Annotated in this window: 116 protein-coding genes and 1 riboswitch (2 of these 117 cut by a window edge); of the genes, 54 read left to right on the top strand and 62 right to left on the bottom strand. The window is 71.2% G+C overall.

Annotated features, from left to right (window positions below):
• The 6 genes from OG329_RS36830 to OG329_RS36805 form a co-directional block, all read left to right on the top strand.
• Positions 1-139, top strand: partial view of a MurT ligase domain-containing protein gene (locus tag OG329_RS36830; protein WP_405801044.1) — the 3' portion only. The gene continues 1,100 nt to the left of window position 1, outside the view; only the last 139 of its 1,239 coding nucleotides appear in the window; its start codon lies off the left edge, out of view; its stop codon occupies positions 137-139.
• 32 nt (positions 140-171) lie between these two features.
• A complete protein-coding gene (locus tag OG329_RS36825) occupies positions 172-900 on the top strand; it encodes a type 1 glutamine amidotransferase (protein ID WP_405801042.1) in 729 nt (242 codons plus the stop codon).
• A gap of 149 nt (positions 901-1,049) precedes the next feature.
• Positions 1,050-2,075, top strand: a complete 1,026-nt coding sequence (locus OG329_RS36820) for a 6-phosphofructokinase (protein ID WP_405801041.1) — start codon at positions 1,050-1,052, stop codon at positions 2,073-2,075.
• Positions 2,076-2,213: 138 nt separating this feature from the next.
• Positions 2,214-3,164, top strand: a complete 951-nt coding sequence (locus OG329_RS36815) for a cytochrome c oxidase assembly protein (protein WP_405801039.1) — start codon at positions 2,214-2,216, stop codon at positions 3,162-3,164.
• Positions 3,165-3,225: 61 nt separating this feature from the next.
• Positions 3,226-3,390, top strand: a complete 165-nt coding sequence (locus tag OG329_RS36810) for a hypothetical protein (RefSeq protein ID WP_405801038.1) — start codon at positions 3,226-3,228, stop codon at positions 3,388-3,390.
• A 110-nt stretch (positions 3,391-3,500) separates the two neighbouring features.
• On the top strand, positions 3,501-4,472 hold the full coding sequence (locus OG329_RS36805) for an NADP-dependent oxidoreductase (RefSeq protein WP_405801037.1): 972 nt from the start codon (positions 3,501-3,503) through the stop codon (positions 4,470-4,472).
• Positions 4,473-4,520: 48 nt separating this feature from the next.
• Here the strand turns inward: OG329_RS36805 and OG329_RS36800 are convergent, their stop codons facing one another.
• The 5 genes from OG329_RS36800 to OG329_RS36780 all read right to left on the bottom strand — a co-directional run bounded on the left by OG329_RS36800 (position 4,521) and on the right by OG329_RS36780 (position 8,159).
• Positions 4,521-5,681 (bottom strand): SPFH domain-containing protein, encoded by a 1,161-nt coding sequence (locus OG329_RS36800; RefSeq protein ID WP_405801035.1) that lies wholly within the window; start codon positions 5,679-5,681, stop codon positions 4,521-4,523.
• A 59-nt stretch (positions 5,682-5,740) separates the two neighbouring features.
• The gene (locus OG329_RS36795; protein WP_405801033.1) at positions 5,741-5,962 is read right to left on the bottom strand and encodes a hypothetical protein; all 222 of its coding nucleotides are present in this window, start codon (positions 5,960-5,962) and stop codon (positions 5,741-5,743) included.
• 40 nt (positions 5,963-6,002) lie between these two features.
• Positions 6,003-6,464, bottom strand: a complete 462-nt coding sequence (locus OG329_RS36790) for a hypothetical protein (protein ID WP_405801032.1) — start codon at positions 6,462-6,464, stop codon at positions 6,003-6,005.
• Between the two features lie 345 nt (positions 6,465-6,809).
• Positions 6,810-7,403, bottom strand: coding sequence for a hypothetical protein (locus OG329_RS36785; protein ID WP_405801031.1), 594 nt, complete (start codon positions 7,401-7,403; stop codon positions 6,810-6,812).
• Positions 7,404-7,601: 198 nt separating this feature from the next.
• The gene (locus tag OG329_RS36780; RefSeq protein WP_405801030.1) at positions 7,602-8,159 is read right to left on the bottom strand and encodes a hypothetical protein; all 558 of its coding nucleotides are present in this window, start codon (positions 8,157-8,159) and stop codon (positions 7,602-7,604) included.
• Between the two features lie 337 nt (positions 8,160-8,496).
• On the opposite strand from OG329_RS36780, the gene OG329_RS36775 reads away from it, so the two are divergent.
• Positions 8,497-9,213 (top strand): lysophospholipid acyltransferase family protein, encoded by a 717-nt coding sequence (locus tag OG329_RS36775; protein ID WP_405801029.1) that lies wholly within the window; start codon positions 8,497-8,499, stop codon positions 9,211-9,213.
• 105 nt (positions 9,214-9,318) lie between these two features.
• On the opposite strand, the gene OG329_RS36770 is transcribed toward OG329_RS36775, so the two are convergent.
• The 8 genes from OG329_RS36770 to OG329_RS36735 all read right to left on the bottom strand — a co-directional run bounded on the left by OG329_RS36770 (position 9,319) and on the right by OG329_RS36735 (position 16,393).
• The gene (locus OG329_RS36770) at positions 9,319-10,932 is read right to left on the bottom strand and encodes an alpha/beta hydrolase (RefSeq protein WP_405801028.1); all 1,614 of its coding nucleotides are present in this window, start codon (positions 10,930-10,932) and stop codon (positions 9,319-9,321) included.
• 146 nt (positions 10,933-11,078) lie between these two features.
• Positions 11,079-11,876, bottom strand: coding sequence for an urease accessory protein UreD (locus OG329_RS36765; RefSeq protein ID WP_405801027.1), 798 nt, complete (start codon positions 11,874-11,876; stop codon positions 11,079-11,081).
• The gene (gene ureG, locus OG329_RS36760) at positions 11,873-12,568 is read right to left on the bottom strand and encodes an urease accessory protein UreG (RefSeq protein WP_405801026.1); all 696 of its coding nucleotides are present in this window, start codon (positions 12,566-12,568) and stop codon (positions 11,873-11,875) included. The genes OG329_RS36765 and ureG overlap by 4 nt, the downstream gene beginning before the upstream one ends.
• A 45-nt stretch (positions 12,569-12,613) precedes the next feature.
• Positions 12,614-13,288 (bottom strand): urease accessory protein UreF, encoded by a 675-nt coding sequence (locus tag OG329_RS36755; protein ID WP_405801025.1) that lies wholly within the window; start codon positions 13,286-13,288, stop codon positions 12,614-12,616.
• Positions 13,288-15,009: an urease subunit alpha gene (locus OG329_RS36750; RefSeq protein WP_405801024.1), complete on the bottom strand. Its 1,722-nt coding sequence runs from the start codon at positions 15,007-15,009 to the stop codon at positions 13,288-13,290. Before OG329_RS36750 ends, OG329_RS36755 begins: the two co-directional genes overlap by 1 nt.
• Entirely contained in the window at positions 15,002-15,313 is a 312-nt protein-coding gene (locus OG329_RS36745; protein ID WP_405801022.1) for an urease subunit beta, read from the bottom strand. The genes OG329_RS36750 and OG329_RS36745 overlap by 8 nt, the downstream gene beginning before the upstream one ends.
• A 15-nt stretch (positions 15,314-15,328) precedes the next feature.
• Positions 15,329-15,631: an urease subunit gamma gene (locus OG329_RS36740; RefSeq protein WP_405801021.1), complete on the bottom strand. Its 303-nt coding sequence runs from the start codon at positions 15,629-15,631 to the stop codon at positions 15,329-15,331.
• Positions 15,632-15,766: 135 nt separating this feature from the next.
• Positions 15,767-16,393 carry a TetR/AcrR family transcriptional regulator gene (locus tag OG329_RS36735; protein WP_405801020.1) on the bottom strand — a complete coding sequence of 209 codons (627 nt, stop codon included), beginning with the start codon at positions 16,391-16,393 and terminating at the stop codon, positions 15,767-15,769.
• Positions 16,394-16,556: 163 nt separating this feature from the next.
• Here OG329_RS36735 and OG329_RS36730 point away from each other — a divergent pair, with 163 nt between their 5' ends.
• Positions 16,557-17,561, top strand: coding sequence for an ABC transporter permease (locus OG329_RS36730; RefSeq protein WP_405801019.1), 1,005 nt, complete (start codon positions 16,557-16,559; stop codon positions 17,559-17,561).
• A gap of 302 nt (positions 17,562-17,863) precedes the next feature.
• Here the strand turns inward: OG329_RS36730 and OG329_RS36725 are convergent, their stop codons facing one another.
• Positions 17,864-18,157, bottom strand: a complete 294-nt coding sequence (locus OG329_RS36725; protein WP_405801018.1) for a type II toxin-antitoxin system Phd/YefM family antitoxin — start codon at positions 18,155-18,157, stop codon at positions 17,864-17,866.
• A gap of 84 nt (positions 18,158-18,241) precedes the next feature.
• On the opposite strand from OG329_RS36725, the gene OG329_RS36720 reads away from it, so the two are divergent.
• The 3 genes from OG329_RS36720 (at position 18,242) to OG329_RS36710 (ending at position 20,209) form a co-directional block, all read left to right on the top strand.
• Complete coding sequence (locus OG329_RS36720; protein ID WP_405801016.1) at positions 18,242-18,877, top strand: ATP-dependent Clp protease proteolytic subunit; 636 nt, start codon at positions 18,242-18,244, stop codon at positions 18,875-18,877.
• A 7-nt stretch (positions 18,878-18,884) separates the two neighbouring features.
• Positions 18,885-19,193 carry a hypothetical protein gene (locus tag OG329_RS36715; protein ID WP_405801015.1) on the top strand — a complete coding sequence of 103 codons (309 nt, stop codon included), beginning with the start codon at positions 18,885-18,887 and terminating at the stop codon, positions 19,191-19,193.
• Positions 19,194-19,563: 370 nt separating this feature from the next.
• Positions 19,564-19,735, top strand: a riboswitch (cyclic di-AMP (ydaO/yuaA leader).
• A 3-nt stretch (positions 19,736-19,738) separates the two neighbouring features.
• Positions 19,739-20,209, top strand: a complete 471-nt coding sequence (locus tag OG329_RS36710) for a C40 family peptidase (protein ID WP_405801014.1) — start codon at positions 19,739-19,741, stop codon at positions 20,207-20,209.
• A 65-nt stretch (positions 20,210-20,274) separates the two neighbouring features.
• On the opposite strand, the gene OG329_RS36705 is transcribed toward OG329_RS36710, so the two are convergent.
• A complete protein-coding gene (locus tag OG329_RS36705) occupies positions 20,275-20,706 on the bottom strand; it encodes an ATP-binding protein (RefSeq protein ID WP_405801013.1) in 432 nt (143 codons plus the stop codon).
• A 261-nt stretch (positions 20,707-20,967) separates the two neighbouring features.
• The gene (locus OG329_RS36700) at positions 20,968-22,173 is read right to left on the bottom strand and encodes an 8-amino-7-oxononanoate synthase (protein WP_405801012.1); all 1,206 of its coding nucleotides are present in this window, start codon (positions 22,171-22,173) and stop codon (positions 20,968-20,970) included.
• Between the two features lie 143 nt (positions 22,174-22,316).
• On the opposite strand from OG329_RS36700, the gene bioB reads away from it, so the two are divergent.
• From bioB to OG329_RS36680, 4 genes are all read left to right on the top strand, one after another.
• A complete protein-coding gene (gene bioB, locus OG329_RS36695) occupies positions 22,317-23,447 on the top strand; it encodes a biotin synthase BioB (protein ID WP_405801010.1) in 1,131 nt (376 codons plus the stop codon).
• Positions 23,440-24,750: an adenosylmethionine--8-amino-7-oxononanoate transaminase gene (locus tag OG329_RS36690; protein WP_405801009.1), complete on the top strand. Its 1,311-nt coding sequence runs from the start codon at positions 23,440-23,442 to the stop codon at positions 24,748-24,750. Before bioB ends, OG329_RS36690 begins: the two co-directional genes overlap by 8 nt.
• A gap of 1 nt (position 24,751) precedes the next feature.
• Positions 24,752-25,507 (top strand): dethiobiotin synthase, encoded by a 756-nt coding sequence (gene bioD, locus OG329_RS36685; protein WP_405801007.1) that lies wholly within the window; start codon positions 24,752-24,754, stop codon positions 25,505-25,507.
• Positions 25,508-25,591: 84 nt separating this feature from the next.
• Positions 25,592-26,272 (top strand): class I SAM-dependent methyltransferase, encoded by a 681-nt coding sequence (locus tag OG329_RS36680; protein ID WP_405801006.1) that lies wholly within the window; start codon positions 25,592-25,594, stop codon positions 26,270-26,272.
• A 42-nt stretch (positions 26,273-26,314) separates the two neighbouring features.
• Here OG329_RS36680 and OG329_RS36675 read toward each other — a convergent pair whose 3' ends face one another.
• The 3 genes from OG329_RS36675 to OG329_RS36665 are packed head-to-tail and all read right to left on the bottom strand — an operon-like array spanning position 26,315 to position 27,917.
• Positions 26,315-26,728: a fic family toxin-antitoxin system, toxin component gene (locus tag OG329_RS36675; protein ID WP_405801005.1), complete on the bottom strand. Its 414-nt coding sequence runs from the start codon at positions 26,726-26,728 to the stop codon at positions 26,315-26,317.
• Between the two features lie 13 nt (positions 26,729-26,741).
• A complete protein-coding gene (locus OG329_RS36670; protein ID WP_405801004.1) occupies positions 26,742-27,608 on the bottom strand; it encodes a PP2C family protein-serine/threonine phosphatase in 867 nt (288 codons plus the stop codon).
• A gap of 42 nt (positions 27,609-27,650) precedes the next feature.
• On the bottom strand, positions 27,651-27,917 hold the full coding sequence (locus OG329_RS36665) for an antitoxin (protein WP_405801003.1): 267 nt from the start codon (positions 27,915-27,917) through the stop codon (positions 27,651-27,653).
• 119 nt (positions 27,918-28,036) lie between these two features.
• Here OG329_RS36665 and OG329_RS36660 point away from each other — a divergent pair, with 119 nt between their 5' ends.
• Positions 28,037-28,519 (top strand): GNAT family N-acetyltransferase, encoded by a 483-nt coding sequence (locus tag OG329_RS36660; protein WP_405801002.1) that lies wholly within the window; start codon positions 28,037-28,039, stop codon positions 28,517-28,519.
• Between the two features lie 16 nt (positions 28,520-28,535).
• Here OG329_RS36660 and OG329_RS36655 read toward each other — a convergent pair whose 3' ends face one another.
• Positions 28,536-29,291, bottom strand: a complete 756-nt coding sequence (locus tag OG329_RS36655) for a TetR/AcrR family transcriptional regulator (protein WP_405801001.1) — start codon at positions 29,289-29,291, stop codon at positions 28,536-28,538.
• Positions 29,288-30,826 (bottom strand): GMC family oxidoreductase, encoded by a 1,539-nt coding sequence (locus OG329_RS36650; protein ID WP_405801000.1) that lies wholly within the window; start codon positions 30,824-30,826, stop codon positions 29,288-29,290. Before OG329_RS36650 ends, OG329_RS36655 begins: the two co-directional genes overlap by 4 nt.
• A gap of 164 nt (positions 30,827-30,990) precedes the next feature.
• Between OG329_RS36650 and OG329_RS36645 the strand changes: the two genes are divergently transcribed.
• From OG329_RS36645 to mug, 6 genes are all read left to right on the top strand, one after another.
• Positions 30,991-31,629: a LysE family translocator gene (locus tag OG329_RS36645; RefSeq protein ID WP_405800998.1), complete on the top strand. Its 639-nt coding sequence runs from the start codon at positions 30,991-30,993 to the stop codon at positions 31,627-31,629.
• A gap of 126 nt (positions 31,630-31,755) precedes the next feature.
• A complete protein-coding gene (locus OG329_RS36640; RefSeq protein ID WP_405800996.1) occupies positions 31,756-33,141 on the top strand; it encodes a hemolysin family protein in 1,386 nt (461 codons plus the stop codon).
• Complete coding sequence (locus OG329_RS36635; RefSeq protein ID WP_405800994.1) at positions 33,138-34,160, top strand: hemolysin family protein; 1,023 nt, start codon at positions 33,138-33,140, stop codon at positions 34,158-34,160. Before OG329_RS36640 ends, OG329_RS36635 begins: the two co-directional genes overlap by 4 nt.
• A gap of 46 nt (positions 34,161-34,206) precedes the next feature.
• Positions 34,207-35,004 (top strand): SGNH/GDSL hydrolase family protein, encoded by a 798-nt coding sequence (locus tag OG329_RS36630; protein WP_405800992.1) that lies wholly within the window; start codon positions 34,207-34,209, stop codon positions 35,002-35,004.
• Between the two features lie 67 nt (positions 35,005-35,071).
• Complete coding sequence (gene purB / locus OG329_RS36625; RefSeq protein WP_405800991.1) at positions 35,072-36,514, top strand: adenylosuccinate lyase; 1,443 nt, start codon at positions 35,072-35,074, stop codon at positions 36,512-36,514.
• A complete protein-coding gene (gene mug, locus OG329_RS36620) occupies positions 36,511-37,062 on the top strand; it encodes a G/U mismatch-specific DNA glycosylase (protein WP_405802206.1) in 552 nt (183 codons plus the stop codon). The genes purB and mug overlap by 4 nt, the downstream gene beginning before the upstream one ends.
• Positions 37,063-37,083: 21 nt before the next feature.
• Here the strand turns inward: mug and OG329_RS36615 are convergent, their stop codons facing one another.
• Positions 37,084-37,260, bottom strand: coding sequence for a hypothetical protein (locus OG329_RS36615; RefSeq protein WP_405800990.1), 177 nt, complete (start codon positions 37,258-37,260; stop codon positions 37,084-37,086).
• A gap of 185 nt (positions 37,261-37,445) precedes the next feature.
• Between OG329_RS36615 and OG329_RS36610 the strand changes: the two genes are divergently transcribed.
• Positions 37,446-38,603, top strand: coding sequence for an ROK family protein (locus OG329_RS36610; protein WP_405800988.1), 1,158 nt, complete (start codon positions 37,446-37,448; stop codon positions 38,601-38,603).
• Between the two features lie 86 nt (positions 38,604-38,689).
• Here the strand turns inward: OG329_RS36610 and OG329_RS36605 are convergent, their stop codons facing one another.
• Both OG329_RS36605 and OG329_RS36600 read right to left on the bottom strand, forming a co-directional pair.
• Positions 38,690-39,454, bottom strand: coding sequence for a GntR family transcriptional regulator (locus OG329_RS36605; protein WP_405800987.1), 765 nt, complete (start codon positions 39,452-39,454; stop codon positions 38,690-38,692).
• 259 nt (positions 39,455-39,713) lie between these two features.
• Entirely contained in the window at positions 39,714-40,646 is a 933-nt protein-coding gene (locus OG329_RS36600; protein WP_405800985.1) for a DMT family transporter, read from the bottom strand.
• A 48-nt stretch (positions 40,647-40,694) separates the two neighbouring features.
• Between OG329_RS36600 and OG329_RS36595 the strand changes: the two genes are divergently transcribed.
• The 3 genes from OG329_RS36595 to OG329_RS36585 all read left to right on the top strand — a co-directional run bounded on the left by OG329_RS36595 (position 40,695) and on the right by OG329_RS36585 (position 45,906).
• Complete coding sequence (locus OG329_RS36595) at positions 40,695-42,164, top strand: PLP-dependent aminotransferase family protein (protein WP_405800984.1); 1,470 nt, start codon at positions 40,695-40,697, stop codon at positions 42,162-42,164.
• Positions 42,165-42,383: 219 nt separating this feature from the next.
• Entirely contained in the window at positions 42,384-43,985 is a 1,602-nt protein-coding gene (locus OG329_RS36590) for an alkaline phosphatase D family protein (protein ID WP_405800983.1), read from the top strand.
• Positions 43,986-44,349: 364 nt separating this feature from the next.
• Complete coding sequence (locus OG329_RS36585) at positions 44,350-45,906, top strand: GNAT family N-acetyltransferase (protein ID WP_405802205.1); 1,557 nt, start codon at positions 44,350-44,352, stop codon at positions 45,904-45,906.
• Here the strand turns inward: OG329_RS36585 and OG329_RS36580 are convergent.
• Positions 45,806-47,107, bottom strand: a complete 1,302-nt coding sequence (locus tag OG329_RS36580; RefSeq protein ID WP_405802203.1) for a trans-sulfuration enzyme family protein — start codon at positions 47,105-47,107, stop codon at positions 45,806-45,808. The two genes, OG329_RS36585 and OG329_RS36580, sit on opposite strands and share 101 nt — an antisense overlap.
• Before the next feature lie 68 nt (positions 47,108-47,175).
• Between OG329_RS36580 and OG329_RS36575 the strand changes: the two genes are divergently transcribed.
• Together OG329_RS36575 and OG329_RS36570 are read left to right on the top strand one after the other, a co-directional pair.
• Entirely contained in the window at positions 47,176-47,676 is a 501-nt protein-coding gene (locus tag OG329_RS36575; protein WP_405800982.1) for an Lrp/AsnC family transcriptional regulator, read from the top strand.
• A 41-nt stretch (positions 47,677-47,717) separates the two neighbouring features.
• Entirely contained in the window at positions 47,718-49,400 is a 1,683-nt protein-coding gene (locus OG329_RS36570; RefSeq protein ID WP_405800981.1) for a DUF885 domain-containing protein, read from the top strand.
• Between the two features lie 45 nt (positions 49,401-49,445).
• On the opposite strand, the gene OG329_RS36565 is transcribed toward OG329_RS36570, so the two are convergent.
• Positions 49,446-50,180, bottom strand: a complete 735-nt coding sequence (locus OG329_RS36565) for a dienelactone hydrolase family protein (RefSeq protein ID WP_405800980.1) — start codon at positions 50,178-50,180, stop codon at positions 49,446-49,448.
• A 356-nt stretch (positions 50,181-50,536) separates the two neighbouring features.
• On the opposite strand from OG329_RS36565, the gene OG329_RS36560 reads away from it, so the two are divergent.
• Both OG329_RS36560 and OG329_RS36555 read left to right on the top strand, forming a co-directional pair.
• Positions 50,537-50,722 (top strand): hypothetical protein, encoded by a 186-nt coding sequence (locus OG329_RS36560; protein ID WP_405800979.1) that lies wholly within the window; start codon positions 50,537-50,539, stop codon positions 50,720-50,722.
• 443 nt (positions 50,723-51,165) lie between these two features.
• Entirely contained in the window at positions 51,166-51,759 is a 594-nt protein-coding gene (locus OG329_RS36555) for a DUF1707 domain-containing protein (protein WP_405800978.1), read from the top strand.
• A gap of 19 nt (positions 51,760-51,778) precedes the next feature.
• Here the strand turns inward: OG329_RS36555 and OG329_RS36550 are convergent, their stop codons facing one another.
• Positions 51,779-52,276 carry a rhodanese-like domain-containing protein gene (locus OG329_RS36550; RefSeq protein ID WP_405800977.1) on the bottom strand — a complete coding sequence of 166 codons (498 nt, stop codon included), beginning with the start codon at positions 52,274-52,276 and terminating at the stop codon, positions 51,779-51,781.
• Between the two features lie 95 nt (positions 52,277-52,371).
• Here OG329_RS36550 and OG329_RS36545 point away from each other — a divergent pair, with 95 nt between their 5' ends.
• On the top strand, positions 52,372-52,818 hold the full coding sequence (locus tag OG329_RS36545; protein WP_405800976.1) for an Lrp/AsnC family transcriptional regulator: 447 nt from the start codon (positions 52,372-52,374) through the stop codon (positions 52,816-52,818).
• Here OG329_RS36545 and OG329_RS36540 read toward each other — a convergent pair.
• The 4 genes from OG329_RS36540 to OG329_RS36525 all read right to left on the bottom strand — a co-directional run bounded on the left by OG329_RS36540 (position 52,815) and on the right by OG329_RS36525 (position 58,793).
• Positions 52,815-53,741: an SDR family oxidoreductase gene (locus tag OG329_RS36540; protein WP_405800975.1), complete on the bottom strand. Its 927-nt coding sequence runs from the start codon at positions 53,739-53,741 to the stop codon at positions 52,815-52,817. The two genes, OG329_RS36545 and OG329_RS36540, sit on opposite strands and share 4 nt — an antisense overlap.
• A gap of 82 nt (positions 53,742-53,823) precedes the next feature.
• A complete protein-coding gene (locus OG329_RS36535; RefSeq protein ID WP_405800973.1) occupies positions 53,824-56,850 on the bottom strand; it encodes an AAA family ATPase in 3,027 nt (1,008 codons plus the stop codon).
• Positions 56,847-58,013 carry an exonuclease SbcCD subunit D gene (locus OG329_RS36530; protein ID WP_405800972.1) on the bottom strand — a complete coding sequence of 389 codons (1,167 nt, stop codon included), beginning with the start codon at positions 58,011-58,013 and terminating at the stop codon, positions 56,847-56,849. Before OG329_RS36530 ends, OG329_RS36535 begins: the two co-directional genes overlap by 4 nt.
• A gap of 153 nt (positions 58,014-58,166) precedes the next feature.
• Positions 58,167-58,793, bottom strand: coding sequence for a YigZ family protein (locus OG329_RS36525; RefSeq protein ID WP_405800971.1), 627 nt, complete (start codon positions 58,791-58,793; stop codon positions 58,167-58,169).
• Between the two features lie 123 nt (positions 58,794-58,916).
• On the opposite strand from OG329_RS36525, the gene OG329_RS36520 reads away from it, so the two are divergent.
• On the top strand, positions 58,917-59,324 hold the full coding sequence (locus OG329_RS36520) for a CoA-binding protein (protein WP_405800970.1): 408 nt from the start codon (positions 58,917-58,919) through the stop codon (positions 59,322-59,324).
• A 26-nt stretch (positions 59,325-59,350) separates the two neighbouring features.
• On the opposite strand, the gene OG329_RS36515 is transcribed toward OG329_RS36520, so the two are convergent.
• The gene (locus OG329_RS36515; RefSeq protein WP_405800969.1) at positions 59,351-59,914 is read right to left on the bottom strand and encodes a YbaK/EbsC family protein; all 564 of its coding nucleotides are present in this window, start codon (positions 59,912-59,914) and stop codon (positions 59,351-59,353) included.
• A 135-nt stretch (positions 59,915-60,049) separates the two neighbouring features.
• Entirely contained in the window at positions 60,050-60,622 is a 573-nt protein-coding gene (locus OG329_RS36510) for a helix-turn-helix domain-containing protein (RefSeq protein WP_405800967.1), read from the bottom strand.
• Positions 60,623-60,717: 95 nt separating this feature from the next.
• Here OG329_RS36510 and OG329_RS36505 point away from each other — a divergent pair, with 95 nt between their 5' ends.
• Positions 60,718-61,584, top strand: a complete 867-nt coding sequence (locus tag OG329_RS36505) for an EamA family transporter (protein WP_405800965.1) — start codon at positions 60,718-60,720, stop codon at positions 61,582-61,584.
• A 67-nt stretch (positions 61,585-61,651) separates the two neighbouring features.
• Here the strand turns inward: OG329_RS36505 and OG329_RS36500 are convergent, their stop codons facing one another.
• Positions 61,652-62,404, bottom strand: coding sequence for an acyltransferase (locus OG329_RS36500; protein ID WP_405800963.1), 753 nt, complete (start codon positions 62,402-62,404; stop codon positions 61,652-61,654).
• Between the two features lie 342 nt (positions 62,405-62,746).
• Here OG329_RS36500 and OG329_RS36495 point away from each other — a divergent pair, with 342 nt between their 5' ends.
• The 5 genes from OG329_RS36495 (at position 62,747) to OG329_RS36475 (ending at position 67,408) form a co-directional block, all read left to right on the top strand.
• Complete coding sequence (locus tag OG329_RS36495) at positions 62,747-64,552, top strand: sensor histidine kinase (protein ID WP_405800962.1); 1,806 nt, start codon at positions 62,747-62,749, stop codon at positions 64,550-64,552.
• Between the two features lie 130 nt (positions 64,553-64,682).
• Positions 64,683-65,105: a roadblock/LC7 domain-containing protein gene (locus OG329_RS36490; RefSeq protein ID WP_405800960.1), complete on the top strand. Its 423-nt coding sequence runs from the start codon at positions 64,683-64,685 to the stop codon at positions 65,103-65,105.
• Positions 65,102-65,470 carry a DUF742 domain-containing protein gene (locus OG329_RS36485; RefSeq protein ID WP_405800958.1) on the top strand — a complete coding sequence of 123 codons (369 nt, stop codon included), beginning with the start codon at positions 65,102-65,104 and terminating at the stop codon, positions 65,468-65,470. Before OG329_RS36490 ends, OG329_RS36485 begins: the two co-directional genes overlap by 4 nt.
• A complete protein-coding gene (locus OG329_RS36480) occupies positions 65,451-66,065 on the top strand; it encodes a GTP-binding protein (RefSeq protein WP_405800956.1) in 615 nt (204 codons plus the stop codon). The genes OG329_RS36485 and OG329_RS36480 overlap by 20 nt, the downstream gene beginning before the upstream one ends.
• Positions 66,062-67,408, top strand: coding sequence for a cytochrome P450 (locus tag OG329_RS36475; protein WP_405800954.1), 1,347 nt, complete (start codon positions 66,062-66,064; stop codon positions 67,406-67,408). Before OG329_RS36480 ends, OG329_RS36475 begins: the two co-directional genes overlap by 4 nt.
• A 69-nt stretch (positions 67,409-67,477) precedes the next feature.
• Here the strand turns inward: OG329_RS36475 and OG329_RS36470 are convergent, their stop codons facing one another.
• On the bottom strand, positions 67,478-68,704 hold the full coding sequence (locus OG329_RS36470; RefSeq protein WP_405800952.1) for a cytochrome P450: 1,227 nt from the start codon (positions 68,702-68,704) through the stop codon (positions 67,478-67,480).
• A gap of 213 nt (positions 68,705-68,917) precedes the next feature.
• On the opposite strand from OG329_RS36470, the gene OG329_RS36465 reads away from it, so the two are divergent.
• On the top strand, positions 68,918-69,448 hold the full coding sequence (locus tag OG329_RS36465; RefSeq protein WP_405800950.1) for a gamma carbonic anhydrase family protein: 531 nt from the start codon (positions 68,918-68,920) through the stop codon (positions 69,446-69,448).
• A 47-nt stretch (positions 69,449-69,495) separates the two neighbouring features.
• On the opposite strand, the gene OG329_RS36460 is transcribed toward OG329_RS36465, so the two are convergent.
• A complete protein-coding gene (locus tag OG329_RS36460; protein WP_405800948.1) occupies positions 69,496-70,137 on the bottom strand; it encodes a DedA family protein in 642 nt (213 codons plus the stop codon).
• A 219-nt stretch (positions 70,138-70,356) separates the two neighbouring features.
• Here OG329_RS36460 and OG329_RS36455 point away from each other — a divergent pair, with 219 nt between their 5' ends.
• Complete coding sequence (locus OG329_RS36455; RefSeq protein WP_405800946.1) at positions 70,357-71,427, top strand: hypothetical protein; 1,071 nt, start codon at positions 70,357-70,359, stop codon at positions 71,425-71,427.
• Between the two features lie 48 nt (positions 71,428-71,475).
• Here the strand turns inward: OG329_RS36455 and OG329_RS36450 are convergent, their stop codons facing one another.
• The 3 genes from OG329_RS36450 to OG329_RS36440 form a co-directional block, all read right to left on the bottom strand.
• Entirely contained in the window at positions 71,476-72,321 is an 846-nt protein-coding gene (locus tag OG329_RS36450; protein WP_405800944.1) for a spermidine synthase, read from the bottom strand.
• 81 nt (positions 72,322-72,402) lie between these two features.
• A complete protein-coding gene (gene tuf, locus OG329_RS36445) occupies positions 72,403-73,581 on the bottom strand; it encodes an elongation factor Tu (RefSeq protein ID WP_405800942.1) in 1,179 nt (392 codons plus the stop codon).
• A 469-nt stretch (positions 73,582-74,050) separates the two neighbouring features.
• Positions 74,051-74,749 (bottom strand): DNA alkylation repair protein, encoded by a 699-nt coding sequence (locus OG329_RS36440; RefSeq protein ID WP_405800940.1) that lies wholly within the window; start codon positions 74,747-74,749, stop codon positions 74,051-74,053.
• Between the two features lie 139 nt (positions 74,750-74,888).
• Between OG329_RS36440 and OG329_RS36435 the strand changes: the two genes are divergently transcribed.
• A complete protein-coding gene (locus tag OG329_RS36435) occupies positions 74,889-75,653 on the top strand; it encodes a TVP38/TMEM64 family protein (protein WP_405800939.1) in 765 nt (254 codons plus the stop codon).
• 120 nt (positions 75,654-75,773) lie between these two features.
• Here OG329_RS36435 and OG329_RS36430 read toward each other — a convergent pair whose 3' ends face one another.
• The 5 genes from OG329_RS36430 to OG329_RS36410 form a co-directional block, all read right to left on the bottom strand.
• Positions 75,774-76,388 carry a hypothetical protein gene (locus OG329_RS36430; RefSeq protein WP_405800938.1) on the bottom strand — a complete coding sequence of 205 codons (615 nt, stop codon included), beginning with the start codon at positions 76,386-76,388 and terminating at the stop codon, positions 75,774-75,776.
• A 155-nt stretch (positions 76,389-76,543) separates the two neighbouring features.
• Positions 76,544-77,614 (bottom strand): enoyl-CoA hydratase/isomerase family protein, encoded by a 1,071-nt coding sequence (locus OG329_RS36425; protein ID WP_405800937.1) that lies wholly within the window; start codon positions 77,612-77,614, stop codon positions 76,544-76,546.
• A complete protein-coding gene (gene meaB / locus OG329_RS36420; RefSeq protein ID WP_405800936.1) occupies positions 77,611-78,642 on the bottom strand; it encodes a methylmalonyl Co-A mutase-associated GTPase MeaB in 1,032 nt (343 codons plus the stop codon). The genes OG329_RS36425 and meaB overlap by 4 nt, the downstream gene beginning before the upstream one ends.
• 4 nt (positions 78,643-78,646) lie before the next feature.
• Positions 78,647-80,854, bottom strand: a complete 2,208-nt coding sequence (gene scpA / locus OG329_RS36415) for a methylmalonyl-CoA mutase (protein ID WP_405800934.1) — start codon at positions 80,852-80,854, stop codon at positions 78,647-78,649.
• On the bottom strand, positions 80,851-82,731 hold the full coding sequence (locus OG329_RS36410) for a methylmalonyl-CoA mutase subunit beta (RefSeq protein WP_405800933.1): 1,881 nt from the start codon (positions 82,729-82,731) through the stop codon (positions 80,851-80,853). Before OG329_RS36410 ends, scpA begins: the two co-directional genes overlap by 4 nt.
• Before the next feature lie 443 nt (positions 82,732-83,174).
• On the opposite strand from OG329_RS36410, the gene OG329_RS36405 reads away from it, so the two are divergent.
• From OG329_RS36405 to lnt, 5 genes are all read left to right on the top strand, one after another.
• Positions 83,175-84,053, top strand: coding sequence for an undecaprenyl-diphosphate phosphatase (locus tag OG329_RS36405; RefSeq protein ID WP_405800932.1), 879 nt, complete (start codon positions 83,175-83,177; stop codon positions 84,051-84,053).
• A gap of 39 nt (positions 84,054-84,092) precedes the next feature.
• On the top strand, positions 84,093-84,365 hold the full coding sequence (locus OG329_RS36400) for a DUF4873 domain-containing protein (protein ID WP_405800931.1): 273 nt from the start codon (positions 84,093-84,095) through the stop codon (positions 84,363-84,365).
• 214 nt (positions 84,366-84,579) lie between these two features.
• Positions 84,580-84,750: a hypothetical protein gene (locus tag OG329_RS36395; protein ID WP_405800930.1), complete on the top strand. Its 171-nt coding sequence runs from the start codon at positions 84,580-84,582 to the stop codon at positions 84,748-84,750.
• Between the two features lie 201 nt (positions 84,751-84,951).
• Complete coding sequence (locus OG329_RS36390; RefSeq protein ID WP_405800929.1) at positions 84,952-85,410, top strand: nuclear transport factor 2 family protein; 459 nt, start codon at positions 84,952-84,954, stop codon at positions 85,408-85,410.
• A gap of 179 nt (positions 85,411-85,589) precedes the next feature.
• Positions 85,590-87,179: an apolipoprotein N-acyltransferase gene (lnt, locus tag OG329_RS36385; protein ID WP_405800928.1), complete on the top strand. Its 1,590-nt coding sequence runs from the start codon at positions 85,590-85,592 to the stop codon at positions 87,177-87,179.
• Here lnt and OG329_RS36380 read toward each other — a convergent pair.
• Positions 87,124-88,029 carry a Gfo/Idh/MocA family protein gene (locus OG329_RS36380; RefSeq protein ID WP_405800927.1) on the bottom strand — a complete coding sequence of 302 codons (906 nt, stop codon included), beginning with the start codon at positions 88,027-88,029 and terminating at the stop codon, positions 87,124-87,126. The genes lnt and OG329_RS36380 overlap by 56 nt on opposite strands.
• A gap of 54 nt (positions 88,030-88,083) precedes the next feature.
• Positions 88,084-89,289, bottom strand: a complete 1,206-nt coding sequence (locus OG329_RS36375) for an FAD-dependent monooxygenase (RefSeq protein ID WP_405800926.1) — start codon at positions 89,287-89,289, stop codon at positions 88,084-88,086.
• A 93-nt stretch (positions 89,290-89,382) separates the two neighbouring features.
• Here OG329_RS36375 and OG329_RS36370 point away from each other — a divergent pair, with 93 nt between their 5' ends.
• Complete coding sequence (locus OG329_RS36370) at positions 89,383-90,009, top strand: TetR/AcrR family transcriptional regulator (RefSeq protein ID WP_405800925.1); 627 nt, start codon at positions 89,383-89,385, stop codon at positions 90,007-90,009.
• Between the two features lie 54 nt (positions 90,010-90,063).
• Here the strand turns inward: OG329_RS36370 and OG329_RS36365 are convergent, their stop codons facing one another.
• The 8 genes from OG329_RS36365 to OG329_RS36330 all read right to left on the bottom strand — a co-directional run bounded on the left by OG329_RS36365 (position 90,064) and on the right by OG329_RS36330 (position 96,270).
• Complete coding sequence (locus OG329_RS36365; RefSeq protein ID WP_405800924.1) at positions 90,064-90,525, bottom strand: hypothetical protein; 462 nt, start codon at positions 90,523-90,525, stop codon at positions 90,064-90,066.
• 144 nt (positions 90,526-90,669) lie between these two features.
• The gene (locus OG329_RS36360; RefSeq protein ID WP_405800922.1) at positions 90,670-91,353 is read right to left on the bottom strand and encodes a uracil-DNA glycosylase; all 684 of its coding nucleotides are present in this window, start codon (positions 91,351-91,353) and stop codon (positions 90,670-90,672) included.
• Positions 91,354-91,443: 90 nt separating this feature from the next.
• Positions 91,444-93,024 (bottom strand): ABC transporter substrate-binding protein, encoded by a 1,581-nt coding sequence (locus tag OG329_RS36355; protein ID WP_405800920.1) that lies wholly within the window; start codon positions 93,022-93,024, stop codon positions 91,444-91,446.
• Positions 93,025-93,131: 107 nt separating this feature from the next.
• Positions 93,132-93,923: an SDR family oxidoreductase gene (locus OG329_RS36350; RefSeq protein WP_405800919.1), complete on the bottom strand. Its 792-nt coding sequence runs from the start codon at positions 93,921-93,923 to the stop codon at positions 93,132-93,134.
• Between the two features lie 17 nt (positions 93,924-93,940).
• The gene (fabG, locus tag OG329_RS36345) at positions 93,941-94,702 is read right to left on the bottom strand and encodes a 3-oxoacyl-ACP reductase FabG (RefSeq protein ID WP_405800917.1); all 762 of its coding nucleotides are present in this window, start codon (positions 94,700-94,702) and stop codon (positions 93,941-93,943) included.
• A 139-nt stretch (positions 94,703-94,841) separates the two neighbouring features.
• Positions 94,842-95,225 (bottom strand): DUF3037 domain-containing protein, encoded by a 384-nt coding sequence (locus OG329_RS36340; RefSeq protein ID WP_405800916.1) that lies wholly within the window; start codon positions 95,223-95,225, stop codon positions 94,842-94,844.
• On the bottom strand, positions 95,222-96,034 hold the full coding sequence (locus OG329_RS36335; RefSeq protein ID WP_405800915.1) for a HipA family kinase: 813 nt from the start codon (positions 96,032-96,034) through the stop codon (positions 95,222-95,224). The genes OG329_RS36340 and OG329_RS36335 overlap by 4 nt, the downstream gene beginning before the upstream one ends.
• Before the next feature lie 86 nt (positions 96,035-96,120).
• Positions 96,121-96,270, bottom strand: a complete 150-nt coding sequence (locus tag OG329_RS36330) for a hypothetical protein (protein WP_405800914.1) — start codon at positions 96,268-96,270, stop codon at positions 96,121-96,123.
• Positions 96,271-96,383: 113 nt separating this feature from the next.
• On the opposite strand from OG329_RS36330, the gene OG329_RS36325 reads away from it, so the two are divergent.
• From OG329_RS36325 to OG329_RS36315, 3 genes are all read left to right on the top strand, one after another.
• Positions 96,384-96,677, top strand: a complete 294-nt coding sequence (locus OG329_RS36325; RefSeq protein WP_405800913.1) for a hypothetical protein — start codon at positions 96,384-96,386, stop codon at positions 96,675-96,677.
• 484 nt (positions 96,678-97,161) lie between these two features.
• Complete coding sequence (locus OG329_RS36320; protein ID WP_405800911.1) at positions 97,162-97,551, top strand: hypothetical protein; 390 nt, start codon at positions 97,162-97,164, stop codon at positions 97,549-97,551.
• Between the two features lie 269 nt (positions 97,552-97,820).
• Positions 97,821-98,207, top strand: coding sequence for an SH3 domain-containing protein (locus tag OG329_RS36315; RefSeq protein ID WP_405800909.1), 387 nt, complete (start codon positions 97,821-97,823; stop codon positions 98,205-98,207).
• Between the two features lie 200 nt (positions 98,208-98,407).
• Here OG329_RS36315 and OG329_RS36310 read toward each other — a convergent pair whose 3' ends face one another.
• Positions 98,408-98,833: a VOC family protein gene (locus OG329_RS36310; protein ID WP_405800908.1), complete on the bottom strand. Its 426-nt coding sequence runs from the start codon at positions 98,831-98,833 to the stop codon at positions 98,408-98,410.
• Positions 98,834-98,992: 159 nt separating this feature from the next.
• On the opposite strand from OG329_RS36310, the gene OG329_RS36305 reads away from it, so the two are divergent.
• The gene (locus OG329_RS36305) at positions 98,993-99,994 is read left to right on the top strand and encodes a helix-turn-helix transcriptional regulator (protein ID WP_405800907.1); all 1,002 of its coding nucleotides are present in this window, start codon (positions 98,993-98,995) and stop codon (positions 99,992-99,994) included.
• A 1,008-nt stretch (positions 99,995-101,002) separates the two neighbouring features.
• Here the strand turns inward: OG329_RS36305 and OG329_RS36300 are convergent.
• On the bottom strand, positions 101,003-101,200 hold the full coding sequence (locus tag OG329_RS36300; protein WP_405802202.1) for a hypothetical protein: 198 nt from the start codon (positions 101,198-101,200) through the stop codon (positions 101,003-101,005).
• Between the two features lie 573 nt (positions 101,201-101,773).
• On the opposite strand from OG329_RS36300, the gene OG329_RS36295 reads away from it, so the two are divergent.
• Together OG329_RS36295 and lepB are read left to right on the top strand one after the other, a co-directional pair.
• Positions 101,774-102,358 (top strand): hypothetical protein, encoded by a 585-nt coding sequence (locus tag OG329_RS36295; RefSeq protein WP_405800906.1) that lies wholly within the window; start codon positions 101,774-101,776, stop codon positions 102,356-102,358.
• A gap of 29 nt (positions 102,359-102,387) precedes the next feature.
• Positions 102,388-103,056, top strand: coding sequence for a signal peptidase I (lepB, locus tag OG329_RS36290; protein ID WP_405800905.1), 669 nt, complete (start codon positions 102,388-102,390; stop codon positions 103,054-103,056).
• Positions 103,057-103,059: 3 nt separating this feature from the next.
• Here the strand turns inward: lepB and OG329_RS36285 are convergent, their stop codons facing one another.
• From OG329_RS36285 to OG329_RS36260, 6 genes are all read right to left on the bottom strand, one after another.
• Entirely contained in the window at positions 103,060-103,545 is a 486-nt protein-coding gene (locus OG329_RS36285) for a hypothetical protein (protein ID WP_405800904.1), read from the bottom strand.
• A 193-nt stretch (positions 103,546-103,738) separates the two neighbouring features.
• Positions 103,739-104,737, bottom strand: a complete 999-nt coding sequence (locus OG329_RS36280) for a LacI family DNA-binding transcriptional regulator (RefSeq protein WP_405800903.1) — start codon at positions 104,735-104,737, stop codon at positions 103,739-103,741.
• Positions 104,734-106,584: a glycoside hydrolase family 36 protein gene (locus OG329_RS36275; protein ID WP_405800902.1), complete on the bottom strand. Its 1,851-nt coding sequence runs from the start codon at positions 106,582-106,584 to the stop codon at positions 104,734-104,736. Before OG329_RS36275 ends, OG329_RS36280 begins: the two co-directional genes overlap by 4 nt.
• A 2-nt stretch (positions 106,585-106,586) precedes the next feature.
• Entirely contained in the window at positions 106,587-107,465 is an 879-nt protein-coding gene (locus OG329_RS36270) for a carbohydrate ABC transporter permease (RefSeq protein ID WP_405800901.1), read from the bottom strand.
• Complete coding sequence (locus OG329_RS36265; RefSeq protein WP_405800900.1) at positions 107,462-108,391, bottom strand: carbohydrate ABC transporter permease; 930 nt, start codon at positions 108,389-108,391, stop codon at positions 107,462-107,464. The genes OG329_RS36270 and OG329_RS36265 overlap by 4 nt, the downstream gene beginning before the upstream one ends.
• The gene (locus tag OG329_RS36260) at positions 108,388-109,734 is read right to left on the bottom strand and encodes an ABC transporter substrate-binding protein (protein WP_405800899.1); all 1,347 of its coding nucleotides are present in this window, start codon (positions 109,732-109,734) and stop codon (positions 108,388-108,390) included. Before OG329_RS36260 ends, OG329_RS36265 begins: the two co-directional genes overlap by 4 nt.
• A 199-nt stretch (positions 109,735-109,933) precedes the next feature.
• Here OG329_RS36260 and OG329_RS36255 point away from each other — a divergent pair, with 199 nt between their 5' ends.
• Positions 109,934-110,823 carry the 5' end (the start) of a hypothetical protein gene (locus tag OG329_RS36255; protein ID WP_405800898.1) on the top strand. Its footprint extends 1,120 nt past the window's final position, so only the first 890 of its 2,010 coding nucleotides appear in the window; the start codon lies at positions 109,934-109,936; its stop codon lies off the right edge, out of view.

The raw sequence follows: 110,823 nt of genomic DNA, 5'->3' as shown, positions 1-110,823 counted from the left end.
GCGCCTGGAGGTCGCGGGCCTGGGCTTCCGGGTGTGCGCGACCGCCGACGAGGCCGTGCAGATGGCGCCGCCGGGACGTATCGAGGCGATCGCCAACTACACGTCGTTCCAGGATCTGCGCCGCCGCGTCGGCAATTGAGACGTACCAAGAGGGAGAGGGACGAGCGAGCGATGAGCGACAACAGTCTGCGGCTGGTGTGGATCTACCCGGACCTGCTGAGCACGTACGGAGACCAGGGCAACGCGCTGGTCGTGGAGCGCCGGGCCCGGCAGCGCGGTCTGGACGTGACACGGGTGGACGTGCGCAGCGACCAGGGCGTACCGACCTCCGGCGACATCTATCTCATCGGCGGCGGCGAGGACCGGCCGCAGCGGCTGGCCGCGGAGCGGCTGCGCCGTGACGGCGGTCTCAACCGGGCTGTGTCCAACGGCGCCATCGTGTTCTCGGTCTGTGCCGGTTACCAGATCCTGGGCCATGAGTTCGTCAACGACCTGGGCGAGCGCGAGGGCGGTCTCGGACTGCTCGACGTGATCTCCACGCGCGGCGAGGGCGAGCGGTGCGTCGGGGACGTACTGGGCGACATCGACCCGCAGTTGGGGCTGCCGCCGCTGACCGGTTTCGAGAACCACCAGGGCATCACCCATCTCGGCCCGACCGCCCGGCCGTTCGCGCGGGTGTCGCTCGGCCGGGGCAACGGCACGGGTGACGGCACGGAGGGCGCGTACAACGACACGGTGTTCGGTACGTACATGCACGGCCCGGTCCTGGCCCGGAACCCGCTGATCGCCGACCTGCTGCTGAAGCTGGCGCTGGACGTGAACGCGCTGCCGCCGGCGGACGACCGGTGGTTCGACGCGCTGCGCGCGGAGCGCATCGCCGCCGCGACGCAGCCCGCGTAGGCCCTGTCGGACGCGTCCCGTTCAGCCGGGCGGTGTCCAGCAGTCGGACGGCCGGTTCGGTCCCGCCACCCCGCGCCGGTAGGGTGGCGGGGATTCAGCCGGACGACGTGGTCCGGCCGTCGGCCCACGTTGCAAAGGTTCTCCGGGCAATGCGAATTGGTGTGCTCACCTCCGGTGGCGACTGCCCCGGTCTCAATGCGGTGATCCGGTCCGTGGTGCACCGCGCCGTCGTCGACCACGGTGACGAGGTCATCGGCTTCCATGACGGCTGGAAGGGCCTTCTGGAGTGCGATTACCGCAAGCTCGACCTCGACGCGGTCGGCGGCATCCTGGCCCGTGGTGGCACGATCCTCGGTTCGTCCCGCGTCCAGCCCGCCCATCTGCGTGACGGTGTGGAGCGCGCCAAGGGGCATGTGGCCGACCTCGGTCTCGACGCGATCATCCCGATCGGCGGCGAGGGCACGCTCAAGGCGGCCAACCTGCTCTCCGAGTCGGGGCTGCCGATCGTCGGCGTACCGAAGACCATCGACAACGACATCTCCTCCACGGATGTGACCTTCGGCTTCGACACCGCCGTCGGTGTCGCCACGGAGGCGCTGGACCGGCTGAAGACGACGGCCGAGTCCCACCAGCGGGTGCTGATCGTCGAGGTCATGGGCCGTGAGACAGGCTGGATCGCACTGCACTCGGGCATGGCCGCCGGTGCGCACGCCATCGTCGTCCCGGAGCGCCCCTTCGACATCGGGGAGCTGACCGAGCTGGTCGGCAAGCGTTTCTCGGCGGGCAAGCGCTTCGCGATCGTGGTGGTCGCCGAGGGCGCGAAGCCCCGTGAGGGCTCGATGGAGTTCGACGTCGGCGGCAAGGACATCTACGGGCACCAGCGCTTCGCGGGTGTGGCCAGGCAGCTCTCCGTCGAGCTGGAGGAGCGCCTGGGCAAGGAGGCCCGGCCGGTGATACTGGGCCATGTCCAGCGCGGCGGGACGCCGACCGCGTACGACCGGGTGCTCGCGACCCGCTTCGGCTGGCACGCGGTGGAGGCGGCGCACCGCGACGAGTTCGGGATGATGACGGCGCTGCGCGGCACGGACATCGTGATGGTGCCGCTCGCGGAGGCGGTCGAGACGCTGAAGACGGTGCCCGCGGAGCGGTACGCCGAGGCGGAGTGCGTGCTCTGAGCCCCGCTCCCCTTTCCGTTGATACGACGAACCGCCCCCGGCCGCGAACGGCGCCGGGGGCGGTTCTAGTCTGGTCCCGGGTGCGGACACTTCGCACCATTGAGGATCGTTCGGCATCGTCGCAGCGGGAGAGCACGTATGGATCACGGCGAGCACGGCACGATGACCGATCTGCCGCCGTTCACGCTGAGCCGCGCGCTGGAGTTGTCGCCCGACGCCTTCTTCGCCATCGGCTGTCTGCTGGCGCTCGTGCTGTACGGCTGGGGTGTTCTGCGGCTGCGCGCGCGGGGCGACAGTTGGTCGCCGGGCCGCACCATCTCCTTCGTCCTCGGCGTGCTGAGCGTGGCGCTGATGATGTGCACCGCGCTGAACGACTACGGCATGGTCGTGTTCAGCGTGCACATGGTGCAGCACATGGTGATCAGCATGGTCTCCCCGATCCTGCTGCTCCTCGGCGCTCCGGTGACGCTGGCGCTGCGGGCACTGCCGGTCGCGGGCCGGGGCCGCAAGGGGCCGCGTGAGCTGCTGCTGGCGCTGCTGCACAGCCGGTTCATGCGGTTCGCGACGCATCCCGCCTTCACGATCCCGCTGTTCATCGCGAGCCTCTACGGCCTGTACTTCACCCCGCTGTTCGACTTCCTCATGGAGTCGAAGCCGGGGCACATCGCGATGATGGTGCACTTCCTCGCCACCGGGCTGATCTTCTTCTGGCCGATCATCGGCGTGGACCCGGGTCCGCACCGGCCCGGCTATCTGATGCGGATGCTGGAGCTGTTCGCGGGGATGCCGTTCCACGCGTTCTTCGGGATCGCGCTGATGATGGCGAGCGAGCCCATGGTGCGGGCGTACGAGAATCCGCCCACGTCCCTGGGCATCGACCCGCTCTCCGACCAGAACGCGGCCGGCGGTATCGCCTGGGCGTTCAGCGAGATCCCGTCGGTCCTGGTGCTGGTCGCGCTGGTCTTCCAGTGGTACCGCTCGGACCAACGCCAGGCGAAGCGCTCCGACCGGGCGGCCGACCGGGACGGTGACAAGGAGCTGGCGGCGTACAACGCCTACCTCGCGTCGTTGCGGGCACGCGGACAGTAGCGCGGAAGCCACCTTTCGGGTGACGATGGTCTTCACGGCCACGGCCAGGAGGAGGACGTACATGTCCGGATCCGGATCCACGAAAGTGATGGGGATACTCACCGTCGGCGCGCTGGTGGTCGTGACGGCCTACACGGCGGCACTGGGGAGCAGCGGCTGGCTCTGGTTCGGGTGGGTGGTGCTGGCGCTGGTGACGGTCGCGATGGTCGCCGCACGCGGGCACTGACGCGGCCGGTCCACCACCGGCCGGAGACCGGGCTCCTGCCGGCCGTGTCGGTGGGGAGTACGTTTTCCGGGTCGAAGATCCACCGCACTCTTCCAGGAGCCTTGACCGACATGAGCAGTGAGCCGACCATGCGCGCGATCACCCAGGACTCCCTCGGCGGACCCGAGGTGCTGCGCCTCGCCGACCGTCCACGGCCCCGGCCGGTGCCGACCGAGGTGCTGGTTCGGGTGCGCGCGGCGGGTGTGAACCCGGTCGACTGGAAGTCCCGCGAGAGCGGCGGTATGGCCGGTCTCCTCGGTGCGCCGCCGTTCGTCCTGGGCTGGGACGTGTCCGGCGTCGTGGCGGAGGTCGGCTTCGGTGTGCACACGCTGAAGGTCGGCGACGAGGTGTACGGGATGCCGTGGTTCCCCCGGCCGGCCTCCGCGTACGCGGAGTATGTGACCGCTCCCTCGCGGCAGTTCGCGCTCAAGCCCCGCACGATCGGCCACGAGGCGGCGGCGGCCGTACCGCTGGCGGGGCTGACCGCCTGGCAGTCGCTCGTGGACGCGGCGCACGTCGAGGCGGGGCAGCGGGTGCTGATCCACGCGGCGGCGGGCGGCGTGGGCCATCTGGCGGTGCAGTTCGCCAAGCACCTGGGGGCCCATGTCATCGGCACGGCGAGCGCCGCCAAGCACGACTGGCTGCGTGAACTGGGCGCGGACGAGCTGGTGGACTACACACGGGTGCGCTTCGAGGACGCCGTGAGCGACGTCGACGTCGTCATCGACCTGGTCGGCGAGGCGCACGACGCGACGACCAGCCGCTCGCTGAAGACCCTGCGGCCCGGCGGCACGATCGTCGCCGTCCCTTCCGCCGTCCCGCCGGAGCTGCTGGCCGGAGCCCGCGTGCGGGGGTTCCGGGCGACGGCCTTCCTGGTGGAGCCGGACGGCACCGCCCTCACCCGGATCGCCGGGCTGATCGACCAGGGCGTGGTACGCGTCGAGGTGGAGGACGTCCTGCCGCTGGCGGAGGCGGCGAAGGCGCACCGCAGGGTCCAGGAGGGTCGCACGCGCGGGAAGATCGTGCTGAGCGTCGGCGACTGACGGGGCGGGCCCGGCCTCGGGGCGCGCCCGGCGACCGGGTCTGCGCCGTCAGCCGGCGCCTTCCACGCGGGCCGGTGCCTTCCCGTTCATCTTCGAGCCCGGGTCCTGGTCCTGTTCGGCCGGCGCCCGGGTCGAACCGGTGTGCCCTTGCAGCGAGTTGAGGATGGTCATGCCCTGGCCGACCAGCCCGGCCGCCATCTCGTTGACACCGTCGGTGCCGTTGAGGACGGTGAGTTGGGAGTGCGCCAGACCCTTGGCCGCCGAGTCGACCAGCTCCGGCAGCACTTCCACGACCCGGTTGGCCGCGAGGAGTTCCTGGTTGCCGTCGCGCAGGGAGAGCGCGCGTGCGGTGTTCGCGTCGGCCTGGGCCTGGGCGAGGGTCCGCCTGCGGTACGCCTCCGCGTCCGCCGGGCGCCTGACCTCCGCCTCCAGCCGCTGGGCCGCCAGCATGGCCTGCCGCTCGGCCAGCGCCGTCTGCTCCTCGATGACGTCCTGCGACGCCTTCGCCTGGGCGAGCGGTCCCGCCTGCGAGGCGCGCGCCCGTACCTGCTCGGTCTCCGCCTCGAAGCCGGCCCGCTTGATCGAGGTGTCCCGCTCGTACTCGGCCTTCAGGGCCGCCGCCTGCTGCTCGCGCTCGGCGGCTTCCTGGTCCGCCCTGGCGGCGGCGATACGGGCCTGGCTGGCGACAGCGGCGGCGTGCGGCGCCGCCAGGTTGTTGATGTAGCCGGTGGCGTCCTCGATCTCCTGGATCTGGAGGGCGTCCACGACGATGCCGAGCTTCTCCATCTCGCTGTGGCTGCCCGCCTTGACCTCCTGGGCGACCCTGTCCCGCTCGCGGATGATCTGTTCGACGGTCAGTCCACCGATGATGGACCGCAGGTGACCGGCGAAGATCCGGCCCACCAGTTCTTCCATCTTGTCCTGCTCGGCGAGGAAGCGCCGGGCCGCGTTGGCGATCGACACGGCGTCGTCACCGACCTTGAACACGGTCACCGCGCGTACGGTCAGCCGGATGCCCTGCTGGGTGACGCAGTCCTCGGCTATCTCCGCCTCCCGCAGCGCCAGGGACAGCATGCGGGCCTTCTGTTTGATGGGGAGGACGAAACTGCCGTGACCGGTGACGATCCGGAACTGGGTGTCCTGGACCTGTCGTTTGGAACCGGAGATGAGCATCGCCTCGTTCGGTGCTGGAACACGCCAGAACAACATGAGCGAACTCCTGTCCTTCGCCACACTCACACGCCGTGTGCCGCGCTGTGCCTCACTGGTCACTCAGGAAGAGGCTCCACCATCACCGAGCGCGCCGAGACGCGGTCGGTCACCAGCACCCGGACGTTCGTGCCGATCGGCCGGTCGGACCAGGCGGCGTACGCCTCCGAACCACCGCGCACGGCCACCAGAACTTCCCCCGGGCCGTCCGGCGGAATCGGGACGGTGACCCGTCCGACGGCTCCCACCGGGCTCTGCGCGGAGTCATCTGTGCCGGACATGAATCGTTGCCCTCACCTCCAGCGCTCAGCACGCCCCCGCTCACTTCAGGCTACTCCGGGGACGGAAAAGCAGCAGATAGACCAAGGCGACCACGGCGGCCGCCTGGGCGATCACGGTGGTGCGCTTGTCGCCGTACCAGATCGGCTCGTACATGTTCGGCAGCGGTCCCAGCGTGCCGACATTCACATAGCGGTACACGAGCAGCAGCGCGAGCCCGCCGGCCGCCACCAGCCAGGCGAACAGATCGCCCGGCAGCCGGCGCCAGACGAGGACGAGCAGCGCGGCCAGCGCCGCGAGAGCCGCCTCGATCCGGAAGAGGGTGCCCTGGCTGATGTCCGCCGTGACGGCGTCGTACTGGTCGGCCAGATACGCGTGCATGTAGGCGTCGACGGCGAGGCCGGCCGCGGCGAGCAGCCGGGCCACGATCCGCAGGACGCGGCCGGCTCCGCCCCGGTGCGCGTGCGCGGGCCCGGCGGACGAGCCGGTGGGCTCTGCTGACATGGCGGGTCTCCCTTCGCGCCGCCGCCACCGCCGCCTGGGCCGTCCGACACCCGACAGTGGTCGGAGCGACGGCGCGGGCAGCGGTGGCTCGGGCGTGTCTTCAAAGTAGCGCCGTCCGTCCACGGGGCGGGGCCCGCGGCGGCTGGTGCGGTGCATCGCAAGGCGGAGGATCTTCCGCGTACCGGACGTACTCGGAAGACTCCGACAACGCTGGGAGGTGCCGTACCAGGCGCCGCGGGCCAGGCGGGACTTGGAAGACACGCCCGAGGGCGAACCGTGCCCGGCCGGTGGCGATCGCGAACGGCGGGGCGTCTGAGAGCGTTCGTGGGCCGGACGGGCCGGTGATCAGTAACCGCCGCCGTTGTTCGTCTGGGGCTTGGTGGTGACCTTCTTGCCGTCGGGGTTCATGATGAACCACTTGGCGCCGAAGGCGTTGACGTCCTGCCCGTGGATGTCGCCGGGCTTCTTGTCCGCCTCGAAGCGGTACAGCGGGCGCCCGTTGTACGTCACCTGCTCGGAGCCGTCGGAGCGCTTCGTCGTCGTGAGCAGATTGGCCTTGACGCCGCTGCCGGCCTTCGGCTTCGACGGGACGGTGAACGGCGGCCACGCCGTGGCGCAGGAGCCCGTGCACATCGACTTGTTCTTGGTGTCCAGGTCGAACTGGTAGAGCGTGCGGCCCTGCTCGTCGACCAGCATCTTGCCGAAGGAGCCGTTCTTCACGTCGACGGCGGGCGCGGCCGTCGAGGACGGCGAGGCCGAAGCCGAGGCGGACGCCGAGGCCGATGTCGATGTCGACGCCGCCGGGACCACGTCGACCTCGTGGTTGTTGGGTTGGCTGGCGCTGCCATTGTCGCCACCGCCGTTCGAACACCCGGCTGCCGCGGTGGCGACCAGCAGGGCGGAGGCCAGTGCGGTGACTGTCCTGGTATGCCGTGTCATCAAGGGACTCCTCGATCGTCGGCCGCCCATGCGGGCAGCACGCGGCCCGCCCGATCGGGGCCGCCAGCCCTAGTGCACAGCAGGGCTGACGGACCGGCCACCTGGGCGGGGCCGTCCGGAGTGCGGTCCGGACAGGGCCCAGGACGAGGAGGAGTAAGGACGGGTCCGAGGAGTACGAGGACAGGCGCCGTCCGCCGGTCAGGCTTCTTCGAAGTAGGCGTCCAGCACGACGTCGAGTTCGGCCGTCCACTCCTTGAGGCTGCTCCGGGAGGGTGCGTCGACCTCCGACTGATAGTGGCGGCGGCCGGTCGTGTGCAGGGTGACGGTGAACCGGCGGCCGAACCGGGGGGTCTCGACCTCCACGGCGCCGATCTCGTCCCAGCCGAACTCCGCCTTCTCCTCGTCCAGGGTGAGCCGGATTCCGGTGCGGTCGGCGGTCATCGAGGCGCGGCGGTCGCTGACCTCGAAGACGGGCCCGTCCTCGTCGGCGGCGGCGTCCTCGGAGGCGTCCTTCTTGAGAGAGACCGCCTCGTCCGGCTCGTCGTCGTTCGCCTCTTCGGTGGCTTCCGCGGGCGCCTCGTCGGCCACCTCTTCGGTCACCTCTTCGTCGGCGGCCTCCTCGGCGACGTCCTTGGCGGCGTCGTCCTTGGCGGCGTCAGCCTCCTCTACGAGGCGGGGTGCCATGAGCCCAGGGATGTATCCGGGATCGGTCCCCGCGGCGGGTACGGGCTGGATTATCGGATCGATGCGCTCCACGGCTGGCAGTATGGCCGATAAACCTGTGCGAAGGACACTCGGACACCGAGGACCACAGGATTGCGGGAGTTGGGACGAGCGGTATGCCCCTTGACGGTGAGTACGGGCCCAGTTCGTCCTGGAGCCGTCGCCGACCGGGCACCGGGAGCGCGGCGGGCGGGCAGCGCGCGTAGCGGTCCGGAGCCGTCGCGCGGGCGGCGAACGGGCAGCGGACAGGCAGCGAACCCGTTGCATTCACAGGGCTCTCCAGGGAAGCCGCCCCAGGCTACGATCGATCACCGACCGCAGACGCAGAACACCCGACGGCCAGCCGATCCGGCAGAGTTGGAGAGACGCCGTGTTCTACTACGTACTGAAATACGTGCTCCTGGGGCCGCTGCTGCGACTGCTTTTCCGGCCCCGGATCGAAGGACTCGAACACATCCCCGCGGACGGCGCCGCGATCGTCGCGGGCAATCATCTCTCGTTCTCCGACCACTTCCTGATGCCCGCGATCATCCGGCGGCGGATCACCTTTCTCGCGAAGGCCGAGTACTTCACCGGGCCCGGGGTCAAGGGACGTCTCACCGCCTCGTTCTTCCGCGGCGTCGGCCAGATCCCCGTCGACCGGTCCGGCAAGGAGGCCGGCCAGGCGGCGATCCGCGAAGGGCTCGGGGTGCTGGGCAAGGGTGAGCTGCTGGGGATCTACCCGGAGGGCACGCGCTCGCACGACGGGCGGCTCTACAAGGGCAAGGTCGGCGTCGCGGTGATGGCGATCAGGGCGCGGGTCCCGGTGGTGCCGTGCGCGATGGTCGGTACGTTCGAGATCCAGCCGCCCGGCCAGAAGATCCCGAACATCAGGCGGGTCACGATCCGCTTCGGTGAGCCGCTGGACTTCTCGCGCTACGCGGGTCTGGAGAATCAGAAGGCGGCGGTCCGCGCGGTGACGGACGAGATCATGTACGCGATCCTCGGCCTGTCGGATCAGGAGTACGTGGACCACTACGCCGCCGATGTGAAGGCGGAGGAGGCGCGGCTGGCGCCGGCGAAGAGGTTCCCGCGTCTGCGGCGCTGACGGCGCGATCGGCGCCGCGCGTGCGAGAGGGGGCGGCGGCCGTCCGCGGCCGTCGCCCCCTCCCCCGTCACCGGCGCTGCCAGGTCGTGCCGACCTGACGAATCGTTACGGCTTGGGCGTGGCGTGCGGTGCGCACGTCACGTCGCTGCTGTCGAGCGCGCCGCTGAGCAGATACGACTCGACGCGGTCGTTGACGCACGGGTTCGCCAGATTGGTGATGCCGTGCGAACCGGCGTCCCGCTCGGTGATCAGGCGCGAGCCCTTGAAGCGCTTGTGCAGCTCGACGGCGCCCTCGTACGGAGTGGCGGCGTCACGCGCGGACTGCGCGATCAGTACGGGCGGCAGGCCCCGGCCCGTTCCGACCTGGATCGGTGTCTGCTGCTCCACGCCCCAGGTGGCGCAGGGCAGGTTCATCCAGGCGTTGGCCCAGGTGAGGAACGGGTGGTCGCGGTGGAGCCGGGTGTTGTCCCGGTCCCAAGTGCGCCAGCTCGTGGGCCACTTGGCGTCGGCGCACTCGACGGCGGTGTAGACCGCGTTGCTGTTCTCGGCGCGTATGTTGCCCACCGTGTCCGACATGTCGGGTGCGGCTGCGTCGACGAGCGCCTGGGTGTCACCGGCCAGATACCTGCTCCAGGTGTCGGCGACCGGCACCCAACTGGAGTCGTAGTACGGAGCGCTCTGGAACAGACCGACGAGCTCGGCCGGTCCCACGACGCCGCCGATCGGGTCCTTCTTGGCGGTGGCGCGCAGCGTCTCCCACTGCTTCTCGACCTTCGCGACGGTGTCGCCGATGTGGAACACCGCGTCGTTCTCGGCGACCCACTTCTTCCAGTCGTCGAAGCGCTTCTCGAAGGCGACGTCCTGGTCCAGGTTGGCCTGGTACCAGATCTTGTCCTTCGACGGGTTGACCACGCTGTCCAGCACCATGCGTCGCACATGGGACGGGAACAGCGTGCCGTAGACGGCGCCCAGGTAGGTGCCGTAGGAGACACCGACGTAGTTGAGCTTCTTGTCGCCGAGCGCCGCCCGCAGGACGTCCAGGTCACGCGCGGTGTTGGGCGTCGTCATGTGCGGCAGCATCCAGCCGCTGCGCTCCTCGCAGCCGTCCGCGTACTCGGCGGCGAGCTTGCGCTGGGCGCGCTTGTCGGCCTCGCTGTCGGGGACGGGGTCGAGCTTGGGAGCCTTGACGAACTCCTGCGGGTCGATGCACGAGATGGGTGTCGAGCGGCCGACTCCGCGCGGGTCGAAGCCGACGAAGTCGTACGCCTTCGCGGCGTCCGCCCAGATGGCGTTCTTGGTCACGACGCGGCGCGGGAACGCCATGCCGGAGGCGCCGGGGCCACCGGGGTTGTAGACGAGGGAGCCCTGACGCTCACTCGCGGTGCCCGTGTTGCCTATCCGGTCGACGGCTATCTTGATCTGCTTGCCGTCCGGACGGGCGTAGTCGAGCGGAACGCTCACGTAGCCGCACTGGATCGGCTTCTCCAGGCCCCAGCCGGCCGGGCAGTCCGCCCAGTCGATGCCCTTCTTCGCGGCCCGCTCGGCGGCGACCTCGGCGCCCTCGGCCTGAGCGCTCAGGGTTTTCTGTTCCTTGCTCTGCGCCGTCGTGCCGGTGGCCGCGCGGCCGTCGGCGCTCGCCGACGAGGCGGCGAGCGTGGTCGCGACGAGCGTGCCCGCGAGCAGAGCGCCGGCCGAGCCGAGTACTGCTGTGCGTCTCAAGTGGTACCTCCCCCTGTGTGACGCGCCGCACGCTGCGGCGCTGTTCGTAGGGTTACCGAGGGGGATCATTTCGTCTCCGAGCCGGTCGAGAACAGGTCAAAGCGCCGATTCTTTGCCGAACCGATAGCCGGTGACTCCGGTTCCGCTCAGCGGTACATGGCCGCCAGGGCGTCGTCCAGGACCCGGCGCAGCGCGCGGGCGTCCGGGGCGAGGGCGGTGACGAGTGCTCCGGGACCGGCGAGCGGAGTGAGTACGGCGGTGTCGCCGAGCAGCCTCGCCACCACCGGCTTCTCCTCGAACTCCGGTGCCACGAAGAGGAGTTGGCCGACCGCGCGGTGTCCGCCGATGACCGCCGGGCCGTCCCATCCGCCGGGTGCGCCGGACCCGAGCGCGAGTTGCTGGTCCAGCAGTGGGCGCCCCGCGTGGTGCACGGTGAGCCGGGAGGTGAGGGTGCCGGGCGCCTCGCCGTGGCGGCCGAGAATCTGTTCCTCGCGCAGCACCAGTCGGGCGGTGGGGCCGAGTTCGACGCGCGTGCGGGTACGCAGATCGCTGCCGGTGACGGAGATGAGCTGTTCGGGCAGCCAGTGCAGGACGGCGCCCTCACCGACCGTCAGACGTACGTCGTAGCCCGCGTGGTCTGCGGGCTCGTCGCCGGTGCGGCGGCCGGGCAGCGCGATCATGGCGGCTGCCGCGTCCACGGTGAGCGCGGCCCCGTCCCGTACCGCCACCTCCAGGGCGAGCCGGTCGCCGCCGAGCGGCGCGCTCATCGCCCCGACGACGGTGACGCGCGCGGGCGCGGCGGCGGCCGGTGTGCCGGTGTGCGCGACGGCGGCGGCTCGGGTACGGCGCAGGGCCAGCGGCCCGGCGCTCTGAAGTACGGGCAGGGCCGTGCCGCCGCGCCCGTCCGGTGCGGCGGTGATCCGGGCGGTGGCGTGGACGCTCATGCGGTCCAGGCGGTGAAGCGCGCGCGTACCCAGTCGGCCACCGGGGCCACCCCGTCCGGGCCGGTGAGCGAGGTGAACAGCACGGGCAGTTCGCCGCGTTGCTCCTTGGCGTCGCTCACCATGCGCCCGAGGTCCGAGCCGACGTACGGGGCGAGGTCGGTCTTGTTGATCACCAGCAGATCGGAGGTGGTGACGCCGGGGCCGCCCTTGCGCGGGATGTCGTCGCCGCCGGCGACGTCGATGACGAAGATCTGCGCGTCCACGAGGCCCTTGGAGAAGGTGGCGGTGAGATTGTCCCCGCCGGACTCGACCAGGATCAGATCGAGCGGTCCCACGGACTCTTCCAGGTCCTCGACGGCTTCGAGGTTGGCGGAGATGTCGTCACGGATCGCGGTGTGCGGGCAGGCGCCGGTCTCGACGGCCTGGATCCGCTCGGCGGGCAGCACGGCGTTGCGCAGCAGGAACGCCGCGTCCTCCTGCGTGTAGATGTCGTTGGTGACGACGGCGATGGACATCGTGTCGCGCAGCGCCCGGCACAGGGCGGCGACGGTCGCGGTCTTGCCGGAGCCGACGGGCCCGCCGAGGCCGATGCGCAGGGCCCGCCGCGAGCCGTCCGGGCGGGCGGCTCCGGCGCCGTGGCTGTGCGGGTCCAGGTACGGGTCGGTGTACGGGTCGGCGTGGTCGAGGTGCACGGTGCGGCTCCTTCGTGGTGGTGAGTGGGCGGGCGTGACGAGTCGTTACGAGGCGAAGAGGCGTACCGCCCAGGCCGCGTGCGCCTCGGCGGTGATGTCGAGCAGCGGCGCCGACGCGGCGGGCAGGGCGCCAATGCCTTTGCGTACGGCGCGGTGCGCGGTGGCCACGGCACGCAGCGCGGTCGCGTCGATGTCGGGTGCCAGCCGGGCCAGGACGCCGGTCGCGTCGAAGGGGTCCAGGCTCAGCAGCCGTACGGCGGCGGTGGCCGGGCCGCTGACGCTCTCGTACAGGACGCAGTGCGCGGCGTCCTCGGGTCCGAGTCCGGCCGCGCGGGCGGCGAGGCCGAGGACGATCGGCTGATGGGCGCCGCGCGGGCGGGCCGCCGCGAGGGCGTCGAGTTCCGGGCTCGGCCAACTGGCGCGTGCGGCACGCGTCATCTGGCGGCCGAGCTTGCGCGCGGTGGCGCGCAGGGCGGGCGACGGGGTGCGGGCGTCGGCGGCCTCGTCCAGGGCGAGGGGGTCGACGCCCAGGACGGCCGCCGCGGCGAGCGCGGCGGCGGTGAGCCCGGTGGTGTGGAGCCGGCCCCGGCAGAAGGACGCCAGGTCGCGGGCGTCGGTGAGCCGCCCGGCGCGGACGGCCGGTTCGACGCCGCCCGAGTGGGCGTGGCCACCGGCCGGAAACCGTCCGTCGGCGAGGACGAGCAGTGCGGCGCGGCTCATCAGAAGAGGAAGTAGCGCTGGGCCAGGGGCAGTTCGGCGGCTGGGGCGGGTTCGACCACCTCGCCGTCGATCGTCACCGTGAAGGTGTCGGGGTCGACGTGGACGCGCGGCAGGGCGTCGTTCTGCCGCATGTCGGCCTTGCTGAGGGAGCGGGTGTTCTCGATGGGGACGAAGCGTTTGCCGAGGCCGAGCCGTTCGGGCAGCGCGTCCTCGATGGCCTCCCGCGCGACGAAGTTGACGGAGTTGGCCGCCGGGGCCGTGCCGGTCGCGCCGAACATGGGCCGGGGCATGACGGGCTGCGGGGTGGGGATGGACGCGTTGGCGTCGCCCATCTGCGCGTACGCGATCTGGCCGCCCTTGATGACCAGTTGGGGCTTGACGCCGAAGAACGCCGGGTCCCACAGGACGAGATCGGCGAGCTTGCCGGTCTCGACGGAGCCGATCTCATGGCTGAGACCCTGCGCCACGGCCGGGTTGACGGTGTACTTGGCGACGTAGCGGCGGACCCGGTGGTTGTCGGCCCGGCCGTCGCCGGGCAGCGCGCCCCGGCGCTTCTTCATGACATGCGCGGTCTGCCAGGTCCGCAGGATGACCTCGCCGATACGGCCCATGGCCTGCGAGTCGGAGGAGATGATCGAGATCGCTCCGAGGTCGTGCAGGATGTCCTCGGCCGCGATGGTCGACGGCCGGATCCGCGATTCGGCGAACGCCAGGTCCTCGGGGACGGCCGGGTTGAGATGGTGACAGACCATCAGCATGTCGAGGTGTTCGTCGATGGTGTTGACGGTGTGCGGGCGCGTCGGGTTGGTGGAACTGGGCAGGACGTACGGCTCCGACACCACCGTGATGATGTCCGGCGCGTGTCCGCCGCCCGCGCCCTCCGAGTGGTACGCGTGCAGGGTCCGCCCGGCGACGGCGGCGAGCGTGTCGGCGACGAATCCGGCCTCGTTGAGGGTGTCGGTGTGGATGGCGAGCTGGACGCCCGTCTCCTCGCAGACACCGAGGCAGGCGTCGATGACGGCCGGGGTCGCGCCCCAGTCCTCATGGATCTTGAACCCGAGCGCACCGCCCCGCAGTTGGGAGTACATGGCGTCGCGCGACATGGTGTTGCCCTTGCCGAGCAGCCCGATGTTGACGGGTGAGGACTCCAGGGCGGCGAACATCCGCGCGAGGTGCCAGGGACCCGGGGTGACGGTGGTGGCCTTCGTCCCCTCGGCCGGTCCCGTACCGCCGCCGACGAGTGTGGTGATGCCGGCGGACAGCGCCTGGTCGACGAGGGTCGGCGAGATGAAGTGGACGTGGGCGTCGACGGCTCCGGCGGTGAGGATCTTCCCGTTGCCCGCGATGATCTCGGTCTCGGGTCCGATGACGAGGTCGGGGTGGACGCCGTCCATGGTGTCCGGGTTGCCGGCCTTGCCGATGCCGGTGATCCGGCCGTCCCGGATGCCGATGTCGGCCTTGACGACGCCCCAGTGGTCGATGATCACGGCGCCGGTGATCACGGTGTCGGGCGCGCCTTCGGCCCGTGTCGTACGCGACTGGCCCATCGACTCGCGGATCACCTTGCCGCCGCCGAACACCGCCTCGTCCCCGGCGAGTCCGGGGCCGCCGGAGCGGTCCTCCTCGATCTCGACCAGGAGGTCGGTGTCGGCGAGCCGGATGCGGTCGCCGGTGGTGGGGCCGAAGAGGTCGGCGTAGACGGCTCTGTTCAGCTCAGGCATCGAGGGGGCCTCCGCTCTCGCCGCGCAGGCCCGGTACGACGCGGCGCCCGGCGAGCGGGACGAGTTCGACGTCGACCAGGACACCGGGCTCGAACCGTACGGAGGTACCGGCGGCCACGTTCAGCCGCAGACCGCGCGCCGCCGAGCGGTCGAACCGCAGACCGGGGTTGGTCTCGGCGAAGTGGTAGTGGGAGCCGATCTGGACGGGCCGGTCGGCGGCGTTGAGCACGGTGAGCCGGGTGACGGGGCGGCCCTCGTTGAGGGGCACGGCGTCGTCGGCGTACAGGATCTCTCCGGGAATCATCGGCGCGCTCCCCCGTCAGACGATCGGGTCGTGGACGGTGACGAGCTTGGTGCCGTCCGGAAAGGTGGCCTCCACCTGCACGTCGTGGATCATCTCGGGGATGCCCTCCATGACGTCGTCGCGGGTGAGCACCTTGCGTCCGGACGCCATGAGTTCGGCGACGGTGCGGCCGTCCCTGGCGCCTTCGAGGAGGTGCGCGGTGATCAGGGCGACCGCCTCGGGGTGGTTGAGACGCAGCCCGCGCGCCTGGCGCCTGGCCGCCACATCGGCGGCCACATGGATGAGCAGACGTTCCTGCTCGTGCGGGGTCAACTGCACGTTCCCACCTCACTGTCGCGGCCCGGTCCGGCTCGGGGCCCGTCGCCGTCCGCGTCGAATTCAACACTCTGTTGCACGGGGACGGGGGCCTCACAGCCAGGCACGGCACGTTACGGCGGAAGTTTTTCCGGCAGGTTAACCAGCCTTTTGCTCGCCCATGGACATCAACCCGCGCAGGCCGTTCTGCACGACGTCGACGGGGACCTCGCCGAACAGCGCCTGCTGGGCGGCGAATCCCTGGACGGTGGCGATCATCGTGCGGGCGACATGCTCGGCCGGGATGTCGGCGCGCATCAGCCCCGCCGCCTGGTACGCCTCGACGACCTCGACCCAGGCCCCGCGCACTCTCTCGAACCCGTCCCGGATCAGCACGGAAAGCGACTCGTTGCGCAGGGTCTCCGTCCACACCTGGACCATCATCCGGGGGAACTGGCTGCTGCCCGGCACGCCCCGGACGAACGCCTCACCCAGCACGCGCTCCATCACCTGGCCGATCAGCACGTCGGGCGGCTCGGGGGGGCTCTGGCGCGCGGCGTCCTCGAACGCCTCCCTGACGGTGTCGAGAACTTCGGTGACGATGGCCGCGATCAGCTCCTCCTTGCCGCTGAAGTAGCGGTAGACGGCGCCGGCCGAGAGATCGACCTCGCGCAGAACGTCCTGCATGGAGGTGGCGTGGAAGCCGTTGCGCGAGAAACAGCGCGTGGCGCCGTCGAGGATCTGCCGTCTACGGGCGTCCAGGTGTTCCTGAGATACACGGGCCATGCGCGCAGCCTAAAACGAACGTTCCTTCTTGACAATCTTCCGGATTTCCGGTGACAGTGACCGGACGCGCAAAACGAACGATCCTTCTTTTTGCATCCCGACCCGGTGGCCCCCTCCACCGCACATCCCCTCCACCACCGCGTGGACCGAGAACGAGGACGCGATGTCCGCCACTGTCACCCGCCGCATGATCGGCGTCATGGTCCTGATCCCCCTGATGGCCGCCCTGGCACTGTGGGCCTTCGCCTGGCCCGCCGCCCGGGTGGCGCCGCACGATCTGCCGGTCGGCCTCGCCGGGCCCGCCTCGGCGACCGCGCCGCTCCAGCAGGGCTTCGAGCGGCAGCCGGACGCCTTTGAGGTGCACCGGTACGACGACGAGGCCGCCGCCCGCGCGGCGATCGAGGAACGGGACGTCTACGGTGCCGTGGTCGTCACCCCGGAGGGGCCGCACGTGCTGACGGCGTCGGCGGCCGGTCCGGTCGTCGCCCAACTGCTCAGGGAAGCCGCGACCGCGCAGGCGCCGGCGGGCACCGAGGTGCCGGTGACCGACGTGGTCGCCGCACCCGCGGCGGACCCGCGCGGCAGCGGGTTCGGCGCGAGCATGTTCCCGCTGTCACTGGCGGGTGTCGCCACCGGAGCGCTGGTGAGCCTGCTCGCGCTGACCGGGGTCCGCGCGGTGGGCACGCTGTTCGGGGCGGCGGCACTGGCGGGCCTCACCGCCACCGCCCTCGCCCACAGTTGGCTGGGCGTGCTCGCCGGCGACTGGTGGGCGCAGGCGGGGGTGTTCGGGCTCGCCGTACTGGCCATCGGCGCGACCGTGGCGGGGCTCGCCGCGCTCGTCGGCCGGGCCGGGATCGGCCTCGGGGGCCTGCTGATGGTGCTGATCGGCAATCCGTTCTCCGGCGTGGCGAGCGCGCCCGAACTCCTGCCGGAGCCGTTCGGAACGATCGGTCAGTTGCTGCCGCCGGGCGCGAGCGGTTCGCTGCTCCGCTCGGTCTCCTTCTTCGACGGGAACGCGGCGGGGACGCCCGCGCTGACGCTCACGATCTGGGCGGTGCTGGGCCTGGTCGCGGTACTGGTGGGAACGCGCCGTACGGCTGCGACGCCCGAGACACCGGGGACACCCGACGCCCCGGTCCGCACCCGGGAGCCCGCCCCGGCGGCGTGACCGCCGCCTTCATACGGGCCTCCGCTCACTCCGGGGCCAGGTGGAGGGCAAGAGGAGACCGTCCACCCCTCCGGCACCTCGAAGGACCAACACCGCCTTCCTGTGGCGGTGTTGACGGCCTGCGGCACGCCGGCGGGGATGGCCGGGGCCACCATCGGCCGGTACGGGTGCCCCATCTCGCCGGCGGGGCGCGAAACGCCAGTTCCGCCTCGGATCCGGCGGGTTCCAGCCCATGCGCCTCAAGCCCGTCCGGCGCTTGAGGACGAAACCCCCAGCCCGTCCGGCGCTTGAGGACAAAACGCTCAGCGCCTCTCCGGCGGCTCGTGCTTCGCCATGATGCCGAAATCCGCGCGTTCGCCCGGAGCGGACGCCACCGACCTGATCGCGCTCACCGAGGCGATCACGCGCTCCTCCACCGCCGCGGCGGCCTCCTCGGACTTCAGGCTCTCCAGTCGTTCCAGGTCAGCGGCCGAGACCAGGGCGACGAGCGGCTTGCCGTGGCGCGTCACGACCACGCGCTCCTCGCCGTAGACGACCCGGTTGATCAGATCGGCGAGTTCCGCCCGCGCTTGCGTCACCGGAATTTCGTAGGCCATGCTCGCCATCTTACGGCCTGTACGTCCTGTACATTTTTTACGGACGGACGAGAGCCGAGTCCGGCACGCGAGGAGAGGCACACCATGAACCGTCCTTCCGCCCGCTACGTCCTGCCCGAGTTCACCGAGCGCACCACCACCGGGACCCGGTCCCTCGACCCGTACTCCAAGCTGTTCGAGGGCCGGATCATCTTTCTCGGCACCGCTCTTGACGACACGTCGGCCAACGACGTGATCGCCCAACTGCTCCATCTCGAATACGCGGCGCCCGACCAGGACATCGCCCTGTACATCAACTCCCCCGGCGGCTCGCTGAGCGCCATGTCCGCCATCTACGACACGATGCAGGTCGTCGGCTGCGACGTGGCGACCACCTGTCTCGGTCAGGCGGTGTCCACCGCCGCCGTCCTGCTGGCCGCCGGGGCGCCCGGCAAGCGGATGGCGCTGCCCGGCGCGCGGGTCGTCCTCCAGCAGCCGGGGATCGAGGAGCCCGTACGCGGCCAGCCGTCCGATCTCGCCATCCACGCCGAGGAGTTGCTGCGGCTGCGGGCCCTGATGGCGCGGATGCTCGTACGGCACACCGGCCGTGACGCCGAGCGGATCGACGCCGACATCGACCGGGACACGATCTTCGACGCGGCGGGCGCCATGGAGTACGGCCTGGTGGACCAGGTCGCGCAGGACCGCAGGGCGTCCCTCGGCTTCAACACCCCCCGGTGAACCGCCGATGCCGCCACCGGAACTTCCGCCGCTGCCCGCGCTGACCCGCGCCGAGGGCGACTTCGTCGACAGCTATCTCCAGGTCGTCGACCTGGTGGGCCGGATCAACCCGTCGCGCGCCGACGACACCTACGGCGCGCTGCGCGCCGCGCAGGCCCTGGTGTCCCGAGCGGCCGAACTGCGCGCCGCGCTGACGCTGATGCACGCCAGGGGCGAGACGCGGTTGCACACGCCGACCCTGGACCGCGCGCTGCGGGTTCTCGACGGGGAACGCAGGGCCGGGCGGGTCACCATGCCGCCCGGACCGCCGACTTGATGCGGGCGTCGGTCAACGGACCCGCGACACGACACCGAATCGGTGGCGCGGTGTCCCGTACGGACGCGTCCGTACGGGATTTGCCCGCTCGTTCGGCGTATCGACGCGCCCGCCGCGACAGGGGCGGCGACTTGCGACGGGCGGATCGGCCGTCCGGCCGCAACGCGTCGCTACGTCGCAGGTACAGCGCGTGAGCGGTCATATGGGCCGGTCACCGAATCGACCGTAGCAACCCAAATGGGCCATAAGTGACGAGAGTCACATATGGTCGTTTCGGCTCGGAATTGCGCTGAGGCCGCGTCAAGATCCGTGGGACGACAAGCCCCCGCCACCTCGGCGGGGCGGTCCGGGTGGACGCCGAGTCCTGCCGCCGCTCCGGATGCCTGGTCGACACGAGTGGATCGGCAGGAGTGGAGGACCCGAGCAGTTCGGGGCGGTCCGGCCATGGACCGTTCCTCGGGGTGAAGCCGCACACGCGGCCGGGCATCTTCGCCAGTCCGAACCCGACAGGTCATCCTTCACAGGCGGCTGACGAAGGGTTGCGCATGTCCTCGCAGACGCATGTCCCGTCGCTGCTCTCCCGGGCCGGTACCGCATCGGTCCTCCTCGCCGCCGTCGGCGGCACGATGCTGGCGCCCGGCGCCGTGTCGGAGGCCCACGCCCATCCGGCCGCCTCCAAGGCCCTGAATGTGGCCGCTTCCAAGAAGGGCGCGCCGTACAAGTACGGGGCGACAGGTCCGCATCGGTTCGACTGCTCGGGTCTGACGCTGTTCTCGTACAAGAAGGCGGGCAAGTCGCTGCCGCGTACGGCGCAGCAGCAGTACAACAAGTCGCGCCACATCTCGGCTTCCAGCCGCAAGAAGGGCGATCTGGTCTTCTTCCACTCCGGCAACCGCGTCTACCACGTCGGGATCTACGCCGGCGCCGGCAAGATCTGGCATTCGCCGAAGACGGGTCAGGTGGTACGGCTCCAGCGCATCTGGGCCAAGAGCGTCTGGTACGGCCGGGTCCGCTGACGCCCGTACGCCCTTACGCGCGTACTCCCGTACGGCGGTGCTCGGTACGCGGTGCGGCGTGCGGGTCAGCCCTGGGCCGGGGGCGTCCAGGGCAGGGTGATCCAGACCGTCTTACCGCCGTCGGCGGTGGGGGTCACGGCCACCGCTCCGCCGTACTCGGCGGCCAGCGCGCGGATGATGACCATCCCGCGGCCGTTGTCCTGCTGGACCGCGGCCGGGAGCCGCTGCGGCCACCGCGGATGGCTGTCGGTCACGCCGACGCGCAACTGTTCGTCGCGCTCCAGAGTGACGTCGACCGTGAAGGTCGGTGATCTGCCGAAAGTGTGCTGCACGGCGTTGGTCGCCAGCTCCGAGATGATCAGGCGAACCGTTTCGGCGGTGTCGGCGTCGCCCGGCAGTCCCCACTCCCCGAGGACACGCGCGACATATCTGCGAGCTGCCGGTACCGAGGCCGGATCGCTCGGCAGCGTGACGGATGCTTCTTGATGGTCTGCCATGGCGACGCTGTCCCTTTCCCACCGGGACGCAGACCGACCTATGGCAGATGCCCGCGAGTACGTCCCCGGATTGCGCTTCGCGCCACACTGCCATCAACGGCGCCCGGCGCATGGGCGATCCGCCGGGATATGACCCCGGTTGTCGCTCTAAGCGGTGAACCCTGCTACGCGAGACCGTATTTGAGCGGACTCAAGTTTCCGCCCCCGGCGACCGAGGGGGACGCCGGAGGAGGGAACGTGCCGGGGGACGTGCGCGCGCGCTCAACCGGTCGGTGCCACGGCCCCGGCGGGCGCGGTCGCGACGATCGTCGCGAGCGCCGTCCCGACCTGTTGGTCCGTCAGATCCGCGCGGGCCGTGAGCCTGATCCGGGAGATCCCGTCCGGTACCGACGGCGGCCGGAAGCAGCCCACCACCAGCCCCGCCGACCGGCAGTCGGCGGCCCAGCGCACGGCCGCGTCCGGGGACGGCGCCCGTACGGAGACGACGGCCGCGTCCGGGCGTACGGCGGACAGCCCCGCCCCGGTCAGCCCCTGGTGCAGCGCGTGTGCCACCGTCCGCGCCCGGCCCGCCAGCGACGGGTCCGCGCGCAGCAGCCGCAGACTCGCGAGCGCGGCGCCCACGGCGGCCGGCGCGAGGCCGGTGTCGAAGATGAACGACCGTGCGGTGTTGATCAGTTGGTCGATGACCCGGGCGGGTCCGAGGATCGCGCCGCCCTGGCTGCCCAGCGACTTGGAGAGGGTGACGGTGGCGACGGTCCCCGGGTCGCCCGCCAGACCGGCCGCGTGGACGGCGCCACGGCCGCCGTCGCCGAGTACGCCGAGACCGTGGGCGTCGTCCACGAGCAGCGCGGCGCCGTGCGTACGGCACACCTCGGCCAGTCGCGCGAGCGGCGCCGCGTCGCCGTCGACCGAGAAGACCGAGTCGCTGACGGCCAGGGCCCGTGAACCTTCGTACGTCTCAAGCGTCTTGTCCACGGCCGCCGGGTCCGCGTGCGCCACGACGACGGTCTCGGCGCGCGAGAGACGGCAACCGTCCACGATGGAGGCGTGGTTGGCGGCGTCCGACACCACGAGCGAGCCGCGCGCGGTCAGCGCGGTCAGGGCCGCGAGGTTCGCGGCGTATCCGGACGACAGGACAAGCGCGGCCTCGAAACCGCAGAACTCGGCCAGCTCACGCTCCAGTTCGGCGTGCAGGGCGGTGGTTCCGGTGACCAGCCGGGAGCCGGTGGCGCCCGCGCCCCAGCGGCGCGCCGCGTCGGCCGCCGCGCCCGTGGTCACCGGGTGGTGCGTGAGCCCCAGGTAGTCGTTGCTCGCGAGATCGAGCAGCGCCGAGCCGGAGTCGCGGGGCCGCAGCGTACGGACGAGTCCGGAACGCTCGCGCCGGCGCGCCTCGTCGTCGATCCAGTTGAACGGGTCCGGCGTCGATGGCGGACAGGGCCTGCGCGGCACGGACGGCTCGGTGGGCACGGCTCGGGTCCTTTTGTAGGCAGCCCACAGACCCTAACCGTGGTCGGACCGCCTTCGAGTGTGGTCATACACACACCTGAATGCACCTGTCTTGTAGGGTTCATCCTTGGCTCGGAGGCCCGCCGTAGGCCAGGATCGGCGCCATGGACCTGCTGAACACACTGGTGGAGAAGGGCCTTCGGCGCGAGCTGCCGTCGCGCGAAGAAGCGCTCGCCGTGCTGGCGACCTCGGACGACGATCTGCTCGATGTGGTGGCTGCGGCCGGGAAGGTGCGCCGCCAGTGGTTCGGGCGGCGGGTCAAGCTCAATTACCTGGTCAATCTCAAGTCCGGGCTCTGTCCGGAGGACTGCTCGTACTGCTCGCAGCGCCTCGGGTCCAAGGCCGAGATCCTCAAGTACACCTGGCTCAAGCCCGACGAGGCGTCCAAGGCCGCCGCGGCAGGGGTGGCCGGCGGCGCCAAGCGGGTCTGTCTGGTGGCGAGCGGCCGGGGGCCGACGGACCGGGACGTCGAGCGGGTCTCGCAGACCATCGGCGCGATCAAGGAACGACACGCGGAGGTCGAGGTCTGCGCCTGTCTCGGGCTGCTCTCGGACGGTCAGGCGGAGCGGTTGAAGGCGGCGGGCGCCGACGCGTACAACCACAACCTGAACACCTCCGAGGCGACGTACGGCGACATCACCACCACCCACACCTACGCGGACCGGGTGGAGACGGTGCGGCACGCGCAGGGCGCGGGTCTGTCGGCGTGCTCGGGGCTGATCGCGGGCATGGGCGAGAGTGACGCCGATCTGGTGGACGTGGTCTTCGGGCTGCGCGAGCTGGACCCGGACTCGGTGCCGGTCAACTTCCTCATCCCCGTCAAGGGCACGCCGCTGGCCGAGGAGTGGAATCTGACGCCGCAGCGGGCGCTGCGGATTCTGGCGATGGTGCGGTTCGTCTGTCCCGACGTCGAGGTCCGGCTCGCGGGCGGGCGTGAGGTGCATCTGCGCACGATGCAGCCGCTCGCGCTGCACCTGGTCAACTCGATCTTCCTCGGCGACTACCTCACCACCGAGGGCCAGGAGGGCAAGGCGGATCTGGACATGATCGCGGACGCCGGGTTCGAGGTGGAGGGCATGGGCACGACGACGCTGCCGGGACACCGCGACGGGGGCTGCGACAGTCCGTGCGACACACCGACGGCCGATGCCGGGGCGGACGCGGCGTCCGCGCGTACGGATCTGGTGACCGTACGGCGGCGCGGCGCCGGCACCGACCTGGCGCCCAATGCCTGACGCACCGGCCGCGCTCGACGCGGACGCGCTGCTGGCGCTGGACCGGGCCCATGTCTGGCATCCGTACGGCCCGATGCCCGGCCGTACCGACCCGCTGGTCGTGGAGTCCGCCACGGGTGTACGGCTGCGGCTCGCCCAACCGGCGTACGGGCAGAGCGAGTTGGTCGACGGCATGTCGTCCTGGTGGTCGGCGATCCACGGCTACAACCACCCGGTGCTCAACGAGGCGGCCCAGGGCCAGCTCGCGCGGATGAGCCATGTGATGTTCGGCGGGCTCACCCATGAGCCGGCCGTCCGGCTGGCCGCCAAGCTCGTGGAGATCACCCCCGAACCGCTGCGGCATGTCTTCCTCGCCGACTCCGGGTCGGTGTCGGTGGAGGTCGCCGTCAAGATGTGCCTCCAGTACTGGCGTTCGCTGGGCCGCCCGGCCAAGCAACGGCTGCTGACCTGGCGCGGCGGCTACCACGGGGACACCTGGCAGCCCATGTCGGTGTGCGATCCCGAAGGCGGTATGCACGGGCTCTGGTCGGGTGTGCTGCCGCGGCAGATCTTCGCCGACGCGCCGCCGGCCGACGTCGAGCCGTACGACGAGAGGTACGCGGACCACCTGCGCGCCCTCGTCGCCCGCCACGCCGACGAACTGGCCGCCGTGATCGTGGAGCCGGTGGTGCAGGGCGCGGGCGGTATGCGCTTCCACTCCCCCGACTACGTACGGGTGCTGCGCGAAGCCTGTGACGAGTACGGCGTGCTGCTGATCCTCGACGAGATCGCGACGGGCTTCGGCCGCACGGGCGCGCTGTTCGCCGCCGGGCACGCGGGGGTCAGTCCCGATGTGATGTGTGTGGGCAAGGCGCTGACCGGCGGTTATCTCACCATGGCCGCGACGCTGTGCACATCGGAGGTGGCCGAGGGCATCTCGCGCGGGGAGGTGCCCGTCCTGGCCCACGGGCCCACCTTCATGGGCAATCCACTGGCGTCGGCCGTGGCGTGCGCCTCGATCGATCTGCTGCTCGGCCAGGACTGGCAGGGGGAGGTCAAGCGGATCGGGGCGGGGCTGCGTGACGGCCTCGCCGAGACGGCGTCGCTGCCGGGAGTGCGGGATGTGCGCGTGCTCGGCGCGATCGGCGTCGTGCAGTTGGACCGCGAGGTGGACATGGCTGCCGCGACACGGGCGGCGGTGCGTGAGGGCGTATGGCTGCGGCCGTTCCGCGACCTCGTGTACACGATGCCGCCGTACGTCACGGACGACGCCGACATCGCCCGGATCTGCCGCGCGGTGGCGGCGGCGGCGCGGGAGGCGTGACATGCCCGTACTGATCGTCTCCGGAACGGGGACGGAGATCGGCAAGACCATCGTCACGGCGGCCGTCGCCGCTCTCGCGCTGGCCCAGGGCCGTACGGTCGCGGTGCTCAAGCCCGCGCAGACCGGTGTGGGCGCCGGTGAGCCGGGGGACGTGGACGAGGTCATACGTCTGGCGGGCGGCGTCACCACGGTCGAACTGGCGCGTTTTCCCGAGCCGTTGGCGCCCGCCACGGCCGCCGCGCGGGCCGGCACGCCGCCCGTACGCCCCGAGGAGATCGCCGAGAGCGCCGGAAAGCTGGCGACCGAGCACGATCTGGTGCTGGTCGAGGGCGCGGGCGGGCTGCTCGTACGGTTCGACGGCGACGGCGGCACGCTCGCGGACGCCGCCCGACTGCTCGCCGCCCCGGTGCTGGTGGTGGCGCCCGCCGGGCTCGGCACACTCAACATGACCGCGCTGACGGCGGAGGCGCTGCGGGCGCGCGGGCTGGTGGCGCCGGGGGTGGTGATCGGGAGCTGGCCGGCCGTGCCGGATCTGGCGGCGCGCTGCAATCTGGCCGATCTGCCGGACGTGGCGGGCGCACCGCTGCTCGGGGCCGTACCGCACGGCGCGGGCGCCCTGGACCCGGCCCGATTCCGGGCCGGTGCGGCCGGTTGGCTGGCTCCGGCGCTCGGCGGGGGCTGGGACGCGGAGCGGTTCACGGCGCGGTTCGCGGCGGGCGTGGTGTCGAGCGTGTCGGCCGCCTCGGCCGAACGGTAACGAGTTCCGCGCCATGAGCTGCTGAGCGCAGCCGTACGGGGAAGAATCGCGCTGTCGACCTGTACGCCGGAGGAGATCCGCGAAATGCATCTGCGCAACCGCAAGGTCACCCAGGACTCCGTGCACCACCCCGTCTTCGCGCGCTACTACGCGCGGATGAGCGTCGCCGCCGACGCCCGGGGCGGCATCGCGGCCCTCCGCGCGGAGCTGCTGGCCGGTCTGTCGGGACGGGTCGTGGAGATCGGCGCGGGCAACGGGCTGAACTTCGCGCACTACCCGGCCGCCGTCTCGGAGGTCGTGGCCGTCGAGCCGGAGCGCGGTCTGCGGCGACTGGCGGTGGGGGCGGCGATGCGGGCGAAGGTCTCGGTGGACGTACGGCCCGGTACGGCGGAGGCGCTGCCGGTCGAGAACGAGGGTTTCGACGCGGCCGTCGCCTCCCTGGTGCTGTGCACCGTACGGGATGTGCCACGGGCGCTCGCCGAGGTCCGCCGGGTCCTGCGCCCCGGTGGTGAGCTGCGCTTCTTCGAGCACGGGCTGGCGGCGGAGCGCGGTCTGGCGACGGTGCAGAAGGCTCTCCAGCGCACGGTGTGGCCCATGCTGTTCGGCGGCTGCCATCCGGCACGCGATCCGCTGGCCGCGATCCGCGACGCGGGCTTCGAGTCCGGCCCGTACCGCTCACTGCGGGTGCCGGACCCCGGCCCGCGCACGCCGACCTCACCGTGCGTGCTCGGCGTGGCCTACCGGCCACGGGCGGACCTGGTCTGACCGGGCCGGCCCCCGGCCTGGGCCAGGCCCTGTCCGGCGGACCTAGATGCTCCAGCCGCGCAGTTCCTCCGCGATGGCGCGTACGTCGGCCCTGCCGTCCTTGACCAGTCTGGCCAGGTCCCTGACCTGCTCGGGCGAGGTGACGACCTTCAGGCCGCTGGCGACGAGATAGCCGTACGCGACGGCGGAGGCGTACATGGCGTTCGACCGCTCCAGCGCGGGCACGTGCAACAGGCTCTGGAGAAGGGCCGCCGCGCGGCTGTGCGGGTCGCTGTAGACGGGGGTGCCGAATATCTGCGCCTCGTGCCGGCTGACGGCGGCCACCAGCGCGCCCCAGTCGGTGACTTGGGGATCGCCGGGCATCTTGTGCTCGGCCACCATGAGCAGCCAGGACAGATCGATCCGCAGCGTGGGGTGGGCATGTGACGGTGGGTCAGGGGTATCGGCGTTTTCCATGGAGGCTGCTGTCTCAGTAGGAGGTGGGTGTGGGGAGTTCCCGATGATCAGTATCCCCGACATGGATGAGCAGTGCGGTGATGTTGTCCTGCCCGCCCGCGTCCATGGCGTACCCGATCAGCGCCCGCGCATCCTCAAGAAGGCTGTGGTCACGCGGTGTTGAGCGCCGCGTGCGAGCGCTTGCGACGGCGCGCAGTTGTTCGGCGTCGGACAGATGGCGGGTCAACCCGTCGGTGCAGAGCAGCAGTCGGCCCGGTCCCGACGGCCGGTAGCTCCGGACGCGCGCGACCGGTTCGGTCGGTTCGTCCGCGGAGGCCCCCAACCACGCGGTGAGGGCGCCGTGTTGGCCCGAGTCGTCCTCGGTCAGCGCTATGCATGTCCCGTCGTCGGGCAGCCAGTACCCGCGGCTGTCGCCGATCCAGGAGCACCAGAGGCCCTGCGGGCCGGCGATGCCCGCGACGTACGTACATGCCGGGGCCTCGTCCACGGAGGCGGCCAGGGCGCTGACGGCGCGGCCCGCGCGTACGGCGGCGTCGCCGAGGACGGTCTCCGGCAGCGTCCCCGCCCGCAGCCCCGCCGTCAGGTGCGCCGCGCCGACGTCCGTGGCGACCTGTGCGGCCCGCTCCGCGCGGGGCGACATCGACACTCCGTCGCACACGACGCCGATCGTCCAGTCGCCGCTCGTGGTCAGCGCCATGGCGTCCGCGTTGAGGCCGCGCCGCTTGCCGCGGTCGCTGACGCCGGCGGCTCGGGTGCCGAGGGTGGTTTCGAGGTGCGAGCGGTAGGCGGGCTGGGCTTCGCCGCAGTCCCAGCAGTAGCCGTCGGGGGCGACGGTTCCGCCGCACCTGACGCAGTCGGACGGTTCAGGCGTCCCGGTCATCGGATTCATCGGCCCCGAATACTGCCAGACCGGGATCCGGCGTCAGAGCGCGCCCTCGCGGCCGGAGTCCCGCCCCGTGCCCCGGTCCGTGGGGGTGGTCTCCGCGTCGAACTCCTCCGTGAACACGGACTCGTACTGCTTCATGAAGTCGGCGGCGGACTCGACGAAGGTCTTCCCGACCTCGCCCGCGTCCTGCTTGACCAGCTCCTCGATGTAGCGATTCACGCTCATCCCGCGCCGACCCGCCTGCCGCCTGGCGGCCTCCGCGGTGGTCTCGTCCACGCGTACGTTCAACTGGGTCTTCGCCACCCCAACAAGCTAGCGCGCGGACGCTAGCATCGGCAAGTGGGCCGATTTCCGGGAGGAACGGCGTTTCGCATCGCGGAATCCGTTCGACGGTGTGGGCCGCCCGGTGCTGGGATCGGTTCATGGACTCAGCCACCAGGAACGCGCCCGGCACCCACGGCGAACCGCGGATCAGGGCCGCGACGCCGGCCGACCTCGACGCCGTGCTCGCCTTCTGGAAGATCGCCGCCGAGGGCACCAGCATCAGCGACGACCGCGAGGGCGTCGAGCGGCTGGTCACCCGCGACCCGGGCGCACTGATCATCGCCGAGGACGGCGGAGCGATCGTCGGCACCGTGATCGCCGGTTTCGACGGATGGCGCTGCCATCTCTACCGGCTCGCCGTCCACCCGGACCGGCGGCGCCGGGGTATCGGGGGCGCACTGCTCATGGCCGCCGAGGAACGCTTCGTCCAGTGGGGCGGACGGCGGGCCGACGCGATGGTGCTCGAGCGCAACACGCTCGCCCACCGGGCGTGGGACACGGCCGGGTACGGCCCTCAGCAGCAGTGGCGCCGCTGGGTGAAGTCGCTCGCCGACAGAGCCGCCGGGCCCTCTCCCCGGTGACGGGCGTCAGAGGCTGTCAGTTCTCTCCGGGGAGCAGACGCTCGAGCGCGTCGAGGCTCGAACGGGCGGCGGCCAAGGCGGACTTCGCCGAGTCGGCGCGCCCTCGGGTGGCGTCGCCGGCGGTCACCATGTCGACGGCGGACTGGCTGATCTGCCGGGCCACCGCGTCGATGTCGTAATCCACGCCCGGGTGGTACCACCACGCCACCCAATTGCACATCCCGAGCACGCTGAACGCGGCGATCCTGGGGTCGAGGGGTTTGAACTCGCCCTTGCCGACGCCTTCTTCGATCACCCCGGAGAGTGCCGCCAGCACGTCCCGCCGCGCCTGCCGGTGGCGGGAGCGCAGCGGTTCCGGGAGAACGGACTCGGTCTGGTCGTGGACGCGGAACTGGTGCGGTGATTCCGCCCGCTGCCGCACGAGCATGTCCGTCAGTTCGCGGAGCTTGCCCTCCGGGGTGAGGTCCGTCCGGGCCCACAGCGCGGCCAGCGTGTCGGCCAGCCCCAGGCTCATCCGCTCGACCAGCATCGCCAGCAGTTCCTCTTTGCTGGTCACGTAGTGGTAGAGCGCGGTGCGGGAGACGCCGACGGCCGCGGCGACGTCCTGGAGGGTGGTGTTCTCGTACCCCTTCTCGGCGAAGAGGAGCGTCGCCTTCTCCAGCAGGTCACGGGTGACCAGAGTCCGCCGGGCCGTACTGCGGCGCGTGGATCCCGGCGCCGGCGGCGGATCGGACTCCGCCGCCTCGGCGCCGGGGCTCCCCGGCCGGGTCACTTCCCGTACACCCGCCCGACGACGTACTCGGCGGCCATGATGGTTGTCAGGTTCGTCGCGGTCGACGGGATCTCGGGGAAGATCGAGGCGTCCACCACCCGCAGGCCGCCGACCCCGCGGACCGCGCCCACGCTGTCCACCACGGCCCACTCGTCGTCGTCCCCGCCCATGGGCACGGTCGAGGTGGGGTGCTCGTACGAGGCAAGATTCTCGCGGATGACGCCTTCGAGCGCCGCGTCGTCGTCCGCCACCCCGTCCCCGGGCAGCAGTTCGGCCTGTGCCACCTTCGCGAACACCTCGCCCGCGCCGACCCGGCGGCTGAGCTTGACCGCTTCCACCATGCGCCGTACGTCGCGCGGTTCGGCGAGGAAGTTGTAATCGATGACCGGGGCGTCCGTGGGGTTACGGCTGCCGAGCCGCACGCTGCCGACCGAGTCCGGCCGCATGATCGACACCGCGAGCACGATGGCACCGCCGGTCGGACTGAACGCCGGATCGATCAGGTGCGTCGCCGAGATATGGATGTCCAGCTCGTCCTCGGCCGCCTCGCCGGACGCCGTCCAGACCAGCGCCCCGCCCGGCGGCGTCATGGCGAGTTCGCCCGGCCGCAGGGAGTAGACGTTGAAGTAGAAGGGCTGGTTCCGCAACCGCTCGCCCACCGGCAGATCGGCCACGACGGGGATGTCCAGGGACCGCAGATGGCCGGCCGGGCCGATGCCCGAGCGCATCAGGATGGCGGGGCTGCCGAAAGCGCCGGCGGAGAGAATCACCTCGCCCCCGGTGAACACCGTGCCGTCCCCCGCCACGACCCCATGGGCCACACCCTTGTCGATGAGCACCCGGTCGATCTCGACGCCGCCGCGAATGGTCAGATTCGAACGCCGCCGAACCTCATCGGTCAGATAGGCCATGCCGGTGTTCTGCCGTACGCCTTCCAGCACGTTGAGCTGATAGGCGGTGACTCCGTCCTGGTCGGACCCGTTCACGTCCGCCAGTCGCTTGAACCCCTCGCTCGCGAAGGCGTCGACGAACGCCCGCAGCGACGGCGTCAGCTCGTCGTACTCCATCTGGTGGATCGGCAGCGGCCCCGAGCGGCCACGGAGGCGGTCGTCACCGGCGGAGGTGTTCTCCAGCAGCTTGTACGCCTGAAGCACCTCGGCGTCCGTCCACCCCGACAGACCGTGGGCACGCCAGGCGGCGAAGTCGGCGGGGCGGGCCCGGAGCGCGACCCCGGCGTTGACCGCCGAGCTGCCGCCGAGAACCTTGCCGCGCGGCGCCGGGATGCGGTTGTCGCCCTGGCCGGTGGCCGCGGAGTAGCCCCAGTCGTGGTCCTCGTCGCCGCCCACCCGGCCACTGTTGAGGATCACGTCGGGATACGCGTCGGGGGCGTACACCCGCCCCCCTTCGAGGAGCAGCACCTCTCGTGAGGGGTCCTCGCTCAGCCGGGTCGCGAGGACCGCGCCCGCCGAGCCACCACCCACCACGATCACGTCAAAGGTCTGCTCACCACTGGGCTGACCGGTCTGACCACTCACCGCAAACACGCTCCCTGGGCCGGACCGCGCCGGATCGGCGCGGTTCATGTGCGTCGCTCTCGCCACCACCGTATGACGCTGGTGTCGAAATTTCAACTTCTACGTCAATCACGCTCGTGGAAAGTGCTGGCGCCGAACAGCGCTCCGCGCCTACGATCCGCCCCATGCTGACCACCGACCGTCTGCTCGCCTTCGCGGCCATGTCGTTCCTGCTGATCGTCATTCCCGGCCCCAGCGTGCTGTTCGTGGTGGGGCGGGCCCTGGCACAGGGGCGGCGCGCCGCGCTGACCACGGTCGCGGGGAACACGCTGGGGGCCTACGTCCTCGTCGTGGGCGTGGCACTCGGTGTCGGAGCCGTCGTCGAACGCTCCGTCGTCGCCTTCACGGCGCTGAAACTGGTGGGCGCCGCGTACCTGATCCATCTCGGCATCAAGGCGATACGGCAGCGCGGCTCGCTGCACGCCTCGTTCACCGGCGACGGTCCCGCGCGCAGCGATCTGCGCACGTTGTGGGAGGGTTTCGCGGTCGGTGTGGCCAACCCCAAGACCATCGTATTCTTCGCCGCCGTACTCCCCCAGTTCGTCGACCCCGCCCAGGGGCACGTCACGCTCCAGATGCTGCTGCTCGGTCTGGTCTTCAACGTCATCGCGGTGGCGTGCGACAGCGTGTGGGGGCTGGCGGCGGCCGGCGCGCGGGGCTGGTTCGGCCGCTCACCGCGCCGGCTCGCCATGGTCGGCGGTGCCGGCGGGTTCGCGATGATCGGCCTGGGCGTCACCGTCGCCACGACGGGCCACAAGGACTAGGCGAGCAGGGGTTCGCCCCGTGGTGCTCCGTGGCGGCGCCCCCGGCGCCCGTCGCACGCTCACCGACAGCGGCGGATATCGCGCAGCCCGCCTTCCCCTCACCGATCATGGGACGGAGGTGACGCGATGACCGAAGTGCTCCTGCTCCTGGTGGCCGTGCTGCTCGCGCTGGCCTGTGGGGCCTTCGTCGCCGCCGAGTTCTCCCTGACGACGGTCGAGCGGAGCGACCTCGAACGGGCGGTCGATAACAACGAGCGCGGTGCGGCGAGCGCCATGAAGGCCGTACGCAGCCTCACCTTCCAGCTCTCCGGCGCCCAGTTGGGCATCACGGTCACCAATCTGGTCGTCGGCATGCTCGCCGAGCCCTCGGTGGCGAAGCTGATCCGCGGCCCCGTCGAGGCGATCGGTTTCTCGCCGTCCGTCGCGTCGTCGCTGGCGCTGGTCATCGGTACGGCCCTGTCGACCGTCGTCCTGATGGTGGTCGGCGAGCTGGTCCCCAAGAACTGGGCCATCTCCTCGCCGCTGGCGGTCGCCAAGGTGGTCGCCACTCCGCAGCGGGTGTTCACGGCGGCCTTCCGGCCGTTCATCAGCCATCTCAACAACACGGCGAACCGTCTGGTGCGGCGGCTGGGCCTGGAGCCCACCGAGGAGCTGGCGTCGGCCCGCAGTCCACGGGAGCTGGTCGCGCTCGCCCGGCACTCCGCCAAGGAGGGCGCGCTGGAGGCGGACACCGCCGAGCTGTTCGTACGGACCCTCAATCTCGCGGAGCTGACGGCGGAGAACGTGATGACGCCGCGCGTGCAGGTCACCGCGCTCGACGTGCGGGCCACGGCCGAGGACGTCGCCAACGCCACGCGTGCCACCGGGCTCTCCCGCTTCCCCGTCTATCACGACAGCCTCGACACCGTCGTGGGTGTCGCCCACATCAAGGACGTGCTGCGGGTCCCCGACGAGCGCCGCGCCCGTACGCGGGTGTCCGAGGTGATGCGTGAGCCCCTGCTCGTACCGGAGTCGCTGACCGTGGACCGGCTGCTGGACCGGCTCTCCGGGAACCGCACCATGGCGGTCGTGATCGACGAGTACGGCGGTACGGCGGGTGTCGTGACGCTGGAGGACATCGTCGAGGAGGTCGTCGGCGAGGTCCGCGACGAGCACGACCCGCACGAGACACCCGATCTGGCCCGCGCCGGGGAGGACGCCGACGGCCGCGATCTGTGGTCGGCCGACGGCGCCACGCGCTTCGACCAGTTGTGGGACATCGGGCTGCGGGCGCCGGAGGGACCGTACGAGACGCTGGCCGGTCTCGTCGCCACCGAACTCGGGCGGATCCCGGTCGAGGGCGACCGCGTGGAGCTGGGCGGCTGGCGCGTCGACGTGGTCGACGCGTCGGGACGGCGCGCCGCCCGCGTACTGCTGCACGCGCCGCTCCCGACGCCCGACACGGACCCGGGAGCCGACGGAGACCACGGCAGCGGCCGGGGCAAGGAGCGGGGCAAGGGGGCGGGACGATGATCGTGATCCAACTGCTCGTCGGACTGCTCACCTTGATCGTCAACGCCTTCTTCGTCGGAGCCGAGTTCGCCCTGATCTCGGTGCGCCGCAGCCAGATCGAACCGGCCGCCGAGGAGGGCGACCGGCGCGCGCGCAGCGTCCTGTGGGGTCTGCGCCATGTGTCGGCGATGCTCGCCGCCGCCCAGCTCGGCATCACGCTGTGCACGCTGGTGCTCGGCATCGTCGCCGAGCCGGCCATCGCCCATCTGCTGGAGCCGGTCTTCGACGCGGTGGGCGTGCCCCACGGCGTGGTGCACCCGGCCTCGTTCGTCATCGCGCTCGCCGTGGCGACCTATCTGCACATGCTGCTCGGCGAGATGGTCCCCAAGAACATCTCCCTGGCCGAACCGGTGCGTACGGCGCTGATCCTCGGCCCCGCGCTGGTGGCACTGGCCCGTGCGCTGCGTCCGGTGATCTTCACCGTCAACGCGTTCGCCAATGTTTTGCTGAGGCTCCTGCGCGTGGAGACCAAGGACGAGGTGTCGGCGACGTTCACCGACACCGAACTCGCCCGGATGGTCACCGACGCCGGCGACGCGGGGCTCCTGGACGACCGCGCCGCCGAGCGGCTGCACGACGCGCTGGAGCTGGGCCGCAGGCCGGTTCGCGATGTCGTCATGCCGCTGGAACAGGTCGTGACGGCGCGGGTGGGGACCACGCCCGTCGAGCTGGAGGCGCTGGCGGCCGACTCCGGATTCTCCCGTTTCCCGGTGGTGGACGAGTCGCGGCGGATCCTCGGCTATCTCCATGTGAAGGACGCCCTGGACGCGATGCCGCGCGACGAGCGGTTCCCGCTCTCCGGGATGCGCGCGATCGCGCAGGTGCGGGCGGACACCCCGATGGACGACGTGCTGACGGCGATGCGCCGCAGCCGTACGCATCTGGCCGCCGTGCTGGACGAGGACGGCAAGCTGGAGGGTCTGGTGACCATGGAGGACGTGCTGCGTGAACTGGTGGGGAGGCATGCGCAGGGGTCCTGAGGCCCGGCCCGGCAGGATGTACGGCGCGCGATACGATCGCTCAGCCATGGAGAAGACGGGGAAGAACGCCGCGTACACCAGCTTTGTCGCCCTCGGGGACTCGTTCACCGAAGGCATGTCGGATCTGAGGCCGGACGGCTCGTACCGGGGCTGGGCGGATCTGCTCGCCGCCCGTCTCGCCGCCCGTGCACCCGGTTTCCATTACGCGAATCTCGCCGTACGCGGCAAGCTCATCGGCCAGATCCTCGACGAGCAGGTGGCCGCCGCCGCCGCGATGCGCGCGGACGTGGTGACGCTGGTCGGCGGGCTGAACGACACGCTGCGGCCCACGTACGACGCGGGCCGCGTCCTGGGGCAGTTGGAGGAGTCGGTCGAGCGCCTGGCACCGACCTGCGGGCGGCTGGTGCTGATGCGCAGCCCCGCCCGCCGGGGTCCGGTGATGGAACGGTTCCGGCCGCGCTGGGAGAAGCTGTTCGCGTTCATCGACGAACTGGCCGCGCGGCACGACGCCGTGGTGGTCGATCTGTACGGGGCACGGGTCCTCGGCGAACAGCGCATGTGGGACGTGGACCGGCTGCATCTGACCACCGACGGCCACCGCAGGGTCGCCGAGGCCGTGTGGCAGGCGCTGGGCATGGAGCCGGCCGACGACTGGCGCGCGGAGTTGGCGCCCGATCCGCCCGTGGGCTGGCTGACGCGGCGCACGGGGGACGCGCGGTTCGCGCGACAGCACCTGGGGCCGTGGATAGGGCGCCGGCTGACGGGCCGGTCGTCGGGGGACGGCAGGGCGCCGAAGCGGCCGGAGCTGTTGCCGTACGAGCCACTGCCGTACGAGCGGCCGTAGCCCTCGGCGGCCCGCGCCCGTGGGCGCGGCTCGGACCTGCGGGAAGTGCCACGTAGAATCCCGATACGTGACTGCTGCGTCTGTGAAGCCCCGTATCCCCAACGTCCTCGCCGGCCGCTACGCCTCCGCGGAGCTGGCCGTGCTCTGGTCCCCCGAGCAGAAGGTGAGGCTGGAGCGGCAACTGTGGCTCGCCGTGCTGCGGGCCCAGCGGGATCTCGGCATCGAGGTGCCCGAGTCCGCGCTCGCCGACTACGAGCGGGTGCTCGACCAGGTCGATCTGGCGTCGATCGCCGAGCGCGAGAAGGTCACCCGCCACGACGTGAAGGCGCGGATCGAGGAGTTCAACGCGCTCGCCGGTCACGAGCAGGTCCACAAGGGCATGACGTCGCGGGATCTGACGGAGAACGTCGAGCAGTTGCAGGTCCGGCTCTCGCTGGAGCTGATGCGCGACCGTACGGTGGCGGTGCTGGCGCGGCTGGGGAAGCTCTCCGGGGAGTACGCGGAGCTGGTCATGGCGGGCCGCTCGCACAATGTCGCAGCGCAGGCGACCACCCTCGGCAAGCGCTTCGCGACGGCCGCGGACGAGCTGCTGGTCGCGTACGGCCGTCTTGAGGACCTGCTCGCCCGCTATCCGCTGCGCGGGATCAAGGGCCCGGTCGGCACGGCGCAGGACATGCTCGATCTGCTCGGCGGTGACACGGCGAAACTCGCGGACCTGGAGGCCCGGATCGCGGGGCATCTGGGCTTCGCTCACGCCTTCACCTCGGTCGGCCAGGTGTATCCGCGTTCGCTGGACTACGACGTGGTGACGGCGCTGGTGCAACTGGCGGCCGGTCCCTCGTCGGTGGCGAAGACGATCCGGCTGATGGCCGGGCACGAGCTGGTCACCGAGGGCTTCAAGCCCGGCCAGGTCGGCTCGTCGGCGATGCCGCACAAGATGAACACCCGCTCCTGCGAGCGCGTCAACGGTCTGATGGTGATCCTGCGCGGCTACGCGTCGATGACGGGCGAGCTGGCGGGTGACCAGTGGAACGAGGGCGACGTGTCGTGCTCGGTCGTGCGTCGGGTGGCGCTGCCGGACGCGTTCTTCGCGTTCGACGGGCTGCTGGAGACCTTCCTGACGGTCCTTGACGAGTTCGGGGCTTTCCCGGCGGTCGTGGCCCGCGAGCTGGACCGCTACCTGCCGTTCCTGGCGACGACGAAGGTGCTGATGGCCGCCGTACGGGCGGGGGTCGGCCGGGAGGCCGCGCACGAGGTCATCAAGGAGCACGCCGTCGCGTCCGCGCTCGCGATGCGTGAGCGGGGCGCGGAGCGCAACGAGCTGCTGGACAAGCTCGCGGCCGACGGGCGGATGCCGCTGGACCGGGGGCAGTTGGACGCGTTGATGGCCGACAAGCTGTCGTTCACGGGCGCGGCCGGTGACCAGGTGGCCGCCGTGCTCGCGCGGATCGAGGAGATCGTGAAGCGGCACCCCGAGGCCGCCGGATACACGCCCGGGTCGATCCTCTGAGGCCCGAGGAGCTGGAGTCCGCCCGCGACCGCGTCATCCCCGACGTGGCCGCGGCCGGTCTGGGTGTTCTCTTCTGCGGGATCAACCCCGGTCTGATGTCGGCGGCGACGGGCCATCACTTCGCCCGGCCGGGGAACCGCTTCTGGCCGGTGCTGCGGCTCTCGGGCTTCACCCCGCGCCGGCTCGCGCCGTCCGAGCAGGACGAGTTGCCGTCGTACGGCCTGGGCATCACCAACGTCGTGGCACGGGCGACGGCGCGGGCCGACGAACTGAGCGCGGAGGAGTTCCGGGAGGGCGGCCGGATCCTGGTGGCGAAGGTGGAGCGACTGCGGCCCCGGCTGCTGGCGGTCGTCGGCATCACCGCGTACCGCACGGCCTTCGGCGACCGGCGCGCGACGATCGGCCCGCAGGAGCGGACGATCGGCGCCACCCGGATCTGGGCGCTGCCCAACCCGAGCGGTCTGAACGCGCACTGGACGGCGCAGACGATGGCGGAGGAGTTCGGCAGGCTGCGGGTGGCGGCGGACATGCCCGACAGGGTGGGTTAGGGCCTGCCACCCGCCGGGACCCTACGGCGGGTCGATGTCCGTCACGGCCACGAGCAGTTGGAACGGCTGCTCGTCGCCCTGCCAGGAGATCCCGGAGTCGCGACCCGGCGGCCCCCGGTCCGCCACAGACGCGCGTGGCCGACCCCGTCCGACAGCTCGCGCCACGGCTCCGGAATCGACGTGCCGTGCGGTGCTCACGACTCCGGTAAAGCGCCCCGCACCGACAATTGGTATGCCGTCAGGTGTTCGCGCGACCGGTCGCTTCCCGTCGTCATCGGGAGCATTCCGGCACGGTGGCGTTCGGCGTTCCGTCGACTGTTAGCCGCCTCGGCGACCACCGAGTACCATCCGGCAGACACGCGCACGAGCTGGGAGGACATACCGTGGGGCGGCTGACCGGCGGGGACCCTTCCTTGTTGCGGCGGATCAACTCCGCGGTGGTGCTGCACGCCCTGCGGGGCGCCGACAGCCCCACCTTCACCGACCTGACCCGGATCACCGGTCTGTCGCGGCCGACCGTCGAAGGCGTGGTCGAAGGGCTGATGGAGATCGGCCTGGTCATGGAGGCGGCGCCGGGCGAGGGCGAGGCCCGCAGACAGGGCCGTCCGGCCCGCAGATTCCGGTTCCGGGCCGAGGCCGGGCATCTGCTGGGGATCGAGATCGGCTCGCACCGGGTCGCCGCGCTGCTGTCGGGTCTCGACGGCCGGATCATCGGCGCCAGTTCGCGCGAGGCCACACAGACCGCGTCGGCGGACGAGCGGCTGGACCGGGTGCGGGTCGTGGTCGCCGACGTGCTGCGCCGCACGGGGGTGGCGCGCAGTTCGCTGCGGGCCGTCGGCGTGGGCAGCCCCGGCATCGTGGAGGCCGACGGGACCGTACGGCTCGGTACGGCGCTGCCCGAGTGGACGGGACTGGCGCTCGGCGAGCGGCTACGGCGTTCGTTCCGCTGTCCGGTGCTGGTGGAGAACGACGCCAACGCGGCCGCCGTGGCCGAGCACTGGAAGGGCGCGGCCACCGAATCGGACAACATCGTGTTCGTCCTGGCCGGTCTCAGCCCGGGGGCGGGATCACTGATCGGCGGCCGGCTGCACCGCGGTTTCCACGGCGCGGCCGGTGAGATCGGCGCGCTGCATCTGCTGGGCCGCGAGGTGACGCCGGAGAAGCTGCTGTCGACCACCGACGAGCCGCTGCATCCGCTGGACGAGCGGGCGGTGGCCCGGGTGTTCGCGCTGGCCAAGCAGGGTGACGTCGAGGCGAAGCAGGCGATGGAGCGGTTCATCCAGCGGCTGGTCCACGACGTGGCCGCGCTGGTCCTGGCGCTCGATCCCGAGCTGGTGGTCGTCGGCGGCTGGGCGGCCGGTCTCGACGGCGTACTCGACCCGCTGCGCGACGAGCTGTCCCGCTACTGTCTGCGCCCGCCCCGGGTGACGCTGTCGCTGCTGGGTGAGGCGGCGGTGGCCACGGGCGCGCTGCGGCTGGCGCTGGACCATGTCGAGGAGCAGTTGTTCGCCGTCGACGGGACGGTGACGGCCCGCCGCTGAGAGCGACGGGCCGGCGGCGCGGCGCGGACGGGGTGAGGCGACGCGCGGGTGGGGTGAGGCTGCGCGGGTGGGGTGAGGCTGCGCGGTCAGGAGGCCCTGCGCTCGTCCGTGTGGTGGCTTATCTCGACGTCACCGGTGTCCCCGAAGGTGAGCCGGCAGGTGTCGGCCCGGTAGGTGGCCAGCGACACGGCGGCCGTACGGCCCCCGGCGAGATAGCGGGTGGTGACCACGAGCACGGGCGCGCCGGGCAGCCGGTCCAGCTCCTTGGCGTCGTCCACGCGGGCCGAGCCCAGCTCCACGGCGCGGTCCTGGCCCTCCATGCCGAGCCGCTGAAGCTCGCGCAGCACGCTGCGCGCGCGGGCGGGACCGGAAGGGATGTCTATGGCGGGCAGCTCGGGCACCGACTGCGCGGGGACGTACAGCAGCTCGGCCGCCACGGTCTGGCCGTGTGTCACACGCGTCCTGCGGACCGTGTGGACCTCGTCCGCCACGTCCGTACCGAGCATCTTGGCCACGGCGGCGGGCGCCGTGGCGAGCACCGAGTCGACGGGCTGCCAGGCGTCCGGGTCCGCGCCCGGCCACTCCTGCTGGGTGGTCGACACGTCGACACCCATACGGGGCGGCGCGACGGTCGTACCGACACCGCGGCGGCGCTGCAACCGGCCTTCGAGTTCGAGCTGTTCGAGTGCCTGACGGAGCGTGGCGCGCGCGACGCCGAAGCGGGCGGCGAGGTCGCGCTCGTTCGGCAGGACCTCCCCGACCGCGAAATCGGAGTCGAGTGCTTCGCCCAGCACGGTCTTGAGGTGCCAGTACTTCGGCTCCGGCACCGTTTCGAGCTGCGTGGTCCCCACCGTGATCCTCCGCAATCGCCGTGTCCCCGGCGGCTTTTCCATGCACTTGTTTATTAAAGGTTCCTGCACTAACTCTCCGAGAGTAGGACGGCCGATCGTCTTGGTCAAGACCAATCCTGTGGGCACCACGCGACGGAATCGCACTCTGCCACAGACCGTTCACGCAGAGTTCGCGGGTTTGGCGTGAAACAACAACATCAGCAGGTGGGAGCGGGGGCGGCGGGGACCTGGTGTGTCGGGACAGACACATACAGGCACGTCAGGGGGTGGGTACCGGTTCCTTCTCCGCGACCCCCCGCGACTCGTCCCGTGCCCGGAACGCCCCGGCGCCGAGCGCCACTCCGATGCCCACCAGCAGGCTCCCGGCCGCCTGCGCGGGGCCGTACGTGCCGGTGCCGACGAGAGGTGCGGTGAGCGCCGCCGACACCGGGATGAGGCCGGAAAAGAGCGTGGCCCGTTCCGCGCCGATGCGCTGCATGCCCATGTACCAGCAGATGAAGCCGATCACCGTCACCACGGCCGCCTGCCAGCCGAGCGCGAACGCCTCCTCGCCGGTGGGCATACGGACGAACCCGGCGCCGTCCAGGACCAGTCCGGCGATCGTGGACTCGACCGCGGCGACGCCGGCCACCGTCGCGGAGAGCAGCCTGGGCCCGAGCGGACGCAGCACCGGTACGGCGAGTACGGCGAAGCCCACCTCGCCGACGAGCGCGGCGACCGACCAGAAGAGGCCGGCCCCGTCCGTACGGCCCCAGCCCTGGACGGTGAACGCGCCGACGGCGACCAGCAGCGCGCCGTACACGACGGGGCGCGCGGGGCGGCGCCGGCTCAGCAGGGGGAAGAGGACGGCGACGACGACCGGCGCGCAGCCGACGAGGACGCCGGGGACAGCGGGCTCGGCGGTGCGTTCGGCGGCGAGGACGGACAGGTTGAAGCCGACCATGCCGACACCGGCGACGGCGGCCAGCCGGCCCCACTGCCTGCAGGTGAGGGCGCGCAGGGGCGCGGCGGCGCCCCGGGCGACGAGCGGGAGGAGCAGCAGACAGGCGATGCCGTAGCGCACGGCCTGGCCGCCGGCGTACGGGTAGTCGCCGAGGACGCTGTTGGCGGTGAAGGAGGCGCCGACGAGCGTGCAGGCGAGGGCGGCGAGGAGCATGCCGCTCAGGGAGGTGCCCCGTGGGGTGGCTGTCATACCGGCGACGTTACGGATCAAGAGTGGTCCGGTTTAAGGTCCACTTCTATGAAGGTATCGGGAACCACTTCGGGCAACCTCTCTCTTTGCGACGGGAACGGGACGGCCGCCGGGGCGCCCACCGCGTGGACCGACGCGTGGGACGTGCTGCTCGCCTCCGCGCCGGCCCGCCGGCGTGGGCGTGTGCTCCAGTCGGCCCTGCGTGAGGCGGTGCGCTCGGGGCGGCTCGCGGCGGGCACCCGGCTGCCGTCGAGCCGTGAACTCGCCGCCGATCTCGGTGTCTCGCGCGGCCTGGTCACCGACGCGTACGAACAGCTCACGGCCGAGGGCTATCTGCGCAGCGGCCAGGGCTCCGGCACCTGGGTGGGCGACGCCGTACGGGCGGCGGCCCCGGCCGCGCGTGACCGGGCGCCCCATCGACCGGGCGCGCGGGCCGACTTCGTACCCGGTACGCCGGACCTCTCGCTGTTCCCGCGGGCCGCGTGGGGCGCCACGCACCGGGCCGTGCTGGCGCGGCTGCCGCACCGTGCGCTGGGCTACCCGGATCCGCGGGGCCTGCCGGAGCTGCGTACGGCGCTGGCGGCGCTGCTCACCCGGCGGCGCGGGGTGGTGGCCGATCCGGAGCGGCTGCTGGTCTGCTCGGGGGTGTCGCAGGCGATAACGCTGCTCGGCTTCGCGCTGCACCGGCGCGGGGTGCGCACCGTGGGTCTCGAGGACCCCGGCAGCCCCGAGAACAGCGCGGTGCTCGGCGCCGCCGGGCTGCGTACGGTGCGGCTGCCGCTGGACTCCGAGGGTCTGGTGCCGGGTACGGCGGCGCGGGCGGGCGTACGGGCGGTGGTGGCGACGCCGTCTCATCAGTACCCGTCCGGTATCGCCTACTCGGCGGCGCGCAGGACCGAACTCCTCGACTGGGCGCGGTCGGTGGACGGTTTCGTCCTGGAGGACGACTACGACGGGGACTTCCGTTACGACCGGGCCCCGGTCGGCGCGTTGCAGGGACTGGACCCGGAGCGCGTCGCGTACATGGGCTCGGTCAGCAAGTCGATGGCGCCGGGGCTGCGGATCGGCTGGCTGCTGGCGCCTGAGGAGCTGACCGAGGAACTGGTCGAGCGCAAGCGCACCATGGACCTCGGGAATCCCGTGCTGGAGCAGGCGCTGCTCGCGGACTTCGTCGAACAGGGCGGTTACGACCGCCACTTGCGCCGCTGCAAGCTGGCGTACCGGCGGCGCAGGGACACGCTGATCGCGGCGCTGGCCGAGCAGTTCCCCGGCACCGAGGTCAGTGGCATCGCGGCGGGTCTGCACGTCATCGCGGCTCTGCCGGAGCGTTACGGTCCCGAGTCGCGGTTCCTTCGGCGGGCGGCGGGCGCCGGTGTCGCGCTGCGCGCGCTGGCATACCACGGCACGGCGCGGCCGGACGACGGCCGGGTGCGGCTGGTGATGGGGTACGCGCACCAGTCGCCGTCGGACATCACGCGCGGGGTGCGGCTGCTGGCGCAGGCGGTCGGGCGGGGCTGACGCCCACGTGGTGGGCGGGTGACGAAGGCGGGTGGTGGGGGCGGGTGTTCATCCGGGGTTCGTGTGCCGGCCGCCGCCGGGCGCTACGTATGGCACGTCGCACCAGGCACACCGGCCCCACACCGGACTCCGTACCCACACCGGACTCCGTACCCGCATCGGACTCCGTACCCGCATCGGCACCAGCGCCCGCACCGACCCGCCGCAGGAGGCACATCGATGACGAACAGTTCCCGGAATCCCGCCACGGACCGCCGCACCGTGCTGCGCGGCTCCCTCGCCGCCTCCGCCGCGCTGGCCCTTCCCACGGGCGCGGCCGTGGCCGGGACGATCGCCGGCGCCGCACCCGCCCAGGCGCTCTCGGGCCGGCCGAGCGCCGACTGGGGTGTCCAGACGGGCGATGTCACCTCGTCCTCCGGATTGGTGTGGATCCGCTCCGACCGGCCCGCGCGGATGCTGGTGGAGACATCGGCGACCAGTTCCTTCAGCCGTAGGCGCACCTGGCGCGGCCCGCTCCTCGGCCCCGGCACCGACTTCACCGGGACGACGCCGCTGCGCGGGCTGCCCGCCGGTGAGCAGGTGCACTACCGGGTGACGCTGGCCGATCCCGACGACCCCCGGCGTACGAGCGAGCCGGTGTACGGCACGTTCCGTACGGCCCCGGCGCAGCGCCGGCAGGGCGTGCGGTTCCTGTGGTCGGGCGACATCGCGGGCCAGGGCTGGGGCATCAACCCGGACATCGGCGGCTATCGCGCGTACGACGACATGCGCCGGCTCGACCCCGACTTCTTCCTGTGCAGCGGTGACACCGTCTACGCGGACGGGCCGCTGGTGCCGTCCGTGACGCTGCCGGACGGGCGGATCTGGCGCAACCTCGTTACGGAGGAGAAGTCCAAGGTCGCCGAGACGCTGGACGAGTACCGGGGCAACTTCCGCTACAACCTGCTCGACCACAACGTCCGCCGGTTCAACGCGCAGGTGCCGACGATTGTGCAGTGGGACGACCACGAGGTGCGCAACAACTGGTATCCGGGGCAGATCCTGGACGACGTCCGTTACCAGGAGAAGAACGTCGACGTGCTGGCTGCGCGCTCGAGCCAGGCGTTCGGCGAGTACTTCCCGGTGCCGACGCTCCAGGCGCGCGGCGAGGACCGGCGGGTGCACCGGGTGGTGCGGTACGGGCCGCTGCTCGATGTGTTCGTGCTGGACATGCGCTCGTTCCGCAACGCCAACTCCCCCGGCCGGCAGGCCGACGACACGACGGGCATTCTCGGCGCCGAACAACTCGACTGGCTCAAGCGCGAGTTGTCGCGCTCGCGCGCGGTGTGGAAGGTCATCGCCGCCGACATGCCGATCGGTCTGGTCGTGCCGGACGGTACGGCGAACATCGAGGCGATCGCGCAGGGCGACCCGGGCGCGCCGCTGGGGCGGGAGCTCCAGATCGCGGACCTGCTGCGGTACATCAAGCACCGGCGGATCACCGGCACGGTGTGGCTGACGGCGGACGTGCACTACACGTCGGCGCAGCACTACGAGCCGGAGCAGGCGGCCTTCAAGGACTTCGCGCCGTTCTGGGAGTTCGTGTCGGGTCCGCTGGCGGCGGGCGGGTTCCAGGCGAACGCGCTGGACGCGACCTTCGGGCCGAACCGTGTCTTCGTACAGGCTCCGGACCGGGCGAACGTCTCGCCGATGGAGTCGCCGCAGTACTTCGGCGAGGTGGACATCGACGGCGGCAGCGGCGAGTTGACGGTGCGGCTGCGGGCGGAGGGGAACAAGGTGCTGTTCACCAAGGTCCTGAAGCCGGGCCGGGTAGGCCAGTAGGGCGTGTCTTGTGGGTCAGGCCGGATCAGGGAGCGGGGTCTGGTGCCGTGCATCGCAAGGCGGAGGAAGGAGCAGATGCGGAGCATCGGCGACTGACGACAACGCGGCGAGGTGCGGCACCAGGGCACGCGAGCCCGGCAAGATCCACAAGACACGCCCTTAGGGCGTGTGCGACGGGGGCGGGTAGCCTCGCGGGAGGACGCGGGCCCCGCCCCGGTCGTCAAGGTGGAACGGGGCGCGGCCGTCTCGCGCCATAAATCAGCCAAAAGTAGTTGATAGGCGAACAGAAGCATCTTTTACCCATCAGTCACAGTACGTTCGTGATCGCGCAACACCGTTGCGTCACAGTGAGGTCATGACCGATGTGACTTCATCGAAGAGTGCCCGGCGCCCCCATCACTGGCGCCGGGATCTCGTCGAACTGGCCGCCCTGTTCACCGCGGTGGCGGTCGCCGACGCTGTCGCGAACATGATCGCGCACGGGCCGGACGGACCCGTCCTGCTCGTCGCCTCCGCGATCGCCCTGATCATCACGGCCGGATTCCACACCTGGTGGTCAAGACACCACGGCCACGCACCACCGCTTGACGCCCCGTCAGGAGGCGGCATCCCGGCCGGGGCCGAGCCCGAAGCCGGGCCCGAGGACACGTCCGAGGAGAAGACCGCGAAGCAGAACGACACCGCCACCGCGCTCTGGCGGATGCGCGCCACCGTGCGTGACGCGCCCGGTTCGCTGGCCGCGCTGTGCACGGTCCTCGCCCGCCGCCGGGTGGACATCCTCACCCTTCAGACGCACCCGCTGGCCGCCGGCACCGTCGACGAGTTCCTGCTGCGCGCGCCTGCCTCGCTGCCCGCGCGGCAGCTCACCCGCGAGATCTCCCTGGCGGGCGGCAGCGACATCTGGATCGAGCGCGCCGACGCGCACGATCTCGTGGACGCCCCGACCCGGGTCCTGGGCCTGGCCACCCGTACCGCCCTGGACGCCGCCGAACTGCCGCTCGCCCTGCGCCAGTTGCTCGGCCGCTGCACGATCCACTCGCTGCCCGCCGTCTCCTCCACCGGCCGCCCGACCGGCGAGAGCGCCCCCGTCGAGGGCGTCCTGGAGAGCACCACGATGCGCATGCGCGACCCGAACGGCGGCGTGATCACCGTCGAGCGCCACCATCTGCCGTTCACGCCGACCGAGTTCGCCAGGGCCCGCGCCCTGGTCGAGCTCGACGCGCGACTGGGCCCGCGCGTCCCGCGCAGCCGCGACGTCCTGACGCTGCCCGAGGGCAAGATCACCGTGCGCCGCGCCGACCAGAGTGATGTCGACGCGGCGTCGGCGATGCACGAGCGCTGCTCGGAGCACACCCTGGACCTGCGCTACCACGGCCCCGTGGGCGACGCGGACCGTTACCTCGACCATCTGCTGAGCCCGCGTCACGGGCGGACGCTCAAGGTCGAGACGGCGTCCGGACGGCTTGTGGCGCTCGGCCATCTCCTGTGGGACGGCGACGAGACCGAGGTCGCGCTGATCGTCGAGGACGCCTGGCAGCGGCGCGGAATCGGCTCCGAACTTCTCGGCCGGCTGGTCGCGCTCGCCGTCGAGGCGGGCTGCGCGAGCGTGTACGCCGTCACGCAGGCGTCCAACACCGGCATGGTCGCCGCCATGCGCGGGCTCGGTCTGCCGCTCGACTACCAGATAGAGGGTGGCACGCTGGTCGCCACCGCCCGCCTCAGGGAGACGGACGAACGGCAGGCGCCCGCCACGGACGAGACACCGCACGGGACCTCGTACGGAACGTCGTACGGAACGTCGTACGGGATCCCGCCGGGAGCTACGTACGGGACGGGGTACGAGGTGCCCCACCAGGAGCCGCACCAGGCGCCGTTCGGGACTCCGGAGATCGCGGCGCACGACCACCGGGCCGGGCGCTGAGCGCTTCGGTCAGATCCCGCCACAGGTCCTCGACGTCCTCCAGACCGACCGACATCCGCAGCAGCCGCTCGCTCACCCCGGCCGACCGCCGGTCCGACTCGGCCACGATCCGGTGGCTGATGGAGGCCGGGTGCTGGATGAGCGAGTCCACGCTGCCGAGGCTGACCGCCGGGGTGATCAGCCGGACGCCGGCGATCACCTCGTGCGGGTCCCCGTACACCTCGAAGGAGACCATCGCCCCGCCGATTCTCGGGTAGTGGACGCGGGCGACGCGCGGGTCGGTGGCCAGTCTGCGGGCCAGGTCGGCGGCGGTGGTCGAGGCCGCCCGTACCCGCACCGGCAGCGTCGACAGACCGCGCAGCAGCAGATAGCCGGCCATCGGGTGCAGGACACCGCCGGTCGCGAACCGCACCTGGCGCAGCGTGCGGGCGAACTCCTCGTCGCACGCCACGACACCGCCCAGGACGTCGCCGTGCCCGCCGAGATACTTCGTCGCGCTGTGCAGGACGAGCCGCGCGCCGTGCTCGACGGGCCGTTGCAGGACGGGAGTGGCGAAGGTGTTGTCGACCAGCAGCGGTATCGAGCCGCAGGCGTGCGCGACGGCGGCGATGTCGACCTCCGCGAGCGTCGGGTTCGCGGGGGTCTCCAGCATCACCAGGCCGGTGCCGGGCCGTATCGCGTCGGCGATGCCCGCCGGATCGGTCCACGTCACCTCCGTACCGAGGAGCCCGGCGGTCAGCAGGTGGTCGCTGCATCCGTAAAGAGGACGTACGGCGACGACATGGCGCAGCCCAAGGCCCGACCGTGCGAGCAGGACGGCCGTCAGCGCCGCCATGCCGCTGGCGAAGGCCACCGCGCTCTCGGTGCCCTCCAGTGCGGCGAGCGCCGTCTCGAAACGGGCCGTGGTCGGGTTGTCCAGGCGCGCGTAGACGGGTGGTCCTTCGGGGCGTGCGCCGGTGGCCGCGAACTCGTCTATCCGCGCGGCCTCGGCACGGGTGTCGTAGGAGGGGTAGGTGGTCGACAGATCGATCGGCGCCACGTGCACACCGAGCCGCGCCAGATCCTCGCGCCCCGCGTGCACGGCCTCGGTCGCGAGCGCGCGGGGGAAGGCCGCCGGGAACGTCGCCGGGAGGGGTGCGGGTTCGGTGACGGGGTGGGCTGCGGGGTGGGCTACGGGTTCGGCCATGCCGCCGGCATCCATGGGGTCCATGCACGCACTGTGAACATCCGGCGGGAATCACGGGGAATCCTCCGTGTTACGTTCGCCGGATGAGCGAGTCAGTCGTACTGGACCCGGTCGATCTGCACATACTGCGCCTGTTGCAGAACGACGCGCGGACCACCTACCGGGAGATCGCCGCCGAGGTCGGCGTCGCCGCGTCGACCTGTCTGGACCGGGTGGCCAGACTGCGGCGTTCCGGGGTGATCCTGGGACATCAACTGCGCCTCGATCCGGCCAAACTCGGCCGTGGGCTCCAGGCGTTGCTGTCCGTGCAGGTCCGGCCGCACCGCCGCGAGCTGATCAGGCCGTTCGTGGAGCGGATCCGGGGCCTGCCGGAGTCCCGCGCGCTGTTCCATCTGACCGGTCCTGACGACTATCTGGTCCATGTGGCCGTGGCGGACACGGCGGATCTCCAGCGGCTCGTGGTCGACGAGTTCACCTCACGGCCCGAAGTGGCCCGTGTCGAGACGCGGTTGGTCTTCCAGCAGTGGGACTGCGGTCCCCTTATGCCCCCTTCATCAGCCATTCCGTCCGCGACCCGGCCCTGAAGTGGGGTGACGCGGGGTCCTGGCTCGGAGAGGATGTCGCCATGCCAGACACTTCCAGCAGCGCGCTGCCCCGCCAGGTCGCCGACGCCTATGTCGACGCACTCATCGAACTCGATCCGATCACCGGTACCTTCCTGGGCGTCGCGGCCAGTTCCGGCCGCCTGCCGGACTTCTCACCGGCCGGAGCGCGGGAGGTCGCCGACCTCGCCCGCGCGACCCTCGCCAGGCTCGACACCGCGACGAAGCTGCCGGGAGCCGACAACGACCAGGAGCGGCGCTGCGCCAGGCTCCTGCGCGAACGGCTGACGGCCGAGATCGCCGTCCACGACGCCGGGGAGAATCTGCGGGCCGTCAGCAACATCCACTCCCCCGCCCACCACATCCGTGACATCTTCACCGTGACACCGACCGGTTCGCAGGAGGAATGGGCGGCTGTGGCCCAGCGCCTTCGCGCCGTACCGGCCGCGCTCGAAGGGTTCCGCGAGTCGCTGGCCCTCGGGCTGGAGCGGAAGCTGCCGGGCGGGCCCCGTCCGACCGCGACGTTCGTCGGCCAGCTCACGGAGTGGGCGGGCGACGGCCGTGGCTGGTTCGAGGAGTTCGCTTCGGCCGGGCCCGACTCGCTGCGTACGGAGCTGGACGAGGCGGCGGGCGCCGCGACGGGCGCCGTCGCCGCCCTGCGCGACTGGATGCGCGACGTGTACGCACCGGCCGTCGAGGGCGCGCCCGACACGGTGGGCCGCGAGCGCTACGCCCGCTGGTCGCGCTACTTCAACGGCACGGACCTGGATCTGGACGAGGCGTACGCCTACGGCTGGTCCGAGTACCACCGGCTGCGCGCCGAGATGACCACCGAGGCCGACAAGATCCTCCCCGGCGCGACCCCCTGGGAGGCGCTGGCCCATCTCGACAAGCACGGCGAGCACATCGAAGGCGTGGAGGAGGTACGCAAGTGGCTCCAGGCCCTGATGGACGAGGCCATCGACGCGCTGGACGGCACCCACTTCGAACTCGCCGACCGGGTAAGGAGGGTGGAGTCGCGCATCGCCCCGGCGGGCGGTCCGGCGGCGCCGTACTACACCGGCCCCTCGGAGGACTTCTCCCGCCCCGGCCGCACCTGGCTGCCGACGATGGGCGAGACCCGCTTCCCGGTGTACGACCTGGTGTCGACCTGGTACCACGAGGGTGTCCCCGGCCATCACCTCCAGATCGCGCAGTGGGTCCATGTCGCTGACCAGCTCTCCCGCTACCAGGCGTCGGTGGGCGGCGTCAGCGCGAACGCGGAGGGCTGGGCGCTGTACGCGGAGCGGCTGATGGACGAGCTGGGCTTCCTGCCGGACGCGGAGCGCAGGCTCGGCTATCTGGACGCGCAGATGATGCGTGCCTGCCGGGTGATCGTGGACATCGGGATGCATCTGGAGCTGGAGATCCCGGCGGACTCGCCGTTCCACCCGGGTGAGCGCTGGACACCCGAGCTGGCGCAGGAGTTCTTCGGGAACCACAGCGGCAGACCGGCGGACTTCGTGGAGAGCGAACTGACCCGCTATCTGTCGATGCCGGGCCAGGCGATCGGCTACAAGCTGGGCGAGCGGGCGTGGCTGCTGGGCCGGGCGAACGCGCGCGAGCGGCACGGCGACGCGTTCGACGCGAAGGCATGGCACATGGCGGCCCTGTCGCAGGGCCCGCTGGGGCTGGACGATCTGGTGGACGAGCTGTCCAAGCTCTGACCCCGCGGGGCGCCCGGCGTCACGACGACGCCGGGCGCCCGAGCCTCAGCCGTTGGGCAGGGTGCGGTCGAGGAGGGGCAGCAGATGGTCCCAATGGCGTTGTAGCGCGGCGGGGTCGAAGGCGTCGGTGTCGGCCATGGTGAAGCCGTGGACGGTGCCGGGGTAGATCTCGGAGGTGTGGTCGACACCCGCGGCGTCCAGGGCCCGGTTCAGCTCGGCCAGGGCCTCGGGCGTCACGTCGCCTTCCGCGTGGCCGAAGTGGACCTGGGCCGTGATCGTGGCGAGGCTGTCGGGTCCGTCGGCGCCCACGGGAGCGTGGAATCCGGCGACGGCGGCCACTTGGCCGGGGTGGGCCGCGGCGGTGCGCACCGCCAGGAGGCCGCCTATGCAGTAGCCGGTCACCGCGACCGGTCCGGCGCCGACCTCGGGCCGGGTGGTGAGGAACGTGAGGTAGGCGTCGGCGTCGCTCAGGGCGCGTTCGGCGGTGTGCGCCTCGATCAAGGGCATCAGTTGGGCGAAGACGGCGGGCCGGACCTCTTCTCCGATGTGCTCGGGAAGTTCGATCACCGGTGCCGGGCCGTGCCGGTAGAAGAGGTTGGGGACGAGTACGTAGTACCCGTGCCCGGCCAGTTCGCGGGCCATCTCCCGTACTACGGGCCGGATGCCGAAGCCGTCCGCGTACATCAGTACCCCCGGGTGCGGGCCGCCATGGTCGGGGTAGGCGGCGAGAGCGTCGGCCTGGCCGTCCGCGGTGGGGATGTGCAGCATCGTGATGGGCATGGGTCTGAGGTCTCCTGTCGTGGTTGACGTGTCGAGCTGTGAGAAGCACGACAGGAGGCGGAGCCCGCGCGGCAGCGCCGGATCCCCGGTCGAACAGCGGGCCGGCACCGGCCCGTCCGGCGCTCAGAGGAGCGCCGGGTAACCGATCGGTGTGTGGCGCGAGGCCGTCCCGGTAGTCATCGCCGCACAACGTAGCCCACGGGACGGAATCGGTGCGACCACCCGGCCTCAGGGCCGAACGGATGCCTGGTCCCCGGTCGGTCGACCGGGGGCGCGGTGATCAGTGACCGATGGACAGATCCGGCGTTGATCACCGCGATTCACTTCGCCCCCCCTGAAACTGAAAGGAGCCAGCGATGCGTCATCGCTTCGCCGCCCTCGTATTCGCGACGGTCGCTCTGGCGGCCGCGTACACCGCCCCGGCCCAGGCAGCGGTCAACCCCTCCCCGGTGTCTCTCCCCGCCACCGAGTCCCTCATCACGGAGGGGCTCTCGATCGAGGGCCCTCTGATCAACAACCTTGGCTTGCCGCACGTGCTGTGAGCGAACGCGAAAGACCCGGCTGGGGCACCCCGGCCGGGCCTCGCGTTCTCGTGAAAGGCGCGCCTGCTCGAACGCGCGGGCCTCAGAAGGTGAGGCCGCCACCGAGGTCGATCCCGATCGCGGAAGCGGGGGCGGCAAGGGCGGTGACGAGGGCGAAGGCCCCGACCAGGACAGTGGCGATCCGACGGCGCATGGAGCTGCCTTTCTCAGATGAATTCAGATGAATGGGGACTGATCCACGGCCAGTGTGAAGATCACGGACGCCAATCCCGCGACGACCACGCCGGAAGCACCTGAATGCATGATTGAAGGGCGCATACACGTAGCAAGTCCTCCAGGACTGCGAGGGGATCGAGGACTTCCGCGTTGATGGCCGCCGACTCGCGCTATAGCCTGGAACGTCGGTGGCGCGGTGCCACCACGTCGCCGCCGAGGAGAGCCGGATGCCGATCGATCCGCCCGGCGCGCCCGCGCTGCGCGCGTCCGACGCGGACCGCGACCGGGTCATCGATGTACTGCGCGCCGCCGTAGGAGACGGCCGGCTCGAGCCGGCCGAGTTCGACGAGCGGGTGGGCGCGGCACTGGCCGCCCGCACTGTCGACGCGCTGGCCCCACTCACGGCCGACCTGACCCCGGCCCCGGGCAGCGGCAGCGCGCTCACACTCGCGGGTACGCCCGCCGAGCCGGCCGCCGAACTGCTGACCATCAGCGAGAAACACGGCTCGGTGCGCCGCGACGGCCGGTGGACGCTGCCGCACCGGCTGGCGCTGCGCACCGCGTGGAGCGATGTGATGCTGGACCTGACGAGCGCGGTGCTCACCCGACCCGAACTGGTCCTCGACCTGCGGGTGCGCGGCGGCAACGTGGAACTGGTCCTCGCGCCGGGCATGGTGGTCAATGCCAACGAACTGGCAGTACGGCACGGCGAGTTGGCGATCACCAGGGACGCGGGCGACAACACGCCGGAGACGCTGCACGTCCGGCTGGTGGGCCGGATGCGGCACGGCCGCATCGCCACCCGGTGGCCGGTCCCGTAGCAGGGCGGACTTTCGCGCGTCAGCAGCCGCAGGGGGCCGGGGTGCGTGGCGCGGTCAGGGGGTCGGGGGCGCGGCGCAGCCTTCGGCCGGCGTTCTCAAGGTCCGTGCCGGTCTCGATCTCGAAGCCCTCCCTGATCCAGTACTCGATGCCGCCCAGCATCTCCTTCACCCGGTAGCCGAGCAGCGCGAGGGCGAGGGCGGCGCGGGTGGCTCCGTCGCAGCCGGGGCCCCAGCAGTAGGTGACGACCGGCACGGACCTGTCGAGCAGCCCTGCCGCCCGGCCGGGGATCAGCGCGGTCGGCAGATGGACGGCGCCCGGGACATGGCCCTGTTCCCAGGACTGCGTCGAGCGTGAGTCCAGCAGGACGAAGCCGGGGTCTTCGCCGGCGGACAGCGCGGCGGCGACATCGGAGACGTCGGTGTACGAGGCGAGCCGCGCCGCGAAATGGGCGGCGGCATCGGCGGGAGCGGCGGGAGCCACCGCGAGAACGGAGTTGGGGTGCGTGAAGATGGTCATGCCCAGAAAGCTACGGCGGCGAGACCCCTCCCCAGAAGGGAGATTCCCCGGCACATGACTTGTTCGGCCGGGGAATCGTCTGCTACTTGTGACTCATGACCGAGTTTTCCCCGGACGCCACGGACTGGCTCATTCTGGATGTCCTGCAACGCGACGGACGGACCGGCTTCGCCGAACTGGCGCGCGCCGTCTCGATGTCGGCCAGCGCCGTGACGGAGCGGGTACGGCGCATGGAGGAGGCCGGGGTGATCTCCGGATACACGGCCGTGGTCGACCAGGAGCGGCTGGGGCGGCCGATCCTCGCCTTCGTACGGCTCCGCTATCCGCACGGCAACTACAAGCCGTTCCACGATCTGCTGGCGGGCATGACCGAGATTCTGGAGGCGCACCATGTGACGGGCGACGACTGCTTCGTACTGAAGGTCGCCGCGCGTTCGATGAGCGATCTGGAGACGGTCACGGGCCGGATCTCGACGCTGGGTTCGGTCACGACGAGCGTGGTCTACTCCTCGCCGCTGCGGCGCAGGGCGGTGGCTCCCTAGGGGGTGTCCGGGCGCAGGTCGGCCGGGCGTTCGGGGGACCAGGGCCGTACGGGGGTGAAGTGCTCACCGCTCAGCAGGAATCCGCCCTCCGAGTTGATGACCTGGCCGGTGATCCACTCGGCCTCGTCGGTGGCGAGCCAGGCGATCAGCCTCGCCGGGTCGTCCGGCATCCCCCATCGTCCGGCCGGGAACATTCCGGCGATCTTGTCGTAGGCGTCGCCGGTGAGGTAATCCGTGTCCACGGGGCCGGGGTTGACGGTGTTGACCGTGATCCCCATGCCGCCGAGGGAGGCGGCCAGGGTGTGGGTGGCCGAGGCCAGTGCGCCCTTGGAGAGGCTGTAGGCGATCTCCTCGGGCATTCCGGCCCGGAGGTTCTGACCGGAGGTCATCATCACGATGCGGCTGCCGCGCCGGATACGGGCCGGATGGGCGCCGCGCAGCTTGGCGTACTCCTGGATCAGCAGGATCACCGAGCGGGTGTTGGTGGCCCAGTGCGTGTCGAGCATCCCGGCGTCGATGTCCTTCAGGGCCCCGTCCGTGCCGCTGCGGGGGTGATTGGCCACCAGGATGTCGACCACGCCGCCGAGGGCTTCACCGGCCGCCGCGAACAGCTTGGCCGGGCCCTCGGGGTCGGACAGATCACCGGGCCCGTGGTGCACCTGGGCGCCCGGATGGCCGAGGGCTTCGCGCACCCCGGCGGCGACCGCTTCGGGGCCGTCGGGATCGGCTCCCCAGGGCTGGCTCCGATCGTGCGGCACATGGTGATGCAGGTAGATGCTCGCGCCGTACGCGGCGAGCCGGCGGGCGACCGCGTAGCCGATGCCGCCGCGCCTGCTGGCACCGGTGACGAGGGCCGTACGGCCCCGAAGGGGCAGGTGCTCACGGCGGAGGGATTCGGGGCTGGGGTCGGGGAGTTGAGGCATGGGCAGCAATGATGGTCGGCCGGTCGGCGGCTGTCATACGGATTTCGAGGGGCCGGGAGAGCGGTGACCGGGACCGGCTTGCTCAGCCGTCGGCGCCACCCGTACGCAGACTGACCGTGGAGCCCCGGCGGGACTTCGTCACTTCCAGTTGGGTCGGGATCCGGCGGCGGAGGTCCGCGACATGGCTGACTATGCCGACGCTGCGGTCACGTTCACGCAGCGAGTCCAGCACGTCCAGGACCTCGTCCAGCGTCTGGTCGTCCAGGCTGCCGAAGCCCTCGTCGATGAAGAGGGTGTCCAGGCGCGCGCCGCCCGCCTCGTCGGTGACGACATCGGCGAGACCGAGCGCGAGGGCGAGGGAGACGAAGAACGTCTCCCCGCCGGACAGCGTCGCCGTGTCCCGCGCGCTGCCGGTCCAGGAGTCGACCACATGGAGCCCCAGCCCGGACCGCTTGCCGCCGCCGCTGCGCGCGTCCGAGTGGACCAGGGTGTAGCGGCCGGCGGACATGCGCAGCAGCCGCGTGGTGGCCGCCGCCGCGACCTGCTCGAGCCGGGCGGCCAGGACGTACGACTCCAGGCGCATCTTGCGGTCGTTGTCGGTGGAGGTGCCGGCGGTGAGCGCGGCGAGACGGGCCACCCGCTCGTACTCCGTACGGAGCGGGCCCAGGCGCCGTACCTCCTCCTCGGCCTGCCGGGAGAGCCCGGCCAGCTCCGCGCTTCGGCGGCGGGCGCCCGCGAGTGCGGTGATCGCGGCGCGCAGCGCGGTCTCGGCCGTCTCGTAAGAGGTGAGCGCCGTGTCGAGCCGGGCGGGTGGCCGCTGTGCCGCCTCGCGCGCGTCGGTCTCGGCGAGCCGGTCGGCGACGGTGGCGGCCTCGGCCTGCCAGTCGTCCATCCGGTGGGTCAGATCGCGCTGCTCCGGGCCGGACAGCAGGGCCGCCGCTGCCTCGCGCGGGGTGTCGAACCCCGCCCGGAACGCCGCGTCCGCGAGCCGGTCGTCGCCGTCCTTGAGCCGCTGGGCCGTGGTGTCGAAGTCCCGTACCGCGTCGGCCGCTTCGGCGAGCAGCCGTGCCCGGCTCTCCAGCCGATCGGCGTGCGCGGCGACGCTGTCGGCGTCGCCACGCGCGCGGACCAGTTCCGATTCGAGGCCGGTCTGTTCATGGTCGAGCGCTTCGCGCCGTGAGGTACGGGCCGCGACGCGGTTCTCGGCCGACCGCTGTGCGGTGAGCCGGTCCTCACGCTCCCGTTCGGCGCGGGCCAGCGCCTCGCGTGCGGCGTGCGTACCGGCGGCGAGTCGGTGCGCCGTCGTGTGGTCGCGGCCCAGGCGCTCGGTGAGCGCGAGAAGGTCGGCGACGGTCGACCCGCCGGCCGCCGACCGGGCCGCCGCGTACTCCTCTCGTACAAAGGCGTGCTCGCGCTCGGCCTCGGTGACGGCGGCCTCGGCCCGCCGGGAGGCGGCGAACGCGGCGTCCTCCGACGCCTGGTCGACGTGGCCGGCTCCGGCCCGCGCGGGCGCCGGGTGATCGTCGGAGCCGCAGACGGCGCAGGGCTCGCCCGCGACGAGCAGGGCGGCGAGTTCGGCGGCGATGCCGCGCAGCCGTCGCTCGCGCAGATCGAGCCAGGTCTCCTTGGCGTCGTTGGCGCGCTCGCGGGCGCTGTTCAGGAGGCGCTGCGACTCGGTGGCCCGTGCGTCGAGCGCGTCGCGCGCGCGGGCCGCGTCGAGCTGTGCGCGCGCCGGTTCGAGCTGTCCCGCGAGCTGTTCGGCGCGGGTCGCCGCCTCCTGGGCCGTCTCGACGCGGTCCTGATGTTCCCGGCGGGCGCTCTCCCAGTCGGCGAGCCAGCCGGCGGCGTCGGCCAGCAACTCTTCGTCGGCGCGCGCCTGACGGTCCAGCTCGGCCCGTTCGCTGCTGATCTCCGCGCTGCGCCGCTCGGCGCCCCGGGCGGCGTCGACCCGGCCCAGCTCCTCCAGCATCTTCCGCTCCAGCGCGGAGAGATGGTCGGCGCCGCTGTCGGTGAGTTCGGCGGGGAGCCGGGCGCGGGTCCGGTCGAGGGCGGCGGCGGCCGTGCGGTGGGCGCGCTCGGCGTCCGCGCGCAGGGTGAGCGCGGGGGCGACCTGGTCCGCCTTGCGGGCCCGATCCAGCCTGGCGCGCGCCGCCTCGTAGGCGGGGCGGCGGGCTTCGAGCGCGTCGGCGCGCCGCTGTCCGTCGGCGAACCGCTGTTGCAGCCTGGCCAGTTCACGTTCGGTGTCGAGCCGTCGGCGCGCGGCGGCCTGCCCGCTCTCGGCGCGGGCGAGGGCCGACTCGGCGATGTCGCGGCGTTCGTGGGCCGTGGAGCGGGCGACGGCGGCCCATGCCAGGACGGCGGGGGCCAGGGCGGGATCGCCCGGCTGCCGCGCCGGCAACGGCTGTTCGAGGCCGGCGCCGGCCGCCTGGTCGATGTGCTGCGCGACGCCGAGCAGTCGCTCGTCCCCGGCCCGCACCTGCTGTTCGGCGCCCCGCCGCAGCTCGGCGAGCCGGTCCTCGACGGCGGCGAACCGGCGGGTGTCGAAGAGTCGGCCGAGCAGCTTGCCGCGCGCCTCGGCGTCGGCGCGCAGGAAGCGCGCGAAGTCGCCCTGCGGCAGGAGGACGACCTGGCAGAACTGCTCGCGGCTCATGCCGAGGAGCTGGCCGATCTCCTCGCCGATCTCCTGGTGGGACCGGCTCAGGGCGCGCCAGTCGCCGCTCGTGGAGTCGTACTCCCGCAGCCCGCTGCCGGCCTTCTCCGTGGTGACGCCGGTGCCGCGCTTCTTGGGACGCGTCTGCGCCGGACTGCGGGTGATCTCCAACCGCCGTCCGCCGACGGTCAGTTCGAGGCTGACCTCCGTCGACGTGCCCGCCGGGGCGTGGTCGCTGCGCAGGGAGGCGTCCTTGGTGGCGGCGCCGCCCTTGATCTGGCGCGCGCCCGGCACGGCGTCGTACAGCGCGTAGCAGACGGCGTCGAGCACGGAGGTCTTCCCGGCGCCGGTCGCGCCGTGCAGGAGGAAGATCCCCGCGGCGCACAGCGCGTCGAAGTCGACCTCCTGGGTGTCGGCGAACGGCCCGAAGGCGGTGATGGTCAGCCGGTGCAGTCTCATCCGGTCACCTCGCGTACGGCGGTGTCGACCCGTACATGGTCGAAGGCGCCGCGCAGCACGGTCCGTTCCCGGTCGTCGGGCCCGGCGCCGCCCCGTACATGCGCCACGAAGTCCTCGGCGATCTCCTGGTCGCTGCGGCCTTCGAGGCGCTGTGCGTAGGACGCGACCAGTTCCTCGTCGCCCCGGTCGGGGTCGAAGACGAGACTGAGGGTGTGCGGGAAGCGTTCGGCGAGTCGTGCCATGGGCTCGGCGGGGCGCACGGGGTCGGTGAGCGTCGCCTCGATCCATGCCTGCTCGTGGCGGGTGAGCGCCGGGTCCTCGAGGAGGCCGGCGAGGGTGCCCCGGACGCGGGCCAGCGGGCGCGGCACCGGGCAGTCGATCCGCTCGGCGTCGATCTCGCCGCCGGGGCCGAGGTCCACCAGCCACATCGTCTTGCGGTGGTCGGTCTCGGAGAAGGAGTACGCGAGGGGTGAACCGGAGTAGCGCACGCGCTCGGTGAGGGCCTGTGAGCCGTGCAGATGGCCGAGGGCCGCGTAGTCCACGCCGTCGAACGTCGCGGTGGGGACGGCGGACACGCCGCCGACGGTGATGTCGCGTTCACTGTCGCTGGCGGCTCCGCCGGCCACGAAGGCATGCGCGAGGACGACGCACCGGGTGCCCGTGGGGCGGGTGGCGAGATCGGCCCGTACCCGGTCGAGCGCGGCCGACAGCACGGCCTCGTGGCCTGCCTTCGCTGCCTTGAACTCGTCGCGGACCAGGGCCGGTTCGAGGTAGGGCAGGCCGTAGAAGGCCACGTCGCCGTGGGTGTCGGTGAGCACGACGGGGGTGGCGCAGCGGGCCGGGTCGGTGCGCAGATGGATTCCGGCGTGGTCGATGAGCCCGGCGCCGACGCCCAGCCGGCGGGCCGAGTCGTGGTTCCCGGAGATCATCACGGTCGGTACGCGCGCCTCGGCGAGCCGGTGCAGCGCCCGGTCGAACAGCTCGACGGCGGAGAGCGGGGGCACCGCCCGGTCGTACACGTCGCCCGCCACGAGGACCGCGTCGACCTCGTGCGCCAGGGCGGTCGCCACGAGATGGTCGAGGAACGCCGCCTGTGCGTCGAGAAGGCTGACGCGGTGGAAGGACCGCCCCAGGTGCCAGTCCGACGTGTGCAGGAATCTCATGATCCCTGAGAGTAACGGTGGGGTCGGACATCGGGTGTGGCTACCGGCATATCGCCCTTGCGGCGGCTGACGCCCCGTCGGTCACGGAGGTCTCGGGTGGCCTCGGGTGGTTTCGGGGATTTCCGGAGGCGTCGCCGGTGGTCCCGGTGGGCGTCAGAGGTCGCCGTACGCCTCACCGCCCAGTTCCAGTACGGCTGTTCCGGCCGTGGTGTCCGCGAGCCAGGCCCGGAAGTCGCCGATGTCGGCGTCCGGCAGTGCGATCCGCATGGTCACTATCTCCGCGTACCGCACCTCGCGTACGGCGCGGCCGGTGGCCCGCAGTTCGTTCTCCAGCTTTCCGGCCCGCTGGTGGTCGACGATGATCGTGGCCAGCCGGTAGCGCTGCCGGGTGACGGTGCCGACCGTGTCGAGCGCTTCGCCGACCGCGCCCCCGTACGCGCGGATCAGCCCGCCCGCGCCGAGCTTGACGCCTCCGTAGTAGCGCGTGACGACGGTGACGACGTACCGCACGTCCCGGCGCATCAGCATCTGGAGCATGGGCGCGCCGGCCGTGCCGCCGGGCTCTCCGTCGTCACTGGCCCTCTGTACGGAGGCGTCGGCGCCGATGACATAGGCGAAGCAGTTGTGCGTGGCCGTGGGGTGTTCCCGGCGGACGGCGGCGACGAAGGCCCGCGCCTCCTCCTCGGTGGCGGCGGGCGCGAGCGCGCAGAGGAAGCGCGACCGGTTGACCTCGGTCTCGTGAATTCCCCGGCGGGCGACGGTGCGGTACTGCTCATGCATCGCGCCACCCTAGGCGCTGCCCCCACCCCGCGCGCATGGCGGGCCCTCGCCAAACGGGAAGGACAGGGGAAGGACAGGGGAACGGCGGGGGAATTGCCGGGCCGTGCCGTCCGTTGTCCGGGCATGTACGCAGACGACGAGACGATTCGCAGGATTCTGACCTCCACGGGTGACACCTGGGCGGTCGTGGGCCTCTCCGGCAACCGGTCGCGGGCGGCGTACGGCGTCGCGGCCGTCCTCCAGCGCTACGGCAAGCGGGTGGTGCCGGTGCATCCCAAGGCGGAGACGGTCCACGGCGAGCGGGGGTACGCGTCGCTGGCCGAGATCCCGTTCCCCGTCGACGTGGTGGACGTGTTCGTCAACAGCGAGCTGGCGGGGCCGGTCGCCGACGAGGCCGCCGCGATCGGCGCGAAGGCGGTCTGGTTCCAGCTCGGGGTGATCGACGAGAAGGCGTACGAGCGCACGACGGCCGCCGGTCTCGACATGGTGATGGACCGCTGCCCCGCCATCGAGATACCGCGCCTCGGCTGAGTCCGCTGTTCCCGCCTCGTCAGCCCTCAGCCGCTGGCGACGCCGAGTCCGTCGACGACGACGGCGCCGGGCAGGGTGGCGAACGCCTTGCCGGGCACGATCAGCTTCCCCCGGCGGCGTCCGCTGCCGATCAGCACCCACTCGGTGTCCACGACCGCGGCGTCCACGAGCAGGGTCCAGTCGGCCGGCAGACCGATGGGTGTGATGCCGCCGTACTCCATCCCGGTCTCGCCGGTCGCGGAGTCCATCGGCGCGAACGACGCCTTACGGGCGCCCAGTTGCTTGCGTACGACTCCGTTGACGTCGACGCGGGTCCGTGACAGCACGAGACAGGCGGCGAGCGTGGACTCGCCGCCGCGCTTGCCCGCCACGACGACGCAGTTGGCCGACCGGTCGAGCAGATCGGCGCCGTGGTGCTCCACGAAGGCGGCGGTGTCCGCGATCTCCGGATCGGTGTCCACGTACAGGAGTTGGTCGGCGGGCACGTCGCCCTGCCAGGCCCGTACGGCGGCGGCGACCGGCTCCGTGAGCAGGTCGAGGCAGTCGGGGGCGGGTCGGGCGTTGTCGAAGTCTCCGATGGGCGCGCGCATGCGCGTCAAGCTAACAGGCGGGCCGAGGGGCGGGAAAAGCCGTCTCGACGGATGAACAGACGGATGAACAGGACGTCGTCGGCCGGCCGGTCCGCGCGCGGGCATGCGGCGCCGAGGCAGTCAGCGCGCGGGCAGTCAGCGCGCGGGCGGGATCGAGACGGCCATCGTCATCTCGACGGTCGCCTCTGCGTCGTTGCGGTAGGCGTGCGGCACGTTCGCCTCGAAGACCGCCGACGAGCCCTCGGCCACCTGGTGCGACGCGCCGTCCACGACGAGGGTCAGCTCGCCGGCGGTGACGTGCAGCAGTTCCGTCGTACCGTCCGGGTGCGCGTCGGACTCACTGTGCTCGCCGGGCATCAGCTTCCAGGCCCACAGCTCGAGCGGACCGCGCGACTCCGTCCCGACCAGCAGGACGGTGGCGCTGCCCGCCTCGGTGGACCACATACGGACGGCCTGGTCGGCCGGTACGACCCGGACCTGCGGGCCCTGTTCGTAGTCGAGGAGCGTGGTGATGCTGATGCCCAGCGCGTCGGCGAGCTTCACCGTCGTACCGACGCTGGGGTTGGTGCGCGCCTGCTCGATCTGGATGATCATGCCCCGGCTCACCCCCGACCGGGCCGCGAGAGCGTCGAGAGTGAAAGCTCTCTCGCCGCGCCACCGTTTGAGATTGCGGGCGAGTGACTGGGTCAACTGATCGAGGTCCGACACATTCCGTCCAATATATTCAATGAAGCAGTTCAATAGAGTGCACTACGGTGTGATGTACCAACCGTCCACCACACTGTACTGGCGAGGTTCGCGTCATGACCGCACTGTTCGCGCTGGCCACCGCCCTGCTCTGGGGCCTGGCCGACTTCGGCGGCGGGCTGCTCACCCGGCGCGTACCCGCCCTGACCGTGGTCGTCGTGTCGCAGGCGATCACCGTCGTCGTCCTCGGCGTGATCGTGGTCGCGACCGGCGCGTGGACCGAGAGCGGACCGCGGCTCTGGTACGCGGTCGCCGCCGGTGTCGTCGGCCCCGTCGCCATGCTCGCCTTCTACAAGGCGCTCGCGCTCGGCCCGATGGGCGTCGTGTCACCGCTCGGCTCGATCGGCGTGGCCGTGCCGGTGGGCGTGGGAATCGTCGTCGGCGAACGGCCCGGACTGTTCCAGGTCGCGGGCATCGCCGTGGCCGTCGTGGGCATCGTGCTGGCCGGCGGACCCGAGCTGCGCGGGGCGGCGGTCCGGCGCCAGGCGATCGCGCTGACGCTGCTCGCCGCGTTCGGATTCGGCGCGGTCATGGCCCTGATCGCCGAGGCGTCGACATCGGTCATGGGCCTGTTCCTGGCGCTGTTCGTGCAGCGCGTCACCAATGTCGGCGTCGGCGGATTCGCGCTGTACGTGGCGGTGCGGCGCGGCGCACGCGCGCTGCCCGAGGAGGGCGGGATCCAGGTGATCCGGGCGGCCCTGCCCGCGCTGGCGTTCGTCGGCCTCGCGGACGTGGCCGCCAACGGCACGTACTCGATCGCCGCGCAGAACGGTCCCGTGACGGTCGCCGCCGTCCTGGCCTCGCTGTATCCCGTGATCACGGCGGTCGCCGCGCGTGGCGTGCTCAAGGAGAGGCTGCGCGCCGTCCAGGCGGCGGGCGCCGGGCTCGCGCTGATCGGCACGGTCCTGCTGGCCGCGGGCTGACCCGCCGGGTGGAGGGCCTGGAGGTCGCCGAGCACCCGCCTCGGCGGAACGCCGGACACAGAGCGCGCTACGTCCGGTCGGGATCCAGCTCCCCCAGCGCCAGCAGCTCCTGAGGGGTGACGCCCTCCGGGATCGGTACGGGCGCGGGCGTACGCAACGGCGGCTGCCAGCCGAGCTCCGGATCCCAGCGCCGTACGACCCGCGCGGGCGCTCCCGCCACCACCACGTGGTCGGGCACCTCACCCCGTACGACCGCTCCCGCCGCGACCACCACGTTGCGCCCCAGCTTCGCCCCCGGAAGGATCACCGCGCCGGTGCCCAGCCAGCAGCCGGGACCGATGGAGACCGGGTCGGTGCGGGGCCACTGCTTGCCGACGGGAATCCGCGGATCGTCGTAACTGTGGTTCGTGGACGTGATGTAGACGTACGGCCCGCAGTACGTGTTCGAGCCGACGGTCACCGCCGTGTCGGCGATGACATGGCTGCCACGGCCGAGGACGACCCCGTCGCCGAGCCGCAGGATCGGCTCCGCGCCCAGGTCCAGGCCGGGCATCATCCCGGCGGTCAGCGTGACGTGTTCGCCGATGACGCAGTGGTCGCCCAGTTCGATCCACGGTTCACCGAAGACCGTGCCCTGCGGGAAGGCGAGCCGGGTGCCGGTGCCGATCCGGGCGAAGCGCAGCCTGCCCGGATGCTCGGCGCTCACCGCGCCCGCCTCCTGGATCCACCGCCAACCGCCCTGGACGGCGCGCGAGACGAGCCGACGGCGCCAGGCGGTCAGTGCGGCGAACGTGTCTCTGCTCTTGGGGCTCTTGGGCACCCGCCCACGGTATCGGCGGGGCCGGGGCGGGCCGGTGCCGTGTGCTGTGACGTTCACCCCACGGCCCCGCCCGGCACGTGCCTCTCGGATTTCCCACGCGTATCTCCGCCCGCGCATTTACCACGACTGTGGCCTCCCCGGGCCGAGTTCGCGCCCAACTCCCTCGTTGGTGGGCACTGCCCCGTGGCGGCCCTGCCGCACCACCGCGCGTGAGTAGCGTGAGGGCCACCCATGGCCGAGGAGATCACCGTTCCAGTCGGTGCCCCGCGCCTCCCACCACAGCCGACGCGCGCCGGTCGGCCGGTCTGTTTCCCCCGCACTCGAATACCGAGGGACCGCGGAATGTCAGTGCCTGTCGCACCGAGCCCCCACCGCGTACGGAAAACGCGCCCCCTGTCGTTCGCCGGGCCGCCCGCCCTGCTGCTGGTGGCGGGAACGGCGGCCGGCGCGGCGGCCGTGAGCGCCCCGGCCGCCGCGCGCGCCTGGGCGTCGACGGCGCTCGCCGTCGCCTGGGTGATCCTCGCCGCCGTCGTCGCCGGCGCCGTACTGCTGCTGCGGCGCCACCGCCGGGCGTCGGAGGCGGCCGGCGGCGAGATCCTGAACCTGCGCGCACGACTGGCGCAGAACGGCGCGGAGTCGGCCCATCTGGTGAATGTCACGCTCCCCACCGTGGTCAAACGGCTCCGCGAAGGGGCGGGCGCGCAGGAGACACTCGCCGCCGTTCCCCCGCCGTCCGACCCTCAACTTCACCGGATCCTGGCGGTGTTCGCCGACGAGGTGGCGCACGGCGAGCGCCGCGCCGCGACCGCCGTCGCCGACCACGAGACGGCGGTGGCCGAACTGGGCCGGATCGCCGACGATCTGGACCTCCTGTCGACGGTGACGCTGCCCACCGCGCTCGGCGGTCTCCGCGAGGGCCGGGGCGCGGACACCGTACTGGCCGATCTGAAACGGCCGTTCGATCCCCGGCTCCGGGTGCTGACCGACGCGGTCGTACGGGACTTCGCCATCAGTGAGCGGCGCGGCTCGGCCGCCCAGGCGGCCGGCGCCAAGGCCCTGAGCCGGGTGCAGGCGAAGGCGGTGAGCATGCTGGCCGATCTGCGAGAGATGCAGGAACGTCACGGCGAGGAGGTCTTCGGCGATCTCCTGAGGCTCGATCACAACACCTCGCAGCTCGGCCTGATGACCGACCGGCTGGCGCTGCTGATGGGCGGCCGGGCGAGCCGGGCCTGGAACAAGCCGATCAGCATGGAGAGCATCCTGCGCGGCGCAGTCGGCCGGATCGCGGCCTATCAGCGGGTACGGCTGCACTGCTCCAGTACCGCGGCCGTCGCCGGATTCGCCGCCGAGGGTGTGATGCATCTGCTGGCCGAACTGATGGACAACGCCGCGAACTTCTCCCCGCCGATCGACGAGGTGCATGTCTATGTCGAGGAGCGGTCCGCCGGCATCGTGGTGACCATCGAGGACAGCGGTCTGAAGATGGCCGACGCGGCGATGAGGCGCGCGGAGGAGTCGGTGTCGGGACGCGCCAACGATCTGGCGTCCCTCCAGGGCACCCGCCTCGGCCTGGCCGTCGTCGGACGGCTCGCGGCCAAGTACCACCTGAGCGTCAACTTCCGTCCCTCCTCACGCGGCGGCACCGGCGTGGTCGTGCTCTTTCCGCCGCAGCTTCTCGCCCAGCCGAGGAGCGCGGCGCCCGACCCGCGCGGGCGGCACGCCGCGCCCGTACCGGCGCTCACGGTCACCGAGCCGGCCGTCACACCCCCGTCGCTGCCGCTTCCGTCGCTGCCGCCGGCGGCGCTGCCGTCGCCCGCCGCGCGGGGAGGCGGCCCCCGGGTGGCGACGCCGGGCGGGCTGCCCGTACGGCCTCCGGGGCGCACCATGGCGGCGGCGGACCGAGACAGGCCACCCGCGAACGGCACGGACGGTGCGGGCGGTACGGGCGGTACGGGCGACATGGACCGTACGCGCAACGCAGGGGCGCACGGGGCCATACCGCCCGGCCGTGACGCCGGATCGCAGTTCGGCGCCTTCCACCGCGCCCGGCTTCCCGTGGACAGCGCCGTGCGCAACGCGTCCGAGGAGCCGGGGCAGGGGCAGGAGCAGGAGCCCGAGCCGCAGCCGAAGCCCGGCGACACCTCCTGAGGCGCGTCTCTCGCCCAGCGAGCGTGAGCAACGTGAGCAACGTGATCAATGTCAGAACCGTGAGATTGGAGGCACGGGCAGGTGATCCGCCTCCCCCGGCGAATCCCGCCCCACGCAACCCATGCGCATCATGCCAACGACCGACACCAGCCTGACCTGGCTCCTGGAGAGCCTGCTGGGGCGCACCCCCGGCACCCGGCACGCCCTCGTGCTGTCCCGCGACGGGCTCAAGTTGTGCTGGAGCCGCCATCTCACGCTCGACCAGGCCGACCAGCTCGCGGCGATCTGCTCCGGCATCCAGGCGCTCTCACAGGGCGCGTCCGCCGAGTTCGGCAACGGCACCGGCGGCGTACGCCACTCGATGACGGAGTTCCACGGCGGTCTGCTGTTCATCGTGGAGGCGGGCGACGGCGCGCATCTCGCGGTGGTGGCCGAGGACGGCGCGGACCCGGGCGTGGTGGGCCACCAGATGACCGAGCTGGTGGACCAGATCGGCGAGCATCTACGGGCCGAGCCCCGGACGCCGGTGGCCTCCGACGCCGCCCCGTCATGACCCACGAGACCCGTCGGCCGGTCGACACCGGCGATCCCGACCGGCTGTACACCGTCACCGGTGGCCGCAGCCGCGCCGATCACGACTCGTTCGACCTGGTCACGCTGATCGTCAGCGAGTGCGCGCCGACGCGGGGAACACAGTCGGAGCACCGGGCGATCCTCGATCTGTGCCGGCACCCCACGGCGGTCGTGGAGATCTCGGCGGAGCTGAGACTGCCGGTGACGGTCGTACGGATCCTGCTCGGCGACCTCCGGGCGACCGGCCGGATCACCGCCCGCCATCCGCGCGTTGCGCGGTCCGCCTCCGCCCTGCCGGAACCGGCCCTCTTGAAGGAGGTGCTTCATGGACTCCGCAACCTCTGAGCCACCCGCCCGCACCCCGCTGACCGACGCCGCCGAGACCGGACTGAAGATCGTGATCGTGGGCGGCTTCGGGGTCGGCAAGACGACCCTCGTCCGGTCCGTGAGCGAGATCCGTCCGCTCAACACCGAGGAGGTGATGACGCAGGCCGGTGTCGGGGTGGACGAGACCGCCGGGCTCGCCACGAAGACCACGACCACGGTCGCCTTCGACTTCGGCCGGATCAGCCTCAGTGACCGGGTGGTGCTCTATCTGTTCGGCGCGCCCGGCCAGGAGCGGTTCTGGTTCCTGTGGGACCGCCTCTTCTCGGGCACGCTGGGCGCGGTCGTCCTCGTCGACACCCGGCGGATGAGCGAGTCCTGGTACGCCATCGACCGGCTGGAGCATCACAGGACGCCGTTCGTGGTCGCGGTCAACCGGTTCGACGACGACATCTCGGCGTTCTCGCTCGACGAGATCCGGCAGGCGCTGTCGCTGCCCGAGCACATCCCGCTGATCAACTGCGACGCGCGGGTTCGCTCGTCCGGCAAGAACGTCCTGATCGCCCTCGTGGACCACCTGTACGAACTGGCGATGGCACGGGAGTTGACGCCATGACCGATCCACACGCCCCTTTTCCGGAAACCCTCGGCCCCCTCGGACCCCCCGGACCCCTTGAATCCGCCCAAACATTCCAAACCCCACCGCACGCACCCCCGCTCGCCCAGCCGCCGCCCAACTGCCCCGCCGCGCACCCCGACTCGGTGCCGCTGAGCGGTCTCGAATTCCAGCAGACCCCGTCGCGGCTCTACCGCGGTCTGCGCCGCGCCCACGGCCCGGTCGCCCCCGTCCTGCTGGACGGTGGCATCCCCGCGTGGCTGGTCCTCGGCTACTCCGAGGTCAGCTATGTCACCAGCCACGACGAGCTGTTCGCCAGGGATTCCCGCCGCTGGAACCAGTGGGCGGCGATCCCCGCCGACTGGCCGCTGCTGCCGTACGTCGGCCACCAGCCGTCCGTGCTGTTCACCGAGGGCGCCGAGCACCAGCGGCGGGCGGGCGTGATCACCCACGCGCTCGAAGCGGTCGACCAGTTCGAACTCGCCCACGACTGCCGGCAGATCGCCGAACAGCTCATCGACGCGTTCGCGGGCTCCGGGACCGCCGAGCTGATGGCCGCCTACGCCCACGCGCTGCCGATGCGGGCGGCCGTCCAGATGTGCGGCATGCCGACGGGCGGCGCCGACACCGAAGAACTCGTACGCGATCTACGGGTGTCGCTGGACGCGGCGGAGGGCGACGACCCGGTCTCGGCGTACGTACGGGTGCAGGAACGCATCCAGCGACTGGTGAAGGCCAAGCGCGCCCGGCCGGGCGCCGACGTCACCTCGCGGATGCTGGCGCATCCGGCGGGGCTGGCGGACGACGAGATCGTGCAGGATCTGATCTCCGTCATCGCGGCGGCGCAGCAGCCGACGGCCAACTGGATCTGCAACACACTGCGGCTGCTGCTCACCGACGACCGGTTCGCGCTCAATGTGTCGGGCGGGCGGCTGAGTGTCGGGCAGGCGCTCAACGAGGTGCTGTGGCTGGACACTCCGACGCAGAATTTCATCGGCCGGTGGGCGGTGCGCGACACACAGTTGGGCGGCCGGCACATCAGGGCGGGCGACTGTCTGGTCCTGGGGCTCGCGGCGGCCAACACCGATCCGCAGATCTGGCCGGAGGGTCATATCGGCGCGGAGAACTCGGCGCATCTGTCCTTCAGCAACGGCGAGCACCGGTGTCCGTATCCGGCGCCGCTGCTGGCCGATGTCGTCGCCCGTACGGCGGTCGAGACGCTGCTGGAGCGGCTGCCGGATGTCGTACTGGCCGTGGAGCCGGGCGAGTTGAGGTGGCGGCCGTCGATCTGGATGCGCGGTCTGACGGCGCTGCCGGTGGAGTTCACGCCCGTGGTGCGGTGAACGCCGTCAACCTTGTTCGCCGGGCGGGCTCCTGTGAGCCCGCCCGGCGCAGGTGTCGCGCCGGCTCCGTCAGCGCGTAACGGGGTCGAACTCCACCGGCAGCGAGCGCGGGCCCCGTGTGAACACCCCCCGCTCGACCGGGTCGAACCCCGCCGCCAGCCGCAACCCGGGCATGGCGTCGAGCAGTTGCCCCACGCCCACCCGCACTTCGGCCCTGGCCAGCAGGGCGCCGACGCAGAAGTGCCGCCCGAGTGCGAAGGCCAGGTGGTCGGCGGCGGCGGAGAACGCGGTCGTCGTCGTCAGATCGTCCCGGAAGATGTTGAAGGTGTCGGGCTCGGCGAAGCGGTCGGGGTCCCTGTTGGCGGCGCCTATGAGACAGGTGACGGTGGCGCCGGCCGGTATGGTCCCGCCGCTGAGCGTGACCTCCCGCGAGGTCTGCCGCATGATCATGTGCACCGGCGGGGTGTACCGCAGGGTCTCCGCGAACGCCCGGTCTATCAGGCTCCGGTCCTCCCGCACGGCGGCGAGCTGGTCCGGGTGGAGCAGCAGATTCGCGAACAGCGAGGCGATGGCCTTGTCGGTGGTCTCGCCGCCCGCCGCGAGCAGCAGGCTGCAGAACGCCTTGACGTCCTCGTCGCTCATCCGCACCCCGTCGACCTCGGCGGCGCACAGCGCGGACAGCAGGTCGTCGCGCGGATCCTCCCTGCGGGCCCGGACGATCGGGAGCATGTACTCGGCGAACTCGATCCGGGTCCGTTCACCCGCCTCGGTCACATCGGCGTCACCGGAGAGATTGCCCAGGAAGGCGATGACGGTGGTGTACCAGCCGTGGAAGCGGGCGTGTGCGGCCCGGTCGAGCCCCAGCATCTCGACGATGACGTCGACGGGGAAGCGGGTGGCGAACGCGTCCACCAGGTCGACGCTTCCGGTGTGCCGGAAGGCGTCGATGAGCCGGCGGGCGTTGTTCTCGATGACCGGCAGGAACTTGTCCTCCAGGTCGCTGCCCCGGAACGCCGGAGCGACGAGCGCGCGGCGTACGGCGTGCTCCCGGCCGCTCATCTGGAGGATGGTCCTGCCGTGCACGGGCTCGATCTGCCAGTGGTAGTTCTCGGTGGTGAACACCGACGCCTTGTCCTTGAAGGCCCGTTCCACGTCCTCGTAACGCGAGATGAGGTAGCTGTTGGTGGCCTCGTGCCAGATCAGCGGCGCGCTCTCGCGCATCTGACGGTAGGCGGGGTACGGATTGTCGGCGAACTCGGCCGACAGGATGTCGGGGACCTGCTGTGCGGTGGCCATGGAGCTCCCTCGGTCGAAGCGACGGCAACATTCGACTCCCACCAGGTTATTGACCGGCCGTCGGTTCAGACAGGGGGTGTCGTGGCCGACCTGGTGCCGGGGCGTCGGCGCTCGTCGCTTACGGTGCCGGTGGACGGGGTTCGTACGGCAACTCGTACGGCAACTCGCACGAGACCCGATCGCGGACTCTCACGGGCAGGCGAAGGAGACGGCATGACAGAGCGGGCGTTGATCGCGGGTGTGGGCGGGCACGAGCCCGTGATCGATCCGACGGCGTTCGTCGCCCCGACGTCGGTGGTGCTCGGCGAGGTGAGCCTGGCCGCCGGTTCCAGCGTCTGGTACCACACGGTGCTGCGGGCGGACGGCGGCCCGATCGCCGTCGGGGCCGACAGCAACATCCAGGACAACTGCACCATTCATGTCGACCCGGGCTCCCCCGTCACCATCGGCGAGCGGGTCTCGGTGGGTCACAACGCGGTGCTGCACGGCTGCACCGTGGAGCACGACGTGCTGGTCGGCATGGGTGCCACCGTACTCAACGGGGCGCACATCGGGGCGGGTTCACTCGTCGCGGCCCAGGCGCTGGTGCCGCAGGGCATGCGCGTACCGCCGGGTTCGCTGGTCGCCGGGGTGCCCGCCAAGGTGAAGCGGGAGCTGACCGAGGAGGAGCGCGAGGGCATCAGGCTCAACGCGGCGGTCTATCTGGAGCTGGCGAAGCGCCATCGGGCCGTGCACGACGGCTGACACCGGCCGCGGCTGACACCGGCCGGGCGGCCGTCAGTCCGTGGCCGTCAGTCCGTGGCGGGTACGGGCTCCGCCCGCACCTGCGCCGACGCCTTCTTCGCCCGGTTCTTGATGACGAGCATCGAGGTGAGGCCGATCAGTACGGCGAGAACCAGGCCCAGCCAGGAGAAGCGCTTCAGCCATGACTCGGCGACGACACCCACCGAGTAGATGACCGCGGTCGTGCCCCCGGCCCAGACGATCCCGCCCAGGACGTTGGCGATCAGGAACTTCCAGTAGGGCATCCGCAGCACACCCGCGAGCGGCCCGGCGAAGATCCGCAGCAGCGCGACGAACCGGCCGAAGAAGACCGCCCACATGCCCCACTTCTGGAACGACCTTTCGGCCATGGCGATCTGCGCCTCGCCGAAGTGGTGCGGGAACTTCCCGCCGAGCCGGGCGAGCAGCGGCCGGCCGCCCTTGCGGCCGATGGCGTAACCGATCGAGTCGCCGATGATCGCGCCTGCGGTGGCGCACGCGCCGAGGATGTACGGGTTGATGTCGCCGTGCTGCGAGGCCAGCAGCGCCGAGCTGACGAGGACGATCTCGCCCGGCAGCGGGATGCCGAGGCTTTCGAGCCCGATCACCACCGCGACCAGGACATAGACACTGATCGCCGGTACGGTCTCCAGCCACTCCTGGACGTGCAAGACCGGTTCCTCCTGTGTCGGATGTGCCGCTGCCCGGCGTGCGCCTTCCAGGCGCACGCCGGGCAGCCTACCTGCACGCGACACCTTTCCCCGACGGGGTCGTCCCGTCGGAGACGACCGCTGCGGCGGCTTTTCCGCTACCCGCGAGCAGGGGCAGTTGCGATCCTGCGACAGGGCGGCCGTAGCAGTGCGGGGACGTCCCCTCTATCGTTACTCGCCATGTGGCCAGGACAGCAGCCGCCCGGGGGCGAGCAGAACCCGCAGGATCCGAATTCGAACCCGTACCAGCAGCCGGGGTACCAGCAGCCGAATCCCTACCAGCAACCGGGATATCAGCAGCCGGGCTATCAGCAGCAGCCCGGCTACCCGCAGCAGCCGGGATATCAGGAGCCCAACCCGTACCAGCAGCCGACCGTGCCGCAGTACGCGGTCCCGGGCCAGGTCGGCGGGCCGGGCGGCCCCGGCGGCCCCGACCCCTCGCGGGACAAGAAGCGCACGAGGATGGTCGCGATCATCGCCGCGTCGGCGGTCGTCGTGGCTGCGGCGGCCACGGGCTTCTTCGTGCTCAAGGACGACGGTGGGAGCACGAACGTCGCCGACGACTCCAAGTCTTCCGCGTCCGCGTCGAAGGAGCCGAAGTCGAAGGAGACGCCGCAGGACAATCCGCGCGACGGTTCGGGCGCCGGTGAGCCCACCATCGCGGGCTGGAAGGTCGTGACCAACCCGAACCACGGGACGCAGTTCGACGTCCCCGCCGACTGGGTGGTCGACAAGCCCGACACGTTCTCCGGCTTCGAGGACGCCGAGAAGGGTGACGGCTCGCCCGCCATCACCTTCTCCGCGCCGGCCTTCCTGAAGTCCAACTGGTGCGAGCAGGACACCGACCAGGACGGCACGGTGGAGGACGTCAGCCTCGGCGGCACGGGCACCAAGGGCGGCCAGGGCGCCAAGGACACGGCGACCGCCGCCAGCAACGAGTCCGGAAGCTGGGTCTGGGCCGCGTACGCCCAGGAAGCCACCGAGGCGCAGCAGCAGAAGGCGATCAAGGTCGAGAAGTCCAAGCCCTACACGACCAAGGCCGGACTCAAGGGGCACTACTCGACGGCGGCGAGCACGGGCCTGCCCAAGAAGGCGAAGTGCGACACCGACGGCAAGGCGATCGCCTTCACCTTCACCAACGCCAAGGGCGACTACACCACGTGGGTCCTGTACGGCGCCAGGGGCGTCGAGGACGAGATCCCGGACGAGACCCTGATGAAGATCATGAGCACCGTCCGGCTGGCCGAGTAGCCGGGTGCGTATCGGCTGAGCCCCCTGTCGTCCCCGGCCGGTGCGGGCTCAGCCGATGCTGAACGCGCCCTCGGGCGGCTCGGGCGACGCGACCGCCCCGGCGTCCCGTACGACCCGCGCGGCGCCGGTGAACCGCCGCAGCGACGCCCCGTGTTCGACCCGCGCCGGAAAGGCGTCGGACGCGGTCCGGCGGGCCAGTGCCGCCGTGTCGATCGGCGCGTGCGAGGCGAGGAGTACGGCGTTGCCGAAGCGACGTCCGCGCAGCACGGACGGCTCGGCGATGAGCGCCAGCTCCTCGAACACCGAGGCGAAAGTGGCCAGTTGGGACGTCAGGAAGGTGAAGGGCGCGCCGTCGGCGAGATTGGCCGCGTAGAGGCCGTCGGGCCGTAGCACCCGTTCGGCGAGGCGGGCGTACTCCACGGACGTCAGATGGGCGGGCACCCGCGAACCGCCGAACACGTCGGCGATGAGCAGATCCACGGAGTCGGCGGGCGCCGAGGCGAGCCACGCGCGGGCGTCGGCGTCGTGCACGGCGATCGGGGCCCCGTCCGGGAGCGGCAACTCCTCGGCGACCAGGGCGAGCAGCGCCCCGTCTGCGTCGACCACGTCCTGAGTCGAGCCAGGCCGGGTCGCGCTCACGTAGCGGGGCAGGGTGAGCGCACCGCCGCCGAGATGGAGCACGGCGAGCGGGTCGCCTTCGTCGGCGGCGCGATCGATGACGTGTCCGAGACGGCGGGTGTACTCGAATTCGAGATGGGTCGGGTCGTCCAGGTCGACGTACGACTGAGGCGCACCGTCGACCGTCAGCAGCCACGCCCGTTCGCGGTCGACGTCCGGCAGCAGCCGCGCGGTGCCGCAGTCGACGGTCCGGATGACGGGGATGGCTTCGCTCACGGTCCTATTGTGCGCGGTGTACGGCGCGCGGCCGACCGCGCCCGCCTCCCCCCGGAGGCGGGCGCGGCGGCCCGAAGGTGGTCAGATCAGCTCGGTCACCGTGCCCGCGCCGACCGTGCGTCCGCCCTCGCGGATCGCGAAGCCGAGCCCGGCCTCCAGCGGCACGTCCCTGCCCAGCTCCACGGTCAGCGTGACCGTGTCACCGGGGCGGGCGACGGCCCTCTCGCCGAGGTCGATGTCGCCGACCACGTCCGCCGTGCGGATGTAGAACTGCGGCCGGTACCCCGTCGTCACCGGTGTCGTACGTCCGCCCTCCTTCGCCGACAGGATGTACACCTGCGCGGTGAACCGCCTGCTCGGTACGACACTGTCCGGCGCGGCCACCACATGGCCCCGGCGGATCGCGTCGCGCGGCATGCCGCGCAGCAGCAGGGCGACGTTGTCGCCCGCCTCGGCGGACTCCATCGGCTTGCCGAAGGTCTCCAGCGAGGTGACCGTGCTGAGCTGCGGCCCGGACTCGGCGCCCAGCACCTCGATCCGGTCGCCCACGCGGACGGTGCCGCGCTCGACGGCGCCGGTGACGACCGTGCCGCGCCCGGTGATGGTCAGCACGTTCTCCACCGGGAGCAGGAACGGCGCGTCGGTGTACCGGACGGGGATCGGCACATAGGTGTCGACCGCGTCGAGCAGCGCCTGCACGGCGTCGGTCCAGCGCGGGTCGCCCTCCAGCGCCTTCAGTCCGGAGACCCGGACGACGGGGACGCTGTCCCCGCCGTAGCCGTGCGCGCTCAGCAGTTCGCGCACTTCGAGCTCGACCAGGTCGGTCAGCTCGTCGTCGCTCGCGTCCGCCTTGTTGAGGGCGACGACGATGTGGTCGACGCCGACCTGGCGGGCGAGCAGGACGTGCTCGGCGGTCTGCGGCATGATCCCGTCGAGCGCGGACACGACGAGGATCGCGCCGTCGAGCTGCGCCGCGCCGGTGACCATGTTCTTGATGTAGTCGGCGTGGCCGGGCATGTCGACGTGCGCGTAGTGCCGGGTGTCGGTCTCGTACTCGACGTGCGCGATGTTGATGGTGATGCCGCGCGCGGCCTCCTCGGGGGCCCGGTCGATCCGGTCGAACGGGACGAAGGTGCCGGTCCCGCGCTCGCTGAGGACCTTGGTGATGGCGGCGGTCAGGGTGGTCTTGCCGTGGTCGACATGGCCCATGGTGCCGATGTTGAGGTGTGGCTTGGTGCGCACGTATGCCGTCTTGGGCATGGCTGACGTGTTCCTTCCAGGAACTCGAAGCGTGGAGGGGACCCCGGGGCCTTGCCGACCCTCCCCCTGTGGGGTCCGCCGGACGATCCGGGAAGGGTCAGCTTCGGGCGCCGTCGAGCAGCGCCGCCGCGGCGGCCTCTGCTGCGGCCTCAGCCGCAGCCGCTGCCGCGTGCGCCGCGAGGAATGCGGCAGCCTTCGGCGCGTCCGCGACTGCGGACGGCGCTGCGGGGAAGGCGTGCCGGAACATGTGGTCGATGATGTCCGACCGGCGCCGGGGCGTCGACAGGTTTTAGGCCCTGTCCGGCGGATCTTCGGGGGTCCGGGACGCCTGGCACGGCACCTCCCTGCGTTGTCGGAGTCATCCAAGTACGTCCAGTACGAGAATGATCCTCCGCCTTGCGATGCACCGCACCAGCCGCCCCGGCCTGATCCCCGAAGATCCGCCGGACAGGACCTAGCCGGGCGCCGCTCAGAGGTGCTTCAGGGCCTCACGTACGGAGAGCGGGGAGAGCCGGTCGCGGGCGCCGGCCACGAACTCCTGGACGGCCGCCGGGTCCGTCTTCGCGTATTCGCGCAGAGACCAGCCGATGGCCTTGCGGATGAAGAAGTCGCGGTGCCCGGACTGCCGCAGGCAGTAGCCGAACAGTCGCTCGGTGTCGGTCGCTTCCTTGTAGGTGAGCTGGTGCAGCAGCGCGGTGCGCGCGATCCAGAGATTGTCGTCCTCGATCCAGGCGTCCATCCCCGTCGCGAGCGCGCGGTCGGCGGCGACCAGCCCGCCGGCGAGATGTGCGGCGAGGAGGTCGACCGTGTCCCACCAGGAGACCGTGGAGACGAGATGCCGGACGACGGGGAGGAAGCCGGACGACAGGCGCCCGACGTGACGGCGCAGATAGTCGACCGCGAAGTACTGATACTCCCGCTCGGGCAGCTCCCAGCAGCGCAGCGCGATCGCCACGCAGTCCGCCTCGCCGGGACGCGGCAGCGAGTCGAGCACCTGCCGTGACAGCGCGCGGCGTTGGGGGGTGGGGATGCCGAGGAAGGGGGCGACGCCCTTGAGATACGCGGCGGAGCGCTCGGCCCTGACCGGATCGGCGGCTGTGGCGTATGCGGCCGTGAGCCGTGCCAGAACGGTGTCGGTGAGGTCGCTGGGCGGCGGTGCGAGGGTCATGACGTGCAGGTTAGGGGCGGCCACTGACAAGGCGCACCGGCCTGTGTACGGGGCGGGGGACGCCGGCCGATGGTCCGAGTGGCGGTTGTCTCCCCGGTCTTGACGACGATCACATCTGTTCGTCGGTTAGTCTCCCCGCATGCTCGACCCTGTCGACAGGTCGTCCCCCGGCCTCACGGTCCGCTGTGCAAGGGCGCTGCTCTCGCCCTGGTCCAGACTCTCCCTCCTCGTGGTCCTCCTGGCCTCCGCCGGGGCCGCGGTGCTGGTCTACGAGCCGCAGCGGATCATCGCGGCAGGCTGGCCCCAACTGAGCGGCGGCGCGGCGGTGGTGCTGTTCGCCGCGGCCTACGGGGTGTGTACGGCGGCCTTCGTACCGAGGCCGCTGCTCAACCTCGCGGCGGGCGCGCTGTTCGGCACCCAGCTCGGGCTCCCGGCGGCGATCGCGGGAACGGTGCTGGGCGCGGGCATCGCGTTCGGACTCGGCCGTTTCCTCGGTCAGGAGGCGCTGCGTCCACTGCTGCGGGGCCGCTGGCTGACGGCGGTGGACGGGCAGTTGAGCCGGCACGGTTTCCGGTCGATGATGGCGATCCGGCTGTTCCCCGGAGTGCCGTTCCAGGCCGCCAACTACGTCGCGTCGGTGTCGCGTATGGGCTGGGGGCCGTTCCTGCTGGCGACGGGTCTCGGCACGATCCCCAACACGGCGGCGTACGTGGTGGCGGGGAGCGAGGCGGGCTCGCCGACATCGCCGGCGTTCCTGGTCGCGATGGGGTTCATCGTGCTGACGGGCGTGGCGGCGGCGATCGTGGCCTGGCGCAAACGCGACCGGCTGCGCCCCGGCCCTGCGAAGCCGCGGACCGACGCGGAGAGCGAGGCGGAGGACCGGATACCGCAGCCGGTGGCCTGAGCCGTCTCCGGTGGATCCCGGGAGCGCTCCGAAGACGTTTCGTCGTGCTCCCGGCCGTCGAACGGCTCGACAGCGCCGGGCCGTTCGACGGCCGGGAAGGTGCGCCGGGGCGGTGGGCGATCAGGTGTAGGCCGACACCGGGATCGCGAAGTCGTATCCCGCGGCCGTGTGGCCGTAGATGTGGTCGTAGGGGCAGAGGCCGTACTTTCCCTGGTCCGCGTAGCCGTTGAAGAACAGCACGGAGCACTTGAAGCAGAACCGCCATCGGTTCTGCGTCCAGGCCGGCTGGCCGATGTCGTGGGGCAGCAGGAACTGCCGGGGGTAGCCACCGGGGTGGATGTAGCTGTGCGCCCCGCCCGCCGGGCAGCGCGGGGCGGTGCTCGGTCCCCAGTAGAGTCCCGCGCACCGGTAGCAGTGCCGCCAGTTGGCCTGGGTGTTGGCGTCCTCGCCCGTGCCGCCGGGGTCCAGGTTGTACGTGAGCCGGAAGGTCCAGCCCGCGGGTTGATGCGGACCGCCGTTGCGCGGGCAGAGACTCTGCTCGATCGTGAAGTCGCGGAGGAACAGTCCGAAGCAGTTCCCGCAGAACCGCCAGCCGTCCAGCGTGTACCGGGTTTCCGCGGCTGCTTCGGTGGGCGACAGCGCGGATTGGGCCGCCGTCGCCGAGAGGCCGAGCGCGACCGCGCCGACCAGCACGGAGCGGCGCGGCAGCAGTCCGCGACTAGGATTTTCTTGCATAAATCCCCCTTTGGGGTGCAAATTGCAGCAAGAACGCACCATCTCTCAGAGAAGTACTGGATGCCTGCCGCGTAGTCGAGGGTGCCTCGCGAGTTCGGCCGAGAGTGGTCGTCCTGAGGGTGGAAGCAGACCCGACCGGTGTTCGAGGACACCGTTCACACCCTGCGCGGCACGCCCAGCCCCAGGTCCCCGTCCGCCGGCACCGCCGAGAAGCGCGCCACGTCGGCCGGCGTCACCGCCGACAGCTCCCCCGGCGCCCACCTCGGCGTCCGGTCCTTGTCGATCACCTGCGCCCTGATCCCCTCCACCAGGTCCGCCGTCCCCAGTGCCGCGCACGACGCCCGGTACTCCCCGTCCAGCACCTCCTCCAGCGTGCCCGGCCGCCGCGCCCCGCGCAGCGCGGCCAGCGTCGCCTTCAGCGCGGTGGGCGACCTCGTCAGGATCGTCTCGGCCGTCTGCTTCGCCGCGTGGTGCCCGCTGCCGAACAGCCGGTCCACGATCTCCTCCACCGAGTCCGCCGCGTAACACGCGTCGATCCACTCCCGGTCGGCGGTCAACTCCCCCTCGGGCGGCGCCGACGCGTGGCGCCGCAGCGCCACCGGCACGTCCGTGGCGGCGAGTTCGGCCGCCAGGCCGGGCAGCCGCGCGGCGGGGACGAAGTGGTCGGCGAGCCCGCAGAGGATCGCGTCGGCCGCGCCGACCGCCGCGCCGGTGAGGGCGAGATGCGTGCCGAGTTCGCCGGGCGCCCGCGAGAGCAGGTACGTACCGCCGACGTCCGGTACGAGGCCGATGCCTGTCTCGGGCATGGCGACCCGCGAGCGTTCGGTGACGATCCGGACGTCGCCGTGCGCCGAGACGCCCACGCCACCGCCCATCACGATGCCGTCCATGAGGGCGACGTACGGCTTCGGAAAGCGCGCGATCCGGGCGTTGAGGCGGTACTCGTCGCGCCAGAACGCGGGCGACGTGGCGCCGCCCGTACGCGCGTCCTCGTAGATCGCCCGGATGTCACCGCCCGCGCACAGCCCGCGTGCTCCGGCGCCGTCGATGACCACCGCGTGTACGGCGGGCTCCCGCTCCCACGCGGCGAGCGCGGCGTCGATACGCCGCACCATGGCGTGGGTGAGCGCGTTGAGCGCGCGCGGCCGGTTGAGCGTGAGCCGCCCCACGCGCCCGTCGCGCCGTACGAGAACGGTCTCGTCCTTCGTAGGAGGGCCGTCCGTCATCGTCCGCCCCTGTCCGACTCGGCCGTGTCGGACTCGGCCGGCAGGTCCAGCGCCGCCACGATCCGCTCCGCCGCCAGCGTGGCCGTCAACGAGCCTTCCCGTACCGCCTGTTCGAGCGCGGGAGCCAGCGACCGTACGCCCGGATGGTTTTGCAGCCGGTCCAGCAGATGGTCCCGGACCATCGACCACGTCCAGTCGACCTGCTGGTCGCTGCGCTTGCGCTGGAGGCGGCCACTGGTCTCCAAGACCTTCCTGTGCTGCTCCAGGCGCTCCCAGACCGCGTCGAGCCCCGTGCCGTCGCGGGCGCTGCAACTCAGCACCGGTGGTGTCCACGCCGCGTCGGCGGGGTGCATCAGGCGCAGCGCGCCGGCGAGTTCACGCGCGGCGGACCTGGCGTCCCGCTCGTGCGGCCCGTCGGCCTTGTTGACGGCGATGAGGTCCGCCAGCTCCAGCACGCCCTTCTTGATGCCCTGGAGCTGGTCACCGGTGCGGGCGAGGCTCAGGAGGAGGAACGAGTCGACCATGTGCGCCACGGCGGTCTCCGACTGGCCGACGCCGACCGTCTCCACGAGGACGACGTCGTAACCCGCCGCCTCCATGACGATGATCGTCTCGCGGGTCGCCTTGGCGACGCCGCCCAGGGTGCCCGCCGTGGGCGAGGGCCGGACGAAGGCCGCCGGGTCGACGGCCAGACGCTCCATACGGGTCTTGTCGCCCAGGATGGAGCCGCCGGTCCTGCTGGACGACGGGTCGACGGCGAGCACGGCGACCCGGTGTCCGAGGCCGGTGAGCATCGTGCCGAGGGCGTCGATGAAGGTGGACTTGCCGACGCCGGGCACGCCGCTGACGCCGATCCTGCGGGCGGTGCCCGAGTACGGCAGCAGCGCGGTCAGCAGCCGCTGGGCGAGTTCCCGGTGGTCGGCCCTGGTGGACTCCACGAGGGTGATGGCGCGCGCGACGGCCGAACGGGAGCCGTCCCGTACACCTTTGGTGTAGGTGTCGATGCCGATACCGATTCGACGGGTCACCGGCTCACCGCTCGTGGCCGAGAGCGGCGGCCAGGGTCGTGAGCAGGTCCTGCGCGGCGTCGGGGATGACCGTGCCGGGCGGGAAGACGGCCGCCGCGCCCGCGCGGTGCAGCTCCTCGATGTCGCCGGGCGGGATCACCCCGCCGACGACGATCATGATGTCCTCGCGACCCTCGCGGGCCAGCTCCTCGCGCAGGGCGGGCACGAGCGTGAGGTGGCCGGCGGCCAGCGACGACACCCCGACGATGTGCACGTCGGCCTCGACCGCCTGCCGCGCGACCTCGCCGGGCGTCTGGAACAGCGGGCCGACGTCGACGTCGAAGCCCAGGTCGGCGAAGGCGGTGGCGATGACCTTCTGGCCTCGGTCGTGGCCGTCCTGGCCCATCTTGGCGACCAGGATGCGCGGGCGCCGTCCCTCCGCCCGTTCGAACTCCTCGACGGCGACCCGGGTGCGCTCGACCGCCGGTGACGTGCCGGCCTCGTTCCTGTACACACCGGAGATCGTACGGATCTGACCGGAGTGCCGCCCGTACACCTTCTCCAGGGCGTCGGAGATCTCGCCGACGGTGGCCTTGGCGCGCGCCGCGTTCACGGCGAGGGCCAGCAGGTTGCCGTCGAGCCCCTGGGTCGATCCGGCCTCGGCCGCGCCGGTCAGGGCGCGCAGCGCGTCCTGGCACGCGGCCTCGTCGCGCTCCGCGCGGAGCGCGCGCAGCTTGGCGATCTGCCGTGTCCGTACGGAGGAGTTGTCGACCGACCGGACCTCGATCCGCTCGTCGGTCTCGACCAGATACTTGTTGACGCCGATGACCGGCTGGCGCCCCGAGTCGATCCTGGCCTGGGTGCGGGCCGCCGCCTCCTCGATCCGGAGCTTGGGGATGCCCTCCGCGATGGCCCGCGCCATGCCGCCGGCCGCCTCGACCTCCTCGATGTGCTGCCAGGCGCGGCGCGCGAGGTCGTACGTCAGCTTCTCCACGTACGCGCTGCCGCCCCACGGGTCGATCACGCGGGTGGTGCCGGACTCCTGCTGAAGCAGGAGCTGGGTGTTGCGGGCGATACGCGCGGAGAAGTCGGTGGGCAGCGCCAGCGCCTCGTCCAGGGCGTTGGTGTGCAGCGACTGGGTGTGGCCCTGGGTGGCGGCCATCGCCTCCACGCAGGTGCGCGGGACGTTGTTGAAGACGTCCTGCGCGGTGAGCGACCAGCCGGAGGTCTGTGAATGGGTGCGCAGCGAGAGCGACTTGGCGTTCTCGGGGTCGAACTTCTTGACGAGCCTGGCCCACAGCAGCCGGGCGGCGCGCAGCTTGGCGATCTCCATGAAGAAGTTCATGCCGATGGCCCAGAAGAAGGAGAGCCGGGGGGCGAACGCGTCGACGTCGAGGCCCACGTCGAGTCCGGCGCGCAGATACTCGACGCCGTCGGCGAGGGTGTAGGCCAGCTCCAGATCGGCCGTCGCGCCGGCTTCCTGGATGTGATAGCCGGAGATGGAGATGGAGTTGTAGCGCGGCATCTTCCGTGAGGTGTACGCGAAGATGTCGGAGATGATCCGCATCGAGGGGGCGGGCGGATAGATGTAGGTGTTGCGGACCATGAACTCCTTGAGGATGTCGTTCTGGATGGTCCCGGCCAGCTTCTCGGGCGGTACGCCCTGTTCCTCGGCCGCCACGATGTACAGGGCGAGTACGGGCAGGACGGCGCCGTTCATCGTCATCGACACGGTCATCCGGTCGAGCGGGATGCCGTCGAAAAGCTGGCGCATGTCGTAGATCGAGTCGATGGCGACGCCGGCCATGCCGACGTCACCGGTCACGCGCGGGTGGTCGCTGTCGTAGCCGCGGTGCGTCGGCAGGTCGAAGGCGACGGACAGGCCCTTCTGCCCGGCGGCGAGATTGCGCCGGTAGAAGGCGTTGGACTCCTCGGCGGTGGAGAATCCGGCGTACTGACGGATCGTCCAGGGCTGGTTGACGTACATCGTCGGGTAGGGGCCGCGCAGATACGGCGCGATGCCGGGGTACGTCCCCAGGAAGTCGAGGCCCGCCAAGTCCCGTGCGGTGTACAGGGGTTTGACGTCGATGCCCTCGGGTGTGCTCCACACGAGGTCGCCGTCACCGCCGCCGGTGCTCTCCTTGAGGGCGGTGCGCCACCGGTCCTCGTTCGCGCCGTCGGGCGGGGCCGTGGCGGGGCCCAGGTCGATGCCGGTGAAGTCGGGGACGGTCATCGCGCCACTCCCAGGTGGTCGAGGGCGGAGGTGAGTTGGGCGACGGCGTCGTCGCCCGCGGCGACGAACTCGTCGACACCGGCCCGGATGAAGCTCTCGCGCAGCTCCCCGGGACGTCCCGCGAGGTACACGCGCGTGGCGCCCGCCGCTTTGAGTGCGGCGGCGACCTGTTCGGCCTGTTCGGCGTAGAGCGGGTCGCTGGAGCAGAGGCAGGCGAGGGTCGTGCCGGAGGCGGTGAGTGCGTCGGCCGCGGTGGCGGCGTCGACGGTGACGGGGTCGTGGACCGGTTCGACACCGCCGGACTGGAAGAGGTTCGACGCGAAGGTCACGCGCGCCGTGTGCGCGGCTGCCGGGCCCAGTGCGGCGAGCAGGACTCGGGGGCGGGCGCCGGTCGACGCGAGGTGCGCGTCGGAGCGCGAGCGCAGGGTCTCGAAGGCGTCGTCGCGGTGGACGGTGGGCAGTCCGCCGGGCGGGGCCGGGGGCGGTGCGTCGCGTACGACGGGGGTCTCGGCGAGTTGGGGGAACTCGCTGACGCCGGTGACCGGTTCGCGCCTGCGGGCCAGCTTCTCGGAGCGGGCCGCCCAGTTCGCGGCGAGGCGTTCGGCGACCAGGCCGTCGCGCAGCGCGGCGCGCTGGCCGCCGGCCCGTTCGATCTCCTGGAACCAGGCCCAGGCGGCGTGCGCGAGGTCGTCGGTGAGCCGCTCGACGTACCAGGAGCCGCCCGCCGGGTCGATGACCCGGCCGAGGTGGGACTCCTCGATGAGGATGGCCGAGGTGTTGCGGGCGATCCGCCGGGCGAAGGCGTCGGGGAGTCCGAGGGTGTGGTCGAAGGGCAGCACGGTCACCGAGTCGGCGCCGCCGACCCCGGCGGCCAGCGAGGCGACCGTGGTGCGCAGCATGTTCACCCACGGGTCGCGCCGGGTCATCATCACCGACGAGGTCACGGCGTGCTGGCGCTGTGCGGCGCCTGCAGGCCCGGCGCCGCTGACCTCCGCGACGCGGGCCCACAGGCGGCGCGCGGCGCGGAGTTTGGCGATGGTCAGGAACTGGTCGGCGGTGGCGGCGTATCTGAACTCCAGTTGCCCGCAGGCCGCTTCGACGGACAGCCCGGCGGCGTCGAGGTCGCGCAGCGCGGCGACGCCGGCCGCGAGCGAGCAGCCGAGTTCCTGCGCGGCCGAGCCGCCCGCCTCGTGGTAGGGCAGGGCGTCCACGACGAGGGCGCGCAGCGCGGGGTACTCGCGGTGGCACAGCTCGGCGAGTCCTACCGCCGCGTCCCGGCGGCCGGGGGTCTCGTCGCCGGTGCGGGCGAGGCGGCCGAGCGGGTCGGCGCCGAGCGTGCCGCGCGCCTGCTCGCGTGGGACGTCGCTCGCGTCGTACAGGCGCAGCAACTCGGCCGCCGCGCCGGGGAATTCGTCGCCCGCGTCGAGCGCGATCGGGGCGAGGTCGAGATAGACGCCGGCCAGGGCGTCGGCGAGGCCGGAGACGGGCACGCCCGTCTCGCCCACCGCCAGCCACAGCGAGGTGGTGCCGTTGGCGAGGTCGTCCAGTACTGCTTCGTTGGTACGCGCCGGGTCGCTGCGCGCGTGCCGCTGGCGTACGTCCCAGCCGCCCGGCACCGGACCGGCGGGGGTGCCGCCGCGGGTGAAGGGCGCGAAGCCGGGCAGGCCGCCGTCGCCCGGGTCGTCGGCCGCGGTGTAGAGGGGGCGGGTGGTCAGTCCGTCTTCGAGCGATGTCGACAGCGCGTCCTCGGCGGCGGTCCCCGAGACGTCCCGACCGGATTTGCGCAGTACGCCCGCCACCAGACCTTGCCACTGCTCATGGGTGGGATCGGGGAACTCGGCTGCCAGCGATAGCCCGCTGTCGGGCAGGAGCGTCATGCCGAGATGTTAGGGCAGGGCGTTCGGCGGTCATCAGGTCGAACCGATGTGACCTTTACCTCGCTCCTGAACACCCCCCACACGCCCCCTACGCGCCCTCGTTCCCGCCCGTCCCGCCGCTGTCTCGCCCATGCTGTCCGGGCCCGCCCGGAGCCCATGGCCGGGGCCTGGGCCCGGCCACGTAACCCGCAGCGGCTACGCTGCCCCAGTCCGGCGCGCGCAACCGCTCCTCCCGGGTCCGGGAGGGGCTACCCGGTGCGCCGCAGACATCGCACCGCCATCCCTTCGAGTACATCCTCCGAGCAGTGATGAGTCCGCGTGAGCACATCCCCACCCCGCTCCATATGAACGACTCCGCGCCCCGCCCGTCGGCCTGCAATCCGCCACCGGCCCGCGTTCGCACCGGCCGGTGCACGATCTTTTCTTGGATGGCGTAGCACCCAATGTCTTGGTTCGAATCACTCATCCTCGGACTCGTCCAGGGGCTGACCGAGTTCCTGCCCATCTCCTCCAGCGCGCATCTGCGGCTGACCGCCGCCTTCGCGGGCTGGCACGACCCGGGTGCGGCGTTCACCGCGATCACCCAGATCGGTACGGAGGCGGCGGTCCTCATCTACTTCCGCAAGGACATCGCCCGGATCGTCTCGGCGTGGTTCCGCTCGCTGACGAACAAGGCGATGCGCTCCGACCACGACGCGAAGATGGGCTGGCTGGTGATCGTCGGTTCGATCCCCATCGGTGTCCTCGGGCTGGTGTTCAAGGATCAGATCGAGGGGCCGTTCCGTGATCTGCGGCTGATCGCGACGACGCTGATCGTGATGGGCGTCATCCTCGGTGTCGCGGACCGGCTGGCGGCGCGCGACGAGTCGGGCGGCAAGCACCGCGCCGTCAGGGAGCGCAAGTCGCTGAAGGAGCTGGGCGTCAGGGACGGTCTGATCTTCGGGTTCTGCCAGGCCCTGGCGCTGGTTCCGGGTGTCTCGCGCTCGGGTGCCACGATCAGCGGTGGTCTGCTGATGGGCTACACCCGTGAGGCGGCGGCGCGTTACTCGTTCCTGCTGGCCATCCCGGCCGTACTGGCCTCGGGAGTCTTCGAGTTGAAGGACGTGGGCGGCCAGGGCGGCCATATCTCGTGGGGGCCGACGATCTTCGCGACCGTCATCGCCTTCGGTGTCGGATACGCCGTCATCGCGTGGTTCATGAAGTTCATCACCACCAAGAGCTTCATGCCGTTCGTGATCTACCGGATCGCGCTCGGCATCGTCATCTTCTTCCTCGTCGGTACGGACGCCCTGAGCCCGCACGCGGGCGAGTCCGGCGGCTGACCGTACGGCCGCGGCCGTACGGGGGCACACACTGAGGGCATGAGTAACTACCAGGGACCGGCGACCCTCATCGTCGGCGCCATCGAGATCTCGGTCGTGGCCACACTGAGCGGCGACCGGTCCGGCGGTGCCGGCGCGTGGGGCGGCAGCGTCCAGACCGAAGGGGCCGCGGACGGTCTCTACGAGCCCTCCGCCGACGACGGCATGCGGATCCGGCTGCCCGACGGACGGGAGGGCAGCGTCCTGGCCACACGTACGGCCATCGGCAGCGGACGGATGCGGATCTCGGGGAGCGGCGACATCCCCTTCTGACGGGTTGTGTACGGATCCGGGCGACGTTGTGTGCGCACGGTGTGCTCAAGGCCACGTTCGCCCGCCTCCCGGCCTCCGGCGGCCGGGAGGCGGTCGGATCCCTTGGCGGAACTGGGCTCCTGGCTGACGCACCGTGGGGTTGCCTTCTCGGTGTGTGAGCTATGCCGCTCCCGGAACGGCGCGCGAACGGTACGGCGGCCCGTACCGTTGCCGTATGTCCACAACTTCCTCCTCCGCTCCCGCGGCGTCCGGCGCCGTCGCGGCCAACGAGCGCATCCGCGCCCTGGTCGACGCCGCGGACGGCACGTGGCCGGCCGAGGAGTACGAAGTCCTGCTGCAGGAATGGGCGGCGGCCTTGAACGACTCGGTCAACAAGGCCGCTTAGGGGCGCACGCCCAGGGGCGCGTTTCGACAGTCGGGCATCGGGCCCGGCCACGCGGTGACACCGCGTGGCCGGGCCTTTCCCGTGAAGGGGCCCGTCCCGGGCACCGGCGGGTGACCCGCCGCTCGACCCGCCGCTCGACCGGATGATCGACAATTCCGCTCAGCCCTTGGCCTGGCGCCTCAACTGCCCGAGACTGACCGGATGACGCAGCGTGTGGATCTCGCGACCGTGATGGACCGACTGGCCATCGATGAGGTGATCAGCGGTTACGCGATGGCCGTGGACGATTCCGACTGGCCCGGCTTTCTGGCCCTGTTCACCCCCCAAGGGAGGGCCGACCACCGTGCCGCCGGCGGAATCGAGGGATCGGCCGCCGAGGTCGCCGACTGGCTCGCCGGTGTCCTGGGCCGCTTTCCCGTACGCCAGCATCTGATCGGCAACCGCAGACTGGCCTTCCAGGATCTCGGCGGATATCCGGGTGACCGCGCCGAGGTCCGGGCCGACTGTCTGATCACGATGTTCCCGGAGTCCGGCGCGGAGAGCGTCACCGTGAGCCGCTACACCTTCGGCCTCTCCCGTACGGAGGACGGCTGGCGACTGCACAGCGTGGTGGCGCGTGAGAAGGCGCGGCACGGCGCGGGCGCCACGGCTGACGGCTGACGGCTGGCGCGACCGCTCGGCTGACGGTCGGGCGGTCGGGCGCGACACGGACTGACGCGCCGGGAGCGCTCTGTCCTGCGGCGCGCTCCCTCCCTCACACTGATCGCCAAGGCACCGTTCGCACCGCCGGCCGGTGCCGCCGATCTGCGACGCTCACGAGTGGGACGAGGTGGCGCGGCATGCGGGCTTCGGCCGTTCGGCGCGAGACATGGGTCCGCCGCTCCACGTCGCCGTTGTGGCGCGGCGTGGTGGCCGTCATGGCCGGCGCCCTGCCCGCGCTCTCCTTCCCCGAACCGGGCCTGTGGTGGCTCGCGTACGGAGCACTCGTCCCCTGGATGCTGCTCGTGCGTACGGCTCCGACAGGCCGGCGCGCGGCCCTGGACGGCTGGCTCGGCGGGCTGGGTTTCATGCTCGCCGTCCATCACTGGCTGATGCCGAGCCTGCATGTGTTCATCGTGCTGCTGGCCGGGCTGCTGGGGCTGTTGTGGGCGCCCTGGGGCTGGCTGGTGCGCGTGATGCTCGGCGGGCGTCCGTCGCTCCGGCGCACGGCCGCCGCGCTGGTGGTCGTGCCGTCCGGCTGGCTGATGATCGAGACGGTGCGGTCCTTCGAGGGCCTGGGCGGTCCCTGGGGGCTGCTGGGCGCCAGTCAGTGGGAGGTCGCCCCCGCGCTGCGGTTCGCCTCGGTGGGCGGCGTATGGCTGGTGAGCCTGCTGGTGGTCGCCGTGAACACCGCGCTGGCCGTGCTGGTGACGGTCTCCACGGCCCGTACGGTCGCCGTCTCGGGGCTGGTGGCGTGCGCGGTCGCCGTGTCCTGCGCGTGGGTGTGGGCGCCGCGGCCCGAGCGGACGGGGCAGACGCGCGTCGCCGTCGTGCAGCCGGGAGTCGTCTCCGGTCCGGACAGCGTCGAGCGGCGTTTCGACCGCAGCGAGGAGCTGACCCGCTCGCTGGCCGGACGGGATCTCGATCTCGTCGTATGGGGCGAGAGCAGCGTCGGCGACGATCTCGCCGCCCGGCCCGATCTGGCGGCGCGCGTCGCCGTGCTGTCACGCCGGGTGGACGCCGAGATCCTGGTCAACGTGGACGCCGCGGGCACGGACGGGACGGGGCGCACGGGGATCTTCAAGAGCGCGGTGCTGGTGGGTCCGAACGGCCTGACGGGCGATCGGTACGACAAGATGCGGCTGGTGCCGTTCGGCGAGTACGTCCCGGCGCGCTCGGCGCTCGGCTGGGCGACGTCGGTCGGCAAGGCGGCGGGCGAGGACCGCAGGCGCGGCACGCGCCAGGTGGTCATGGTCCTGCCGGAAGAGGGCCAAGGCGGGCTGCGGCTGGGCCCGTTGATCTGCTTCGAGTCGGCGTTCCCCGACATGAGCCGCCAACTCGCCAGGGACGGCGCGCAGTTGCTCGTCGCGCAGTCGTCCACGTCGACGTTCCAGCACAGTTGGGCGCCGGAGCAGCACGCCTCGCTGGCGGCGCTGCGGGCGGCCGAGACGGGCCGGCCCACCGTGCACGCCACGCTCACCGGCGTCAGCGCGGTGTACGGACCGGGGGGCGGGCGGGTCGGCGCGCGGATCGGCACGGGAAGCGCCGCGAGCGCCGTGTACGAGCTTCCGCTGACGCGCGGCACCACCGCGTACGTCAAGTACGGCGACTGGCCGCTGTACGGCGCGCTGGCCGTGCTCGCGGCCCTGTGCTCCGCCGAGGGCGCGCGCTCGCTCAGACGGCCGGCGTCCGCGCCGCCAGTACCACCCGTTCACACAACTCGTGCGTAGCCAGCGCGTCGCGCGCGCTGAGCGTCTTCCCGGCGCGTACGGCGTCCAGGAACGCCAGCACGCACTGCTCGATCCCGCGCTGTTTGGGCACCGGCACCCAGTCGCCGCGCCGGCGCACGCTGGGCTGGCCCTTGTGGTCCACGATCTCGGCGAGATTGTGGACGGCCCGCTTGGTGTCCTGGCCGGAGACCTCGAGGATTTCCTCGGTCGAACCGTTCATCCGGTTCATCATGCCGATGGCGGTGAAGCCGTCGCCGGAGAGCTGGAGCACCACATGGTGCGTCAGGCCGTCGCGCGCGCGGGTGCGTACGTCGATGTGCTCGACGGGGCCGGGGAGCAGGAAGCGCAGGGTGTCCACGACATGGATGAAGTCGTCCAGGACCAGGGTGCGGGCGTCCTCGGGCAGACCGATGCGGTTCTTCTGCATGAGGATCAGATCGCGCGGATGTTCCAGGCACTGGGCGTACGCGGGCGCGAAGCGCCGGTTGAAGCCGACGGCCAGGCTGGTCCCGCGCTCCTCGGCGAGGGCCACCAGGCGCTCGGAGTCGCCGAGTTCGTACGCGAGGGGCTTGTCCACGAAGGTCGGTACGCCGGCCTCCAGGAGTTGGGTGACGATCTCGGCGTGGGCGGAGGTCGGCGCGTGGACGAACGCGGCGTCCAGACCCTGGGCGAGCAGCGACTCGAGGTCGGCGTGGCGCCGCTCGTCGGGGATGTGGTGGATCTCGCCGATCCGCGCGAGGGTGGCCGGAGTACGGGTCTGGAGGTGCAGCTCCGTTCCGGGCAGCGTGGTGAGCACCGGCAGATATGCCTTCTGGGCGATGTCGCCGAGCCCTATGCAGCCGACCTTCACGTGCGTCTCCCTGTTGACTCGCCACGCTCTTGTCTCACGCGGTCTTACGCGGTCCTATGCGCCGGAGCGCTTATCGGCAGCATACGGGCGCTGCGGGGGCCGCCAGTCGGCGACCTCCGCGAAGCCGCGCAGCAGGACGCCGGGGCCCAGCAGGGAAACCGCGGCGATGAGCGTGTTCCGCGCGGCGAGGGCCACGGGGTTGCGGAGCGAGGCGATCCGGCCCATCCGGGCTGACTGCCGGACAAGGGCTGTGGTGCGCGGGAGCCGTGCCTCGGTGTACGTGGCGAGTCCGGCCACGAGATCGGTGCCGTCCCCGGCGGAGCCCGCGTGGTGCGCGAGGACGATGGCGTCCTCGACGGCCTGGTTGCCGCCCTGGCCGAGCGTCGGCAGCATCGCGTGTGCGGCGTCGCCGAGCAGGGCGACACGTCCCGCGTGGTAGGCGGGCAGGGGCAGGGGCATGTGGTGGACGTCGTTGCGCAGAACGCCGTCCGGACCGGCCGCCGCGATGATGCCGGGGACGGGGTGGTGCCAGTCACCGAACCGCCTGAGCAGTTCCGCCTTCTCCCCGTCGGGCGCCCGCTCGCCTTCGGGCGCGGGGGCCATCGCGTACGCGTAGACGCGACCGTCCTTGAGCGGCTGGCTGCCCCAGAGCGCGCCCCGGCCCCAGGTCTCGTGGGGCGCGAAGGGCCGATCGGGCGACGGGACGACGACGCGCCAGGTGGTGAGTCCCGAGTAGCGCGGGCCGGGGTGACCGGGGAACAGCGCGCCGCGTACGCCGGAGCGGACGCCGTCGGCGCCGACGACGAGGGCGGCCTCGATATCGCCGTCGGGGGTGGAGACGACGGCGGCGCGGTCGAGGCCGCCGGGGTCGGCGAGGGCGCCGTTCACCCCGGTCCGTACGGCGTCGGAGGGCAGCGCCGAGGTGAGGATGTCCACGAGCGTGGCGCGGTGCAGCAGGACGACCGGTCCGCCGAATCGCTCGGTGGCTGCGGTGGAGTTGGTACGGGAGAGCCAGCGACCGCCCGGCGTACGCATACCACCGTCGCCCTGCCACGCGGACAGGGCGCGGACCGGGTCGCCGAGGCCGACGACGTCCAGCGCGCGCTGCGCGTTGGGCGTCAGGCTGATGGCGGCGCCGACCGGGGTGAGGGCTGGGGCGCGTTCCAGGACGGTGACGGCCCAGCCCCGCCGGCGCAAGGCCACCGCCGCGGCCAGTCCGCCGATTCCGCCGCCGACGACAACGGCCCGGGTCGGGTCCATGGCCCCTCCTCAAGACGGGAAACTACGCCTGTAGTGTCACCGTCGAGCCTACTACATCCGTAGTGAATCCATGGCAGGCCATAGATTGAGCCCATGCCCACACGCTCCACCGGCGTCTCCCGCGCCGATCGCATCGCCGACGCCGCCCTGACCCTGCTCGTGGAACGCGGTATGCGCGGGCTGACCCACCGGGCGGTGGACGAGGTCGCCGGACTCCCCCAGGGCTCGACGTCCAACCACGCCCGGACCCGGCAGGCGCTGCTGGAGACGGCGCTGCGCCGGCAGGCCGAGCGTGAACTCCAGGTGCTGGAGCCGGCCGAGATGACAGCCGAGGGCAGCGGCGGCGGTACGGGGGTGGTCGACGCGCTCGCACTGGCGATGCACCGCTATCTCAGCCACCACCCCGAACTGCTGGTCTCGCGCTACGAACTGGCGCTGGAGGCGACCCGGCGGCCGGAGCTGCGGGCGTATTACGACGCGGCGGGCGCGCGATTCCGCGAGCCGCTGGTGGCGATGATGACGGCGGCCGGATCGACGGACCCGCGACGGCACGCGCTGTCGCTGGTGGCCTGGTGCGAGGGGCTGATGTTCTCCTGCGCGGTCGGCTCGTACCACCACGAGGCACCCTCGCTCGAAGAATTGCGCACGGGCTTCACCGAGCTGCTGTGCGGCATGCTCGGCCACGACGGCGAAAGCGCGAGCGACAGCGACAGCATGTGACCACCGCCGGTTCACGACCCGCGCGTCCCCGGTCAACGCCCCAGGGCCACCGCCCTACTCGTCCAGCAGCTCCCGCTCCAGCCGCCCGATCGCGGTCCGTACCCCGTCGTTCCCGTACCCGTCGTCCCCGAGAGCGTTCACCGCGGCGCGTGCCCGGGAGAGATGGAGCCGCGCCGCGTCGGGGCGCTGGAGTTTCACATAGTCGGCGGCCAGGTTGAGATGGAGCGAGGGGTAGAACGCCCGCACCGCCGCCGGCGCGGCACACGCCGTCGCCGGCCCCTCCGCGGCGGTCAGGGCGCGCAGATCCCAGGCCAGTTCGTCGCCGGGGTCGTCCTGCGTGTCCGCCATGTAGTGCGCGAGCGTGCAGCGGTGGAGCGGATCGCCGGACTCGCCGATCTCGGCCCACAGCTCACCGAACCTGTTGCGGGCCTCCTCGCGGTCACCGCCGTGCAGCAGCATGACCGCCTGCCCGATCCTGGTCAGGACGGCGTCCTGTGACACCTCGCGCTGCTCCATCGCTGCCGCCTCCCGCACCCGTCCGGTCGATCCCGTCCGCCCGACGCTAACCGCAGGGACCGGCAATCCCGCACAGGCTCACCCGCCCGGCGCGGACCGCCGGGCAGGCGCCCCCGTGCTGCCCGCACCGCGCGCGGGACCCCGTCAGCCCAGGTCGGGGATGCGCCAGTCGATCGCCTTGTGCCCCTGCGCGGCGATCGCCTCGTTGATCTGGGTGAACGGACGCGAGCCGAAGAACTTCTTCGCCGACAGCGGCGACGGATGCGCGCCCTTCACCACCACATGCCGGCTCTCGTCGATCAGCGGGAGCTTCTTCTGCGCGTAGGCACCCCAGAGCACGAACACCGCGGGATCCGGCCGGGCGTCCACCGCGCGGATCACCGCGTCCGTCACCTGCTCCCAGCCCTTGCCCTTGTGCGAGTTGGCCTCGCCGGCCCGCACCGTCAGAACGGCGTTGAGCAGCAGCACACCCTGCTCGGCCCACGGCATCAGATATCCGTTGTCCGGCACCGGGTGGCCCAGCTCCTCCTTCATCTCCTTGTAGATGTTCCGCAAGGAGGGAGGCGTGCGCACACCGGGCCGCACCGAGAAGCACAGGCCGTGACCCTGTCCCTCGCCGTGGTACGGATCCTGGCCGAGGACCAGGACCTTCACCTGCTCGTACGGCGTGGCGTCGAGTGCGGCGAACACCTCGTCGCGCGGGGGGTAGACCGGCCCCTTCGACCGCTCTTCCTCGACGAACTCGGTGAGCTCCTTGAAGTAGGGCTTCTGCAGCTCGTCGCCGAGGACGCCGCGCCAGGACTCGGGCAGCATGTCGGTGTCGGTCACGTCAACAACCTCCGGTAAGTGATCAGTTGGTCCACTGCTGAACCTACCGGTGACCACTGACAATCGCGGCTGCCGACGACTACCGGACCACTACCAACTGGCCTTGCGGCTGAACTCCCAGAGCTGCATGACCGTCTGCGGGTCGAGCGCCCGCTCGCCGCCGCTGATCTCCTCCGACGCCGCGACGTAGAGCTTGCCCTGCCACAGCGGCAGCAGCCGTACGTCCTCCACGAAGATCTCCTGGGCGCGCTCGAACTGCTCGATGACCGCGCCCCGGTCGCTCTCACGCCGCGACTGCGGCAGCAGCTCCGTGGTGATCTCGGGGCTCTCGTAGGGGGTGCTGAGCGCGTTGTTCTTGCCGACGAAGGGGGCCACGAAGTTGTCGGGGTCCGGGAAGTCGGGGAACCAGCCACGGCCGAAGACCGGGTACTCGCCCTTCTGGAAGCCCGCCTGGAAGTCTTTCCAGGGCTTGCTCTTGAGCGTGATCTTGAAGAGGCCGGACGCTTCGAGCTGGCGCTTGAGTTCGGCGAACTCGGCCACCGTGCCGGAGCCGTAACGGTCGGTCGTGAACCAGAACGTCAGCGGTACGGGCGTTTCGATGCCGGCGTCCTCGAGGATCGTCCGCGCCTTGTCGACGTCCGGGTCGCCGTACTCGTCGAAGAAGCTCGTGGCGTGCCCCGAGATACCCTTGGGGACCATCGAGTACAGCGGCTCGGCCGTGCCCTGGTAGACCTTCGCCACCAGCGCGTCACGGTCGACCACCTGGGCCACGGCCTGCCGTACGGGCAGTTTCGCCGCCGACTCGTCCTTGGGGTTGAACACCAGGTAACGGATGTCGGCGCCGACCGTCTCGATCAGTTGAAGGTGCTGGTTCTCTTCCTTCTTCTGTTCGAGTTCGACGACTTCCTCCGAGGTCAGACCCCGGTATATGACGTCGATCTCCTTCTTCTTCAGGGCTCCGAACATTTTGTCCGAGTCCTGGAAGTACTGGATCTTGACGGCCTTGTTCCTGCGGTCGGCGAAACCCTTGTAGCTGCCGTTCTGGGCCAGTTCGGCATCGCTGCCGGGCGTGTACGACTCAAGTGTGTAGGGGCCGGATCCGGTGAGCTTGCCGTCGTCCCTGAGCTTGTCGGCCGGGTACTCCGCCGGGTCGACGATGGACATCGCGGGGGCGGCGAGAACGAACGGGAACGTGGCGTCCGGCTTCTTCAGGTTGAACGTGACGATCAGATCGCCGTCGGTGGTGACACTCTCGAGAGACGCGAGGAGTCCGTTGGGACCACCGTTCACGTCGATCTTCACGATCCGGTCGAACGAGTGCTTGACGACGTCGGCGTCGATCTTGTGGCCGTTGGAGAACGTCAGTCCCTCGCGCAGCTCACAACGGTAGACTTCGTTGGTCGAGTCCGTGAACTTGCAGTTGTCGGCGGCGTCGGGCTGTGGAGTCGTACTGCCGGTGGGGAAGGCCACCAGGGTCTGGAAGACGTTCCTGTACAGCTCCCACGAGTTGTCCCACGCGGCGGCCGGGTCGAGCGTGCTCGGCTCACTGGTGGTGCCGACCGTGATCTTCTGATCCCCTTCGGAGCTGTCCGCCGAGAACAGGCCACATCCGGCCAGCAGGGATATGGACGCGAGGGCTGCAGCCGCCTGCAGACTGGTCCGGTTGAACACGTGCACGCTCCTTGTTCAGCCACGAGTCGGCCGACCATACCGCAGGGCCCCATCGGTTCAATATGCAGGTCCGATGGGGCACTTGAAGCATTTACTGACAAAACATGTCAGTGCACACCCGCATTGAGGAAAATACCGCCGTCGACCATCAGCGTCTGGCCGGTGATCCAGTCCGACTGGTCGGACGTGAGAAACGCGGCGGCGCCACCGACGTCCTGCGGCGCCCCGAGCCGCCCCAGCGGATACGAGGCCGCGGCCTCGGCCTCCCGGCCCTCGTAGATCGCCTGCGCGAACTTGGTCTTGATCACGGCGGGCGCGATGGCGTTGACCCGGACCCCGGGCGCGAACTCGTGAGCCAACTGGAGGGTCAGATTGACCATCGCCGCCTTGCTCATCCCGTACGCGCCGATGAACGGCGAGGCCGACACCCCCGCGATCGAGGCGATGTTCACGATCGCACCGCCGTGGTCCTTCTGCCAGGCGCGCCAGGTCAACTGCGCGAAGCCGAGGGCCGAGATGACGTTGGTCTCGTAGACCTTGCGCGCCACGTTGAGATCCAGATCGGCGAGCGGGCCGAACACGGGGTTCGTCCCCGCGTTGTTCACCAGATAGTCGACGCGGCCGAACTCCTCCATGGTGCGGTCGACCGCGGCCCCCTGGTGGGCCTCGTCGTGGGCCTTGCCAGGAAAGCCGATCACCCGGTCCGCGCCCAGCCGCTCCACGGCCTCCTTGAGCGCGTCCTCGCCCCGTCCGGTGATGCACACCCGGTCGCCGCGCGCGACCAGGGCTTCGGCGATGCCGTATCCGATGCCGCGGCTGGCGCCGGTGATCAGTGCGACCTTGCCGGTGTCGGGCCGGTCGCCGTCGCGTTGTCCGCTGTCCTGCTGCTGCTGCGTCATGTCCGTCACGCTCCGGTTCAGTTGAGGGGTCCGCCGGCGACGTACAGCACCTGACCGGAGACGAATCCGGCGTCCTCGCCCGTGAAGAAAGCGATCGCGTTCGCGATGTCGTCGGGGACACCGACCCGCTGGACGGGGATCTGGGTGGCCGCCGCCGCCTGGAACTCCTCGAAGCCCATGCCGACGCGGGCGGCGGTCTGGGCGGTCATGTCGGTGACGATGAATCCGGGGGCCACCGCGTTGGCCGTGACGCCGAACTTGCCCAGCTCCTTGGCCAGGGTCTTGGTGAAACCCTGGAGACCGGCCTTGACCGCGGCGTAGTTGGCCTGGCCCCGGTTTCCGAGCGCCGAGCTGGACGACAGGTTGACGATCCGGCCGAACGTGGCCTCCACCATGTGCGCCTGACAGGCACGCGCCATCAGGAACGCGCCCTTGAGGTGCACGTTCATCACGGTGTCCCAGTCGGACTCGCTCATCTTGAACAGGAGGTTGTCGCGGAGCACGCCCGCGTTGTTGACGAGGATCGTGGGCGCGCCCAGTTGGGCCGCGACGCGCGCGACGGCGGCCTCCACCTGGGCGGCGTCGGAGACGTCGCAGCCGACCGCGAGGGCCTTGCCGCCCGCGGCGGTGATCGTGCCGACGGTCTCGGCGCAGGCCGCCTCGTCCAGGTCGAGTACGGCGACGGCCCGGCCCTCGGCCGCGAGACGTACGGCGCTCGCGGCGCCAATGCCCCGCGCCGCCCCGGTCACGACGGCGACACGCTGCTCGGTGGTGGACATGCTGCTTCTCCTCGCCCTTGAATCGCGGCGCCGGCACGAGTGCTGAGCGACCGCTTAGTATCAGCCGTCGTGACGCTAGAAGCCCTGCAACCCGGTGTCAACGGCCCACGGGCGGACGGCGCTATGTGTCAGACACGGCCTAACGCACCAGCAGGTCCAGCAACCGCTCGACCTCGGCCTCCGGGTCCAGCGTCAGCCCCGTGTGTACGGGACCGGGCTGGACGACCGTCGAGCGTGGGGCGATCAGCCAGCGGAACCGCCTCCCCGCGTCGTCGCGCGCGGCCTGTCCGGCGGGGTCCCCACCGGCGGCGACGTCCTCGACGGCGCACAGCGCGGCCCGTACCCCCGCCACATCGGCGTCCGGCGCCAGCGCCATGAGCCGGGGCTCGTCCAGATGCGTACGGGCGGCCACGAACGACCTGGCGCGGCAGTACACCAGCACGCCCGCGTTGATGAACTCCCCTCGCTCGACCCTCGGCACCACGCGCAGCGGCGCGTACTCGAACACCACGCGTGCGTTCACCGGGCCCCACCTCCGGTCAGCCAGCCGGGCGCCTGTGAGGGGCGCGTCTTGGTGGGCGCGTCGAGCGTCAGGCGCTCGTGGATGGTCGCCGCGCGCGGCAGCAGCGCCGCCACGTAGGCGCGGCGCAGCGCGTCGGTGTTGTCGAAGCCGGGCTCGTCCACGAGCCATTCGTCCGGCACCTCGGCGGCGACCTCGGTCAGCAGCTCCTCGGTGACCAGCGGCGCGAGTTCGGCGGCGGCCGAGGCGATGTCGGGGCGGAAGGGCGCGAGGACATGGTCGGACGCGTCGTACGGCTTCGCGGCCGATGCCTGGGCACCCGGCCAGTTGTGGTGCCAGATCATGGTGGCGCCGTGATCGATGAGCCACAGATCGCCGTGCCAGACAAGCATGTTGGGGTTGCGCCAGGAGCGGTCGACGTTGTTGATGAGCGCGTCGAACCACACGACACGGCCCGCCTCGGCCGGCCCCACCTCGTAGGCGAGCGGATCGAAGCCGAGCGATCCGGGCAGGAAGTCCATCCCCAGGTTCAGCCCGCCGCTCGCCTTCAGCAGCTCCTGCACCTCCTGGTCGGGCTCCCCGAGACCGATGACGGGGTCGAGCTGCATGGTGACCAGCTCCGGCACCCGCAGCCCGAGCCGCCGCCCCAACTGCCCGCAGATGACCTCGGCGACGAGCGTCTTGCGACCCTGCCCGGCGCCGGTGAACTTCATGACGTACGTCCCCAGATCGTCGGCCTCGACAATCCCGGGAAGCGACCCGCCCTCACGCAAGGGCGTGACGTAGCGGGTCGCAGTGACCTCATTCAGCACTTTCTCAGGCCACCCATCTGTTCACCCTTGGAACCCACGACCACTTCCAAGTGAGCATAGTAACCGAGGGTGATGACCGGTGAGGTTCAGTCTTCGGCCATGGGCCAGGTCTCCCTGACCAGGGCCTCGGCCTCGGCCTCAGTGGGACGCTTTCGCTCGTCCTTCCCGGCGATCCGGAGAACGACGCTGTTGCCGTCCCCCTCCAAGCGGATCAGGTCGATCGGATCCTCAGCCATGGCTGCCCCTCCCACCTCGCGTATGCGGCCGAACATTAGTCGTCGGCGTCGACTCGGGAGGGACCCGCCGAGCGCCACCGCGCCGCGAGAACCCGCGGCTACATTCGCCTGCCATGCGATCACGTGAGTACGACGAGGTCGATGAGGAGCCGGACGACCGTTACCCGGTGGAGTGCGAGTCCCGGTTACTGACCGAACGTGGTACGGCCAACGACGGTCCGCAGCAGGGAGATTGGTGTCAGAACGAACGCGACTGGCCTGAAGCCCTGGCTGTGCTCGGGCTGTCCGTGCCGGTGTCGGTCGTTGGTGTGGTGCTCTTTACGAGCGGCAGTGTGAGTATCCGGATGAGTGCCCACGCCGAGGCGATGCGCGAACTGGCCAAGTACGCGGACGCACGGGACGCGTAGCCTCGGATGGCCAGGGTCGGCGAGCGCCGCGTCGGCGAGCGTTGTGTCAACCAGTTGGCGTACCTGCGGGGTGCGGAATCCGTCATCGCCCAGCTCGTCCGCATGGTTCTCGTACCAGGCCATCACCGGCAGCACGGCCGGCAGGCTCCCCGGCGGCGCACCGGCGGCCGACCTCTCGGCGAGCTCCCGCGCGAGTCTCTTCGATCCTCGCCATTTCGCGGTCCGGTATTGAAGGGCACTGCCGTGCGCTTCGAAGTGATGCGGCGGGCTCCCAGCGCCCCCGGCTCGCGGCCCTGCACGCGCGCTGCAACGGGGCGTCGGGGCCGCCCATAGGCGATTCGCAGCTCGCGCCGCGAAATTCAGATAGTCACGCCACCGGAACACCCTCCGGGGTGGTTTATCAATTCCTATTGCTCACACCCGACCGACTGGGGAATTCCCTAGGGAAGATGCACGGTAAGTGCGCAAACGAAGGGGGATCACCATGAACACCTTCCATCGGTCCATCGTCGCAGCCCTGACCACCGCGGCAACGGTCTGTTCAGCTCTCGCGCTGGCTCCGACGGTCCAGGCTGACGCTCTCGCAGGGCCGCTGGTCATCGGGCAGAACCAGGACCTCGGCGGTGCTCAATGGCGCTACACGGAGAGCAAAACGAGCCTCGGCGCCGCAGGCGACCAGGCGAGCTCGGTGAAGAACCAGGACGTGGTTGCCTGGGTGCTGTACGACGACACCAGCCACAGGGACCGCCATTACTGCATCCCGGCCACCGGATACATTCCGAATCTCCATGACAAGAAGTGGAACTTCGGCGACAAGATCTCTTCCGTCAAGCGCCTGGGCTCCAACAGTTGCCGGGGTTACCCGACTTTCTGAACCGTAGAGCTGGGCCGCCCGGTCAGCAGGAACCTCGCGCGGGTTGCTCCCAGTTGGCGAGTGATGGTGTGAGGAATGAGCGGTGGGGGCGCGCGCCGGTGGTAGTGGTGGAGGTGATCAGCCGATCAGTTACCTGTTGGTGGCGCCATCCGGGTGGGAACTGGCGTTTCCCGAGCCGGAACAGGGCCTCACCGGGCTGTCCCCGTGCCATGAAGGTGTCCAACCGGCGAAACACAAGCCGGGGTTCACCGAAAACAAGAGGAACCGTCATGAGCGCACCACACGCCGGGCACCGGGCCATCTCCGTACTCGCCGGGGTTCTGCTGGCCGGGACGGCCCTGGCCGCCCCGGCCGTCGCCACAGGCCACCAGTCGGGCCCTGGCCCGGCATCCGTCACCACGCAGGGCGAGCCCTCCGCGGCGTTCGTCCACAAGGGCCGGGTCATCGCGAAGCCGGCCGTCAACGTGCGCAAGAACCCGAACACCAGCAGGCCGCCCCTGTACTCCATCCCGTACGGCACCGTCATCGAGCTGAAGTGCAAGGTCAACGGTGAGTCCGTGGACGGCAACCCCCGCTGGTACCTGCTGGAGGACGAAAGCGGGTGGGTCGCCGCCCGCTGGGTCGAGAACATCACCGCGGCACCCGGCAAGTGCTGAAGGTGACCCGCTGACCCATCTCCCCGCGCGCCCCTCGTCCTGGACGGGGGGCGCCGCGGTCTTGCCCGACAACCCCGGCGGGCCGGGGGACACTCACGGCCCCACCCCGCACCCGCGTCGCGGGTGAACCCTGCGCGAGCGCGTCATCGGGCAGGGGCGATGCGCCGGGCTGCGGGTGGCCGCCGCCCGAGCCGGGGTGATCAGCCCGCATCGTATCCGACAGCGACGTCCACGACCCACGTGACGCCGAAGCGGTCCTTGAGCATGCCGTAGAGGGGCGCCCACCGGGCGGGGCTCAGCGGTTGCAGGACGGTCGCGCCCTCGGTGAGCTTGTCCCAGTACGCGGTGACCTCCTCGGCCGTGTCGCCGCGCAGCGAGAGGAAGAACGCGTTCGTGCCCTGGTCCCACGGCTGACTCGAGGGGACGTCGTACGCCATCACCCGGAATCCGTTGTCGGCGGCGACCTGGCCCCACATCACCTGGTCCGCCTCCGTCGGGTCCTGGATGTTTCCGGCGTCCTTGTAGGTGACCACGGTCAGTTGCCCATCGAAAACGGACTGGTAGAAGGTCAGTGCTGCGCGGGCGTCGCCTCGGAAGTTCAGGTGGGTCACTGCGTTGACGGACATGTTGGCTCCTTGCCTTTGGTGAACACAGATCCGGATGGTCACGCGTCCCGGCCTCAGGGCCCGTGAGGCGCATCGGCTGCGGGTCCTGTCCGGGTCGGTGACCACAGTCGCAGCAGAAGCGGTCAGGTTGTGGCCGCTTCTCGGGGCACCATGGAGACCATGCAGAAGACTTCCGCACGGCTGCTGTCGTTGCTCTCGCTGCTCCAGACGCGCCGGGACTGGCCGGGCGCGCTGCTGGCCGAGCGGCTGGACATCAGCCCGCGCACCGTGCGCCGTGACATCGACCGGCTGCGCGAGCTCGGCTATCCCATCGTGACCAGCAAGGGCCCGGACGGCGGATACCGGCTCGGCGCCGGCACGCAACTGCCCCCCTTGCTGTTCGACGACGAGCAGGCCGTCGCCCTGGCCATCGCACTGCGGATCGCCGCCGGCAGCGGCGCCGGCATCGAGGAAGCCGCGGCCCGCGCGCTGACCACCGTCCGGCAGGTCATGCCCGCCCGGCTGCGCCACCGGATCGACACCCTCCACGTCACCGCCGTCGAACGGCCCACGACCCACCCGGCCCCGCAGGTCGACAGCACCGTGCTCATGACACTCAGCGCCGCCGTCCATGCCCACGAGACGCTGCGCTTCGACTACTCCTCCGCATCTGCGCGGCGCTCCGACGACAACAGCACCTCCGCGCCTCCACCGCGCAAGGCGGAACCCCATCACCTGGTCACGTGGGGCGGACGCTGGTACCTCGTCGCCTGGGACCTCGACCGCGAGGACTGGCGCACCTTCCGCGCCGACCGGATCACCCCGCGCACCCCCACCGGCCCGCGTTTCCTCCCCCGCGAACTGCCCGGGGGCGACGTGGCCGCCTTCGTCGTCGGCAGGTTCCAGGGGGCGGACGGCTCCGGTGACCGGCCCTGCCGCGGTGAGGTGGTCCTCGGCCGGCCCGCGTCCGACGTGGCCCCGTACGTCCACGACGGAGTCGTCGAAGAACTCGGGCCGCACCACTGCCGACTCATCCTGAGCTCGTGGTCATGGCCCGCCCTCGCCGCCGCCCTCGGCAGGTTCGACGCCGACATCACAGTCGTCGGCCCCGCGGACCTCAAAGACGCGTTCGCACGCCTGACCCGCCGCTACGCCGACGCCGCGACGGCACCTTTTACGTAGCTTGGCCGTGGATCCGCCGCGACGTGGTGCACCGCGGCGCCCTGCCGTCATCCTTCGGTCGCACGGCTCCATCGCCTTCAGGCGGAGCCGAATCCGGCCCGTGGAGCGATGCTCGGCGAGGACCGAGCACGCAGCCGCTCCAGCACACCGAAGAACCCACTTCCGCCCGCCCCGGACGGCTCCGCGCCGCATGGCGGGCCGCCCACGACCCCGTTGCCGGAGTGTCCCGACGGATGCAAGTACCTCCTCCGAGATCAGGGGCACGACGATCCAGGGCGGCGAACCGGCACCCGGCGCCCCGAACCTGGCCACCGGCTGGGAGGCCGCCTGGTACCGCTTCTGCTACGCACCGTTGATCCTGTGGGCGCCGTTGCCGGTCGCGCTCACGGTCGCGTACTGGAAGCGCCTTCGCGCGGCTGGGAACGCGCCTGCGGAGGCGTGAGTGCCGGTCAGTGGCCGGATCGCCGTATGCATCAGGTGTTGCGCTCGGTGGCTGCTCCGAAGCCATCGTCCGGGGCATCGGGGTCTGGAGGCATGCACCTGTGTGTACTGGTCCAGATACCCGGCCTTCTCCAGGAGCGGTTCAGGGGTGTCGGTGATGCGGAAAGTGAAGGTGGTACCCGTCGGTTCGGCCTGCGGAGAGCGGTCTGGCCTGGTGACCTGGGTGGGAGACGACCGTCCCTGACTGGGGGTGTGGGAGACCGATCGTGTCGCGCCAGGTCTGGATGCAGATCGAGGTGATGAGCTGCGGCCAGCGGCGTCGTTTTCCGACGCGGCCGATGTCCCATGGCGGCCCCAGCGTCGCCGCGATGTCGGGCGTCCACCAGGTTGTTCGGTGACATGGCAGGCAGGTCCGGAGCCTGGGGTGTCTGCGGGCAGATGCGGCGTTCTGGCGCCGCAGGCGCACGTTCGGGCGCGTAGCTTGGCCGCGCCTGCCAGCAGGGAAGGCCGACTGGCCCGGATGCTGTCGGGAGAGGACGTGGGTTCCGGTCCGGGCCCCACTGAGCGTCAGTCGGGCAGGGGCACACGGATGACGGGGTCGAAGGGGCGCTTGTTGAAACCGCTGCGCACGTTGCGGCAGCTTGGCGCCTTGCACATGAAGAACTCCTCGACGGTTCTCCGGCCCGTGCGGTTCTTGAGCCATGCTTTCTCGTTCCCCGTGAGGGGACGGTGGGATTCGTCCGAGTCGCAGGTGTAGCAGAACATGACGTCGGGTGGCACGACACCTCCTGAAACTGGTGGATGAGCCGAACCTGGAGCATATGCGGGCGTGTTGGGCATCTGACAGGGACCAACCGGCCGTCTCCCAGGTGGCGAGCTGCCGAAACACGTCAACCAGAGAGTGGTGGCGCCGTACGAGCCGCCCTGTGAGGTTGCGTTCGGTGAGCCCGCCGTTGGCGATGTTGAAGTTCTTCCGGGTGCCGTCGTCGGCAGCGGCACCCCTCGCACGCGCGCGATGTCGGCGCATGCGAGGAATTGCGGACACGCCGAACCGCCGGTCGGCTCACGCCGACCGGATACATGTTTGAGACCCCCTGCGAACACGGCGTTCACCCGGGCACTTCACTGCCCGAACGGAAGCGGGTGATTTCTAATCACTGATCTACGCGCGCGTCAAGGGACGGAACAATTGGGGCAGTTGGCCACCGATACCGAGGAAGATTCGCCCGCTTTCTCCTCGCGGTGGAAACGTCTGCCGCTTCTGGGGTATAACCGCCCGGCTCCCCGCCGAGCGGATTCGCGGAGCTGAACAACGCCTCAGGAAAGCCGGGACGACCCATGCCACCGACCGAACAGCCGGAGCCCGCGGCACCGGACGCCTCCGCGCCCGAGTCCCCCGCGCCCGAGTCCCCCGCACCGGACTCCCCCGCGCCCGACGCCTCATCCCCACCGGCGCCGACACCCGGCCCCGAGCGGGCCGGTGGGCGCGTCGACCGGCGCGGCACAGCGGTCGGGGCCGTGATCACCGCCGCCTGTGCGGCGCTCGTCCTGTACGGGGTGTTCGACACCCCGCAGAAGCGGCCCGCCCCGAAGAGGCCGACGGCCGCGGTGACGTACGAGGTCACGGGCGAGGGCGTCGCCGACCTGACCTACCAGGCCCGCAGCGCCTCCGGGAAGGCTGTCGTGGTCCGCGGCGTCTCGCTGCCGTGGAAGAAGACCGTGCGCGTCCCTCTGGGCAAGCCCCCCATCGTCACGATCACGCTCGATGCCAAGGGCGGGCGGGCCACCTGCGCGCTCGCCGTACGCGGCCGGCACGTCCAGACCGCGACCGCCTACGGCACCTACGGGCGCGCCACCTGCCAGGGCGAACTGCCCGCCCCCGAGAGCACCACGGACACGCCCGTGTCGGCACAGGGAGAATGATGGCTCTGACCGCGAGTGACGGAGGGGCGATGAACGACGGCCGATGCGACCGCGCCCGTGCCCGTCGCGGATTGCTGATCGCGGGAATACTTCTGCTGCCCTTGGGGGCCGTCATGGCCGTGTGGGCGCTCTGGTCCGGGCCGGGTTCCCGGACGGTGACGGTCGCCAGCGAGGCGATGGAGCCCACGTACCGGCGGGGCGACCGCGTCACGGTCGAACGGTCCGACGGCGACGACATACGGCGCGGAGACGTCGTGCTCTACGAACTGTCGAAGCGCTACGGCGAACTGCCGGTCCTCCAGCGTGTCATCGGTCTCGGCGGCGATCGCGTCGTCTTCGCCGACGGCACGCTGACCGTCAACGGGGCAGCGGTCGGCGAACCGTATGTGAAGGACACGTCCGCCTGGCCGGCCACACCGCCCTTCGACGTGGACGTGCCCTCGGGCCGTATGTTCCTCATGGGCGACAACCGGGGGAACTCGAACGACTCGCGCTACTTCCTGAGCGAGGACTCCGGCACCGTACCCACCACCGCGGTCCAGGGCCGCGTACTCAAGGACGGGACCGACCCGCTGAAGCGGGGACTGGGTGTGGTGGTGGGCGTACTCCTCGCCGCCGGCGGGGTCATCTGCGTGGTGATCGGTTGGCCGACCCGGCGACGACAGCCCCCGCCGACGGCGTTCATCCCCTATCTGTGACAGCTACTGGTGACAACTACAGGTGACGGCCTCGGGTGCTCCGGCCTCGGGTGCTCCCGCCGCGGCGTCCGGGCGCTCGACCGACCCCGCGGCCGTCGTCGGTACGCGGCCGTGCAGCAGGAAGTACAACTGCTGCACGGACTCCTCCGGCCCGGCCGCGAACCGTTTGGCCACCTTCCCGATCGGATTCCACACCCGCCCGTCCGGCATCCGGACGCCCACCGGTTGACCGAAGAGTTCCCGCTGCTCCCGGTCGAAGTCCACCCACTGGGCACCGGCCCGTCTGACGATCACCTCACCCGCGTAGGCCCCGAGCCAGAACAGCTCACGCGCCACACTCCCCGGCTCCGGCCCGGCCCCGCGCAGCCCGTCCGTGATGCGGTCCACCACCCGCAGGCTCGCCACCGAGTAGTCCAGCGGCAGCCGGTTGCGCACCGTCACGCTCCTGATGAACTCGGCCACTCCCGCGCGTATCTGACGGGCCGACACCAGACGTCTGTGTTCCCCACGTTGCTCCGGTCTCCCACATTCCCCACCCGAACCCACCGCGGCCCCCAAGACTCGTTCGCGTCCGGGAGCCGTACACGGACACCCGGCGGGGAACCCCTGTTCGTTCCCTCCCCCAACCAAGCGAGAGGGCGTCCTCAAACGTCACTGCGACGCCAGGCGGCGTCGCGCGCGGTTACCCTTCGCGCACCGGGCCCGTGGTCGACCGGATGACCAGTTCGGGGTCGAAAAGCAGCTCGCCGGTCGGTACGTCGCGATTGCTGACCAGCGCCAGCACCCCCCGGCCGACCTCCAGGGCGAGACCGGACGCGGGCTGGCGGACGGTGGTGAGCGGCGGGTCGGTGAACTCCGTGATCATCGAACCGTCGTAGCCCACCACCGACACGTCGTCCGGCACCGAGCGCCCCAGCCGGCGGATGCCACGGATCGCGCCGAGCGCCATGTAGTCGCTGGCGGCGACGATCGCCGTGGCGCCGAGCTGGAGCAGCGCCCCGGCCGCCGCCTGGCCGCCCTCGACCGTGTACGACTGCCGGATCACCCAGCGTCCGGGGTTGTCGATGCCGCGCCGGGCCATGGAGCTGAGGAAGCCCTGGACGCGCTGGTCTGCGGGGTGGTTGCCGGCCGGGCCCGACGCCATACCGATGGCGCGGTGGCCCAGGCGGTAGAGGTGGTCGACGGCCAGTTCGGCGGCGAGGGTGTCGTCGGTGGAGTAGACGGGGGCCGGGACCCCGTCCGCGAAGACGCCGTTGATCCCGACGTAGGGGATGCGCCGGGCGCGCAGTATCTCGTACGTCTCGGTGTCCGCGCCCTCGACGGTGTTGGACGCCGACAGGAAGACGACGGCCGCGACGCCCTTGTCCGCCAGCGCGGTGATGAACTCGCGCTCCTGCACCCCGCCGGGAAAGGCGGGGCACAGGACGGTCTTCAGCCCGTGCGGCGCGAGCGCCGACTCCAGCCGCTCGGCGACATCGGCGAAGAACGGGTTGGACACGAACTCCGTGACCACCGCGACCAGTTGACCCTGCGTCGGCCGCTCGTAGCCGAGTTCGGCCATGGCCTGCTCGACCGCGTCCCTGGTCCGTTTCGCGACGCCCTGCCGCCGGTTGATCACCCGGCTGACGGTCGCCTCGCTGACCTGGGCACGGGCTGCGATCTCGGTGATCCCGACCTTCATCCCGCGCCTTCCGTGATGTGCAGTGTGGCCAGTCCCATCCGCGGTACCGGCAGTGTGTGCGGGCCGGCCGCGAGGCTCGTCCGGCTCCGGTCGATCATACGGCCGGACGGATGGTGGACGGTCAGTTCCACGGTGACGCGAGGCCCGGTGTTCTCCACCCGGACATGGTCGGCCGGGGCGCCGTTGACCAGGACCAACTCGCCGTACGCCGAAAGGTCCACGGGCACGACGCGCGTGCTGTGCACGTCCACGACACGTATCCCGTCCCCCGTCGAGTCCACCAGCGTGTAGAGATCGTCAGGGCGCCCCGGCTCGACGGTCCCGTCCAGCAGCACCCCGCGCAGCCGCCGCCATTCGGCGAGCCAGAAGGCCACCGATTCGCGCTGCTCGGCGGAGATCCGGTCGAGGCGTACGGAGATCTGCGGCACCGAGTGCAGGGCACCGATCAACTGCCGGGCCGCTGCCTCGACGGGGGCGTCCCGGTGCCACATCAGCATGTCGGACTGGACGGCGCCGCCGACGGCGAGCAGCGAGGTGTCCAGGGTGCGGACCCGGTTGGCCGTGGCGTCGGCCGGGCAGTCGAAGGAACGCAGCATGTTGCCGAACGGAGCCATGCCAGGTCCGGTGTACGGCTGGCGCAGCTCGATGAGCAGATCGGGGCGCGACTCCTCCAGGGCCGCCCGGACTTCGGTGAGCAGCGCGGTCATGGCCACGCCCACGTCGGGGATGTCCGCCGTGTCCGGGCAGGGGTGACCGCCGCCGGCCGCGTACACCATGGCCTCGTCCAGAAAGTCGATCTTGAGCCCGTCGAGCCCGTGATCGGCGACGACGCGCGTGCACAACTGGACGACATGGCGCCGCACTTCGGGCACGCGCGGGTCCAGGACATAGGCGCCGGGTGTGCTGCCGGGCGCGGGCGCGTACGGTGCCCAGCGCTCGAAGCAGTCGGCGTTCGGGCCGAGCAGCAGCGGCGCGATCCACACCAGATAGCGCAGTCCACCGTCCCTGACACGGGCCACATGACCGGCGAAGTCGGGGAACTTGGCGCGGTCGGGCCGCCAGTCGCCGCAGCCCGCGTAGCCGCGCCCGCTGCCCAGCTCCTGCCAGCCGTCGTCGAGGATCAGCACGCCGCAGCCGAGTTCGGCCGCGAGCGCCGCCTGGGTCTCCACCGAGTCGGCGTCGACGTCCTGGTTGAAGGCGTACCAGGTCGAGTACACAGGTGTACGGGCCGAGTCCGGCACCGGCATCGGGGTGATCTCGGCGGCGAACCAGCCCCGCAGGGCCCGCATCGCCGCCGCCACCGACTCGGCCCGTGGCACGAACAGCAGCCGGTGCGCCTGATTCGAGGCGGGCAGGCTGAGATGGACGACATGGGTGTCGTGCTCCTCGGAGACCCCGAACCGCAGCGCCAGTTCGGGCACCGGATCGGCCGCCGCGAAGGCGAGCATCGTGGCGCCCGCGTGGTCGTACAGACAGCCGGCGGCGTGTCCGCTGACCAGCGACACCCGCGCCCGGCCCGCCCAGTCGGCGAGGAGGGTACGGCGCCAGCCGCCGTCCGGATGCCAGTAACCGGCGGCGTCGCCCAGGGGCACGGAGAGCCGGATCTCGACCGGCGCGTCGTCGGCGTGTACGGACAACATCCGCGGGCCGCCGGGGAGTTCGGTCAGCTCCCACAACGGCTCGGGGCCGCCGGCGCCGGGCGCGAGGACCGCGATCCGTACGTCGTCGAGGAGCGGCCGGTACGGCGCGGGCGCCAGTTCGGCCGTGGTGACGGCCCCGGCGTCCGGCGCCGTGCCGAGGGGCCTGGTCAGGGGCTCCGGCTGACCGGGGGTCTGGACGGACTGCACACTTACTCCTTCACGGCACCGGCGAGCAGGCCGGAGACGAAGTGGCGCTGGAGCGCCAGGAAGACGATGGCCATGGGAATCGCGGCGATGGAGGTGCCCGCGAGGATCGCGCCGTAATCCGTGTTGTCGATCCCCTGCAAGGAGGCGAGGGCGACGGGGATGGTGAAGGAGGCCCCGTCGCGCAGCACGATCAGCGGCCAGATGAAGTCGTTCCACTGGTAGAGGAAGAGGAAGATGGCCAGCGCGGCGAGGCCGGGCTTCATCGGCGGGAGCGCCACTTTGAGGAACAGCCGCAGTTCACCGCAGCCGTCCATCCGGCCCGAGTCGAGGAGTTCGTCGGGCAGCGCGGCCATCGACTGGCGCATCAGGAAGATCCCGAAGGGCAGCGCGAGGTTGGGCATGATCACGGCCTGGTAGGTGTCCAGCCACTGGAGCTCGGCCATCATCTTGAACAGCGGCACGAGGGTGACCTGGCTGGGGATGACGAGGCCGAGCATCAGGAGTCCGAAGAGTACTTCGCGGCCCTTGAAGCGGTATTTGGCGAAGGCGTAGCCGGCCAGCGTGCAGACCGCCGCCGCGCACACCGTGTAAATCGTGGCGATCAGCAGGGAGTTGAGGATCACGCGGCCGAACTGCGCCGAGTCCTGGAGCGCGGAGAGGTTGTCCCCCAGATGTCCGCCCGGCAGCAGCGGCGGCGGGCTGTCGAAGATGTCGTCGGAGCTGTGGGTGGAGGCGATCATCAGCCAGTAGAAGGGGATCGCCACGGCGGCGAGGATGATCGCGAGCGAGGAGGTCAGCAGAATGCTTCTGCCGCGCGTCCGGTCTCTGGCTGTTCTGGCAGTTCTGGCGGTTCTGGCTGTCTTCAGCGTGGTCGTGGTCACGGCTTGTCTCCCAGCACACGGAACTGGATCACGCCGAGGATTCCGATCAGTACGGCGAGGGCGTAGGCGATGGCCGACGCGTAGCCGAAGTCGAAGTACGTGAAGGCGTTCTGGTACAGATACACACCGATGGTGAGCGTGGCGTTGTCGGGCCCGCCGCCGGTGAGGATGTAGGGCTCGTCGAAGATCTGAAGGGTGCCGATCGTGGACAGCACCGTGGTGAGCAGGAGCGCCGGCCGCAGCCCGGGGAGCGTCACATGCCGGAAGGACGCCCAGGCCCCGGCCCCGTCGACGGCCGCGGCGTCGTACAGCTCGCCGGGGATCGTCTGGAGCCTGGCCAGCAGGATCACCGCGTTGTAGCCGGTGTAGTGCCAGGTCAGCGCGAGGCCCAGGGAGAGCTTCGCCCACAGCGGGTCCGTCAGCCACGGTACGGCGTCGAGGCCGATCCCCGAGAGCAGCCAGTTGACCAGCCCGTACTCCTTGTTGAGGAGCACCGAGAAGATGATCCCGTACGCCACGAGGCCGGTGACCATGGGCATGAAGAAGCCGAGCCGGAAGACCGAACGCCCGCGCAGCAGAGTGGAGTTGAGGGCGACGGCGAGCCCGGTGGCGAGCGCCAGCATCACGGGGACCTGGACGACGAGGATGATCGCGGTGTTCTTCAGCGCGGTCCAGAACAGCGGATCGTCCAGGAGCCGGGAGTAGTTGTCGGCGCCGACGAAGGTGTCTACCCCGTCGATCGTCTTGTGGAGGCTGAGGACGAAGGACCAGCCGATGGGGTAGAGCTTGAACGTCGCGAACAGCGCGAGCGCGGGCAGTACGAAGAGGTACGGGGCCAGTCGCCGGCCCTGCCAGAGGCGGCGCGCGGCTCTCGGCGGGCCGGCCGGCGGGCGGCCCTTGTCCACCTCGGCGAGCGTGGCGGTCATCGTACGACCTTGCGCCCGGTCTGCTTGGCCAGTTGGTCGGCGGCGGCTTTGAGCACCGTGGCCGGGTCGGCGCCCTTGAGCAGCACCTTGGTCTGGGCGTCGGTGACGACCTTGAGCGCGCGGGCGTAGTCGGCCGTGTAGTTGAAGGCCGGTGACGGGGCGCGCAGGGCCTCGTAGAAGATCTCGCCCTTCTTCTGGCCGCTGAAGAAGGTCGACGGGGCGTGGAAGATCTCGTCCTCGTACGCCTTCATCAGGGCGGGCGCGATGCCCTGGTTCCGGTAGATCCTGACCTGGGAGGCGGGGCGTGTCAGCGCGTACTCGATGAAGGTCCAGGCGGCGGCCTGGTTCTTGCTGCTGCCCGCGACGGCGAGGTGGGTGGAGTTGACTGTGGCGGCGTTGGTGCCGCCCTGGCGTACGGCCGGAGGGAGGCGGACCTTCCACTTGCCGGACTCCTCGGGCACCAGGTCCTCGATGACCCCGCCGAACCAGGTGGGCCAGGGCAGTACGGCGGCGGTGCCCTTCTTGATCGAGGTCTCCAGCGCCGTCCAGCCGCCGGCCAGATCGCTGACGAGGCCCGCGTCGTTCATCGTCTTGATGATCGTCATGGCGCGGACGGCCTCGGGGGAATCGAGGGTGATGTCGCCGCCGGAGTTGAAGTAGAAGGTGCCCTGGAGCTGTAGCAGCAGTTGGAAGAAGTTGGCGGCGTCCGCCTCGGAGGCGGGCTTGTCGATGCCGAGCAGATGGGTGCCGGTCTTCTCCTTGATCTTCTTCCCGGCCTCGATGGTCTCGTCCCAGGTGCCCAGGGCGTCGGCGTCGACCCCGGCCTTGTCGAAGATGTCGGCGCGGTAGTAGAAGCCCGCCGAGTTGGCCTCCCAGGGCAGGGCGCTGACCTTGCCGCCCTTGCCGGACACGGTCTCCCACAGTCCCTGGGCGAAGGCGCCCTTGTACCTCTCGGCGCCCAGCGGGCCCAGGTCCGCGAGGCCGCTCGGGAACTTCTCGACGTAGCCCGGAAGGTAGTCGACGCCGATGTGCAGGACATCGGCGAGGCCGCTGCCGCCGGCCCCCATCGCGGTGGTGATCTTGTCCCAGATCGCCGGGTTGCCGATGTCCTGGACCGTGACCTTGATGTCCGGGAACTTCTTGTTGAACTCCGGTACCAGCGCCTTCAGTTGTGCGGCCGGGCCCTGCCAGCTCCACACCGTGATCGCGCCCTTGTCCTTGGCGCCGGCGGATCCGGCGGCGGCGGTGCCGCCCGAGCCCGAGCAGGCGGCGAGGCCGGTGAGACCGGCGCCGGCGGCGAGCGCGCCGCCTATTCGCAGCGCTCTGCGACGTTCGATGTCCATGGCTGACCCACCCCTGCTCACGCACCGTTGACAAAGCTGACAGGCCGGGACGCTAGCAAGACGCCAACTCAACTTGCAATGGTCAGTTGAAAGTTTTCTGCTGAGACAAACAATCAACTACGTCAGATTCATTGCAAGTCTTCAGTAGCCATTGCTAGCGTGCCGCCCGCCACGTCAACGAAGACCAGGAGTTCCGACGATGAGACCCGCCCGCCTGTCGCTTCTGTCCGCACTCGCACTGCTGGCGTCACTGACGCCGCTCACCCTGGGACACGCCTCGGCGGCTCCCGCCTCGCCCGCCTCGCCCGCCTCCCCCACGGCGGGCCCGTCCCCGGCCAAGGCCCCCGCCCTGCTGGCGATCGCCAACCCCGGCCTCGAACAGGGCGCCGACGGTTGGGAGTTCACCGCCGGCACGGGCGTCGCCACCAACAACCCGCACGGCGGCGCACGGCTGCTCTACCTCGACGCGGGGGCGGGCAGGAAGGTCTCCCAGACCGTGACCGCCGGCGGCCGCGGGATGTACGACATATCGGCCTGGGTCTCGACGGGCGGCCCCGCCGGCCGGTACGTCGCACGCGTCAACGGCACCGAGGTGGCGGCCAAGACCCTGCCCGGCGCCTCCTCCTACCGCCGCCACACCCTCAGCCGGATCGCCCTCGACCGGGGCGACAGACTGGAGATCGCCTTCGAGTCCGGCGACGGCTGGATCAACGCCGACGACCTGATGGTCTCCCCGTCGTCGCCCGCCGACCCCCGGATCAGCTCCTCGGACCCGAAGATCGTCGAGATGTTCGACTGGTCGAAGCGCAAGGCCAACAGTTGGGTCCATCTGCCGGGCACCGAGGGCCCGCTCAATGTGGACGAGAACAACCTGCCCGGCACCGGCTCGGGCGTCTACGCCCCGTCCTACTGGGCGGGCTACGCCAACCGCAGCGGCTACTACTCGCGCGACATGGCCCACCAGTTGGCCGGCGCGAGCGTGCTGGGGCTCGACGCCGAGAACAAGGCGATGCTGCGCTCGTACGCCGCCTCCGCCACCGCCGAGCACAAGTACTACCCGGTGTGGGCGCTCAACTTCGACGCCACGAC

This window comes from Streptomyces sp. NBC_01506, assembly GCF_045040295.1.
In the GTDB taxonomy this organism is placed as follows: domain Bacteria; phylum Actinomycetota; class Actinomycetes; order Streptomycetales; family Streptomycetaceae; genus Streptomyces.
Note: the sequence above shows the minus strand (reverse complement) of the source record. Positions and strands in the feature narration are given on the sequence as shown.

Bases quoted from the DNA above. Each gene is read 5' to 3' on its own strand.
- OG329_RS36825 (WP_405801042.1), top strand. From the start codon at position 172: ATGAGCGACAACAGTCTGCGGCTGGTGTGGATCTACCCGGACCTGCTG.
- OG329_RS36820 (WP_405801041.1), top strand. From the start codon at position 1,050: ATGCGAATTGGTGTGCTCACCTCCGGTGGCGACTGCCCCGGTCTCAAT.
- OG329_RS36815 (WP_405801039.1), top strand. From the start codon at position 2,214: ATGGATCACGGCGAGCACGGCACGATGACCGATCTGCCGCCGTTCACG.
- OG329_RS36810 (WP_405801038.1), top strand. From the start codon at position 3,226: ATGTCCGGATCCGGATCCACGAAAGTGATGGGGATACTCACCGTCGGC.
- OG329_RS36805 (WP_405801037.1), top strand. From the start codon at position 3,501: ATGAGCAGTGAGCCGACCATGCGCGCGATCACCCAGGACTCCCTCGGC.
- OG329_RS36800 (WP_405801035.1), bottom strand. From the start codon at position 5,681: ATGTTGTTCTGGCGTGTTCCAGCACCGAACGAGGCGATGCTCATCTCC.
- OG329_RS36795 (WP_405801033.1), bottom strand. From the start codon at position 5,962: ATGTCCGGCACAGATGACTCCGCGCAGAGCCCGGTGGGAGCCGTCGGA.
- OG329_RS36790 (WP_405801032.1), bottom strand. From the start codon at position 6,464: ATGTCAGCAGAGCCCACCGGCTCGTCCGCCGGGCCCGCGCACGCGCAC.
- OG329_RS36785 (WP_405801031.1), bottom strand. From the start codon at position 7,403: ATGACACGGCATACCAGGACAGTCACCGCACTGGCCTCCGCCCTGCTG.
- OG329_RS36765 (WP_405801027.1), bottom strand. From the start codon at position 11,876: ATGAGCGTCCACGCCACCGCCCGGATCACCGCCGCACCGGACGGGCGC.
- OG329_RS36755 (WP_405801025.1), bottom strand. From the start codon at position 13,288: ATGAGCCGCGCCGCACTGCTCGTCCTCGCCGACGGACGGTTTCCGGCC.
- OG329_RS36750 (WP_405801024.1), bottom strand. From the start codon at position 15,009: ATGCCTGAGCTGAACAGAGCCGTCTACGCCGACCTCTTCGGCCCCACC.
- OG329_RS36745 (WP_405801022.1), bottom strand. From the start codon at position 15,313: ATGATTCCCGGAGAGATCCTGTACGCCGACGACGCCGTGCCCCTCAAC.
- OG329_RS36735 (WP_405801020.1), bottom strand. From the start codon at position 16,393: ATGGCCCGTGTATCTCAGGAACACCTGGACGCCCGTAGACGGCAGATC.
- OG329_RS36730 (WP_405801019.1), top strand. From the start codon at position 16,557: ATGTCCGCCACTGTCACCCGCCGCATGATCGGCGTCATGGTCCTGATC.
- OG329_RS36725 (WP_405801018.1), bottom strand. From the start codon at position 18,157: ATGGCCTACGAAATTCCGGTGACGCAAGCGCGGGCGGAACTCGCCGAT.
- OG329_RS36720 (WP_405801016.1), top strand. From the start codon at position 18,242: ATGAACCGTCCTTCCGCCCGCTACGTCCTGCCCGAGTTCACCGAGCGC.
- OG329_RS36715 (WP_405801015.1), top strand. From the start codon at position 18,885: ATGCCGCCACCGGAACTTCCGCCGCTGCCCGCGCTGACCCGCGCCGAG.
- OG329_RS36710 (WP_405801014.1), top strand. From the start codon at position 19,739: ATGTCCTCGCAGACGCATGTCCCGTCGCTGCTCTCCCGGGCCGGTACC.
- OG329_RS36705 (WP_405801013.1), bottom strand. From the start codon at position 20,706: ATGGCAGACCATCAAGAAGCATCCGTCACGCTGCCGAGCGATCCGGCC.
- bioB (WP_405801010.1), top strand. From the start codon at position 22,317: ATGGACCTGCTGAACACACTGGTGGAGAAGGGCCTTCGGCGCGAGCTG.
- OG329_RS36690 (WP_405801009.1), top strand. From the start codon at position 23,440: ATGCCTGACGCACCGGCCGCGCTCGACGCGGACGCGCTGCTGGCGCTG.
- bioD (WP_405801007.1), top strand. From the start codon at position 24,752: ATGCCCGTACTGATCGTCTCCGGAACGGGGACGGAGATCGGCAAGACC.
- OG329_RS36680 (WP_405801006.1), top strand. From the start codon at position 25,592: ATGCATCTGCGCAACCGCAAGGTCACCCAGGACTCCGTGCACCACCCC.
- OG329_RS36675 (WP_405801005.1), bottom strand. From the start codon at position 26,728: ATGGAAAACGCCGATACCCCTGACCCACCGTCACATGCCCACCCCACG.
- OG329_RS36670 (WP_405801004.1), bottom strand. From the start codon at position 27,608: ATGACCGGGACGCCTGAACCGTCCGACTGCGTCAGGTGCGGCGGAACC.
- OG329_RS36660 (WP_405801002.1), top strand. From the start codon at position 28,037: ATGGACTCAGCCACCAGGAACGCGCCCGGCACCCACGGCGAACCGCGG.
- OG329_RS36645 (WP_405800998.1), top strand. From the start codon at position 30,991: ATGCTGACCACCGACCGTCTGCTCGCCTTCGCGGCCATGTCGTTCCTG.
- OG329_RS36640 (WP_405800996.1), top strand. From the start codon at position 31,756: ATGACCGAAGTGCTCCTGCTCCTGGTGGCCGTGCTGCTCGCGCTGGCC.
- OG329_RS36635 (WP_405800994.1), top strand. From the start codon at position 33,138: ATGATCGTGATCCAACTGCTCGTCGGACTGCTCACCTTGATCGTCAAC.
- OG329_RS36630 (WP_405800992.1), top strand. From the start codon at position 34,207: ATGGAGAAGACGGGGAAGAACGCCGCGTACACCAGCTTTGTCGCCCTC.
- OG329_RS36600 (WP_405800985.1), bottom strand. From the start codon at position 40,646: ATGACAGCCACCCCACGGGGCACCTCCCTGAGCGGCATGCTCCTCGCC.
- OG329_RS36595 (WP_405800984.1), top strand. From the start codon at position 40,695: ATGAAGGTATCGGGAACCACTTCGGGCAACCTCTCTCTTTGCGACGGG.
- OG329_RS36590 (WP_405800983.1), top strand. From the start codon at position 42,384: ATGACGAACAGTTCCCGGAATCCCGCCACGGACCGCCGCACCGTGCTG.
- OG329_RS36580 (WP_405802203.1), bottom strand. From the start codon at position 47,107: ATGGATGCCGGCGGCATGGCCGAACCCGTAGCCCACCCCGCAGCCCAC.
- OG329_RS36575 (WP_405800982.1), top strand. From the start codon at position 47,176: ATGAGCGAGTCAGTCGTACTGGACCCGGTCGATCTGCACATACTGCGC.
- OG329_RS36570 (WP_405800981.1), top strand. From the start codon at position 47,718: ATGCCAGACACTTCCAGCAGCGCGCTGCCCCGCCAGGTCGCCGACGCC.
- OG329_RS36565 (WP_405800980.1), bottom strand. From the start codon at position 50,180: ATGCCCATCACGATGCTGCACATCCCCACCGCGGACGGCCAGGCCGAC.
- OG329_RS36560 (WP_405800979.1), top strand. From the start codon at position 50,537: ATGCGTCATCGCTTCGCCGCCCTCGTATTCGCGACGGTCGCTCTGGCG.
- OG329_RS36555 (WP_405800978.1), top strand. From the start codon at position 51,166: ATGCCGATCGATCCGCCCGGCGCGCCCGCGCTGCGCGCGTCCGACGCG.
- OG329_RS36550 (WP_405800977.1), bottom strand. From the start codon at position 52,276: ATGACCATCTTCACGCACCCCAACTCCGTTCTCGCGGTGGCTCCCGCC.
- OG329_RS36545 (WP_405800976.1), top strand. From the start codon at position 52,372: ATGACCGAGTTTTCCCCGGACGCCACGGACTGGCTCATTCTGGATGTC.
- OG329_RS36540 (WP_405800975.1), bottom strand. From the start codon at position 53,741: ATGCCTCAACTCCCCGACCCCAGCCCCGAATCCCTCCGCCGTGAGCAC.
- OG329_RS36535 (WP_405800973.1), bottom strand. From the start codon at position 56,850: ATGAGACTGCACCGGCTGACCATCACCGCCTTCGGGCCGTTCGCCGAC.
- OG329_RS36530 (WP_405800972.1), bottom strand. From the start codon at position 58,013: ATGAGATTCCTGCACACGTCGGACTGGCACCTGGGGCGGTCCTTCCAC.
- OG329_RS36525 (WP_405800971.1), bottom strand. From the start codon at position 58,793: ATGCATGAGCAGTACCGCACCGTCGCCCGCCGGGGAATTCACGAGACC.
- OG329_RS36520 (WP_405800970.1), top strand. From the start codon at position 58,917: ATGTACGCAGACGACGAGACGATTCGCAGGATTCTGACCTCCACGGGT.
- OG329_RS36515 (WP_405800969.1), bottom strand. From the start codon at position 59,914: ATGCGCGCGCCCATCGGAGACTTCGACAACGCCCGACCCGCCCCCGAC.
- OG329_RS36505 (WP_405800965.1), top strand. From the start codon at position 60,718: ATGACCGCACTGTTCGCGCTGGCCACCGCCCTGCTCTGGGGCCTGGCC.
- OG329_RS36495 (WP_405800962.1), top strand. From the start codon at position 62,747: ATGTCAGTGCCTGTCGCACCGAGCCCCCACCGCGTACGGAAAACGCGC.
- OG329_RS36490 (WP_405800960.1), top strand. From the start codon at position 64,683: ATGCCAACGACCGACACCAGCCTGACCTGGCTCCTGGAGAGCCTGCTG.
- OG329_RS36485 (WP_405800958.1), top strand. From the start codon at position 65,102: ATGACCCACGAGACCCGTCGGCCGGTCGACACCGGCGATCCCGACCGG.
- OG329_RS36480 (WP_405800956.1), top strand. From the start codon at position 65,451: ATGGACTCCGCAACCTCTGAGCCACCCGCCCGCACCCCGCTGACCGAC.
- OG329_RS36475 (WP_405800954.1), top strand. From the start codon at position 66,062: ATGACCGATCCACACGCCCCTTTTCCGGAAACCCTCGGCCCCCTCGGA.
- OG329_RS36470 (WP_405800952.1), bottom strand. From the start codon at position 68,704: ATGGCCACCGCACAGCAGGTCCCCGACATCCTGTCGGCCGAGTTCGCC.
- OG329_RS36465 (WP_405800950.1), top strand. From the start codon at position 68,918: ATGACAGAGCGGGCGTTGATCGCGGGTGTGGGCGGGCACGAGCCCGTG.
- OG329_RS36455 (WP_405800946.1), top strand. From the start codon at position 70,357: ATGTGGCCAGGACAGCAGCCGCCCGGGGGCGAGCAGAACCCGCAGGAT.
- tuf (WP_405800942.1), bottom strand. From the start codon at position 73,581: ATGCCCAAGACGGCATACGTGCGCACCAAGCCACACCTCAACATCGGC.
- OG329_RS36440 (WP_405800940.1), bottom strand. From the start codon at position 74,749: ATGACCCTCGCACCGCCGCCCAGCGACCTCACCGACACCGTTCTGGCA.
- OG329_RS36435 (WP_405800939.1), top strand. From the start codon at position 74,889: ATGCTCGACCCTGTCGACAGGTCGTCCCCCGGCCTCACGGTCCGCTGT.
- OG329_RS36430 (WP_405800938.1), bottom strand. From the start codon at position 76,388: ATGCAAGAAAATCCTAGTCGCGGACTGCTGCCGCGCCGCTCCGTGCTG.
- OG329_RS36425 (WP_405800937.1), bottom strand. From the start codon at position 77,614: ATGACGGACGGCCCTCCTACGAAGGACGAGACCGTTCTCGTACGGCGC.
- scpA (WP_405800934.1), bottom strand. From the start codon at position 80,854: ATGACCGTCCCCGACTTCACCGGCATCGACCTGGGCCCCGCCACGGCC.
- OG329_RS36410 (WP_405800933.1), bottom strand. From the start codon at position 82,731: ATGACGCTCCTGCCCGACAGCGGGCTATCGCTGGCAGCCGAGTTCCCC.
- OG329_RS36405 (WP_405800932.1), top strand. From the start codon at position 83,175: ATGTCTTGGTTCGAATCACTCATCCTCGGACTCGTCCAGGGGCTGACC.
- OG329_RS36400 (WP_405800931.1), top strand. From the start codon at position 84,093: ATGAGTAACTACCAGGGACCGGCGACCCTCATCGTCGGCGCCATCGAG.
- OG329_RS36395 (WP_405800930.1), top strand. From the start codon at position 84,580: ATGTCCACAACTTCCTCCTCCGCTCCCGCGGCGTCCGGCGCCGTCGCG.
- OG329_RS36390 (WP_405800929.1), top strand. From the start codon at position 84,952: ATGACGCAGCGTGTGGATCTCGCGACCGTGATGGACCGACTGGCCATC.
- lnt (WP_405800928.1), top strand. From the start codon at position 85,590: ATGCGGGCTTCGGCCGTTCGGCGCGAGACATGGGTCCGCCGCTCCACG.
- OG329_RS36375 (WP_405800926.1), bottom strand. From the start codon at position 89,289: ATGGACCCGACCCGGGCCGTTGTCGTCGGCGGCGGAATCGGCGGACTG.
- OG329_RS36370 (WP_405800925.1), top strand. From the start codon at position 89,383: ATGCCCACACGCTCCACCGGCGTCTCCCGCGCCGATCGCATCGCCGAC.
- OG329_RS36365 (WP_405800924.1), bottom strand. From the start codon at position 90,525: ATGGAGCAGCGCGAGGTGTCACAGGACGCCGTCCTGACCAGGATCGGG.
- OG329_RS36350 (WP_405800919.1), bottom strand. From the start codon at position 93,923: ATGACGCAGCAGCAGCAGGACAGCGGACAACGCGACGGCGACCGGCCC.
- fabG (WP_405800917.1), bottom strand. From the start codon at position 94,702: ATGTCCACCACCGAGCAGCGTGTCGCCGTCGTGACCGGGGCGGCGCGG.
- OG329_RS36330 (WP_405800914.1), bottom strand. From the start codon at position 96,270: ATGGCTGAGGATCCGATCGACCTGATCCGCTTGGAGGGGGACGGCAAC.
- OG329_RS36325 (WP_405800913.1), top strand. From the start codon at position 96,384: ATGCGATCACGTGAGTACGACGAGGTCGATGAGGAGCCGGACGACCGT.
- OG329_RS36320 (WP_405800911.1), top strand. From the start codon at position 97,162: ATGAACACCTTCCATCGGTCCATCGTCGCAGCCCTGACCACCGCGGCA.
- OG329_RS36315 (WP_405800909.1), top strand. From the start codon at position 97,821: ATGAGCGCACCACACGCCGGGCACCGGGCCATCTCCGTACTCGCCGGG.
- OG329_RS36310 (WP_405800908.1), bottom strand. From the start codon at position 98,833: ATGTCCGTCAACGCAGTGACCCACCTGAACTTCCGAGGCGACGCCCGC.
- OG329_RS36305 (WP_405800907.1), top strand. From the start codon at position 98,993: ATGCAGAAGACTTCCGCACGGCTGCTGTCGTTGCTCTCGCTGCTCCAG.
- OG329_RS36300 (WP_405802202.1), bottom strand. From the start codon at position 101,200: ATGTTCTGCTACACCTGCGACTCGGACGAATCCCACCGTCCCCTCACG.
- OG329_RS36295 (WP_405800906.1), top strand. From the start codon at position 101,774: ATGCCACCGACCGAACAGCCGGAGCCCGCGGCACCGGACGCCTCCGCG.
- lepB (WP_405800905.1), top strand. From the start codon at position 102,388: ATGAACGACGGCCGATGCGACCGCGCCCGTGCCCGTCGCGGATTGCTG.
- OG329_RS36280 (WP_405800903.1), bottom strand. From the start codon at position 104,737: ATGAAGGTCGGGATCACCGAGATCGCAGCCCGTGCCCAGGTCAGCGAG.
- OG329_RS36265 (WP_405800900.1), bottom strand. From the start codon at position 108,391: ATGACCGCCACGCTCGCCGAGGTGGACAAGGGCCGCCCGCCGGCCGGC.
- OG329_RS36260 (WP_405800899.1), bottom strand. From the start codon at position 109,734: ATGGACATCGAACGTCGCAGAGCGCTGCGAATAGGCGGCGCGCTCGCC.